94 protein-coding genes, 2 pseudogenes and 1 other annotated feature (1 of these 97 running past the window's edge) are annotated in these 115,343 nt (G+C 28.2%); of the genes and pseudogenes, 81 read left to right on the top strand and 15 right to left on the bottom strand.

Annotated elements, in window-relative coordinates; translation table 11 throughout:
• The 4 genes from ARA56_RS07745 to ARA56_RS07730 form a co-directional block, all read left to right on the top strand.
• Window positions 1-1,876, top strand: partial view of an Ig-like domain-containing protein gene (locus tag ARA56_RS07745; protein WP_055265426.1) — the 3' end only. Its footprint begins 3,497 nt before the window's first position; the window shows 1,876 of its 5,373 coding nt (coding positions 3,498-5,373); its start codon lies off the left edge, out of view; the stop codon is at window positions 1,874-1,876.
• A 309-nt stretch (window positions 1,877-2,185) separates the two neighbouring features.
• Window positions 2,186-2,377 carry a YvrJ family protein gene (locus ARA56_RS07740; RefSeq protein ID WP_055265424.1) on the top strand — a complete coding sequence of 64 codons (192 nt, stop codon included), beginning with the start codon at window positions 2,186-2,188 and terminating at the stop codon, window positions 2,375-2,377.
• A 66-nt stretch (window positions 2,378-2,443) separates the two neighbouring features.
• Window positions 2,444-2,668, top strand: a complete 225-nt coding sequence (locus tag ARA56_RS07735; RefSeq protein WP_055265422.1) for a DUF1659 domain-containing protein — start codon at window positions 2,444-2,446, stop codon at window positions 2,666-2,668.
• 172 nt (window positions 2,669-2,840) lie between these two features.
• Window positions 2,841-3,056: a DUF2922 domain-containing protein gene (locus ARA56_RS07730; protein ID WP_055265420.1), complete on the top strand. Its 216-nt coding sequence runs from the start codon at window positions 2,841-2,843 to the stop codon at window positions 3,054-3,056.
• Between the two features lie 155 nt (window positions 3,057-3,211).
• Here ARA56_RS07730 and ARA56_RS07725 read toward each other — a convergent pair whose 3' ends face one another.
• On the bottom strand, window positions 3,212-3,445 hold the full coding sequence (locus ARA56_RS07725; protein WP_055265418.1) for a hypothetical protein: 234 nt from the start codon (window positions 3,443-3,445) through the stop codon (window positions 3,212-3,214).
• A 299-nt stretch (window positions 3,446-3,744) separates the two neighbouring features.
• Between ARA56_RS07725 and ARA56_RS07720 the strand changes: the two genes are divergently transcribed.
• From ARA56_RS07720 to ARA56_RS07680, 10 genes are all read left to right on the top strand, one after another.
• Complete coding sequence (locus ARA56_RS07720; RefSeq protein ID WP_055265416.1) at window positions 3,745-3,927, top strand: zinc-ribbon domain-containing protein; 183 nt, start codon at window positions 3,745-3,747, stop codon at window positions 3,925-3,927.
• Between the two features lie 79 nt (window positions 3,928-4,006).
• Window positions 4,007-4,159, top strand: a complete 153-nt coding sequence (locus ARA56_RS16650) for a hypothetical protein (RefSeq protein WP_156334260.1) — start codon at window positions 4,007-4,009, stop codon at window positions 4,157-4,159.
• A 68-nt stretch (window positions 4,160-4,227) separates the two neighbouring features.
• Window positions 4,228-4,518 (top strand): nucleotidyltransferase domain-containing protein, encoded by a 291-nt coding sequence (locus ARA56_RS07715; protein WP_055265414.1) that lies wholly within the window; start codon window positions 4,228-4,230, stop codon window positions 4,516-4,518.
• Window positions 4,505-4,900: a nucleotidyltransferase substrate binding protein gene (locus ARA56_RS07710; protein ID WP_055265412.1), complete on the top strand. Its 396-nt coding sequence runs from the start codon at window positions 4,505-4,507 to the stop codon at window positions 4,898-4,900. The genes ARA56_RS07715 and ARA56_RS07710 overlap by 14 nt, the downstream gene beginning before the upstream one ends.
• A 582-nt stretch (window positions 4,901-5,482) precedes the next feature.
• Window positions 5,483-6,286: a glucosaminidase domain-containing protein gene (locus tag ARA56_RS07705; protein ID WP_055265410.1), complete on the top strand. Its 804-nt coding sequence runs from the start codon at window positions 5,483-5,485 to the stop codon at window positions 6,284-6,286.
• 260 nt (window positions 6,287-6,546) lie between these two features.
• Entirely contained in the window at window positions 6,547-7,821 is a 1,275-nt protein-coding gene (locus tag ARA56_RS07700) for an RNA polymerase sigma factor (protein ID WP_055265408.1), read from the top strand.
• Window positions 7,822-8,002: 181 nt separating this feature from the next.
• Complete coding sequence (locus ARA56_RS07695) at window positions 8,003-8,551, top strand: immunoglobulin-like domain-containing protein (RefSeq protein ID WP_055265406.1); 549 nt, start codon at window positions 8,003-8,005, stop codon at window positions 8,549-8,551.
• A gap of 247 nt (window positions 8,552-8,798) precedes the next feature.
• Window positions 8,799-13,802: an immunoglobulin-like domain-containing protein gene (locus ARA56_RS07690; RefSeq protein WP_055265404.1), complete on the top strand. Its 5,004-nt coding sequence runs from the start codon at window positions 8,799-8,801 to the stop codon at window positions 13,800-13,802.
• Window positions 13,803-14,167: 365 nt separating this feature from the next.
• Complete coding sequence (locus tag ARA56_RS07685) at window positions 14,168-20,119, top strand: fibronectin type III domain-containing protein (protein ID WP_055265402.1); 5,952 nt, start codon at window positions 14,168-14,170, stop codon at window positions 20,117-20,119.
• A 16-nt stretch (window positions 20,120-20,135) separates the two neighbouring features.
• On the top strand, window positions 20,136-22,130 hold the full coding sequence (locus ARA56_RS07680) for an immunoglobulin-like domain-containing protein (protein WP_055265400.1): 1,995 nt from the start codon (window positions 20,136-20,138) through the stop codon (window positions 22,128-22,130).
• A 186-nt stretch (window positions 22,131-22,316) separates the two neighbouring features.
• Here ARA56_RS07680 and tpx read toward each other — a convergent pair whose 3' ends face one another.
• Entirely contained in the window at window positions 22,317-22,802 is a 486-nt protein-coding gene (gene tpx, locus ARA56_RS07675) for a thiol peroxidase (RefSeq protein WP_055265398.1), read from the bottom strand.
• Between the two features lie 183 nt (window positions 22,803-22,985).
• Here tpx and ARA56_RS07670 point away from each other — a divergent pair, with 183 nt between their 5' ends.
• The 4 genes from ARA56_RS07670 to galU all read left to right on the top strand — a co-directional run bounded on the left by ARA56_RS07670 (window position 22,986) and on the right by galU (window position 26,282).
• The gene (locus ARA56_RS07670) at window positions 22,986-23,645 is read left to right on the top strand and encodes a glucosaminidase domain-containing protein (protein ID WP_055265396.1); all 660 of its coding nucleotides are present in this window, start codon (window positions 22,986-22,988) and stop codon (window positions 23,643-23,645) included.
• A gap of 155 nt (window positions 23,646-23,800) precedes the next feature.
• Window positions 23,801-24,379 carry a toxin-antitoxin system YwqK family antitoxin gene (locus ARA56_RS07665; RefSeq protein ID WP_055265394.1) on the top strand — a complete coding sequence of 193 codons (579 nt, stop codon included), beginning with the start codon at window positions 23,801-23,803 and terminating at the stop codon, window positions 24,377-24,379.
• A gap of 150 nt (window positions 24,380-24,529) precedes the next feature.
• Window positions 24,530-25,303 carry a hypothetical protein gene (locus ARA56_RS07660; RefSeq protein ID WP_055265392.1) on the top strand — a complete coding sequence of 258 codons (774 nt, stop codon included), beginning with the start codon at window positions 24,530-24,532 and terminating at the stop codon, window positions 25,301-25,303.
• A 100-nt stretch (window positions 25,304-25,403) separates the two neighbouring features.
• A complete protein-coding gene (gene galU / locus ARA56_RS07655; RefSeq protein ID WP_148315752.1) occupies window positions 25,404-26,282 on the top strand; it encodes a UTP--glucose-1-phosphate uridylyltransferase GalU in 879 nt (292 codons plus the stop codon).
• A gap of 193 nt (window positions 26,283-26,475) precedes the next feature.
• Here galU and brnQ read toward each other — a convergent pair whose 3' ends face one another.
• Window positions 26,476-27,753, bottom strand: a complete 1,278-nt coding sequence (brnQ, locus tag ARA56_RS07650; protein WP_055265388.1) for a branched-chain amino acid transport system II carrier protein — start codon at window positions 27,751-27,753, stop codon at window positions 26,476-26,478.
• Window positions 27,754-28,127: 374 nt separating this feature from the next.
• Between brnQ and wecB (ARA56_RS07645) the strand changes: the two genes are divergently transcribed.
• The gene (wecB, locus tag ARA56_RS07645; protein WP_055265387.1) at window positions 28,128-29,252 is read left to right on the top strand and encodes a non-hydrolyzing UDP-N-acetylglucosamine 2-epimerase; all 1,125 of its coding nucleotides are present in this window, start codon (window positions 28,128-28,130) and stop codon (window positions 29,250-29,252) included.
• 184 nt (window positions 29,253-29,436) lie between these two features.
• The gene (locus ARA56_RS07640) at window positions 29,437-29,790 is read left to right on the top strand and encodes a four helix bundle protein (protein ID WP_055265385.1); all 354 of its coding nucleotides are present in this window, start codon (window positions 29,437-29,439) and stop codon (window positions 29,788-29,790) included.
• 291 nt (window positions 29,791-30,081) lie between these two features.
• On the opposite strand, the gene ARA56_RS07635 is transcribed toward ARA56_RS07640, so the two are convergent.
• Entirely contained in the window at window positions 30,082-31,020 is a 939-nt protein-coding gene (locus ARA56_RS07635) for an LCP family protein (protein ID WP_055265383.1), read from the bottom strand.
• A gap of 202 nt (window positions 31,021-31,222) precedes the next feature.
• Window positions 31,223-32,188, bottom strand: coding sequence for an LCP family protein (locus ARA56_RS07630; RefSeq protein WP_055265380.1), 966 nt, complete (start codon window positions 32,186-32,188; stop codon window positions 31,223-31,225).
• A 210-nt stretch (window positions 32,189-32,398) separates the two neighbouring features.
• Between ARA56_RS07630 and galE the strand changes: the two genes are divergently transcribed.
• From galE to rfbB (ARA56_RS07545), 17 genes are all read left to right on the top strand, one after another.
• A complete protein-coding gene (gene galE / locus ARA56_RS07625; RefSeq protein WP_055265378.1) occupies window positions 32,399-33,409 on the top strand; it encodes a UDP-glucose 4-epimerase GalE in 1,011 nt (336 codons plus the stop codon).
• A 426-nt stretch (window positions 33,410-33,835) separates the two neighbouring features.
• Window positions 33,836-35,758 carry a polysaccharide biosynthesis protein gene (locus ARA56_RS07620; RefSeq protein ID WP_242855896.1) on the top strand — a complete coding sequence of 641 codons (1,923 nt, stop codon included), beginning with the start codon at window positions 33,836-33,838 and terminating at the stop codon, window positions 35,756-35,758.
• A gap of 8 nt (window positions 35,759-35,766) precedes the next feature.
• Window positions 35,767-36,363, top strand: coding sequence for a sugar transferase (locus ARA56_RS07615; RefSeq protein ID WP_055265376.1), 597 nt, complete (start codon window positions 35,767-35,769; stop codon window positions 36,361-36,363).
• Window positions 36,364-36,375: 12 nt separating this feature from the next.
• Window positions 36,376-36,963: a NeuD/PglB/VioB family sugar acetyltransferase gene (locus ARA56_RS07610; RefSeq protein WP_055265374.1), complete on the top strand. Its 588-nt coding sequence runs from the start codon at window positions 36,376-36,378 to the stop codon at window positions 36,961-36,963.
• A gap of 12 nt (window positions 36,964-36,975) precedes the next feature.
• Complete coding sequence (locus tag ARA56_RS07605) at window positions 36,976-38,172, top strand: glycosyltransferase family 4 protein (protein ID WP_242855893.1); 1,197 nt, start codon at window positions 36,976-36,978, stop codon at window positions 38,170-38,172.
• 15 nt (window positions 38,173-38,187) lie between these two features.
• Entirely contained in the window at window positions 38,188-39,246 is a 1,059-nt protein-coding gene (locus tag ARA56_RS07600) for a polysaccharide biosynthesis protein (RefSeq protein ID WP_055265370.1), read from the top strand.
• 13 nt (window positions 39,247-39,259) lie between these two features.
• The gene (locus ARA56_RS07595) at window positions 39,260-40,363 is read left to right on the top strand and encodes a polysaccharide biosynthesis C-terminal domain-containing protein (RefSeq protein WP_055265368.1); all 1,104 of its coding nucleotides are present in this window, start codon (window positions 39,260-39,262) and stop codon (window positions 40,361-40,363) included.
• Between the two features lie 4 nt (window positions 40,364-40,367).
• Window positions 40,368-41,492 carry a non-hydrolyzing UDP-N-acetylglucosamine 2-epimerase gene (gene wecB / locus ARA56_RS07590; RefSeq protein ID WP_055265366.1) on the top strand — a complete coding sequence of 375 codons (1,125 nt, stop codon included), beginning with the start codon at window positions 40,368-40,370 and terminating at the stop codon, window positions 41,490-41,492.
• A gap of 1 nt (window position 41,493) precedes the next feature.
• Window positions 41,494-42,708, top strand: a complete 1,215-nt coding sequence (locus ARA56_RS07585) for a glycosyltransferase (protein ID WP_055265364.1) — start codon at window positions 41,494-41,496, stop codon at window positions 42,706-42,708.
• 23 nt (window positions 42,709-42,731) lie between these two features.
• On the top strand, window positions 42,732-43,664 hold the full coding sequence (locus ARA56_RS07580; RefSeq protein WP_055265362.1) for a glycosyltransferase family 2 protein: 933 nt from the start codon (window positions 42,732-42,734) through the stop codon (window positions 43,662-43,664).
• Window positions 43,654-44,973 (top strand): O-antigen ligase family protein, encoded by a 1,320-nt coding sequence (locus tag ARA56_RS07575; RefSeq protein WP_055265360.1) that lies wholly within the window; start codon window positions 43,654-43,656, stop codon window positions 44,971-44,973. The genes ARA56_RS07580 and ARA56_RS07575 overlap by 11 nt, the downstream gene beginning before the upstream one ends.
• Window positions 44,974-44,996: 23 nt before the next feature.
• On the top strand, window positions 44,997-45,716 hold the full coding sequence (locus tag ARA56_RS07570) for a CDP-alcohol phosphatidyltransferase family protein (RefSeq protein ID WP_055265358.1): 720 nt from the start codon (window positions 44,997-44,999) through the stop codon (window positions 45,714-45,716).
• 13 nt (window positions 45,717-45,729) lie between these two features.
• On the top strand, window positions 45,730-47,187 hold the full coding sequence (locus ARA56_RS07565) for an oligosaccharide flippase family protein (protein WP_055265356.1): 1,458 nt from the start codon (window positions 45,730-45,732) through the stop codon (window positions 47,185-47,187).
• Between the two features lie 99 nt (window positions 47,188-47,286).
• Window positions 47,287-48,153: a glucose-1-phosphate thymidylyltransferase RfbA gene (rfbA, locus tag ARA56_RS07560; protein ID WP_055265354.1), complete on the top strand. Its 867-nt coding sequence runs from the start codon at window positions 47,287-47,289 to the stop codon at window positions 48,151-48,153.
• Window positions 48,154-48,157: 4 nt separating this feature from the next.
• Complete coding sequence (rfbC, locus tag ARA56_RS07555) at window positions 48,158-48,733, top strand: dTDP-4-dehydrorhamnose 3,5-epimerase (protein WP_055265352.1); 576 nt, start codon at window positions 48,158-48,160, stop codon at window positions 48,731-48,733.
• Window positions 48,734-48,742: 9 nt separating this feature from the next.
• The gene (gene rfbD / locus ARA56_RS07550) at window positions 48,743-49,636 is read left to right on the top strand and encodes a dTDP-4-dehydrorhamnose reductase (protein WP_055265350.1); all 894 of its coding nucleotides are present in this window, start codon (window positions 48,743-48,745) and stop codon (window positions 49,634-49,636) included.
• A 27-nt stretch (window positions 49,637-49,663) separates the two neighbouring features.
• The gene (gene rfbB, locus ARA56_RS07545) at window positions 49,664-50,716 is read left to right on the top strand and encodes a dTDP-glucose 4,6-dehydratase (RefSeq protein ID WP_055265348.1); all 1,053 of its coding nucleotides are present in this window, start codon (window positions 49,664-49,666) and stop codon (window positions 50,714-50,716) included.
• A 1,267-nt stretch (window positions 50,717-51,983) separates the two neighbouring features.
• Here the strand turns inward: rfbB (ARA56_RS07545) and istB are convergent.
• Both istB and ARA56_RS16430 read right to left on the bottom strand, forming a co-directional pair.
• Window positions 51,984-52,580 (bottom strand): annotated as a pseudogene (gene istB, locus ARA56_RS16790) (IS21-like element helper ATPase IstB).
• Window positions 52,581-52,634: 54 nt separating this feature from the next.
• Complete coding sequence (locus ARA56_RS16430; RefSeq protein WP_055265344.1) at window positions 52,635-53,063, bottom strand: hypothetical protein; 429 nt, start codon at window positions 53,061-53,063, stop codon at window positions 52,635-52,637.
• Between the two features lie 880 nt (window positions 53,064-53,943).
• Here ARA56_RS16430 and ARA56_RS07525 point away from each other — a divergent pair.
• From ARA56_RS07525 to ARA56_RS07515, 3 genes are read left to right on the top strand one after another with little or no spacing between them, the layout of a single operon-like run.
• Window positions 53,944-55,797, top strand: coding sequence for a phosphotransferase (locus ARA56_RS07525; RefSeq protein WP_055265340.1), 1,854 nt, complete (start codon window positions 53,944-53,946; stop codon window positions 55,795-55,797).
• 2 nt (window positions 55,798-55,799) lie between these two features.
• The gene (locus ARA56_RS07520; RefSeq protein WP_055265338.1) at window positions 55,800-56,753 is read left to right on the top strand and encodes a DMT family transporter; all 954 of its coding nucleotides are present in this window, start codon (window positions 55,800-55,802) and stop codon (window positions 56,751-56,753) included.
• 30 nt (window positions 56,754-56,783) lie between these two features.
• Entirely contained in the window at window positions 56,784-57,476 is a 693-nt protein-coding gene (locus ARA56_RS07515; RefSeq protein WP_055265336.1) for a sugar phosphate nucleotidyltransferase, read from the top strand.
• Window positions 57,477-58,668: 1,192 nt separating this feature from the next.
• Here ARA56_RS07515 and ARA56_RS07510 read toward each other — a convergent pair.
• Both ARA56_RS07510 and ARA56_RS07505 read right to left on the bottom strand, forming a co-directional pair.
• Window positions 58,669-58,998 (bottom strand): IS30 family transposase, encoded by a 330-nt coding sequence (locus ARA56_RS07510; protein ID WP_055265334.1) that lies wholly within the window; start codon window positions 58,996-58,998, stop codon window positions 58,669-58,671.
• 207 nt (window positions 58,999-59,205) lie between these two features.
• Window positions 59,206-60,180, bottom strand: coding sequence for an LCP family protein (locus tag ARA56_RS07505; protein ID WP_055265332.1), 975 nt, complete (start codon window positions 60,178-60,180; stop codon window positions 59,206-59,208).
• A 205-nt stretch (window positions 60,181-60,385) separates the two neighbouring features.
• On the opposite strand from ARA56_RS07505, the gene ARA56_RS07500 reads away from it, so the two are divergent.
• From ARA56_RS07500 to ARA56_RS07420, 18 genes and pseudogenes are all read left to right on the top strand, one after another.
• Window positions 60,386-63,241, top strand: a complete 2,856-nt coding sequence (locus ARA56_RS07500) for a glucosaminidase domain-containing protein (RefSeq protein ID WP_055265330.1) — start codon at window positions 60,386-60,388, stop codon at window positions 63,239-63,241.
• A 244-nt stretch (window positions 63,242-63,485) separates the two neighbouring features.
• Entirely contained in the window at window positions 63,486-64,454 is a 969-nt protein-coding gene (locus tag ARA56_RS07495) for a hypothetical protein (RefSeq protein WP_055265328.1), read from the top strand.
• A gap of 9 nt (window positions 64,455-64,463) precedes the next feature.
• Window positions 64,464-64,787, top strand: a pseudogene (locus ARA56_RS17130) (hypothetical protein); the annotation flags it as partial.
• A gap of 18 nt (window positions 64,788-64,805) precedes the next feature.
• Window positions 64,806-66,149: an N-acetylmuramoyl-L-alanine amidase gene (locus tag ARA56_RS07490; RefSeq protein ID WP_423230665.1), complete on the top strand. Its 1,344-nt coding sequence runs from the start codon at window positions 64,806-64,808 to the stop codon at window positions 66,147-66,149.
• A gap of 534 nt (window positions 66,150-66,683) precedes the next feature.
• Window positions 66,684-67,844 (top strand): glycosyltransferase family 4 protein, encoded by a 1,161-nt coding sequence (locus ARA56_RS07485; RefSeq protein WP_055265324.1) that lies wholly within the window; start codon window positions 66,684-66,686, stop codon window positions 67,842-67,844.
• 25 nt (window positions 67,845-67,869) lie between these two features.
• The gene (locus ARA56_RS07480; protein WP_055265322.1) at window positions 67,870-69,189 is read left to right on the top strand and encodes a UDP-glucose dehydrogenase family protein; all 1,320 of its coding nucleotides are present in this window, start codon (window positions 67,870-67,872) and stop codon (window positions 69,187-69,189) included.
• Window positions 69,190-69,203: 14 nt separating this feature from the next.
• Window positions 69,204-70,631, top strand: a complete 1,428-nt coding sequence (locus tag ARA56_RS07475; protein ID WP_055265320.1) for a lipopolysaccharide biosynthesis protein — start codon at window positions 69,204-69,206, stop codon at window positions 70,629-70,631.
• Between the two features lie 12 nt (window positions 70,632-70,643).
• Window positions 70,644-71,549: a glycosyltransferase gene (locus ARA56_RS07470; protein ID WP_055265318.1), complete on the top strand. Its 906-nt coding sequence runs from the start codon at window positions 70,644-70,646 to the stop codon at window positions 71,547-71,549.
• A gap of 114 nt (window positions 71,550-71,663) precedes the next feature.
• Window positions 71,664-72,761: a glycosyltransferase family 4 protein gene (locus ARA56_RS07465; RefSeq protein WP_055265316.1), complete on the top strand. Its 1,098-nt coding sequence runs from the start codon at window positions 71,664-71,666 to the stop codon at window positions 72,759-72,761.
• A gap of 43 nt (window positions 72,762-72,804) precedes the next feature.
• Window positions 72,805-73,839: a mannose-1-phosphate guanylyltransferase gene (locus tag ARA56_RS07460; RefSeq protein WP_055265314.1), complete on the top strand. Its 1,035-nt coding sequence runs from the start codon at window positions 72,805-72,807 to the stop codon at window positions 73,837-73,839.
• Window positions 73,840-73,870: 31 nt separating this feature from the next.
• Window positions 73,871-74,761 (top strand): glycosyltransferase family 2 protein, encoded by an 891-nt coding sequence (locus ARA56_RS07455; protein WP_055265312.1) that lies wholly within the window; start codon window positions 73,871-73,873, stop codon window positions 74,759-74,761.
• Between the two features lie 106 nt (window positions 74,762-74,867).
• Window positions 74,868-75,677: a glycosyltransferase family 2 protein gene (locus ARA56_RS07450; protein ID WP_055265310.1), complete on the top strand. Its 810-nt coding sequence runs from the start codon at window positions 74,868-74,870 to the stop codon at window positions 75,675-75,677.
• Between the two features lie 31 nt (window positions 75,678-75,708).
• Window positions 75,709-76,347, top strand: coding sequence for a sugar transferase (locus ARA56_RS07445; RefSeq protein ID WP_055265308.1), 639 nt, complete (start codon window positions 75,709-75,711; stop codon window positions 76,345-76,347).
• Between the two features lie 35 nt (window positions 76,348-76,382).
• A complete protein-coding gene (gene rfbA, locus ARA56_RS07440; protein WP_055265306.1) occupies window positions 76,383-77,249 on the top strand; it encodes a glucose-1-phosphate thymidylyltransferase RfbA in 867 nt (288 codons plus the stop codon).
• Between the two features lie 3 nt (window positions 77,250-77,252).
• Window positions 77,253-77,831: a dTDP-4-dehydrorhamnose 3,5-epimerase gene (rfbC, locus tag ARA56_RS07435; RefSeq protein ID WP_055265304.1), complete on the top strand. Its 579-nt coding sequence runs from the start codon at window positions 77,253-77,255 to the stop codon at window positions 77,829-77,831.
• 6 nt (window positions 77,832-77,837) lie between these two features.
• A complete protein-coding gene (gene rfbD / locus ARA56_RS07430; RefSeq protein WP_055265302.1) occupies window positions 77,838-78,719 on the top strand; it encodes a dTDP-4-dehydrorhamnose reductase in 882 nt (293 codons plus the stop codon).
• Between the two features lie 26 nt (window positions 78,720-78,745).
• Complete coding sequence (rfbB, locus tag ARA56_RS07425; RefSeq protein WP_055265300.1) at window positions 78,746-79,798, top strand: dTDP-glucose 4,6-dehydratase; 1,053 nt, start codon at window positions 78,746-78,748, stop codon at window positions 79,796-79,798.
• Window positions 79,799-79,876: 78 nt separating this feature from the next.
• Complete coding sequence (locus tag ARA56_RS07420; RefSeq protein WP_055265298.1) at window positions 79,877-80,752, top strand: glycosyltransferase; 876 nt, start codon at window positions 79,877-79,879, stop codon at window positions 80,750-80,752.
• Between the two features lie 21 nt (window positions 80,753-80,773).
• On the opposite strand, the gene ARA56_RS07415 is transcribed toward ARA56_RS07420, so the two are convergent.
• The 4 genes from ARA56_RS07415 to ARA56_RS07395 all read right to left on the bottom strand — a co-directional run bounded on the left by ARA56_RS07415 (window position 80,774) and on the right by ARA56_RS07395 (window position 86,287).
• Entirely contained in the window at window positions 80,774-82,243 is a 1,470-nt protein-coding gene (locus tag ARA56_RS07415) for an O-antigen ligase family protein (RefSeq protein ID WP_055265296.1), read from the bottom strand.
• A gap of 1,337 nt (window positions 82,244-83,580) precedes the next feature.
• Window positions 83,581-84,588, bottom strand: coding sequence for a tryptophan--tRNA ligase (gene trpS / locus ARA56_RS07405; protein WP_055265292.1), 1,008 nt, complete (start codon window positions 84,586-84,588; stop codon window positions 83,581-83,583).
• 266 nt (window positions 84,589-84,854) lie between these two features.
• Window positions 84,855-85,019, bottom strand: a complete 165-nt coding sequence (locus ARA56_RS07400) for a zinc-ribbon domain-containing protein (RefSeq protein WP_055265290.1) — start codon at window positions 85,017-85,019, stop codon at window positions 84,855-84,857.
• A gap of 188 nt (window positions 85,020-85,207) precedes the next feature.
• A complete protein-coding gene (locus tag ARA56_RS07395; protein WP_055265288.1) occupies window positions 85,208-86,287 on the bottom strand; it encodes an endospore germination permease in 1,080 nt (359 codons plus the stop codon).
• Window positions 86,288-86,390: 103 nt separating this feature from the next.
• Between ARA56_RS07395 and ARA56_RS07390 the strand changes: the two genes are divergently transcribed.
• From ARA56_RS07390 to ARA56_RS07320, 15 genes are all read left to right on the top strand, one after another.
• Window positions 86,391-87,803: a spore germination protein gene (locus ARA56_RS07390; protein WP_055265286.1), complete on the top strand. Its 1,413-nt coding sequence runs from the start codon at window positions 86,391-86,393 to the stop codon at window positions 87,801-87,803.
• On the top strand, window positions 87,796-88,917 hold the full coding sequence (locus tag ARA56_RS07385) for a Ger(x)C family spore germination protein (protein ID WP_148315751.1): 1,122 nt from the start codon (window positions 87,796-87,798) through the stop codon (window positions 88,915-88,917). The genes ARA56_RS07390 and ARA56_RS07385 overlap by 8 nt, the downstream gene beginning before the upstream one ends.
• A 193-nt stretch (window positions 88,918-89,110) precedes the next feature.
• Entirely contained in the window at window positions 89,111-90,259 is a 1,149-nt protein-coding gene (locus tag ARA56_RS07380) for an AlbA family DNA-binding domain-containing protein (RefSeq protein ID WP_055265284.1), read from the top strand.
• Between the two features lie 125 nt (window positions 90,260-90,384).
• Window positions 90,385-90,798, top strand: a complete 414-nt coding sequence (locus ARA56_RS07375) for a hypothetical protein (protein ID WP_055265282.1) — start codon at window positions 90,385-90,387, stop codon at window positions 90,796-90,798.
• A gap of 229 nt (window positions 90,799-91,027) precedes the next feature.
• Complete coding sequence (tyrS, locus tag ARA56_RS07370) at window positions 91,028-92,248, top strand: tyrosine--tRNA ligase (protein ID WP_055265280.1); 1,221 nt, start codon at window positions 91,028-91,030, stop codon at window positions 92,246-92,248.
• Between the two features lie 248 nt (window positions 92,249-92,496).
• Window positions 92,497-93,183: a metallophosphoesterase gene (locus ARA56_RS07365; RefSeq protein WP_055265278.1), complete on the top strand. Its 687-nt coding sequence runs from the start codon at window positions 92,497-92,499 to the stop codon at window positions 93,181-93,183.
• Window positions 93,184-93,282: 99 nt separating this feature from the next.
• A complete protein-coding gene (gene yjbM, locus ARA56_RS07360; RefSeq protein WP_055265276.1) occupies window positions 93,283-94,077 on the top strand; it encodes a GTP diphosphokinase in 795 nt (264 codons plus the stop codon).
• Window positions 94,078-94,091: 14 nt separating this feature from the next.
• Window positions 94,092-94,928: a MurR/RpiR family transcriptional regulator gene (locus tag ARA56_RS07355; protein ID WP_055265274.1), complete on the top strand. Its 837-nt coding sequence runs from the start codon at window positions 94,092-94,094 to the stop codon at window positions 94,926-94,928.
• A 176-nt stretch (window positions 94,929-95,104) separates the two neighbouring features.
• The gene (locus tag ARA56_RS07350; protein WP_055265272.1) at window positions 95,105-96,529 is read left to right on the top strand and encodes a PTS transporter subunit EIIC; all 1,425 of its coding nucleotides are present in this window, start codon (window positions 95,105-95,107) and stop codon (window positions 96,527-96,529) included.
• Window positions 96,530-96,731: 202 nt separating this feature from the next.
• Window positions 96,732-97,640, top strand: coding sequence for an N-acetylmuramic acid 6-phosphate etherase (gene murQ, locus ARA56_RS07345; RefSeq protein WP_172675750.1), 909 nt, complete (start codon window positions 96,732-96,734; stop codon window positions 97,638-97,640).
• Window positions 97,641-98,033: 393 nt separating this feature from the next.
• Window positions 98,034-99,128, top strand: a complete 1,095-nt coding sequence (locus ARA56_RS07340) for a DUF871 domain-containing protein (RefSeq protein WP_055265268.1) — start codon at window positions 98,034-98,036, stop codon at window positions 99,126-99,128.
• 144 nt (window positions 99,129-99,272) lie between these two features.
• Complete coding sequence (locus ARA56_RS07335) at window positions 99,273-100,046, top strand: hypothetical protein (RefSeq protein ID WP_055265266.1); 774 nt, start codon at window positions 99,273-99,275, stop codon at window positions 100,044-100,046.
• Window positions 100,047-100,070: 24 nt separating this feature from the next.
• A complete protein-coding gene (locus ARA56_RS07330; protein ID WP_055265264.1) occupies window positions 100,071-101,156 on the top strand; it encodes an AAA family ATPase in 1,086 nt (361 codons plus the stop codon).
• Between the two features lie 10 nt (window positions 101,157-101,166).
• Entirely contained in the window at window positions 101,167-102,495 is a 1,329-nt protein-coding gene (locus ARA56_RS07325) for a vWA domain-containing protein (protein ID WP_055265262.1), read from the top strand.
• A gap of 342 nt (window positions 102,496-102,837) precedes the next feature.
• Window positions 102,838-103,488, top strand: coding sequence for a hypothetical protein (locus ARA56_RS07320; protein WP_055265260.1), 651 nt, complete (start codon window positions 102,838-102,840; stop codon window positions 103,486-103,488).
• Between the two features lie 38 nt (window positions 103,489-103,526).
• Here the strand turns inward: ARA56_RS07320 and ARA56_RS07315 are convergent, their stop codons facing one another.
• On the bottom strand, window positions 103,527-103,859 hold the full coding sequence (locus ARA56_RS07315) for a HesB-like protein (RefSeq protein WP_055265258.1): 333 nt from the start codon (window positions 103,857-103,859) through the stop codon (window positions 103,527-103,529).
• A gap of 230 nt (window positions 103,860-104,089) precedes the next feature.
• Between ARA56_RS07315 and ARA56_RS07310 the strand changes: the two genes are divergently transcribed.
• Window positions 104,090-104,839, top strand: coding sequence for a polyamine aminopropyltransferase (locus ARA56_RS07310; RefSeq protein ID WP_055265256.1), 750 nt, complete (start codon window positions 104,090-104,092; stop codon window positions 104,837-104,839).
• Window positions 104,840-105,137: 298 nt separating this feature from the next.
• A complete protein-coding gene (locus tag ARA56_RS07305; protein WP_055265254.1) occupies window positions 105,138-105,506 on the top strand; it encodes a DUF5658 family protein in 369 nt (122 codons plus the stop codon).
• Between the two features lie 112 nt (window positions 105,507-105,618).
• On the opposite strand, the gene leuS is transcribed toward ARA56_RS07305, so the two are convergent.
• Window positions 105,619-108,069 carry a leucine--tRNA ligase gene (gene leuS, locus ARA56_RS07300; protein WP_055265252.1) on the bottom strand — a complete coding sequence of 817 codons (2,451 nt, stop codon included), beginning with the start codon at window positions 108,067-108,069 and terminating at the stop codon, window positions 105,619-105,621.
• 54 nt (window positions 108,070-108,123) lie between these two features.
• Window positions 108,124-108,342, bottom strand: a binding site (T-box leader).
• Between the two features lie 194 nt (window positions 108,343-108,536).
• Between leuS and ARA56_RS07295 the strand changes: the two genes are divergently transcribed.
• From ARA56_RS07295 to ARA56_RS17085, 6 genes are all read left to right on the top strand, one after another.
• Complete coding sequence (locus tag ARA56_RS07295) at window positions 108,537-109,745, top strand: NupC/NupG family nucleoside CNT transporter (protein ID WP_055265250.1); 1,209 nt, start codon at window positions 108,537-108,539, stop codon at window positions 109,743-109,745.
• A gap of 243 nt (window positions 109,746-109,988) precedes the next feature.
• A complete protein-coding gene (locus tag ARA56_RS07290) occupies window positions 109,989-110,351 on the top strand; it encodes a YccF domain-containing protein (protein WP_055265248.1) in 363 nt (120 codons plus the stop codon).
• Between the two features lie 67 nt (window positions 110,352-110,418).
• A complete protein-coding gene (locus ARA56_RS07285) occupies window positions 110,419-111,627 on the top strand; it encodes a NupC/NupG family nucleoside CNT transporter (protein WP_055265246.1) in 1,209 nt (402 codons plus the stop codon).
• A 289-nt stretch (window positions 111,628-111,916) separates the two neighbouring features.
• A complete protein-coding gene (locus ARA56_RS07280; RefSeq protein ID WP_055265244.1) occupies window positions 111,917-112,630 on the top strand; it encodes a response regulator transcription factor in 714 nt (237 codons plus the stop codon).
• Window positions 112,617-114,851 (top strand): HAMP domain-containing sensor histidine kinase, encoded by a 2,235-nt coding sequence (locus ARA56_RS07275; protein WP_172675749.1) that lies wholly within the window; start codon window positions 112,617-112,619, stop codon window positions 114,849-114,851. Before ARA56_RS07280 ends, ARA56_RS07275 begins: the two co-directional genes overlap by 14 nt.
• Before the next feature lie 403 nt (window positions 114,852-115,254).
• The coding region (locus tag ARA56_RS17085; RefSeq protein ID WP_341380377.1) for a rubredoxin-like domain-containing protein at window positions 115,255-115,343 on the top strand (89 nt) is incomplete at its 3' end.

Raw genomic sequence — 115,343 nt, 5'->3', positions numbered from 1 at the left:
AATAAGAGCAAGTGTAAGACAAGATGATGGATGGAGCAAACCAGTAAAGGTATATGAAGCTACAGAAGCTATAACAAATTATGATGGATGTGTAAGTGCTGATGGAAAGTGGAATATAGTTATGAACCTTGTAAACGAAAGTGATGAAGATGAAATTCATAAGTTAGTAGCTTATATTGATGGATTTAATAATGATATAGCTTTAGAGGCTGTTAACTGTGATGAAACTATTAGAGATGGAGTTAATCAGCCAATCGATATACTTGTAAAGAATAATGGATTAAAGGATATAACTAACTTTAAGCTTGCAGTGTATGATACATCAAACGTACTTATAAGTGAAAAGAATGTTGAATGTAATATAGCTGTTGGTGAAAGCACAGAAATATCTGATATTGTTAATGTAGGAGATATTACTGGAAAAAAAGATTTAGTTATAAAGATTGAGGCTGAAGGTGAGAAGAATTTAGATGATAATTCAAGAGAAACAACTATAGGATATACTGATGTTAAAGTTAAAGTAAAAACTTATGAAATAGGAGATCAAATTATTATTGATGCAACTGTATCTAATGCTAGTGCTATTCCTGCAAATGCAGCTATAAGTATAATTGAAGATAGAGAAGATGGAATTGTGTTAGATATGAAGAATATTGGCTTAATGACTAGTGAAGAAGATTATTTATATAGATATTCAGTAGATAAAAATAATATCAATTATAATGGTGAGAGATATAAATCTTACTATATTAAGGTAGATTGTCTTGAAGAGGAAAGAATCAAAGCAAATAATGTAGAGTCAGTAGTTATTGATTCTAAAGAATTTGAATCTTATGATGGAGAACCAGGACCAGATATTACAATCATTAAAGTAACAGGTGTTGAAATAACTCCAAGTAAGGATATAACTTTAAATTTAGCAGATTCTAAGACATATAAACTAGAAGCAAATGTTTATCCAGAGAATGCTAGTAATAAAGGTGTTATATGGCAATGTGCGGATAATAAAGTAGCTATAGTTGATCAAAATGGAAATGTTGAGGCCAAAGGACCTGGAACAACAGAAATTAAGGTTATAACTCGTGATGGCGAATTTACAGATATTTGTAAGGTGACTGTAGTTGAATCAGAAAATAATGAGCCAGGTGGAGATAATAACAATTCAGGTGAGGGTAATACAGATCCAGATACACCAGGTGGAGATAATAACAATCCAGGTGAGGGTAATACAGATCCAGATACACCAGGTGGAGATAATAACAATCCAGGTGAGGGTAATACAGATCCAGATACACCAGGTGGAGATAATAACAATCCAGATGAGGGTAATACAGAGCCTGATACACCGGGTGGAGATAATAACAAGCCAGGTAATGGTGATACAGAAACTGATACGCCAAGCGGAGATAATAACAAACCAGGTGATGGTGATACAGAAACTGATACGCCAAGTGGAGATAATAACAAACCAGGTGATGGTAATGCGGGAACTGATACACCAAGCGGAGATAATAACAAGCCAGGTGATGGTAACGCAGGAACTGATACACCAAGCGGAGATAATAACAAGCCAGGTGATGGTAACACAGGAACGGATACACCAGGTGGAGATAATAGCAAGCCAGGTAGTGGTGATACAGAAACTGATACGCCAAGCGGAGATAATAACGAGCAAGGTGATGATAACACTATAATTGTAAAACCAGGTGAAAATAACAATAATTCTTCTAATAATCAAAATGGAAGTAATAATCAAAACAATGAAAGTAATAGTATACCAACTACAGGACAAGAGAATTATATGTGGTTAATAGCAATTATACTTATAGCAGTAGGTGCCGGATTAACAATATATAAGAAAAAGAAGAAAATATAATTAGAGGTATATAAATTTAAATGACTTTCATTAAATATGTATACTGTTTTTATAATCTAAAACTTAAAGAAAAGTAATAATTTTTTATTTAGGAAGATATTAAATATCAGTATAAATTATGAATTTTTCAAGAAAGCTCTGTGCATGTAATGCACAGGGCTTTTTATTTATAAAATTTAATAAGATTCAGTAATTATATCTTTAAATATCATATTTAATAAGTAGAAACAAATTTAAAATTAAGTTTCTGTTAGAGATTATTACACATCAATAGCTTTACTTAACAGAATAATTAAGGAGGTTTGTCTTATGGAAATTAATGATTTATTAAATCTAATTGCTAATGTTGGCTTTCCAGTAGCTATAAGTGCATATTTATTAATTAGACTTGAAAAGCAGATAATGACTTTAACTTACTCTATTAATAAGCTCAACACTATAGTTTCTACTAAGCTTGGTATTGTAATAGAAAATGAAGAATTAAATAAAAGAATTTATTAAATTCAGTAAAACATTTATATTACATCATATTTATTAAGTGAAGAAAGAAAAAAGGGGGAATGCTAAATGGCAGCCAATAAAGAATTACAAAAAGTATCATTAGCTTTTAAACTTGAAAACGGAATTGACGATGAAGGGAATACGCTTTATAAGACAAAATCTTTTGCAAATATAAAAGGTAGCACTTCTGCTGAAGCTATTTTTGCTGTAGCAGAAGGTATAAAGACAGTTCTTAGAGATGACGCTGTTGCTTATTACTTAAATGAAACATCAATAATACAAAGCAACTAATTTTCAAATAACTGGACCTTAGAGGGCTTATAAAGGAATCACCTATTCATATATGTTCGTAGGTGTACACTTACAGTGTAAGTTCAAGTTACCAAATCAGAGATTTGGACTTTCACTTAACTTCTACTAAACAAAATTAAAATTTTAAATATTACTTAAGGGGGAATAAATTATGGAATATACTTTATCAATGACTTTTTTAACTGAAACTGACGAAAAATATTCGTTATCTATATCTGGTGTTAGAACAAATCTTAATAGTGAAGAGGTATCTGCTTTAATGGATATTATTTTAGAAAATGATATTTTTATAAGTAAAAAAGGTTCTATAGTCAGCAAGTATGCAGCTAAGATAACTGAAAGACAAGTTACTTCTTTTGATATTTAAGGTCTAGATGGCTATGACATATTCTGGACCTCTGAGGTCCAGAGTATTACCAGGTACAAGTATTTAGATAGAAAAAACCTCTATTAGACACAAAAATCTAATAGAGGTTTTTTAGTAATCTTAACTATTAATTTATATTCATCATTATTTTGTATCTAATATTTCTTTAAAAATACATCTTCATAGTAATGATTTATGGCATTATCAATTATAGTATTCATATAAATATTTATGTCACTATGACCTGCCTTTATCTCATGTAATCTTCTTAATGTGGATGGTCTTAGTTTATAGCCTCTTTTGATAGTAAAGTATTCACCATCAATTGGAGGAGTTGTCCCGTTAAAGTTTCCATCAAATCTTTCTTTTTTAAAAATAATATTATTCATTTTTAACCTCCTAATTTGTTTCCACGTAGAATATATAGTTATAATATATTAGTGGAAATTATTAATTTTTACTCTCATTTAATAAATATGATGGAAGTTAAAAATTTTACTATTTAAATTTAAGAAAAATATAAATAAATTCATATTAATCATATATTTCACTGGTAAATGAATAATATAAAGTATGATTTTTATGAAAGGTATTTCTTTGAATTATACGTATAATGATGGAACAAAGTTAAATATTAAACAGTCTAATTTAGAAGTAATAGTTAATTTAATGGGGGAAATAAAAAAGTATGCATTGTGTAAGATGTGGCAAAGAGTTAGATTTTACTATCAAGTTTTGTTCTAATTGTGGTAAAGAAGTTATTATAGGGGAAAATGAAGAGAGTTTCTTAGTTAAAGAGTATAGCATAAGAGATAGAATGCAAATAATTGAACTTTTTAATAATGCAAAGAAAAAAGAAAATGAAGTATAGTATATATTAAAAAATATATAAGAGTGATTTGAACTTAAAAGTTGTGTCAATAATTTCAGTTGAAGGAGTTGATATAACTATGAAGAACAAAATATTTTTGAAGATTAAAGATACATATAATAAATTTAATAATGAATATAAAAAAACAACAGTATTTGGAGAAAGTAGAAATTCTAATGTATATTTAGATATGTTAGAAGAAAGAATTAAATTCTATATAATGATGAATTAAAAACTCATTTATAATTAAGTATCGCTGATATATAATAGAAATAAAGTATGTAGTAGTAGGTGCTAATTATGAATTTAGATAAAGTAGTATTAGAAGAAATAGTAGAGATTTCGAAAAAACATAATGAAATAAATAAAGTCATTTTATTTGGTTCAAGAGCTAGGAAAGATAATGGAGATAGAAGCGATATAGATTTAGCTATATATAGTGAAGCATCTATATCAGAATTTATAGAAGATATAGAGAATAATACCACCACATTATTAGAATTTGATTTTTCAGATATGAAATCAGTTAGTGATGAATTATTTATAAATCAGGTCAATAAGGAAGGGATTATTATATATGAGAAGTATTGATTTTAAATATATGAACTTAAAAAAAGCATATAGTAGGCTAAAAGAAGTTAGTGATTTATATGATGGAAAAGATGATATAATAAGGGATAGTTTAATTCAAAGATTTGAATTTACTTATGAGCTTACACATAAGACACTTAGAGAGTTTATGAAATATCTTGGAGTAACTTTAGAAAATTCCTTTCCAAGAACTATATTTAAAAAGGCTTATGTTAATAATTTAATATCTGATGATAAGGTATGGATTAATCTTTTAGAAGATAGAAATTCAACATCTCATATATATAATGAAAACTTAGCTGATGAAGTAGCTGATAGAATTGTAAAATATTATGTTGATGCTATTGGTGAATTAGTAGATAATTTAGAAAAATTATTATAGTAATATAGTTACATTTTTAAATAATTTAATTATTAGTGGGTTGTATCAGAAACTATTTTGATACAACTCATTTTTTTAGTTACAGCTTTACTTAATTTTTTAGCTTTTTTATTTATAGATTCCTTATGGAGTCTATCTTTAAGTCTTTTTAACCTTAGAATCTCTTTTTCATGAAGATATTTAGTCTGAAGTAATATAGAGATAGTTTCTTCTACTTACGCATATTTTCTATTTTACACAACCCATAAATTTACATATTATTGATGTTTATTGGTTGTATAAGATGAATTTTATATATAGTAAATGAACAATTTTATACGTCGTTCACAAAAAGTTCACAAAGTTGATTGTCAAAATATTATCTAACTTCTAAGGCTTCTTATAGTAGTTATGAAGTCGTAATCAACAATTTATGGATAATCATTATTTCTTGATAATTTCAGTTATGTCAGTTTGACAAATGTTTTTATATGTGTTTAAAATAACAACTGCGATAAATAAGACAGTATTTAGATTAACTTTTATTCTAGAAAAGGAGTGTTATTTATTATAGTTGTATCAAAATTTCTATGTGCAATATACATGGTAACCTTATTATCAGGGGCAGGAGCAGGAAGCACTATAGAAAGTACGTTAGAACCAGTAACAGGGATTAGGAATCTCACATTAGAAAGTAAGACTAGGTATAATGATTCTTTAAAGGTATATGAAGGTTTTGTTGAGGATGGGACAACTAAAGCTAGCGTAATTATAGATATACCAGAAGAGGTAGAGACTAATACTGACACTAGGATACAGAATATTAACGGAATTAATGATGCATACAGATTATTTGAAATGATAGATAATCTGAAATTAAGTATTAGTGATAGAGATAATTCGTTTAAGGAATTATATGCAAGCAAAGATGTAAAAAGAGAGATAACATATAATCCAAATAATTTAAGAGAAAAAAGTAATTTATCAATAGAGCAAATATATAATTTGCTAGAAGGATCGAAATTACAGGTATTAGCTAGCTCTTATTATGAGATGGAAAATAAGCATAATGTAAATGCTATATTCTTAATGGCTCTGAACATTGAAGAATCAGGTCATGGAACTTCTGATTTAGCTGTATTAAATAATAATATTGGAGGGGTTAAATCAGCTAGTGGAGGATGGGAGACATTTGATGATTGGAATCATTCTCTAGAATATATAGCAAGTCTTATAGATGAAATGTATTTATCTGAAGATGGAGCATATTACAATGGGTCGAGTATCTATGATGTGAATATTAGATACTGTGAGGGTAATCAATGGGCATTTAATATAAATACAATAGCTATGGAGTTACTAGAAAGGGCTAACTCTATAAAAGATAATTATATACAAAAACTTTAACAAAAAAGTATTGTGTGGTTACACAATACTTTTTTTGATAATAATTAAAATTATTAATTTCTAGCATACGCAAAAAATATTATCTCATATAAAAAAATTGTAAATAAAGATTCAGTTAATTTGTAATTTATAAAATTATATATATTTGAAACAAAATAGTTTTTTATATATAATTTAATGGAATATTTATAAATATAATACTTTTATTATGTGAATAACTTAAATAAATGGTTGTATTAACATAATTGATGAGGTGTATTGTGAGATACGAGATAGGGTTTGAGAGCAAGGAATTGCTTAAAGCTATAGATGATGTTAAAAATGGTATAGATTATTCATTTAATACAATTTATAAAATTACTTATAAAAAGGTATATTTTTTGGCATTAAGTATTATTAAAGATGAGGATACACTACATGATGTTGTGCAGAATGTATACATTTTAATTCATAAAAACATTAATTCATTAAAAGATAATAAGATGTTTATATCATGGATAAACAGAATTACTTACAATGAAAGTATAAGAGAGTTGCAAAAAGCAAATAAAAGACCAATTTCTATGAGTGATGAGGAGATAAGTTCAAAATTGATAGAGGAAGATAATCCTCTTACTAAGTATTTAGATAATGAGAGAAGTAAAGAAATAATGAATGATATATTGGACTTAGATGAAAAATATAGAACCGTTATAATTTTAAAATACTTTAGAAATTATAAGCTCAAGGAAATAGGAGAAATATTAGGCTGTGCTGAAGGAACAGTAAAGAGTAGATTACATAATGGAAAGATATTATTAAAGAAGAAACTATCAAAGAGATATGGTAGAGTATTAACAGCATCATTATTCGGGGTACTAGCTACAAATACATTAGTTAAAACAACGTATGCATCCACTATAAATTTAATTAGCAAGAATGAATTTTTAAAAAGTGGTTCATTAAAAAGCTATTTTGTTGGTGGAATTGCAGCGGGAACAATAGTTACGTCATCTGTTATTATAATTAATGAAGTTAACGAATTGAAAGAGCCAATAGTTATAGAATCAGTACAGTATGAAAAAGGATTCTCAAAAGATGATATTGAGGTTGAATTAGTATTTAGTGGGCGTAAGGATTTACAAGTAATATCACAAAATAATGAGTTAATTAGTCTACAGTATCTTAGTAATAATAAAGCTGTATTTACTGTAAATAAAAATGGTACATATAAAGTAGTTTGTAGTAGAGATAATAATAATTTTGAAATTTTAAAAGAAATTAATATAACTAATATAGATAAAGAAGCTCCAGTAATATTAAATGGTGAGCTTAATAACGGAAAATTAGATATTTTCTTAGAGGATAACCTATCTGGTATTGATTATAAAAGTACAATAGATGATTTAAATAAGTATAATAATATTAATAATGTTGAAGTAGATGAGTCACAGAATAAGATTTCTATATATTTAGAGGAAGGAGCTTATAATATAAAAGTAATTGACTTTGTTGGAAATTATACTATGTATAATATTAATATAGAGCAGGAGTAATAGGATAAAAATTACATGATTTAATATATTAATAATAATCAATAGTTATTTATGTATATAATTAACATATATGGAAATATGAAATATAGAAAAAATATCTTTTTTTGTTATTATAAGGTGTAAATTTAATAAATGCCAATAAGTAAATTAAGATAAGTATTATGGTAAGGAAGCATTTTTAGTGAATAAGAAGGTTTATAGTAAATTTATAGTAGCAACTATAGTTATTATATTATGTTCAATATTAGAGACAAAAGCAAATGCAGATGAAGTTTTGGGGACTATAGAAGCAAATAATTCTAATATTAGTTTGCAAAATAACATAGAGCAATCAAATATTGATTTATCTAAGCTTAAGCCAGGGACATATGAGATAGAGTATATAGTCACAGATAATGATGGAAATAGAGTTGTTCAAAAGAGAAAAGTGACTATATTACCAAAGGATGAAGTAGTAGAAGTGGATGATAATTCTAATAACTATAAGGTAACTATAAATGAGTTATTTAATAGTGGTAATGAAACTGAGGATAAAGATAATTATTTACAAGAAGATGATAGTTATTTAGATACTAAAGAAAAAAAATATGTACTAGAAAAGGTGTTTTCTGGAGCGTATTTCACGGAAGATAATAAATGTAATAATATTATTTTAATCCTGATAATTCTAATAATATTTATATTAATATTACTGATTATTAAGAAAAGGATATTTAATAAGAAAAGTTAAGGTTTATATAGATATATAAACTAGACTCTAAGAATTAATTCAGATAAGTAAGAATAGAAGAAATTGAATATTCAATTCCTTCTATTTTTTTTTGAATTAATTTATATTATGCCAGAATGGTAATTAATATAATTTTATTGGCAAAAATTTTTAGAAAAATTTAGTTAAAAATGAACCATTTTCATACTAAAGATATCTTAGAAGTATAAGAGTAAAATTATGCACAATTTATAGGAGAAAATAATATATGCACAATAGGGTAAAAGCATTAATAGTTGCAGCAGTTTTTGCTACAAATAGTGTTTCGCCAACATTGAATGCTCTAGCTAATGAAATTGACAGAGATACAGTCAATGATGAAATAGTAAATACTGTGAATTTAGAAGAAAATGAAGAGTCAGAAGAGGAAGGTTCTTCAGTACCAGAAGAGGAAACTGAAGATGATTTAGTACCAGAAAGCGGTTTAGAAACAGAAAATGAAGAGCCGAAAGAGAAGACAGAAAATGATTCAGTATCAGAAGGTAATTTAAAAACAGAAAATGAAACTATTAGTGAAGAAACCGAAGTTAGCTCTAATTTAGAACAGGAAAATGTTACGGAAGAAAATTATGATATTTCAACTGCTGCAGTAAATAAATTAGAAATTAAACCTAATACAGGGCAGTTTGACTGGGGATATGATACCAGTAATGAAGTTGCAGTGTTTGTAGAATTTGATAATAGAAATAGCACAAAGACTATAGAAATAGAATTAGCAGAAGGTATGGCATTTGATAGATATCCAGTAGTAGGAACTCCAATTCACTCAGTAGAATATGGAGGTACAGAGGCAGATTTAGCAGTAATAGAGAAAGTTTTGGAGAGACCTAGTAAAGATAAAATTACAGGTAAGTATACTGGAAAATTAGTATATGAGCTTAAAAAAGGAGTACAAGTAGGAAATATTGTAATTAAGGTATCTGTAGATAGATATAAATATTATGGGCCAAAAGAAATAAGTGATGCTATTAAAGTCACGGTAAAAGAGGATAATGTAGAAAGCGGTTTAGCTGTAAGAAATGTAGAAGCTGTAAATAATAAGAAATTAGGTGAAAAAAATAATTCATTAAATTATAGTGGAACAGAAAGAACAGCTAAATTACAGCCAGGAGGAATTGGTAAGACATATAGTTATTTTAGAAATACAACATCAGGTGCACAAGATGATGATAACGGAATAAGAAGTTTTACATATATAAAAAATGCAGAACTAACAATGTATTATCCTGAAGACACAACATTTGTTGAAGTTAATAATGCACCAAGTGATGCTGTATGTGAACATTTTCCATTAGAAAATAAAGTTGTAATAAAGATGCCTAGTGCAACTATTAATAATAGTAATATTAGTTTATCTTATAAGGTAAATGAAAATGCTCAATTTGGAACTAAAGAAGCACCAAAACAAAATACTATGAAAGTTGAATTTTATGATGGTACGATTAAGGAGTTAACAACAAGTATAATAGATAGTGTAGAAGTAGTGGATCCTAAGTTGGAACAAGCTTATATAGAAATGTCTGTAGATACAGGTCATTATTATGATTATGCTGGGAAAAGTCTATCAATAGGTGGATATATATATTTAAAAAATAAAACTATTGTAGATTACAAAAACCAAATATTTGAGTATAAATTCTCGAATTGGAATACCAGAAAGGTTTTATTGCCATATGGTATGACTGGTATAACAAATATAAAATATAAGCTTTTTGGAGATTCAAAAGAATATGATGTAGATGATAGTAAAATTGCTATTTTTCAAAATGAGAAAAGATTAATAGATGCAGATGAATTAGGGGTGCCAGAAGGTGAGTTTTTTGAAGAGGTAATTTTTGAAGTAGAAAATATACCAGCAGGATTTGAGTATTCTAAGAAGGGAAGACACAATGAATTTGCTATAAGTTTTGGTGAATTAAAACCTGGGGCAATTGATGGAAGTACAACTATTTCTATATATCCAAAGGGGAATCCAAGTGTAGCAAAACCGATAGTTAATCAAATAAGAAGAGAATCTAAACCAGAGAACATAGCTGTATCATCAGGAAATACATCATTGAAGAATGAATTTGGAACAGATGTATTAAGTTCAACTACACAAAAGGTATTAAGAGCAAAAACTACATTTGACGCTAATAAAGGGTTTACTAGAAAATATAATTTATCAAATTATTTAGAAGATCCTGAGATAATTATAAGAATGCCAGAAGGATTCTATTTATCAAAAGGAACTATAAAATTAACTCAAGAAGGTGTTAAAAAAGACTGTACTATTATTGAGCATACAAGTAGGGTAGATGGAGCAACGATATATACACTTCAAACTAAGGATGTTAAGATTGGTGGATTTGACCCTGAAACTTTAAAGATAAATCCAGGAATTGATGTAGAGTTTGAATTTAATACATATTCTACTGTTAGTGGAAATTATGACTTAAATGAAATGATATTCATAGGTAAAAAAGGCTCTCATATAGATGAGATATATGCAAACTCAGGAATATTAGTTCCAATTGATAATTTTGACTTAATTCAAGGTGATACTTTAAATGGAACTCCTAGAGCTCTTGTGAGAACTAAGAGTAAGAGCTTTGATATAATAAAAACAAGTGATCTTGTTGTAACAACACATATTAGAGAGAACGGAAGCGATATTGATAAGCAACCTTATAATAAGGATGATGAAAGTACAGCTATACAAGTATCAAAAGAGACTCTTATAGATTATATACTTAGAATAGAGAATAATAATACAAAGGCAGCAAAGGATTTTGAAGTGTATATACCAATTCCTAAAAAGGGAGTATATATGGGACCTGAAGTTCAAATTGGCCAATTTAATTGGGATATGAAATTAGAAGGTAATCCTAAGCTTACAGCTAGTGATGATGCTGGAAACCCAATAGATACAACTAAGTTATTTGAAATTACATATGGGTCAAGTAATTTGGGGTTAAATTCATTTAATGATATATATACTGATGATAAAGATGTAATAAAAGTTAGAGCCAAAGAAGACATAGAATCAGGAACTATTGGAAAGATAAAATTCACTTTTAAAGCAGCAAGTAATGTATCTCAAGTTGAGATAGGCTCTCTTAATGTCTTTAATGCTTATTACCGTAGAAAATATGATGGCGGATCTATAGTAATGGTAGAGGGGAATTATGTAGGACTTAGATTAGCTATAGGACAAATTAAAGGAATAGCATTTTTAGATAAAGATAATGATGGATTATATAAGCAAGGAATAGATGAACCTTTAAGTGGGGTAGAAGTTCAACTGTGGGATAAAAATACAAATAACACTCTAGATACGACTACTACCAATAATCTAGGTGAATATAAATTTGAAGGCTTAGATAATGGAGAATATGAGGTAAGAATAAATAATAAGGGTGGAAGCCTTGATATAACTGACAAAGATGCTAGAAGATTTACAAAGCAGACAGCACTTTCAGGAGAGTCATATAAAAATGATTCAGATGTTGTAAGTGCAAATAATATAGATGGTGTAATATCTGTTAGTATACCGACTACATCACACTTATATGATGTTAATGATTATATGAATATTGGATTTATTGAGCCTGTTACTGTTGAGGTGAAAGATGATGGGAATGGAACGGTAAGTGGTAAAAATTCAGGAATCTATAAGGCTTGGCCTTTTACTGATATAGAGGAGCCAGAAAAAGTTGTAGCAAATACCGGATATACATTTGTTAATTACACAAATGAAGATACTGGAAAAGTATTTACTTTCCCAAGTCAAATAGATTCAAATATTACTATAAAAGCTAACTTTGAAAAGAAGTTATTTAAGGTAACTCTTAATGCTAATGGAGGTAATCCAGGAAGTACAGTAGAAAAGACTATACTTTTTGATGGATTAATAAAGGAATCATTAGATTTATTAACAGATGATGAGAAGCCAACAAGAGACGGTTATTCCTTTGTAGGATGGGCTAAAAAGCAAGATGGAACTGAAAAAATAACAGATACTGATAGAATGGAAGCTGCTGATTTAACTCTTTATGCAGTATGGGATGAAGCTCCAGTAATAAATATCGCAGGTGACTTAATAGTTAAAAAAGGTGAAAAAATTGATTATTTAAAAGGTGTAACTGTAGAAGATGAAGAAGATAAGGATTTAATAAACAATATTATAATTGGTGGACAGGATGTAGATAATGATACAGCAGGAAAGTACGAAGTAACTTATACAGTTAAAGATAGTGCTGGAAACGAAGTTACAGTAGAAAGAGTTGTAATAGTAGATGGGGCACCAGTAATAAATATTAAGGGAGATCTAATCATTAGAAAGGGTAGTCAATTTAATCTATTAGATGGTGTAACTGTAGAAGATAAAGAGGATATTAACCTAACAATAGAAGTAAGTGGAGATACAGTTGATGTAAATACACTAGGGGAGTATACAGTAACATATACAGTAAAAGATTCTGCAGGAAACGTAACTACACTAAATAGAATAGTAAAAGTAGTAACAAATGATTCTCCTATAATAATAGGTGGGGGAGATATAACTTTAAAGCCATCAGAGATAGAAAACTTTGATCCTATAGCTGACTTAGAAATAAATGATGACCATGATACATTAGAGGATATTACAATAGATGTAGTAATAACAGATGTAGAAAGTGGACAAATCGTAGATAAGATAAGTAAGCCAGCGACTGGACGAGAAAAGAGATTCAACTTATTAATATCTGTTACAGATACAGATGGAAATACTATAACATTAAATAGAGTAGTAAGAGTAACAAACTACGAACCAGTAATTGAAGGCCTAAATGATATAGTAATAAAAGAAGGTGAAACAGTTAATTTAATGGCTGGAGTAACTGTAACTGATATGGAAGATGGAGATATTACAAATAAGGTAATAATACCAACAGTAGATTTAAGTAAGCTGCCAGTTGGAGAACATGACATAGAATATACTGTAGTAGATATTGATGGAAACTTAATTACTATTAAGAGAAAAGTAGTAGTAGAAAAAGCAAATAAATCTGAAATAGAAATACCAGATGTTGAAGTAGATGAAGTTGTTGAAGAAAATGTACAAAGACCAGTGACAGAAGGAAATGTAGATAATCCTAATACTGGTGATAAAGGTGTGTTATCATATTTACTTATAGCTATGGCATCTGCAATAGGATTAGTTAAAAATAGAAAAGGTAAAAAAGAATAAAAGTTATATATTTACTTAAGTATTTATAAAATAAAATTTTGTATTTTATAATTTAAATTTCATTTTTATATTTTATAAAGAAATTTTATAAATGTTTAGGGTCAGTAATGGCCCTACTTTTACCTAAAAATCTACTCTTTGTATTATAAGTAGAATGATATTGAAGGACTTAATAAAATAAAAAAACATATAAACTATTTACAGATTTAATTTTAAATAAAAAGATAAGTTTGAAGAAAAAATTTAATTAAATAATAATTTTAGCTAATAATTACTGAAAATTATTGAGAATAACATCAAAAAATTATAAAATATGAAATGATACGATAAATTTTTTAGTATATTTTAGGAGAATGGGGAAAATAATGAATAAGAAGAAGATAATATCTAAAACTATTGCGACTGCATTAGCAACGACCAATTTAGCTACTTTATCTGCTCAAGCTGTTCATGCATTTGATAACAATGCTGATACGGTTAATGCTGATATTACTGCTGAAAATCAAGTTGAAGTTACTATTGAAGAAACAGATGTAATTGGTGAAGATACCAACTTTGAAGATTCTATAACAGAAGAAGAGGGAAAACAAGACATTGAAAACTCTTTAGAAGAAATAGTAACTCCTCTAGAAGAAGAAACTTCAGTTATTGAAACAGATGAAACAGTTGAGTCAAATGAATTAGTTGAGGAAATTAAAGCAGTTGAGTCAAATGAAACAATTACTGAGAAGGTTGCTTCTAAAAGCACTCCAAAATCTTTGGGGAAAATTGAATTTGATATTAATTTTCAAATGCCTATCAAGGCCAATACAGAAAGTGACATTAGTTTTACTATCTTTAAAGAAGGAACTAAAGTTGGAACTATATCAAAAATAAATGATATAAATGGAACATTTGATAATGGAGCATCTTATAAAATTGAAAAATTAAACTCCAAAAAGCAACCATTAGGGGATGGACAAAATGATGTTTATTTCTTACATGTAATAATAGAAGGTTTAGAACTAGGAGTTTATAGTGCAGAAATAAATGGTGAAGGTTACATAGATACTAAGGTAGATAATATAGAGATAATTAACTACTCTAAGAGAGTTATCTTAGGAAGTGGTAGCAAATCATCTTCAAGTTATAATGGAGTATTTTTAATTGGTGATGTAAACGGTGATGGAATAATAGATATGGGAGACTATAATCTAGTATTTGAAAACCTAGGAAAAGCTGATTCAAATGCTAAAGCTATATATGACTTAAATAAAGATGGTTATATAGATATTGCTGATTTAACTTATGTTAATGAAAACATTGGTGCTATTCAAGGAGCAGCAATAGTTGTAGATACAGATGCGATAATAAATCCGGAAAATATAATAATAACTGGAGAAAATATTTCACTACCAGATGGTGGGGATATTAAAGAAATATTAGTTGATACTGATAAACCTATAGCTATAGAAAGTGCTAATGGGCCTATATCAGAGAAAAATCCATTAAAGTTAGATTTTGATTTATCTAGTGTTTCTAGAAATAATGGCACTATTGATATGGAGCAAGTAGTAATAAAAGCCCCTAAGGTTTCTAACAATGAAAATGCGGGAGCTCCGTCTAAGGGTTGGATTACTTATATTGATGCTAATGGAAATGAGGAACAAATACCATTTGGAGATAATGAAGTTCAGATAGCGTCATATGGAATAGAAGAAAGTCAAGCTAGGGCTACTACTTCAGAAAATGGAGATATAGTCATAGATCTTGGAAAACAAGTTGCTGTTAAGAAAATATCTATTAATGTAACAGAAAACAGAGGAAATAAAAATATATCAGAGATTGCTAAGATAGAATTCTTAAATAATGTTTATAAAGAAATACCTAAGCCAGATATGAATAGACCTCAAATAAAGACTGTTGAAACTTGTACAAACCTACATGATGAAAGAATAACTTTAACATGGGAACCACAACCAAATGTAACTTCATATGAGGTTAAGTATGAAAAACTAGATGAAAATGGAAATGTAACTCAAACTAAAAAATTACAAACTAACAAAACTAGTTTGAATATATTAGATAAGGATATCAAGCCTTATGATTTATATAGAGTTAGTATCCAATCATTAAATGGTGATTGGGAAAGTGGTTATGAAGCTGAAACAGGTAAACCAGAAGCTCAAGGACATCCTGCATTTGATGGAATAGCTGATAATGTTGATGCTGATTTTAATCTAATTGATAGTTACTACAATGGAGATAAAGGTACAGTATCTGAGATAAGAGTTGTTCCTATACAGGCACCAGAAAAACCAAGAAATTTAACTACAGAACAAGGATTTAAATCTTTTACTGTATCATGGGAAAATCATCCTCAAGCTAGAGACTTTGATATTTATTATAGAAAAGTTGGTGATACAAATAAGAATTGGATAAAGGCAAATGAGGATAGAATAGAGGTAACAGAAAATAGTCCTGAAGTTACTAATCCAGATAAAAGTAAATTAGTTAGAAGTCATAGTTACGTAATTAATGGACTTGAAGATAACACAGCTTATGAAGTGAGAGTTACGGCTACAAACCATTTAGGAACTAGTAAGATGTCTGATACATATATAGCAAGTACAGTTACTACGACTCCACCAGAAATGACAGGGTACAAGCTTATAAATAGACCTACAGATGAAAATGAAATTGGTACTACTCATATTATTGATGTACGTAATAAGCTAGATGCTGATGGATGGGCAAGTAGTGATTCAGCTTTACAGTATGATTCTGAGTATGCATTAGTTGATGGAGATTTTACTACTGAATGGAAAGTTAATGACTGGGATACAGGAGCTAGCTATTGGGCTGATAGAGGTTCAGAGATTACATTTGATGATACTTATACAATAGGATCAATAGGAATAGGACGAACTTTAGAAAAAGGCAATTATATGGGCTTATATAAAGTTAAGGTTACTTATTGGGATGAAAATGGTGATAAACAAGTAGTTTATACAGAATCAGTAACTGAAAAGTCTTCTAATGGACATAATTATTATATTGTAAAATTAAAAGAACCAATAACTACAAATAAAATAAAGGTAGATACATCTGGATATGCTGGAAGTATACAAAGAATATCAGAACTTAAATTCTATGAGTATGATAGTTTAGCAGATGATATAAAAGATTTATACGAAGATGATTTAAGATTAGTTCTTAAAGACACTGTTACTCAAGATATGTTAGATGAGCTAGCAGAGAGATTAAATACTCCAGACCCTATATGTGGTGAATATCATCCAGAGAAGTCTGTTTTAGAAAAAGAATTAGATATTGCACAAAAGTTATTTAATGATAAGGGAGTATCAGAAAAAATAACAATACTTGATGCAAGTATTAGAACTGATAATGAAGGTCCATCTTTAGGAATGGAAAATAGTTATCAATCTTTAGGAAGTGTTGCAAGACCTTCAGTTGATGATGATGGAACAGCTAAGCAAATAACAGTATACATGGGTTCGTCTGACCCTAATACAAAGGTTGATATAGTATTCTTACAAAATTATGGACAACCAGGAGAATATATAAGTAAGGTATACACAATATCTCCAGGTAGAACTGAAATAACTATTCCGACAATTAGTACTGCTGATGTAGAAAAAGGTGGACAAGTTATGGCTAGAGTTACTCAAGGTTCTACAACTGCAGATGTACAGATACGTTTAAGTGGAGTTACTGAAATTCCTCATTTAAATGTTAATAACTTAATAAATGATACTTCTAAAGAAAATGAAGTTAAGGATAAAATTAGAACTTATATTTCAGAATTAAAAACATATATGTCAGATATTAAGACTCTTTATCCGACACAAGTTAGTGATGAAGATAAGGTAAAGAATATATATCTTTATGATGAGCAAACATCACCTTTAAACACAACAGATATTGAAGGAGATAGATTCACTCTTACTTTACCGGCATCAGAAATATTAAAGGGTATAGAAAGTGGCTTAGAAGGTAATACAGAAGCTCAAGTAGAGAGAGTTTACAATGCACTTTTAGCTTGGGAACAAGAAGTACAAGTTGGTTTTGCTAAGAAAGGTGTATTTGAAGAAGTTCAGGACTTCAATGGAAATGGCACAATTGATGAGGAAGATAAAGCATACTTCAGAAAGCACAGAGCACCACTTACAAGATTAAATATTAAATATCAAAGAATGATGATGGGGGCAGCGGCATATGCATCAAGCCATCATATCGGTGTTGGATTTGGTTCAGCACACTATATTCAAGGTGTTCCTTACAAATTTGATGATGCAGGAAATGTTATAAATGCTGATGAAGCTAAGCTTTATGGAGGGTTAATAGGCCATGAAATGGGTCACTGTATGGATATTGGAGATAGACTTTATCCAGAAACAAGTAATAACTTAATGACAGCAATAACAGGAACTATGTTAGATGAAGATAGTCCATATGCTTCAGCAATGGATGATTTATATAAAAAGGTAACTTCAAATACTTTAGGATTATCTACTGATAGAACTGTTGTAGTAAACATGCTATGGCAACCATATTTAGCATATGAGGATGACAGTACTTATAAGATGTTATTTACAGATAATGATGCAGATTTAAGTAATGACTCATACTATGCAAAATTAAATAGAGCATACAGAGAAATGACACCAGAAGAAAGAGCCAATGGAGATAGAGACCAATGGTTAATAAGAATGTCTTCAAAAGCTGTAGGAAAAGATTTAACTGACTTCTATGAAGCTCATGGAATAGTAGCAAATGCGACAACTTTACAATATGTAGCTCAATTCCCTAAAGAGACTAGAAAGATTCAATATATTAATGATGAAGCTAGAAGAAGAAGAATGGCAGGAACTGCAGATATGGCTCGAGGAACTACACTTTCAGCAGAGTTTGGAACAGATTCTAAGGGCAATCTAATTACAGATGGTTCTTATGTAAATGATAAAAATGTTACTATAAACTTATCCGTAGATAAGAGTGATGATAATATTCTAGGATATGAAATTTATAGAAATGGTAAACCGTGTGGATTTATTCTAAGAGATAAAGATAATAAGGAAACTATCTATACTGATGTTGTTGATAATATTAATAACAGAGTAGTTACTTATTCAGCAATAGCTTATGACTATAACTTAAATCCAACAAATACTGTAGAATTAGGAACTGTTAAGGTAAGACATGATGGTGGAATTGCTAAGTCTAATACTATATTAACTACTAATACTATAAGTATAGATGAAGCACATAATGATATTCATTCATGTGAAGGAAATGAAGATTTAATACTTGCTTTAGATGACGATAATACTACTGCTTACGAAGGTAGAATGTTAAGTAAATCAGAGTATAATAATTCTGTTCACGGAGTTGAAATGAATCCAAATAACAATCCGTATTTAATATTAGATACTACAGAAATTAAGACTTTAGTTGGTATTAAATATACAGCTCCTACAACTACATCAGGTTTCATATTTAAGAAAAATGCAATAGCAGATTCGGCTTTAAATAAATATAAGATTGAAGTAAGTAAAGATGGAGTTAACTGGACAACAGCTAAAGAAGGAACTTTAAGCTTAAGTGTAGATAACCCTACAGCTACAATATACTTTGATAAAGAAGGGGTTACTGGTGGAAATCAGCTTAATTCATATAATGCAAGATATGTTAAGATTACTGCTTTAGGAACTAAGAATATATCTGCAGCTGAATTAGAACTTCTAACTCCTCCAGGGGACAACATAGAAATTGGAGTATCTAAAGATAACATTAATTACGAAAATGGTATTGGAATATTAAAAGAAAAATTTGTTTATGTAGTTGATAATCCAGATACTGATGAAAATGAAGAAAAATCAATACCAGCAGGTTCAATAATAATAACTGGTGAGTATAGAGGAAATCCTGCATTTAATGTGCCTTTAGTTTTAAATCAAAATGAAGAGCATATTGCAGATAATTATAATGGAATACTTATGGCTGAGGTACCTGATAATGCTGACTTAGAAGAAATAGCTGAAGGAACTTGGATTTATTGGGTAGAGCCACAAGATGCAACGACATTTATGAATGATAATGAAAAGATATTTGCAGAACTTTACAGAACTGATAGTGCAGATGCAACTGAAGGTGGACAAAGATTGGTAAGTGATACCTTCAAATTAGAAGTACCAGATGTATTACCGGAAATAAGCTTAAGTGGTGAAAATAGTACGAGAACACTAACTTCTAAAAATATGAGAGCAATAGAACTTGATGAGGCTGTATTAAATAGAATTACAGATAAGAGATAATTATAAGGAGAATAGCATGAGAAAGATAAGTAGTAAGAAAAAGATTATATCTTTATTTGTAGCAGTTATTGCTGTTATAGGAGCATTTATATATACAAAAAGTAGTTTAGCAAATGCAAATTCTGATCAAGATCAGGCTAATGCTTCTGTAAATCTGAATGTTGAAAAAGTTGATAAAGATACAGTTAAGATTTCATTAGATAACTTAGTACCAGTTGTAAAATCATTACAACTGGGAGTTAAGATTGATGGAGATGTAACTTTTGCAGAAGATACTATAAAGTGGTTAGTATCTTCTGACGATAAAGATTTAAAGAGTAATGTTAAGATAAGTAGCGATAAGAAATCTATGGATATTTTTGTAGTTTCTACTGAAGCTTTAGACAAAGAGGCTGGGAAATTAGAAATATTAGAAATTGATATGAATAAAGTTGAAGGAGGATCTTTAAAATATAAAATCACTCCTAGTAGCGATGAAAATGGAATAGCTTATAGTTATTTATTAAATGATACTAACAAGCAAGTAAGTGGCAATGATATAGTAAATATAGATAATAATGTATTAACTTTAAATTCTGCACCTAAACTAGTGCTTGCAAATCATCCATCTGTTATTGAAGGTAAGATAGTAATATCTAAAGATGATAACTTTGAACCTCTTGACTATGTTATAGCAACTGATGATGAAGACGGTGAAATAGATAAATCTAGAATTACTGTAACTAAGAATGAAGTTAAGACTGATAAAGTTGGTTCATATAATATAAGCTATTCAGTAGAGGATAGTGAAGGTGAAGTAGCAACATTAGATACAACTGTAATTGTTGAGGCAAAACCAACGGCAGATGTTCAAAAGCCAGTAATAAAAGTAACTAATAAAACTATTAATACTACTCTTGGTGAAGAGGTTGATTTATTAGAGGGAGTTAGTGCTCTTGATTATTTAGGTAGAGAAATTCAAGTAGAAGTAAGTGGAGATTATGACTTTAATAAAGCTGGAACTTACACAATACAATATAATGCTACTGATAGATTTGGTAATAAAGCAGATGAAGTAACAGCAACTTTAGTAGTAGAGGAAAAACCTGAAGTGCCAGTAGAACCAGAAAAACCAGAGATTCCAGGTGAACCAGAGAACCCAGGAAATCCAGGGAATCCAAGTGAGCCAGATGTTCCAGAGGTTCCGGAAAATCCAGAAAAGCCTGAAATATCTTTACCAGATGATATAATTAATGTTGGTGGTAATGGAACAGAAGAATCACCAATGACTTATAAGATAGAGAATATAGAATCATTAAATCAATTTGTTGAACAAGTACAAAATAAATATAAAGTTGTGGTATTAAATAGAACTGTTTTAAATGATGGAACTCAAAAGTATTCTATTAGATTAGATAAGAAAGGAATTATAGCTAGATTATTAGAAAGAACAAATAGTCATTATGTTGCAGTTATAGTTCCAAATACTGATGAATTTAATAGTGTATTCTCTAAATTAGATAAGGATGATAAGGAAGCACCAGTAATAGAGTATAATGGACAGTTAAATATAACACTTGAAAATGGGGCAAACTTTGAAGTTCCAGAAGTTACTGCTAAAGATAACTTAGATATAGATGTAGCAGTAAAAGTTGTTATAATGGATAGCAATGGTAAAGTTATAGAAAAGATAGACACAACTAAATCAGGTAAATATACAATAACATATACTGCTGAAGATGAAAGTGGAAATAAAGCTAAAGAATTAGTTATTACAGTTATTGTAAATGAAATTAATGTGGATTCACAACCACCAGTTGATGAAAATAAACCAGGAACACCAGTTAATCCAGAAATTCCAGGACAATCTGAAAACACAGAAAAACCATCAGAAGGGTCAAATGTATCAGAGAATAGTGGAAATAATGATTTACCAACAACAGGACAAGGTGTTTATTTTGGAATAACAATTATAATTGGGATTATAATAATTGGTAGTGGAATATTTATGTTTTCTAAAAAGAAAAAATAATTCTATTTTATAAAAAATACATCAATATGAATATGCCTTCGGAAGATAAAAATAACTCCGAAGGCATATTTTTATTTTTGATAACAAAGTATATAATATACTTATAATGATTTTAAAGGGGTATAAATATGAAGTATTTATCAGAGAACTTAGTATTCATACTTAATATGTATAAAAATATAAAAATCATTTAACTGCATTTAAAGCTGATTCGTAATCAGGCTCATCTATAACGTCTTTACAATATTCTACATATATAATCTTATTATTTTCATCTACTACAAATATTGCTCTAGTTAAGAAACAAAATTCCTCTATTAATGTCCCATAGTTTTTACCAAAGCTTTTTTGCTTATAATCAGAAAGAGTTATAACTCTATCTATTCCTGCAGCGCCACACCATCTAACTTGAGCAAATGGTAAATCCATAGATATTACATATACAGTAACATCGTCAAGACTTGCTGCCTTTTCATTAAATTTACGAACCTCCATATCACAGACTGAAGTATCGATAGAAGGAACTACAACAAATATTCTCTTTCCAGAGGTATCTTTCAAAGTTACGTTTTTCAAATTATTATCAACTACTAAAAAATCAGGAGCATCATCACCTACATTTAAGGGATTCCCAACTAAGGTGATTGGATCGCCATTAAAAGTTATTTTCATAATTGTACCTCCATAAAAATTAGATTAGTTTCAAAAAGTAGTATTTCCTATTATAGATATAAATAATTAATGATAAGTTAAAAAACTTTAGGAAAAAGTTTACAATGAAATGATTAATATTAAAATTGGTGGTAATACTTAAAAATAGGTATTGAATAATAATATAAGGAAGGATTGAAAATAGTGAGATTATTAAAGTGTTTATCATGTATGTTCATAGCTATTATGTTTTTAGGAATAAATGAATTATCAGTATCAGCAGCTATGAAAATTATACCAGGATATTATGAAGATGATTTAAGGTATTTCCAAAATGAAATTAAAGTCCCAGAAGAAATAATAATAAAAGAAAAAATAAAAGAAGTAACATATAATCCAGATAACTTAAGAGAAATAAGTAATTTATCTAAGGAGCAAATTTATAAAATGCTAGAAGGAAACAACCTTCAAGCCTTAGCAGAAGATTATTATGAGATGGAACAAAAGTATAATGTTAACGCTATATTTTTAATGGCACTTAATATGGAAGAGTCAGGTCATGGAAGATCTTCTTTAGCAGTATATAATAATAACTTAGGTGGTATTAAGTCAAGAAATGGTGGTTATGCAAGTTTCGAAAGCTGGTCTCATTGCTTAGAATATATAGCTAATCTGATAGATGAAATGTATTTATCAGAAACAGGTAGTTATTATAATGGTACAAGTATTTACGGAGTAAATGTTAAGTATTGCGTGGGTACTAATTGGGCTGATAACTTAAATGTTTTAGCTGATGAATTACTTGCAAAAGTAGAGCCTAATACAAATACTAATACAAATGTTATGATAATGCACAGCTTTTAAAAATAGGCTCATTTTGAGCCTATTTTTTAAGTTTGAAATTAATTTATTTTTTTAAAAATAATGTTTATAAAATAGTAAAAGTGTTAATTATTTAAATATAGACAAGCGGTTCGGAGATTGTTTAATTATTTTTAAAATGAATGGAGATGATTTCGATGGGATTATCAATTGTACCAAAAAGCATACTTAAGGATCCTATAGAAAAAAAGGTTAAAGTAGATAAGAAAAGTATAAAAACTGATGAAGATTCATTTTATGAGATTGATGTTTTAAAAAGTAGGAAAATTGAAAAGCAATTGAGATATCAAATTGAAAGGGATATAGGACTTATAAATATTAATACTGAATCACTAAATGGTAGAATTTACGAAGATGGAGAACTTATATATGAAGGAGAATATATTCAAGGTAAGGGATATTATTCAGATAAATGGTATGCACATGGATATGGCAGATCTTATTATGATAATGGAAAATTAGAATATGAAGGCAATTTTGTTTATGGAAGCCCACACGGATATGGAAAATATTTTTACGAAAATGGTCAATTGAGATGGAAAGGAAACTTTCAAGCAGTTGTTGGAATAGAAGTTTTGAAATTATGGAAATCTTCCTTAGGATATGTTGATAGAAGAGGAAGGATAAAATACGGTAAGTATTATGATAAAGAAGGAAAGTTAATTCATTGCGGAGATTTTGATTGGATGGGGAAACCTATAAAATATATGAAATAGAAGAAACCAGAGGGGTAACTCCCTTTAGGTTTCTTTTTTGGTTGCTTTACTTAATCCTTCTTTAATGCGAAGGTTTTATTACAGTATTTAAATAAGTTTAAGACAATCCTATTAATGGTAATACTTTAGAAAAATAGAAGGAGTATTGATATGAGAAAAATTATAAAAAGTAGTATTAGTTTATTTATATTTATAAATATCTTTAGCGTTAATGTTTTTGCTGGAGATTTATCTTATATAGAAGAAGCTTTAGTCAATCTTGGAGTTAATGAAGACTATAGTGAAAATATAGTTGAGTATTTAGAGAATATAGAAATTTCAGAATCAGATTTTCAAGAAATAGAGAATAATGTTAATAATATTAAGGAAGTTGTCCAAAACAATGATGAAGAAATAAATTTTCTTAAGTATTATACTGTATATGATAATATTATGGAGATAGCGGAAATAATGAATCTAGATTTGGATGTTGATTTAAATGATTTAAGTATATCGTTAATTGATAAGAATAATAATAATATTTTATATGAAGGTGATACTAATTCATTAATGCAAATATATTCAAATTATAGAGATAGTAATTATACTATAAATGTTGCAGAAATATTTGAGGATATTAATAATTTAGATGAGAGTGAAATTGCGATAAGTAATACGGAAAATGATACAAATATAAATAGCAATAGATTTAATAATGAAATAGAGATTAACTTGGATACTGAAAATGATTTAAACATTAGTAATAATGAAAAAAATAATGTTCTTGATGAATATATAGATAAATTTGAAAAGTATAATAAGGAGTTATTAGTTAATAATAATGATGATATTATAGAATGGAAAATAGTATTGATTGTATTTGGGGTAGCATTAGCAGTATTCATAATGTTTAAGATAATATCTAGAGTTAAAAGATTACAATAAAAGCAATTAGAAGATTAAATAAGTATTTATAAAAATATATAAGTATAATATAATAGTATTTGTCATAATAGAAATAATGTATAATTTAGGGGGTAATAACGTGGGCAATAAGATAAGAAAGGCCATTATACCAGCAGCAGGTTTAGGAACAAGATTCTTACCAGCTACAAAGGCACAACCCAAAGAAATGCTACCAATAGTAGATAAACCAACTTTACAGTATATAATAGAAGAGTGTGTAGCATCTGGAATTGAAGAAATACTTATAATCACAGGAAGAAATAAAAAGAGTATAGAAGACCACTTTGATAGATCTGTAGAGCTTGAAATGGAACTTGAAAAATCAGGGAAGCAAGAAATGCTTGAAATGGTAAGAGAAATATCAGATATGGTTAATATCCACTTTATAAGACAAAAAGAGCCAAGAGGATTAGGGCATGCAATTCTTTGTGCGAAGACTTTCGTTGGGAATGAACCATTTGCAGTGCTTCTTGGAGATGATGTTGTTTATAATGATGAAAAGCCATGCTTAAAGCAACTTATAGATTGTTATGGAGAATATAAAACATCAGTACTGGGTGTTCAAACAGTAGATCCTAAAGATGTAAATAAGTATGGAATAGTTGGTGGAATCCATATAGAAGATAGAGTTTATAAGGTTAAAAACTTAGTTGAAAAACCATCTATAGAAGATGCTCCATCAAATGTTGCTATTCTTGGAAGATATATAATAACACCAAGAATATTTGAAATATTAGAAGAAACTAAACCAGGAAAAGGTGGAGAGATCCAACTTACAGATGCACTTCTTCAATTAGTAAAAGAAGAAGCTATGTATGCTTATGATTTCGAAGGTAGAAGATACGATGTTGGTGATAAATTAGGGTTCTTACAAGCAACTGTAGAATATGCTTTAAGAAAACCAGAGTTAAGAGATGGATTTATTGAATACTTAAAATCATTATCAGATACGTTTTAGGGTGAATTTAGAAAAATGATGCTTGCTTTTGGCAAGGTTATGAGTTGCTAAGGCAAAAGTGATGGTAAACTCCGTTAAGGTTATGGTTTACTAAAATAAAGATAAAGTGATTTTATAGATAAGTATTAATATAAAATTAAATTATAAGAAATAATATATAATCCCAGCTTTGACAAGCTGGGATATTTTTTTATTACGCTATATTTTTAAGTGTTGATTCACATTCTTTTTCTTTAAATATAAATAACCCAATTACTATTGATAATATAGTAGGTATTACCCATCCAAAACCTAGGTCCGCTAAAGGTAAAAATGATAGGTTTAGTCCTGGTATTAATAATAACAATGAGAATATAAGTGATGTATATATACCAAGTCTTACAGCCTTCATATTTGTTAAGTATTTTGACATAAGTGCTGTAACTATTATTGTTATTGAAACAGGATATAGTAAGTTAAGGACTGGGCCAGATAATGCTACAATTTTGTCAACACCAAGTGTTGCTACAGCTAAGCTTATAATAGTAATAACTATAGCGTTTAGAGTATATGATAACTTACCTTTTGAAATTTTCTCAAAGAATGAAGCTCCTACACTTACAAGTCCTATTGATGTACTTAAACAAGCTAGTCCCATTGCTAAACCTATTATAGCTGGGCCAACTTTTCCTAGAACACTTTCAGATATAAGAAGTAAAAGTCCAGTTGTACCAATTTCTTGAGATACTAAACCTGAAGTTTGAGCTCCTATGTATATTAATCCTCCATATATAAAAGCAAGTCCGATAGTTGCAACTAAGCTTGACTTAAGTATCATCTTAGGCATTTCTTTACCTTTATAACCTTTATCTTTTAAAGAAGTAGTGACTATTGATGCAAATAGAAGTGCTCCTAAGGCATCCATAGTTTGATATCCTTCAATTAAAGAAGATGAAAGGACTGATGTAGCATTAGTATCTATTATTTCACCTATTGGAGAAATGATTCCTTTAACTATAAGTACTATTAATAAAATCAGTAATGCTGGTGTTAAAAACTTACCTATAGTATCAACAATTGAAGATTGTTTTAATACGAAGAATAAGTTAATTGCAAAGTAAACAGTGATTGCTACTATTGCAGGAACACTAGGTAAAAATGGATTAACTGAAAGCTCGAATGTTGTTGCAGCTGTTCTTGGTACCGCCATAAGTGGACCTATAGCTAAGAAAAGAACAGTAGTGAATATTAATATAAATTTACGATCTATTCTATTTCCTATACTTTCTAGAGTTCCATCACCTTTAGAACAAGCTACTATTGCTAGTAATGGAAGTCCAACTCCAGTTACTACAAAGCCAACAGTTCCAAGTAAAAAGTCTGAACCTAAGCCATTGCCTAAAAATCCAGGGAAAATTAGGTTTCCTGCGCCAAAAAACATAGAGAATAGCGCAAAACCTATTACAATTGAATCTTTTGTGCTTTTTTTCATTTGTATAACATCCTTTTCTTAAAAATTGATTAATAATTAAAAATAATTGCTTGTTTTTTAGCATAATTGTGTTAATAATATCATGATATATGGATTTCATCAATGGTAATAATAAAATAGGTACCTGTTTAAATAATGTTAGAAATTAACTTATGTTATATAAAAACGTTAACAATAAATATAGGTTTCAGGTTGATTAAATAATATAATAATTAAGTAGAAATAAAATTATATAATAGATATGAAAGTTGATAAAATTTTATAATATATGTAAAAATTATAAAATTACCTGTAGGGGATAGAAGTTAAGTTATATATAAAATACTAAGACAATGATATAATTAAAATAAATTGAAGTTTGTGGAGGAAATACCGTGGAAAGAATCAAAGTATTAAGTGTCTTTGGAACTAGACCAGAGGCAATAAAAATGTGTCCTTTAGTAAAGTTATTAGAGAAAGATGATAGATTTGAATCAATAGTATGTGTAACAGCACAACATAGAGAAATGTTAGATGCTGTTTTAGAAATATTTAATGTAAAGCCACAATATGACTTAAATATAATGTCACATGGTCAAACTATTATAGATGTAGCAAATAAAGTATTAACTGGAGTTGATAAAGTAATAAAAGAAAGTAAACCAGATATAGTGCTAGTACATGGAGATACATCAACTACTTTAAATGGAGCCTTAGCTGCTTTTTATAATCAAGTACCTATAGGACATGTAGAAGCTGGATTAAGAACAGGGGATATATACTCTCCATTCCCAGAAGAAGCTAACAGAAAACTAACAGGGGCAATAACAACTTTACATTTTGCACCTACAGAAAGTAATAGAAGAAATTTAGAAAAAGAAAATATTACAAAGAATGTTTACATAACAGGAAATACTGTAATAGATGCACTTTTAAGCGTAATAGATAAAAATCATGAATTCCAAGATGATACGTTAAATAATATAGATTTTACAAATAATAAGGTTGTACTTTTAACAGCACATAGACGTGAAAATTGGGGAGAACCAATGAAAGATATATTTGCAGCTGTTAGACATCTTGCAGAAGAAAATGAAGAAGTACAAATAATTTTCCCAATGCATAGAAATCCATTGATAAGAGAACTTGCAAAAAGTAGTTTTGAAGGCATTGAAGAGAAGATACACTTAATTGAGCCTTTAGAATATGTAGACTTTGCAAATCTCATGTCAAAATGCTATTTAATAATGACAGATTCAGGTGGAATTCAAGAAGAAGCACCAGCACTAGGTAAGCCTGTTATGGTTTTAAGAACAGAAACAGAAAGACCAGAAGCTGTAGAAGCAGGGACAGTAAAACTTGCAGGGATTAATAAAGAAACAATATTTAATATAGCAAATGAACTAGTTAATGATAAAGAAGCTTACAAAAAAATGGCTCATGCAGCGAATCCATATGGAGATGGAGAAGCTTGTGCAAAAATCGTAGAGACGATTTTTAGTCACCTAACAGTGAAGTGATGGTCAACTTTATGGAGGTGATGGTTTGACTTCGTCAAAAGTGATGGTTACCTACAGTAAGGTGATGGTTTCGTGAGGTGAAAGGTGATTGTCCACTTTGTGTAGTTGGTGGATTAGCTTCGCTAGTGATTAGAAGAGGTAGAAGATGGAGAGATTCATAATATAAGCTAGTTAGGAGGATATTATGAAGAGTTTATCATTATTACAGCTTAGTAAGATAATCGCAGATGATTCTATTTATATTAGCAATGAATTAGTAAATAAAAATGAATTTGTTATATCAAACCAATTGAAAAAATCTTGCACTAGTATAGGTGCTAATATCAGGGAAGCAAATTATGCAGAGAGTAAAAAAGATTTTATACATAAACTGCATATTGCAATTAAAGAGTGTAGTGAGAGTATATATTGGCTTGATATCATGAAAGATAACGAAATGTTAGATGATAATAAAGTTAAAGAAGTATACAATAATTGTTTCAGTGTAAAAAGAATGTTGTTAGCAAGTATAAATACAGCAAAGAAAAATTTAGTTTAACTTAATGTAAATGGCAGTAAGTAGATTTGCGTAAAACAAGCTTACTTACTGCCATATTATGTTGCTTTTCTCTAAGAAAACTATAACTTCTGCGAAAACAGACCATAACTATTACGAAATAATCCATTACGTTCTGAAAGAAACCATAACCTCTGCACAAGCAGACTATAACCATTGCGGAGCAATCCATTACTTAGCCGTAGGTGACCATAATCTTTCCATAAGGAAACCATAACCATTGCAAAGCAATCCATCACTTCTGCGAAGGCAGACCATAACATCGCGTAGCGACTATCTAACATCGTCAAAGATATAGCTCATCATTTGTTTTTTTGCTGTAGCTTGATCAAAAGCTAAATAATAAATACCATCTATCATAGTACCTTCACAATAACCATCTCTAGGGAATCTATCTTGTGCTAAACCATTAGATACAGAACCTAATGCTTTTGTTCCTAAGGATAATATATCAGAAGCATTCATGCTAGTTTGAACATGTGGCAATACCTCGTTTAATAATCCAGGAAGAGCTGTTACTGAAAGTGTTGATGCCTTATTAAATAAAGCATTTAGAACAGTTCTTTGTCTTTCAGTTCTTACATAATCACCGCCAGTTGCATATCTTATTCTTGAATATGATAGTGCTTGATCACCAGTTAAGTTATAAGTTCCTGCTGAGTTTATTCCAGGAATATGAGAAACTTCTTCATCTGTTATATTAATTTCAACTCCACCAAGTATATCAATGATAATTGGTAAAGATGTAAAGTTAACAGACATGTAATCGGTTATGTCTAAACCAAAGTTTTCATTTATAGTTTTAATAGCTAATTGAGGTCCGCCAAAAGCATAAGCGTGATTTATCTTGTCCATGCCTATGTCAGGAATATTAACATAAGAATCTCTCATAATAGATGTAAGTTTTAGTTTATTATGAACAGGATCTATTGTAGCTACCATAATAGCATCGGATCTACCAGCAACACCATCTTCAGAGTCGATACCAAATAAAGCTATATTAATTATTTCTTCATGATTTTCAAATTCTTGAATTTCTTCATAGTTAATACTCAAATCAGATGTATCAACAGAAACTTGTTGCATTTTTCCAAGGGTTCTATAGACTGTGAAAGCGCCTATAAGAAAGATACAAACTAAGATTGAAACTATTATCAAACTTCCTTTCACCCAAGGATTCATTTTCTTTTTTTTACTATGTTTTTCTCTCATAAATACCCCCTATAATAATATAATAGTTTATGTATAATGCTATCTAACATTTCACTTCTCAGAAGGTGGACATCGCTATTACACAAGTAATCCGTTGCTTGACGAAAGGTAGCGTTCATCTCACTAAAAGTCACCATAACTTTATCAAAGGTAACTATATCTACTGTTTTATAAATCTATAATTTCAGTGAATGTGACCACTTTACTTAGAATAAATAAATTTATGTATTTCTTCAGTAGTAGCATCGATATCAATGATCATGTGATACATATCTGTCCATTCAGCATAATGATGCTCATCTAATGGAAATCTTCCTTGTTCTATATTAGAAACGCCAGTACCTAAAGCTTTAATAGCTATAGAAAGCATTTCTGATGTAGTCATATTTGTTGAAACTAAAGGTAGTAAATCGTTGATTAATCCTGGAACTTCAGTAATACTTATATTTTTAAATTTATCAAAGATTGCAGACAATACATCTCTTTGTCTTTCAGTTCTTTTATAATCTCTTCCTTCTGTATACCTAATTCTACAGTAAGCTGCTGCTTGAGTTCCATTTAACAATTGTTTACCAGAACCATATAATGGCTCAGTTATTGTCCCGTTTTCTGAATCAATATTCTTTATATAACCATTAATAAAATTTAACTCTTCATTTGTTATTTCAAGTTCTACACCACCAAGCTTGTCTATAATTATAGGAAGTGTATGTAAGCTTACATGAACAAATTTATCAACTTGAAGATTAAAATTATAGTTTATAGTTTTTAGTAATAATTCAGGACCACCATCAACCAGTGTATAATTTAAATTTTGCTTTCCTCCATCAGGAAGATCTAAGTATATATCTCTCATAAGAGATAAAAGCTTAATATTATTTTTCTTAGTATCTATTGATAAAATCATAGTAGCATCTGACGCACCTATTTCAGTACCAGAGTAATCAGAACCTAATAGTGCAATAGTTATTACATCTTTTTCTTCTTTTATAGGTTCTTTTCCTGTATCTGTTACAAAAGATCTATCAATTTCTACAGTATTAATTTTAGAGGATAGATTTATTATTACGATAGATCCAACTAAAACTAAAATACATATAAAAGATAGAAATCCTAATAATATTTTCTTACCAATAGAGTATTTTTTCTTTCGCTTTCTTTTTGTCATAACCCACCCCATAAAAATAGTAATATATGTATTATATCATATAAAAAGGTTATTTAATAAAGCAAATCATAGATACTAATACAAATTTTATAGAATGAGTATATAAGTTTATTATCAATATGTTTATAAATAATGGCAAAACTGTTATTTTACATTAGGTAATATTAGTATATAATGATAGTGAAAATAAAATATGTGGAGGTATTAGAAATGGCAGTTTTAGTATCTGGAGGAATGGGGTACATAGGAAGTCATACAACTGTAGAACTTTTGAATGCAGGTTTTGATGTTGTAATAGCAGATGATTTAAGTAATAGTAAGGAATTGGTAAAGGATAGAATAGAAAAGATAACAGGGAAAACTACTAAGTTCTATAAAGTAGATTTAACTAACGAAGAAGAAGCAGAGAAAGTATTTTTAGAAAATAATATAGATTCAGTAATTCACTTTGCAGCTTTTAAGGCAGTAGGTGAATCTGTAGAAAAACCACTTGAGTATTATTACAATAATATAACTAGTGCATTAGTAATGTTAAGACTTATGAGAAAGCATAATTGTAAGAACTTTGTATTTAGTTCTTCTGCAACAGTTTACGGAGATGCAAAAGTTGTTCCGATAACAGAAGATTCTCCACTTTCAGCAACAAATCCATATGGAAGAACTAAGCTTATGATAGAAGATATGCTAAGAGATATCGCAAAAGCAGATCCAACATTAAATGTAGCTATTTTAAGATATTTCAATCCAGTAGGAGCTCATAAGAGTGGAACTATAGGGGAAGATCCAAATGGAATTCCAAACAACTTAATGCCTTATATAACAAAGGTTGCAGTTGGAGAATTAAAACAATTAAGAGTATTTGGAAATGACTATCCAACTCATGATGGAACAGGGGTAAGAGATTATATTCACGTTGTTGACTTAGCTCAAGGACATGTTAAGGCTCTTGAAAAATTAAAAACTAATCCAGGACTTGTAACTTATAATCTTGGAACAGGAAATGGATATTCAGTACTTGATGTTGTTAAAGCTTTCGCAGAAGCATCTGGTAGAGAAATACCATATGAAATAGTAGATAGAAGACCAGGAGATATAGCAACTTGCTATGCAGATCCAAAGTTAGCCAATGAAGAATTAGGATGGACTGCTGAAAGAGGAATTAAGGAAATGTGTGAAGACTCTTGGAGATGGCAAAGCAATAATCCAAAAGGATATAATTAATAAATCATATCTATGAAAGTAAATGTTTAAATAAAAAATAAGAGCTAGTATTTTTTATATGGCTCTTATTTTTTATAAAAAAAATACGACAAAATATGATTTTATTTTTAAAAAATATTTAATTGTATTAATATATAGTTTTATAAAAAATATTTAGATTTATCTATTTTCAAAAAAAATGTTTAAATTTATATAAAAATGAATAATTATGCAATAAAAAATGTTTATAATAGTCGAAATGTATTTATTATTGTTTAATGATGTAAATTATAAGTTTAACAAAAAATAATTTTTATGCTATAATACATTTACTAATTAAAATCAAAAAATTACATTTAATTGTAAAATAGAATATTGACATATAGTCTATACAATAAAATGTGTTAAGGGGAGAAAATTTTAATAAAATAAGGTGGGAGATAAGGAATGACTAGTAACGGGATTTTACACAGTATGGCAAATAATCGCAAAATCAAAATTTTGATTTTGCTTAGTATTGACGTGCTTTTAATGTCAGTAGCTTATTTGTTGGCTTTCATTTTAAGATTTCATTCTGAAAGCAATAGTTTATATATAGTTTTTTCTATGTATAGGTCATATAAATTTAATATACTTTTAGATATTAGTATATTTACTATATTTATGTACGTATTTAAACAGTATAGAAGTATATGGACATTAGCTGGTGTGGATGAGTTTATTGGTGGGGTTATAGCTATAGTATGTGCTACTTTAGTAAATATAGTATTAGCTAGATTAAGTAATAATGGAATGTCTATATTTATACCAATTTTAAGTGGAATTATTATTTTAATATTTTGTAATGGGATAAGAATTTGTTGGAGAATTCTAAGAAGAGCTATAATTTATACGGAATTAAAAAATAATGGTATAGTTAAAAATATACTTATAGTAGGGGCAGGTTCAGGTGGAGCTTTAGTTTTAAATGAGTATAAGAAAAACCCACAGTTTTGTAAAAGAGTTGTTGCTTTAGTAGATGACAATAAACAAAAAATTGGAACTTATGTAGGTGGAGTTAAGGTTTTAGGAACTAGAGATAATATTCAAGAGATAGTAAAGGAAAAATCTATAGACGAAATAGTAATTGCTATATCAGAACTAGAAAATAGCCAATTAAAGAATATAATTGAAAAGTGTAAAGATGCCAAGGCAAAGGTGAAGATTATGCCTGGTATTTCTGAAATGATAGATGATAAGTTCTCTCTTAATAAAATAAGAGATGTTGATGTTGAAGATTTGCTTGGAAGAGAAGCTATTACTTTAGATCATGAAGGAATTTCTGAGTACTTAACAGATAAAATAGTACTTGTTACAGGCGGTGGAGGATCTATAGGATCTGAGCTTTGTAGACAGATAGCCAAGTTTAACCCAAAACATCTTATAATTTTCGATATATATGAGAACAATGCTTACGATATTCAAAATGAGATTAGAAGAAATTATCCAGAGTTAAGATTAGATACTCTTATAGGATCAGTTAGAGATAGAAAAAGATTAAGAGAAGTTTATTCAAAATATAAACCTAATGTAGTATTTCATGCAGCGGCACATAAACATGTACCTTTGATGGAAGATAGTCCTCAAGAAGCTATTAAAAATAATGTTGTAGGAACATTTAATGTGGCTGAGATGGCAAATAACTTTGGAGTTGAAAAGTTTGTACTTATTTCAACAGATAAAGCAGTAAATCCTACTAATATAATGGGCGCCACTAAAAGAATGTGTGAAATGATAGTGCAATCATTAAATAAAGAATCAGATACAGAGTTTGTAGCAGTTCGTTTTGGAAATGTACTTGGATCTAATGGTTCAGTGGTACCTTTATTCAAGAGACAAATTGCGGCTGGGGGGCCAGTAACTTTAACTCATAAAGATATTACAAGATATTTTATGACAATTCCTGAAGCAGCGCAACTAGTACTTCAAGCTGGAGCTTATGCTGAAGGTGGAGAGATATTTGTTCTTGATATGGGAAAACCGGTGAGAATTTATGATTTAGCAGAAAATTTAATAAAACTTTCAGGATTTGAACCGCATAAGGATATATGTATAGAGATAACAGGTCTTAGGCCAGGGGAAAAACTCTATGAAGAATTATTGATGAATGAAGAAGGACTTAGTGAAACAAAGCATGAGAAAATATTTATTGGTAAACCTGGAGAATATGATTTGGATAATGTTGTGAAAGGAATTATGGACTTAGTTAATGTAGCTGAACTTAATGATAAGCAGCTGCTAAAGGATAAAATGAAGGAAATAGTAACCACTTATAAAGAGCCAGATGAAATAAATAAAGACATTGAAAGGAAAATAGCTGTAACTATATAGGGGGAAATATGAAAAGAAGTTTTGATTTTTTAGTAAGTTTAGTTTCAATTATTATTTTAAGTCCAATTATAGTGTTGATAGCTTTAATTATCAAGTTTACTTCAAAAGGACCTATTATTTTTAAACAAAGAAGAATTGGAAAAGATAATATTGAATTTAATATTTATAAGTTTAGAACAATGAGAATTGATACTCCAAATGTGCCGACTCACCTATTAGAAAATCCTGAGCAATGGATAACACCTATAGGTAAGTTTATGAGAAAGACAAGCTTAGACGAATTACCTCAACTATTTAACATATTAAAAGGTGATATGAGTATAGTTGGACCAAGACCAGCTCTTTACAATCAGTATGACTTAAAGGAAATGAGAACTGAAGTAGATGTTCATAAATTAGTACCAGGGCTTACTGGATGGGCACAAATTAATGGAAGAGATGAAATTCCTCTTAGTTTAAAGGTTAAGTTAGATAAAGAATATCTTGATAGAAAAAGTTTTTTATTCGATATAAGAATTATTGTTTTAACAGTACTTTCAGTTATTAAAAGCGACGGAGTTCAAGAAGGAAAAGCAGAAAATAATAATGAATCTATATCAATGTAAAGGTGATTAGTTATGAAAGATATTATTATTATCGGAGCCGGTGGAATAGCAAGAGAAGTAGCTTGGATTATTGAAGAGATAAATGAAATTAATAAAGAGTGGAATATACTCGGGTTTGTAGATGATAATGAAGAGGTGTGGGGAGAAACATTTAATGATTATAAGGTTTTAGGGGGAATAGATTATTTGAATAATTTAAAAGAAAAACCTTATGTTGTAGTTGCAATGGCAAATCCAAAGGTTAAAAAGTGTATTGTAGAAAAGTTAAGAAATTACTTTAGATTTGCTACAATAGTTCATCCAAGTATTAGAATGAGTAGGTTTATTGAAGTTGGGTATGGAACAATAGTTTATCCAGGAGTAATACTCACTGTTAATACTAAATTAGGTAATCATGTAATAGTGAGCGGAAACTGTGGTATAGGACATGATACTAAGATTGGTGATTATTCATCAATTCTCTGGGGAAGTAATTTTTCAGGGTATGATGTAGTTGAAGATGATTGTTTAATTGGAGTAGGAACTTCGGTTATTCAAGGGATGAAGATTAAACAAGGAAGTATACTTGGAGCAGGTAGTGTAGTTAATACGGATATATAAGAGGGAGGTGATATGATGAAAATACTAGTAGTTTCTCAGTATTTTTGGCCGGAGGAATTTAGAATAAATGATATATGTGAAGGGCTTATAGAACAAGGACATGAGGTAGAGGTTTTAACTGGAATACCTAACTACCCGCATGGTAACTTCTTTGAAGGACATTCAATTTTTAAACCAGGAGTAAAAGAGTACAAAGGTGCTAAAATAAGAAGAGTCCCTTTAGTTCCTAGAGGAAAAGATAATTTTATAAAGTTAGGCTTAAACTATATATCTTATACTATTACTGCTAGTATAGCTTCGTTAGGGTTACTATTTAATAAATATGATAGAGTTTTTGTTTTTCAGTTATCACCAATAACATTAGCTATACCAGGAATAATAGTTTCAAAGATTAAAAAAATTCCTTCAATTATATATGTACAAGATTTATGGCCAGAAAGTCTGTTTAGTATAAAAGAAGTTAATAACACTAAAGTAAGAGGAATATTAGATAAAATATGTTCATCTATTTATAAATCATTTGATAAATTATTAATTACATCAAAGAGTTTTGAAGAGGAACTTGTTAATAAAGGTGTAAGTAGAGAAAAAATAGATTACTTTCCACAATGGGCTGAAGATTTTTATAGTTTAAATGAGAGTAGTAAAAAAAATAATAAAGAAGAATTTGTTATTACTTTTGCTGGGAATATAGGTAAGGCTCAGAGTGTAGATACTATAATTAAAGCCGCAAAACTTGCAAAGAAAAATAAAAATATTAAATGGCAAATACTTGGCGATGGAAGTGAGTTTAAGTATATAAAATCATTAGTAAATGAATTTAAATTAAATGAAACAGTAAGCTTACTTGGAAGAAAGCCAGCGAGTGATATGCCTAAATATTTTTCAGAATCAGATGCATTAATAGTTACATTAAAAGATGATAAAGTATGGAGAGCAACATTACCAGCTAAGGTTCAATCATATATGGCATCAGGGAAACCAATTCTAGCAGCTATAAGTGGTGAAGGTAACTCTGTAATAAAACAGAGCAAGTGTGGGCTTGTAGGAGAAGCTGAGGATCATATTAAATTATATGAAAATGTTATAGAATTGTACAATATGAGTGAAGAAGAAAGAGAGATTCTGGGTAACAACGGGAAGAAATATTTTGAAGATAATTTTACAAGAAAAATTTTATTAAATAAATTAGAACAAGTAATGAATTAAGAAGGGGAGAGTATAATGTTTAAAAATAAGGTTTTATTAATAACAGGTGGAACAGGATCATTCGGAAATGCAGTATTAAATAGGTTTATAGATACTGATATAAAGGAAATCAGGGTTTTTTCAAGAGATGAGAAAAAGCAAGATGACATGAGAAGAGTTATAAAGTCTGATAAAGTAAAATACTACATAGGTGATGTGAGAGATTTAGATAGCATTAATTATGCTATGAAAGGTGTAAACTATGTATTCCATGCTGCAGCATTAAAACAAGTTCCATCTTGTGAATTCTATCCAATGCAAGCAGTTCAAACTAATATTGAAGGATCAGATAACGTGTTTAAATCATGTTTAATGAATGGTGTTGAAAGATGTATATTATTAAGCACAGATAAAGCAGTTTATCCAGTAAATGCAATGGGGATTTCTAAAGCTATGGCAGAAAAAGCTATGATAGCTAGAGCAAGAGCAGCAGAAGAAGGAGATACAGTATTCTGTGGAACTAGATATGGTAATGTTATGGCTTCAAGAGGTTCAGTTATTCCCCTATTTATAGAGTTAATGAAGCAAGGTAAAGATTTAACAGTTACAGATCCAAATATGACAAGATATATGATGTCATTAGAAGAGTCTGTAGACTTAGTACTTCATGCATTTGCTAATGGAGAGCAAGGAGATATATTTGTTCAAAAAGCTCCAGCTTGTACTGTATTAGAATTAGCAACTGCATTGAAGGAATTATTTGACTCAAATGTAGGAATTAAAATAATTGGGGCTAGACATGGTGAAAAAGCATATGAAACTTTATTAACTAAAGAAGAATTCGTTAAAGCTGAAGATCAAGGAAACTACTTCAGAATTCCTTCTGATAATAGAGATTTAAACTACGCTAAATACTTTACAGAAGGTGAAGGATCAAGAAGAAATCAAGAAGAGTATAACTCAGATAATACAAATAGAATTAATGTTGAACAAGTTAAAGAAATGTTATTAAAGCTTCCATATATTCAATCAGAATTAAAAAAGTTCAGAGTGGTTGAAAGTAAAGAGGTAGAAAACTTAGCAGAAACTATGTAAATAGGAGACGAATATGAAGGTATTAATTACAGGAGCGAATGGTTTTATTGGTAAAAATCTAGTAGCTAAATTAAGAGAAAGTAATAATGAGTTAATTTTAATAGATAGAGATAATTCTAAAGAGGACCTACAAGAAGGGCTATTAAAGGCAGACTTTATAATTCATTTAGCAGGAGTTAATAGACCTAAGGATGAGAAAGAATTTTTTGAAGGAAATTCAGGATTAACAGGGGAGATAGTTGACTTTTTAAAAGCTAATAATAAAAAGACTCCTATAGTCATAACATCTTCAATACAAGCAGATTTAGATAATGCTTATGGTCAAAGTAAGAAGTTATCAGAAGAAGCTTTATTAAATTATAGAGAAGAAACTGGGGCAAAGATTGTTATCTTTAGACTTCCTAATGTGTTTGGTAAATGGTGTAGACCAAACTATAATTCAGCAGTAGCTACATTCTGTCACAATATTGCTAGGGGGGAAGAAGTATGGATTTCAGATCCAAGTAGAAAAATGACATTAGTATATATAGATGATGTTGTAAGAAACATAATTGATACTATGGAAGATAAAAATACTCAAAATGGATATGAAAATATAGATATTGAGCATAGCGCAACATTAGGAGAAATAGTAGATTTACTTAATTCATTTGTAGAAAGCAGAAAAAATTTATTAGTTCCTAATATGAATAACGAATTTACTAAGAAGTTGTATAGTACATATTTAAGCTATTTACCAGAAGATAAATTTAGTTATCCTTTAAAGATGAATATTGATAATAGAGGTTCTTTTACAGAGTTTTTAAAGAGTGGAGATAGAGGACAAGTATCTATTAATATAAGCAAACCTGGAATAACTAAAGGGAATCACTGGCATCATACTAAAAATGAGAAGTTCTTAGTAGTTAGTGGGCAAGGAGTTATTCAATTTAGAAGAATTGACTCAGAAAAAATTATTGAATATAAAGTAAGCGGAGAAAAGCTTGAAGTTATAGATATACCTGTAGGTTATACACATAATATAATAAATACAGGAGAAACAGACATGGTAACTGTAATGTGGGTTAATGAAATATTTACTTCAGAAAAACCAGATACAATTTTCTTGGAGGTATAGTCAGATGAAGAAATTAAGAGTAATGACAATAGTAGGTACAAGACCTGAAATAATCAGATTAGCAGAAGTAATAAAAAAGTGTGATGAATACTTTGAACATATATTAGTCCATACAGGGCAAAATTGGGATTACACATTAAATGATGTTTTCTTTAAGGAGCTAGAGTTAAGAGAACCTGATCATTTTTTAGGGGTTGTAGGTGAAAATTTAGGGCAAACAATGGGAAATATTATAGCTGCATCTTATGAAATATTAGTGAAAGAAAAACCGGAGGCTTTATTAATTTTAGGAGATACTAACTCTTGTTTAGCAGCAATTGCAGCAAAAAGATTAAAGATTCCAGTATTCCATATGGAAGCAGGAAATAGATGTTTCGATCAAAATGTTCCTGAAGAAATTAATAGAAGAATAGTTGATGTTACTTCTGATGTTAATTTAGCCTATACAGAGCATGCTAGAAGATACCTTTTAAATGAAGGAATGAGAAAAGAATATACTTTTGTAACAGGTTCACCACTTCCAGAAGTATTTACAAAATATATGCCTAAGATAGATGAAAGCGATGTACTTGAAAGATTAGGGCTTGAAAAAGGTAAATTTATACTTGTAAGTGCTCATAGAGAAGAAAATATAGACAATGATGAAAACTTTAAGAGCTTAATAGATGCTTTAAATTCTATAGCTGAAACATACAATATGCCAGTTATATATTCAACTCATCCAAGAAGCTGGAAGAGAATTGAAGCTAAGGGGATTAAGTTCCATGAAAATATTAAACAATTAAAACCATTTGGTTTCTATGATTATAACAAGCTTCAAAAAGAGTCATTCTGTGTTCTTTCAGATTCAGGATCATTAGCTGAGGAGTCAAACATTATGGGATTCCCAGCAGTATCTATTAGAACGAGTACAGAAAGACCAGAGGCTATAGATAAAGGTTCTGTAATTTTAGGTGGAATTACTTTTGATTCAATAACTCAAGCTATTGAAGTTATAACAAAGCAAAAAGAAGTTGGAGCTGAACTTGTTAAGGTTCATGATTATACTGATATAAATGTATCAATGAAAGTTGTTAATGTGATTCAAGGATATACGTCAGTAATTAATAAGTTTATTTGGAGAAAGTAGTATGAAGATATTACAAATTAATTCTGTCTGTGGCTATGGAAGTACAGGCAGAATTGCAACTGATTTATATAAAGTTTTAGAAGAACAAGGACATGAGTGTATAATTGCTTATGGAAGGGGAATGGCACCTGAAGGGTTTAGAACCATTAAGATTGGTACAAACTTTGATAATTATATTCATGTAGCTAAAACAAGATTATTTGATAAGCACGGATTTGGATCAACTAAAGCTACTAAGGAATTCATAAAAAAGGTTGAAGAATATGATCCAGATGTAATTCATTTACATAATATACATGGATATTACATAAATATAGAAATTTTATTTGATTATTTAAAAAGAGCTAATAAAAAGGTAATTTGGACATTGCATGATTGCTGGGCATTTACTGGACATTGTGCCCACTTTGATTATGTGGGGTGTAATAAGTGGCAAACTAATTGTGGAAAGTGTATACAAAAAAAACAATATCCTAAAAGTAGTTTAGTAGATAATTCAGAAAAAAACTTTATTAGAAAAAAACAGATATTTAATGAAGTTAATAAATTAAGAATTGTTGTAGTATCTAATTGGCTAAAAGAAGTAGTAAAGCAATCAATGTTAAGAAATAATAGAATTGATGTAATATATAATGGAATTGACCTAAATATTTTTAAAAAAAGTACTGGAGAAGTTTCGAGAAAAAAATATAAATTAGATAATAAATTTGTAATACTTGGGGTAGCTACAATATGGGATAAGAGAAAAGGGTTAGATGATTTTAAAAAAATAGCATCTAAAATAGATAAAGAATCTATAGTAGTTTTAGTTGGGTTAAGCAATAAACAAATAGAAAGTTTACCAGATAATATTATTGGAATAAATAGAACTGATAATATAAATGAACTTGTTGATTTATATTCCTGTGCAGATGTTTTTGTTAATACTTCAGTGGAAGAAACATTTGGTTTAGTTACTATTGAGGCTATGTCATGTGGAACTCCTACAATAGTATATAATTCAACAGCATGTCCTGAATTGGTTGATAATAGCTGTGGGATAGTAGTTGAAAAGAGTAATATTGAAGAAATATTAAGTGCAATAAAAGAAGTGAAAGAAAAAGGAAAAGACTATTACTCTAATAGTTGTATAGAAAGAGTAAAACGACTTTACAACAAAGCAGATATATATGATAAGTATATATCTATATATAAAAACATGACAAATAATAACTAATATGTTTCTAAGGAGGATAAGTAATGGATAATAAACTTAAGATACTTATGGCTACTTATAACGGTGAAAAATTTATTAGAGAGCAATTAAATAGTATATTAAATCAAAGTTATAATGATTTTGAGCTTATAATAAGAGATGATGGATCCAAAGATAGAACTGTATCAATAATACAAGAGTATATTGAAAAAGATAATAGGGTAAATCTTTTAGTGGGAAAGAATTTAGGGCAGACACAAAACTTCAATGCGTTATTAAGAGAAGTTCAAGATGCAGAATATGTTATGTTTGCAGATCAAGATGATGTTTGGATGGAAGATAAAGTTGAATTATCACTACAAAAGATAAAAAATATTGAAGAGGAAAAGGGAAAGGAATATCCAATTATGGTGTATTCCAATTTAAGGTATGTAGATGAAAAACTTAATGATATCCCTAATAAATTAAGAGAAATTAATGAAGAAAGTATTAATACTATTTTGGGTTACAACTTTGTATGGGGATGTACAATGTTAATTAATAATTCGTTGCTTAGATTAAGCTATCCTATAGGTAAATCAGCTCAAAATCATGATTATTGGATTGCTTTAACTTGTGCTTTAAATGGAGTTATGTATAATTTAGGAAGAGAAACTTTATTATATAGGCAGCATAGTAATAATGTCACTGGAGGTATTAATAATTACTCTCTTATTAGTAAATTAAAAAGATTAAGTAAATTATTTAATAGTTATAATGATCAACTAAATCAAAATTTGGAATTTTGTGCAAAGTATAAACATCTAAATAATAGATTATTATTGAGTTATGAAAGTGCAATAAAATCAAATGCATTAAAAAGATTAATAATATTTAATAAATTAAATATTAGAAGAAGTACACTGAAAGAAACAGCTCTTTATTATTTCTATATATTTATGCTTTTGAAAAAAGGGGATTTAAAGTATGAAAAGTAAAGAAAAACTTTTAGCAATAATTATTAGTATACTATTGTTCTTGATGATGTTTGCCCCTGCTAATCTTATGCGGGTTAAAATTGCAATTACAATAGTTTTATTCTTTATTTCATTATATTATGTATTCTTGAAAAGATATGAGATTAAAATAAATAAAAAAGTATTTTGGTGGTTTGTTATTTATATTGGGATGAGTATAGTTTCAATGAGTATCTCATTTATAAACGGAAATCCGGGAGCTACTAATTTTTTAGTTGTAAATATAATTGGACCATGTATATTTTTTGCTTTTATAATGAGTGTTTCTAATAGTATATATTATAATTTAATAAACAAGATAATAATTTATACAACGATAATAATTGGAGTATATAATCTAGTTTATTTCTTTATAATAAATGATATATTTCCGTTTATTAATCCAGAGATATTTCCATTTATTAAAGCGAATGTTGGTGGAATAAATTTAGGCTTTACTAAAATAACTACAGAGAATTTATCGTACTTAATGTTTTTATTTCCTTATGTATTTACTTTATTTTTTATTGAAGAGAATAAAAAGATTAAGAATATTGCTTTAACAGCATCATTACTTTCGATTTTAAGTGCAATAATTTCAGCTAGAACTATATTTTTATTAATAATAGGAATATCACCAATACTAGTTATTTTATATGGATATTTAGGGAATATACCTAATTGTAAAATAATAGCAAAAAGAGTTCTAGCTATTTGTATAATAGGAACACTACTTTTAGCAATTTTACTTAGCATAATGAAAATTGATATTAGCAAGATAGCAGATAAAATAGTTAGTTCATTTAGGGTCGAACAAGTAGCAGATGAAAATGGTAATATTGATCCAGGTGCAAAAATTAGAGTAGAACAATTAGAGGATTTAATTTATACATGGAAGCAAAAACCCATTTTAGGATGGGGGGACGGCGCAAATGCCTTAAATGTTATTAGATCAGATGTAGAAGGAATGTATGAATTAAGTTATTTTGCATTACTTATGCAAAGGGGGATTATTGGTTTAATTATATATGCATCACAATTTTTCTGGATAATTATAATAGCGATCAGAATAATAAAAATTGATAAAAAGAATAGAAATGATATGTATTGTTCATTAGTTGGATTGACATGTATGTTAATAGCTAATGCAACTAACCCATACTTATATAGTTTTGATAGACTATTTATTATATTTTACCCACTATTAATAATAAATAAATCGTATCTTTTTTTAGAATCAGAAGATGAATTATATAGTATTAAAACTATATATAAATTGTTAGGCAAATAAATTAAGTGAAATGGTGAGAAGTAATGAAATATAGAGAAATAAGAGAAAAATATCAAGGGCAAAATGAAACTATTGTAGATGCATATGCAACGAGTATTTCACCTATAATAACAAAGTGGTTTTTAACAAAAAAATTCACTCCTAATGAAATAACAATAATGATGATTTTATCAGGAATAATAGGAGCAATATTATTTTCGATTAATAGTATAATATTGAAAATGTTGGGAATAGTTTTTATACATATGTGGTATATATTAGATTGTTCAGATGGAGAAGTGGCTAGAATAAAAAAACAATTCTCTAAATTTGGAACTGAAATAGATTATTCTGCACACATATTAAATCACCCGCTTTTTAACATATCATTTGCTATATCTTTAATATCATTGAATAGATATAATATTGCTTTTGTGTTAGTTTTAACAATAATACTAATATCCATTGATGGGATATTTAGAAATTTGTATGCTTTCGAAGTAATTTATAAAGTTAAAATGGAAGAGGAAATACAAAAGGGAGCTATTTATAAAGGATCTAGGTTGAGTATATTAAAAAGAGTTGTATTTCAATTTGTTCATTATCCTAATTATGCATTAATTTTTCCTATAATATTTGTAAGTGATTATTTTATAGGTTCTAATATTGCAATATTATTTTTGATATCAATAATAACTGTACAAGTTCCAATGATATTGAAGTCATACATTATATGGATAAAAAGAATAAAGGATGTAAAATAGTATTGGAGGAAAGATGGAAAAGTCAGTAGGTAAAAATATTGCATTTAAATTTATATTAAATATATTTAATATTGGAATACCAATTTTTTTAGGTCCATATATAATTAGAACTCTTGGAGCTGAAATGTTAGGAAATATTAATTTTGCTCAATCAGTCTTTGGATACTTTTTTATTTTTGCTAATTTTGGAGTTTATCAATTTGCAGTAAGAGAATTAAGTAGGATTAGAGAGGATAAAGAGAGATTATCTATAATATTTACAAACTTATTTTGTGTAACAACATTAACAACAATAATTACTTTAGTAGGATACTTAATTACAGTTAATAAAGTATATTCAAATGATAAAGAGTTATACTTAATATTTATAATAATGTCTTCAAATTTTATATCTAATATTTTTTATATTGAATGGGCTAATGAAGCGTTAGAAAATTATGATTTTATTACTATAAAAACTATGGCAATAAAAATAATATATTTAATTATAGTATTTTGTGTTATAAAAAAGAAATGCGATTTTACTTTATATGTTAAATTAATGGTTTTAAGCACTTTTTTTAATAATATTGTTAGCTATGTATATATAAAAAGAAAAATAAAATTTAACTTTAAAAATTTATTCTTCTTAAAATACATTAAACCAATGTTCTTGGGAGTATTAATTAGTAATGCTAATGTGCTTTTTACCCAGTTAGATATTATTTTATTAGGTCAAGTAATTAGTAAAACTGATGTTGCGTTCTATTCAACTGCAAATTCGATAATGATAATGATAAATACGATGATGATATCTATAATTACGGTTACTTTACCTAGAATATCTAATTATTTAGGAAATAATGATAATGTAAAATATATAGATATGGTAAATAAAATAGTAAAGTTATTTTTTATGATTTTAATACCTACAGCAGTAGGAATTTTTATTTTATCAGATAGAATAATGTTTTTATATGGGGGAATCGAATTTGAAAATACAGGAAATCTTTTAAGAATTTTTGCTATATATATGTTAACAATTGGGGTAGATTATATATTGGCTAATCAAGTGATTTATATTCAAAGAAAAGAAAAAAGTCTTATAAAGATGTTATTTGTCTCAGGAATATTAAATTTAGTATGCAAGGTATTATTAATAGTCTCAGGAATGTTTAATATCTATACAGCTATAGGAACAACATTAATTGCTAACATAATTCTAATATTATTAGAATATTACTATGTAAGAAAAAAAATGTTAGTAAATATAAGTTTGTTTAATAAAGACATATTAAAATATTCAATATTATCTTTGGGGTTTATAGTTATTAGTATTGGAATAAAAGTTCTTAATATAAATTGGATGATTACTATGATATTAATTATAATGTTATGTAGTACTTTGTATTTTTCTGTATTAATTTTTACAAAAGATGAAAATATTATTTTAATACTAAAAAGTATTAGAATATTACCTAAGAATAAATAATATACATTTTACTAGATAAATATATTTTAAATATATAAATAAAAATGATTAATCGGATAATTTATAAAAGTATAATTAATAAAGATAGGGGAGGATTATATGAAAGGAATAATTTTAGCAGGTGGATCTGGTACTAGACTGTATCCAGTAACAAAAGCAATGTCAAAACAAATGGTGCCGATATATGATAAGCCAATGATATACTATCCAATGTCAGTATTAATGTTAGCAGGAATAAAGGATATATTAATAATATCAACACCGAGAGATATAGTTAATTTTAAAGAGTTATTTAGAGATGGTTCCGAATTTGGATTAAATATTGAGTATGCTATTCAAGAAGCTCCAAACGGACTAGCTGAAGCATTTATTATTGGAGAAGAATTCATAGGTAACGATAGTGTAGCTATGATTTTAGGTGATAATATTTTTTATGGACAAAACTTTAGCTCTCATTTAAAAGAAGCAGCTGCATTAGAAATAGGAGCTCAAGTATTTGGATATTATGTACAAGATCCTAGAGCATTTGGAGTTGTTGGATTTGATGAAAAGGGAAAAGTTACATCTTTAGAAGAGAAGCCAGAACATCCAAAGTCTAAGTATGCTGTGCCAGGACTTTACTTCTATGATAATTCAGTTGTAGAAAAGGCTAAAGCTTTAAAGCCATCATTTAGAGGAGAATTAGAAATAACTGATTTAAATAAAGTTTACATGGAAGAAGGTAGCTTAACAGTAAATTTATTAGGTAGAGGAATGGCTTGGCTTGACACAGGCACTCATGATTCTATGCTTAAAGCATCAAACTTTGTTGAAGCAGTTCAAACTACTCAAGGTACATATATTGCTTGCTTAGAGGAAATTGCTTATAGAAAAGGATGGATTTCTAAGGAGCAAGTTAGAGAATTAGCTGGACCATTAATGAAAACAGGATACGGAAAATATTTAATGGAAGTTATTGAGGAGTAGAGAAATGGAAGTAGGAAACTTTAAATTTATTGAAACAAAAATACCAGACCTTTATATAATTGAACCAAAAGTTTTTGGAGATAATAGAGGATATTTTATGGAAAGTTATAATAAGCAAGCTTTTAATGAAGCTGGGTTAACTATGACTTTTGTTCAAGATAATGAATCGAGATCTAAAAAAGGTGTATTAAGAGGATTACACTTTCAAACTAAACATACTCAAGGAAAACTTGTCAGATGTACTGAAGGTGAAGTTTGGGATGTAGCTGTTGATTTAAGAAAGGGATCACCTACTTATGGACAATGGGAAGGCGTTTATTTAAGTTCTGAGAATAAGAGACAATTTTATGTTCCTGAAGGTTTTGCTCATGGTTTTGTAGTATTATCTGAAGTTGCTACATTTAATTATAAATGTACAGATTTCTATGCTCCAGAGTATGATAGTGGACTATTATGGAATGATGAAGACGTAAATATACAATGGCCATTAGATGGAATAGACGAATTACTATTATCAGAAAAAGATAAAAAGCAAAGGAAGTTTAGAGAATTAGATTTACCTTTTGTGTATGAGGGGTAGGTAGTAGATATGAAAATATTAATCACAGGTTCTAATGGACAATTAGGAAATGAGCTTCAAAGAATTATAGCAACAGGTAGTGCTGAAATTGGAGAAGTATCAAATGAAATAAAAACTTCTAAGGTATTTGCTTTAGATGTAGATAAATTGGATATAACTAATTTACAACAAGTAAAAACAGTTTTATCAGAGATTAAACCAGATGTAGTTATAAATTGTGCTGCAGCAACAAATGTTGATGGTTGTGAGAGTAATCAAGATTTAGCTTTTAAAATAAATGCTATTGGGCCTAGAAATTTAGCTATAGTTTGTGAAGAGATAGGAGCAAAATTAGTACAAGTATCTACTGATTATGTATTTAGTGGAGTTGGAGAGAGAGCATTAACAGAATTCGATTTAACTGCACCATATAGTGTGTATGGAAAAACTAAGCTTTTAGGAGAAGAGTATGTAAGAGAATTCTCTTCAAAATACTATATAGTAAGAACTGCATGGCTTTATGGATATATTGGACATAATTTTGTATACACTATGATGAAATTAGGAAATATGAAGGATGAAATAAGCGTAGTAAATGATCAACTTGGAAATCCAACTCATGCAAATGACTTAGCCTATGAAATATTAAAGCTTATAGAAACTGAAGAGTATGGTGTATATCACTGTACTGGAAAAGGGGAATGTAGCTGGTATGACTTTGCAAGTGAAATAATGAAACTTTCAGGTAGAAATTGTAAAGTTAATCCATGTACATCAGAAGAGTACAAAGTAATGAATCCAAATGCAGCAAAAAGGCCAGAATATTCATCCCTAGATAATATGATGCTAAGATGCACTATTGGAGATGAAATGAGAGACTGGAAAGATGCTTTAAAGTCATTTATGAGCAATGTAGAGAAATAATCTATTTATAGAAGGGGAGCAAATTTAATGAAAACTTATTTAGTAACTGGTGGAGCTGGATTTATAGGATCTAACTTCGTTTTATATATGTTAAATAAATATAATGATATAAGAATAATAAATTTAGATAAATTAACTTATGCAGGAAATTTAGAAAATCTTAAATCAATTGAAGGGAACGAAAGACATATATTTGTTCAAGGAGATATATGTGATTCAAAATTAGTAGCTGAACTTTTTGAAAAATATGAAATAGATTATGTTGCTCATTTTGCAGCTGAATCTCACGTTGATAGAAGCATCAGAGAACCAGAAGTATTTGCTAAGACAAATGTCATGGGAACTGTTAATCTTTTAAATTGTGCTAAGAATGCATGGGAAAATGAAGATGGAACTTGGAAAGAAGGAGTTAAGTTCTTACATGTATCAACTGATGAAGTTTATGGTTCATTAGGAGAAACAGGATACTTTATGGAAACTACTCCATTAGATCCTCATAGTCCATATTCATCAAGTAAAGCAGGATCAGATTTAATGGTTAAGGCTTACTATGATACATATAAAATGCCAATGAACATAACAAGATGTTCTAATAATTATGGACCATTCCAATTCCCAGAAAAGTTAATACCATTATTAATAAATAACTGTTTACAACACAAGGATTTACCAGTATACGGTGATGGTATGAACATAAGAGACTGGTTGTTTGTTGAAGATCATGCTAAGGCAATTGATATGGTTATAAACAACGGTAGAGTTGGTGAAGTTTATAATGTTGGTGGACACAATGAGAGAACTAACATAACAATAGTTAAGACTGTAATAAGCTATTTAAACGAAAATGTAGATAAAGAAGTTACTGAAAACTTAATTAAGTATGTTGAAGATAGAAAAGGTCATGATAGAAGGTATGGAATTGACCCAACTAAGATTAAAGAAGAATTAGGCTGGTATCCAGAAACTACTTTTGAAGTCGGAATAAAGAAAACTATTCAATGGTATTTAGATAATCAGGAATGGATGAATAATATTACTTCGAGAGATTATATGAATTATTATAATCAAATATATAAATAGGTACTTAATATTTATTAATTATAAATTAACAAGGCGATGGTAGTATAATTATCTTATAAGATTTTGAATATATGATACATTATCACTATATAAATTAGATAGTAGATGAAATTTATTTATGTTTAAAAAAGTATCTAGGAAGGGAGTAAGTGGAGTTCAGACTATAAGGTGAAGGTTCTGTTCTTACATGTTGTACAATAGAAATGCAGTCTATTAGTAAAAACATTATAGGAATAGATATTGAATTTATTCATACGCATGTTAAAGTAATTGAATATATTAAATATACATATAACATCCAAATTATGGTGATGATAATAATAGTAGGTACGTAATAATCAAAGCCTACGTATATAAACCATTAGTGAATAGAGGTTTAGCTTCACATTTTACTGCTGAAGAAGTTATTTATCAAAAATATGTTAATGCAATGACGCTGTATTGTACAAGAGGTAAGTAAGGTTAGAGAAGCAAGGGCTAATTTGATTATTAGATTTAGTACTAAATGGTTAAAATTTATGTATAATACCATGAAAAATTAACTTGTTAAAAGCAAGATAAAAATATAGTATATTTTAATACATTAATAGCAGAGTTGAAAAGTATGAATAAGAATTCTTTAAGTAATTTGATAAATTTTTAACTATATATTTATATTGTAGATATTAAAAGATAGAGAATATTATTTAATAAATTTGTTAGAGTCATATTAGAAGATATTGAATTTAAAGCGGACCCATGGATAAATGAATATAGGTTCCAGAATTTAAAGTTGCAGAAATCAGAGTTTTATATGATAAATTTTTCAAAACTGAAGGAGAAATCGGAACTTTTACTCTAGAATAAAAAAGATTGTAGAAGTTATCACTTATTCTAATACTTAAGTCGCTTATTTAAATTTGAACTAAATTACTAGAAGCGGTGGCCAAGTTTAGTGATTAAGCAAAAGTTTATATAGAAAAAAATAAGAAGTTAAATTTCTTTCGCAAGGAAGTTTCACTTCTCACATTTTATACACCTTTAAGAAGTAATAAAATGTATCAAAAAATAGACAGAATGGTTAAATATTTAGAGCTACATGGAGGGAATAAGCTAATGATAAAAAATATGGTATATATGTTAAAATGTTATTCTAAATTCTATAACTATCCACTTAAATTACTAGGTGAATAGCATATTATCAAATATTTAGATTATTGCATGAGTGTAAAAGTTAACATTAAAATAGTGAAAAGTTCCAACATGAAAATGCATGATTATTTGATAGTTATTTATTTTCTTGTTGGATTGTTTCATATACATCTTTTGTTCTATATGAAGGTCCAACAATTTTTATAATATGAGAATGGTGTAAAAGCCTATCAAAAATAGTATTCGCTAACGTTGCATCCGAGAATACATCCTCTCATTTACTAAATAGCTGATTAGTTGTTATTATTGTTGAATTATGCTCATATCTTTTAGTTATTAATTGAAAAAATAAATTAATCCATAATTAATCAATAGGTAAATATCCAATTTCATCTATAATAAGCACTTTATATTTGTTATAATGCTTCAGCATAGCTTCTAATCTATTTTCATTATAGGCATTTCTTAAATTCTGAATTAAATCATGACAACTAATAAAATAAGTAAGATATCTTTTACTAGTAGCTTCTATTCCGATAGAGGTAGCTAAATGTGTTTTCACAATACCTGTAGTTCCGTAAGATAATATATTTTCTTTCTTTTTAATAAATCTTAACAAGCATAAATATTGAATTTTAGATCTATTTGCTGAAGATCGAAATTTATAATTATATTCATCAGATCTCTTTACAAAAGAAAAGCCGGCTACACTTATTTGGATTTTAGAAGCCATTTTTTAAAATTTAAATGTTTCTAGATTATTTATAAGCTTTGCATACATTTATTATTACCCTCCTAATAATATGTAAATTAAGGCGATATTTTCTTTAATGAAATCATTTATTTGATCATCAGAAAGATGTTTGCAAGCATCAGATTTTAAAATTTTGTACATATGCCCTGATTTATAATTATACTTATTACCACTTAGTGAGAGACATAGAATGAAATCTTTATTATAATAAATAATAATGTTACCATCGCTAGTTTCAGTAACATTAAGTTTTAAGCCAATATATTTTGTTAGAACAGAGTATTTTTTACCTTTATAATTAATCATTGATTCTTTTGTGACTTTATATTCTTTTTCGCGATAGACATATGAACTCAATATATTTAATGATGTTAATGGTTTAAAACACTCTTTATCTTTTGAAAGTAGATCCAATGGTATTTTACCTGTAGCTTGAGAAACTTTATTACTGATTTCTTCCATAAATGATTCAACTATATTTTCTAATTCATAATAATCTTCAAGTTCTCCATTATAACTAGTTAAACGATTAGTTAGTTTTGATAATGCTTCAACATTCCCTTTGCTTTGCGGCTATATGCGCTGCAAGCAATAGATTTAAATTAGGAATCTTCTGAAAAGTGTTTTTAAATGTTGTACTAAATTTACCATTTGAAAAATTAGTTTTGCTACGATCTATTATAGTTTTCATATTATCAAATAAAATTTGTCTTGGTATTCTACCAAAATACTGAAAAGCATCAATAATACAACAAAACAAAGCTCGTTGATTCCGATTAGATGTGACTTTAAGAGATTTTATTCTAGAATATCCCAAAACTATTAGAAAAATATTTATTTTAAATACTTCTCCATATTTGCTGATTAAGGGTTAATCCTCTTTCCAATCCATTTGAGCTTGTAATACTGAAGTAGCTTCAAATACAACTGTTGCTTTTTTTTATATCTATTTTCTTATATTTATTAAATAAATCTGCAACAGTACTATATTTGCTTTTATAAATTTTCTTTAAAATAAATTTGTACACTACCATTGCAGTAGAACAATAATTATCAACCTTATCAATAATAATTGATTTATAATCATAGATAAGTAATGTATAAACTCGAGTAGACTTTTTTCGCTCCAGGTATCCAAAGCTGATTTTCAGATATCAATCTATTGTTCTTGATTACAATTAAATCTCCTTGCTAACTCACTTTTATTCAATAGGCATAACTCCTCTCGTGTAAATTCCTTTAAATATATTTAATATATAGAAAGTTAATTAGTGAATATCTTGTATTAAGGTGGGAAATGTGGTAAAGTAAGTATGTTCAATAATTGAACAAAGGAGGATTTATGAAGGATATATTTAAATTACTAAGAGAAATTAATAAAAATTCAGGAATTAATCAAAGAGCCTTAAGTAGTAAATGTAATATGTCACTAGGTAAGGTTAATGCATCTATTGAAAATTTAGAATTTAATAACTATATTACAAAAGAAATTTACGGGAGACAACATAAATATAGTATTACGAAAAAGGGATTGGAATTATTAGAGCGAGAATTAAAAACAAATAAAGATATGCAACTTGAACTTCATACAGACATAAGAACTAATGTAAAATGTGCTGTAATATTAGCTGCTGGAAGAAATAAGAATTTTGATATTCCGGTATCTAATTTAAAAGTTAATGAAGAAACATTGATTGAAAGAAATATTAGTTTACTTAAAAAGAATGGGATAGAAAATATAATTGTTATAGCTGGGTATAAAAGTGAACTTATAAAAGATATATTATTTAATCATGATATAACAATTTTAAAAAATGAAAATTATAAGTGGACAGGAACTATGGAATCATTATCTATTGCTTTTGACTACATAGAAGATGATTTTTTACTTGTTGAGAGTGATATAGTTGTTGAAGAAAGTGGAATAAGTGAAATTATTAACTATCCATCTAGAGATTGCATTTTAATTACTACTGAAAGTGGTTCAGGTGATGAGGCTTTTGTAGAAATAAGAGATAATAAGATATATAAGATATCTAAAGATATTGCACAATTGAATAGAATAGATGGCGAAATGATAGGTATAAGTAAAATTTCATATGAATTCTATAAGAAGATGATAGATTCATATGAAGATAATATGAATCCTTATATGAACTATGAATATATGATGTTAGATATATCAAGAACATACTCTTTAGGATATGCAAAAGTAGATAATTTATTGTGGCATGAGATAGATAACATTGAACATTATAATTATGTTACTAACAAATTGCTTAAAAGAATAGTTAAAAAAGAGGAATCAGCTCTATTATCAAATCTAAAAGAGATTATATCAAGCTGTATGAACATAAATATTGATGATATTAAAGATATATCTCCAATTGGAGGAATGACTAATAAAAACTATAAAATTTGCGTTAAAGATAATTTTTATGTTTTAAGAGTTCCTGGAAATGGAACTGAAGAAATGATAAGTAGAAGTGATGAGATTAAAAATGCAGTATATGCAAATAAAGTCGGCGTTGATGCGGAGTTGATATACTTTAATGAGGATAGTGGAATTAAGATTTCAAAGTTTATTGAAAATGCAGAAACATTAAGTCCAGATGCGGCAAAGAAGCAACATAATATGGAGTTAGTTTCAGGTGTATTAAGAAAGTTGCATAATTCTACTGAGGTTATGAATAATAATTTTGATATATATGGGAAAATAGAAAAATATGAAGAATTAGCTAAAGAAGCTAATGGTAAGTTCTTTGATGACTATTATGAAGTTAAGGAAAAGGTAGTTTATTTAAGTAAAGTAATGAATGAATTGGATGTAGAACTTAGACCTTGTCATAACGATACAATAGCCGAAAACTTTATAAAGAGTGATAATAATAGAATTTATCTTATTGACTGGGAGTATGCTGGTATGAATGATCCTATGTGGGATTTAGCTGCTCATTGTTTAGAAAATAGCTTTACAGAAGAGGAAGAAGAGTTATTTTTAAAGTTATATTTTAATGGGAAGGTTGAAGAAAAGTATAAGAAAAGAGTTTTAATAAATAAAATATATCAAGATTTCTTATGGAGTACTTGGACAAACATTAAAGAGGCTAAGGGTGATGATTTTGGTACATATGGAATAGATAGGTATAATAGAGCGAAAGCTAATATAGAGATTATATTAGGGGAGGAAGTTTAAATATGATATATGGATTAGCATCAGGTATATTATGGGGACTTGATACGGTATTACTTGGAGTTGCACTTGCTATGACTCAATTTGTATCAACAGAAGAAGCAATATTTTTAGCTCCATTTGTTAGTACATTTTTACATGATATATTTTCATCTATATGGATGTCTATATATATGACTATAAAGGGAAAATTAAAGAAGACTTTTATAGCTGCAAATACAAAAAGTGGTAGATTTATAATGTTAGGGGCTCTTTTAGGAGGACCTATAGGAATGACGGGATATTTATTAGCTATTAAATACATAGGACCAGCGTATACAGCTATAATATCATCATTATATCCTGCTATGGGAGCATTACTTTCATATGTATTTTTAAGGGAAAAGATGAAGCCAATATCTATATTAGGGTTATTTATAAGTATTTCTGGAATTATTATTTTAGGATATGCTCCAGGTGGAGAGGTTATGAACTTAGGATTAGGTTTTGTTTTTGCATTATTATGCGTAATTGGATGGGCATCAGAAGCTGTTGTATGTGCATATGGAATGAAAGAAGATGAGGTATCGCCAGAACAATCATTACAAATAAGACAGTTAACATCAGCAATAACTTATGGATTTTTAATAATTCCTATAGTGAAAGGAATTAAATTTACATTAGGTGTTATACAAACTACTGAAACTGGTATAATATTATTGACTGCTTTAGCTGGAACGGCTTCATATGTATTCTATTATAAAGGAATACATAAGATAGGAGCTACAAAGGCTATGTCTTTAAATATAACTTATTCAGCATGGTCTATTATATTTGGAGTTGTATTATTAGGAAATAGTGTTGACTTAAAGTCAATTATTTGTTGTATATTAATAATGATTGGATCAATAATGGCAGCAGGCGATTTAAGTGAAATAAAGGGAATATTTAGTTTTAAGAAGAAAGTTGGAGAAGTTTAAAACTTAGATTAAAGATAGGAGTTTAAATAAATGAGAGCAATATTATTAGCAGCAGGAATGGGAACAAGATTAAGACCTTTAACTTTAGAAACACCAAAACCATTGATTAAAGTTAATGGGGAAAGTATGATAGAGAGACAAATAGAAGCTTTAAAGGATATCGGAGTAGATGAAATTATTATAGTTACTGGATATTTAAAAGAAAAATTTGATTTTCTAAAAGAAAAGTATGGAGTAAAGCTTATTCATAATGATAAGTATAATGTATATAATAATATTTATACTATGTATTTAGTTAAAGATTACCTTAGAGATGTTTATGTTATTGAAGGTGATATTTATTTAAATAGAAATTTTCTAAAAGCTAATATGGAACAATCATCATACTTTAGTGCTCCTAAATATGGATATAAGGATGAATGGATATTAAGAATGGATGCAAATGATTCCGTTATAGATATAGAGGTTGGAAGTGAAGATGGACAACATATAATGTGCGGGGTATCATATTGGAATGATAAAGATGGTAAGCTTATTGTAGAGAAATTAGATGAGTGTGTTAAAAATGGAGAGTTTACGGAGTTATTCTGGGATGATATAGTAAAGAATAATATAAGTAATTTAAATATTAAGGTTGAGAAAATAGACCCTAATGATGTATATGAAATAGATTCATTACAGGATTTAGATAACTTAAATGAGATTTTAAGTTTAGAAAAATAAAAATGAAGAAGAAAGCTATTAAAGTTGATAGAAGTATAATGGGGAGATTTGTGAAAAATAAAATCTATCTAATAATTTTTGCATGACGATTTAGCATATTTGATATAATATACTTATAATATTTAGGAGAGGTTATAAAAATGGTTATAGCTAAAGGAATCTATGAGGTTCCATCAGAAGTGTAGAGTTATACACAATGCATGATAGGAATTTAGAATTTGAACCACAAATAATAAAAAATAATTTTGTTATATGAAATGTATGACAGTTTTGATATTCAAGATTAAATAGAAAATTTTTATGGAATAAACAAGTATATATAATGATAGATAAGGAGTTAGTTGATACTACTGAATGACAAACCTAAATATCTAAAAATATATCCTATAATACATCTGGATGATGGGTATTTTAATATAATAAGTAATGGAAAATAACAAATAGAGTTATTTATATTTGTTTAGGATACACAGTTGAGTGGTTAAATGATATTTTGAGTATGTGAGGAGATAAGGATGATGGCGTAAAATTTTGGAAAAGTATACGTAATGATTTAATAAATAGAGCTATTAAAGATATATTAATAGCTTGTATGGAAAGATTAAAATATATTCCGAAAGCGATAATAATAGTGTTTCTAAATGCTAATATTTAAACAAGCATATTTAATAAAATAAGAAATTTCATTAAGTATATTTCAGATAAAGGTTGGAAAGTTTTATGAAGAAATTGAAAGAGGTATATATGGCATAAATTCAATACTTTAAAGTAAAACTAAAGAAAGCGGAGTAAATAAATACAGTATTACAATAAAGCCAGAGTACAGCAATTAGGGTAATTCGACTGGATTTTTCAACTTATCTTCTGCTATAAGAAGATTTATTTATATTACAAATATTCTAGAGTGATTTAGTGGACAAGTAAAAAATATATACAAGTAAGGTATATATCTATACAGAAGAAAATTTAAATAAATAAGTTTTCTTGTTACTAAAGAAATTATGGAGAAGTAGACTTACTCACTCCCGATTGTGGAAATAGGTTACAAGGTTTAATGGCATACTTTGATGATCAATTAAAAGATGAATTAGCATAAAGCTTATATGCTTGACAAAAAAATAAGCATAATATCCAATTTTTTATAAAATTTATATTATAAGTATTTTTTTATTATTGACAATTCGTTAAGTGCTTATATCGGAGTCTTGTATCCAAGACATTTTCGCGGTCTATCATTTAAAATATCTTCAACAATATCTACATGCGTTTGATTTACAGTAGAAAAATCAAATTTTTTAGAAAAGAAATCTCTAATTAAGCCATTTGTATTTTTATTAGTTCCTCTTTGCCATGAACTGTAAGCATCAGCAAAATACACATGTAAGTTAAATTTGTTTTCTAATTCTAAATATCTAGCAAATTCTTTACTACGATCTACAGTCAATGATTTTAAATTACTATTACTAAATTGGCCTAAAGCAATAATACAATGTTCATTTATAGTAATATGTTTATAACTCATATAATCACGTCCTTTAAAGTGGTTTTCTAGCAATTATTACTTTAACATGAACGTGCCCGTATGGGTTAATTTTTTGCAATTAATTAGTGTTGCACTTGATATTGTAATTTATCTATTAAAAAAATATTACTGGAAATATAAATTTTCAGTAATATTTAATAAGATCTAATACTAATAATGTAAATCTATATATAGTCACCTTTGTTATTATTTATCATCAAAAATATAATCCATCATTTGTTTCTTTGTAGCAATTTCATCAAACGCTAAATAGTAAACACCATCTATATTTTCTCCCCATGAGTATCCATCTAGAGGGAATCGCTCTTGTTCCAATACTCCATTAGACATTCCAGCAACTTTAGTAGCTAAACTTAATATATCAGTAGCTTCTAAATTTGTTTGTATTAAAGGTAACATGTTATTTATAAAACTTGGATACTCAGAAACAGGTAAAGATAATGCTTTACTAAATAGTGCAGATAATACATTTCTTTGTCTTTGAGTTCTTTGATAATCTCCACCAGAGGCATATCTTATTCTTGAATATGCTAAAGTCTGTTCACCATCAAGTATTTGAGGGCCAGCATATGTTACATAAGGAACTAATTCTACTTCTTCCTCAGTAATATCTATTTCAACTCCACCAAGTATATCAATTATCACTGGTAAACTAGCAAAATCAACAGCAACAAAATCTTCTATATTTAATCCAAAAGTTTGATTAAGTGTTTTGATTGAAAGCTCAGGGCCTCCAAAAGCATAGGCATGATTTATTTTATCATATTCATAACCTTCTATATTCACATAAGAATCTCTCATTATTGATGTAACCTTTAATTTATTATGTACAGGATCTACTGTAGCTATCATTATGGCATCAGATCTACCAACACCGTTTTCAGAGTCTACTCCAAACAATGCAATATTTTTTATCTTTTTATAGTTATCATAAACTTGTAATTCTTCTTTAGATGTAACCCCTAGGTTTTCTTTGTTTATTTCTATGTTATTCATTTTATTAAGAGTTGTATGAAAGAGACTAAAAACAATTGTAAATAATAATATTATTATTAAAACTAAAGCTATTATTATCTTAGACCATAAAGGCAGTCTTTTTTTATTTCTACTTTTTCGAGTTGTTTTATTAGATTTACTATTTTTAATATGTTTATTTGACATAATTACACATCCTTTCAATAACTATTTTATCATTTGTTTTAGAATAATGTAAACTAAGAGCTAATAATTATGCGGAGATATTATTTATAAAAAGAACTAAAGAGTTAAAATTATACAATTTCCATTCGAAATATGTTGAAAAAAAGTATTTTAATTGATAATCTATAAGTGGGATTTAACAAAAATAAAAGAAGGGGGGGTAATAATGTCTAGAAATATAAAAAAAATTATTGCTAAAACTTTATTACTAACATTATTAATACCAAATATATCTGTTAATGCTATGGAAAGTAATGTTACTACTAATAATGAATCATTAAATGAGGTTGTTGATGATCATGGAGATAATCTAGAAGTTAGTGATGTAGAATCTGATAGTATTGATGATGAAACTATTGAAAGTGACTTTTTAGAAGAAAATACAACCGATGATATTATTATTGAAGCTACAGATGAAGTCATTGATAATGAAAACTTAACTAAGGAAGATGAACTTTATATTGATGGAGTAGATGAAATTGAAAATATAGATGCGATCGCACTTTTAGATGGGAAAACATTAACTCAAGAGGATAATATTATTAATAGTGAATATGAAGTAGAAGTTTTACCAGTAGCATCAAATTATAGAAGGAGTGTTCAATCTGCAATAAATTTAGCATCAGATTACTCTACATATATAAATGAAAGATATGAATTTGATCTAAAAGCTCAAGAAATGCAGTATTATTCAAAATTAAGAAGCAAAACAAGTGCAAATTATGAAATTGCAATGGCTCATGAGGATGGAAGTTATACTTATTTAGGTAATGCTGAAACTATGGAGGAAGCAATATCTAAAGTAGAGACTACACCTGTAAGTTATAGTGAAGAGAATTCTCAACCTGTAATAATAAATTCAGATGGACGAGTTGTATATTCAACATACTCTATTGCCAGAATTTATAAGCATGTAAATGGAAGTCCGTATCCATATTTTGATAGGAACTCGAATTTGTATTCTGATGCTGGTTTAACTAAAACTTTTACTTATATTAATCAAGGATATGTAGATGATGCGCCTATAATTGAATTCAATGGATCCACAAGTGCTAAAATTTTAGTAAGTGGATATCAGGGGTGGATTAATATGAATACTCAAGCAAAGGAGTATGATATTTTAGTATATCCTGTTAATCAAGTTAAAAATCCGAGTCACTATTATGTTGAAAATGGTATATTATATCATTTTATAACATCTAATTTAACAAGTGGAAATTCAGGATATTCAATTGAAATTGGGAAAGCTCCATCATACTTATCTTCTGGGGCTAGGTACTTTAGTTATGATGGAAAGTATTTTTATGATGGTAGTAATATAGCATCAGGATTAACAAGTTTAATACAAGATGTGCAAACAGGAAGTGTAAGTAAAGCTATAAATGCAAGTAATCCATATTATAGTTACTATCAAAATCTTCCGTTTAGAAGTAGAACTAGTTATTCAGCAGCTGAATTAAATTCATATATAGCTAATTATACTCAGTCTAATTCTAAGCTTAGAGATGCAGGACAAGCACTTAAAGATGCAGAAAGTCAATATGGTGTTAATGCATTATTAGCGTTGGGGATAGCCATAAATGAGAGTGGTTGGGGAGTTTCATCAATTGCATTAAATAAGAATAATATATTTGGATTAAATGCAGTAGATAGTAACCCAGGGCTAGCAGCAGATACTTTCCCAAGTGTTGCAGCATGTATAAGTGATTTCACTAAGAATTGGATATCTAGGGGATATGCAGATCCTGCTGATTGGAGATATTATGGTGGATTTTTAGGGAATAAGAATTTAGGCGCTAATGTTAAGTATGCATCAGATCCTTATTGGGGAGAAAAGGCTGCGAAGTATGCTTTTTTATGTGATTTATATTTATCAGGAAATGTAAATTCTCTTGAAGATACAAATTTATATCAATTGGCTATATTTACATCACCTAATCAAGTTATTAATTCTAGTGGATACTTACTATACAATGTAAATAATCACTTTAATAATTATTCTGCTTATGTTGGAACACCATTTATAATGACGAATAGTAATAAGATTACAGTTGCTGGTAAAACATGTTATGAGATATACCCAGAAAGAAATACAGCTGTAAATGATGGTGGTGAAAAGAATAAATACCACGGAAATTATAACTGGAATGATAGAGGGTATATAAGTGCAAGTGGAATAGAATTAATTAATGAGTCTACAAATAAAATTCCTACTGTATCTTATACAAGTCATGTACAAAGTTATGGATGGCAATCATGGAAACAGGATGGACAAACATCAGGTACTTCAGGTGAATCAAAAAGATTAGAAGGTATAAAAATTGAAATTAATAATTATCCGGGAGCTTCTATAAGATATAGTACTCATGTACAAAGTTATGGATGGCAAGATTGGAAATATGATGGACTGGTATCAGGAACATCCGGTGAATCTAAGAGGTTAGAGGCTATTAAGATCGAAGTAATGGGACTACCTGAAAATTATGAAATAATGTATAGAGTTCACATTCAAGGAATTGGATGGCAAGATTGGAAGTATAATGGAGAAATTGCTGGGACAACTGGTCAAAGCAAGAGATTAGAAGCTATTGAAATAAAAGTAGTTGAAAAAGCTCCGGTGGTTAGATATCAAACGCATGTACAAAGTTATGGATGGCAAAACCAAGTGTCAAATGGAGATGTATCGGGTACATCAGGAGAAGCTAAGAGACTAGAGGCTATTAATATAGATACTAGAAATTTACCAGAAGGTGCCTATATAAGATATAGAACTCACGTACAAAGCTATGGATGGCAAGAATGGAAAACAAACGGACAAGTATCTGGAACTGAAGGTCAAGCTAAGAGACTAGAGGCGATACAAATAGAATTAGTAGGGGCACCAGGTTATCATATAGAATATAGAGCTCATGTTCAAAGTTATGGATGGGAAAGTTCATGGAAAAGAGATGGACAAGTATCTGGAACTGAAGGTCAATCTAAAAGATTAGAAGCAATTCAAATAAGAATTGTTAGAGATTAAATAATTTAATTAATGAAAAAATGGATGACATAAAAATGATTTTTATGTCATCTTTTTTATTTTTTTAGGTTTTATATATGAAATTTACTTGTTTTTAAGATAAGTGAAGTAAACATCTTTCTTATTGCTGTCCATTGCTGAGGTATATTTTGATATAGTGGCTTTTAGTTGATTGATATGAAGTAGGAATTAATATATAATTTTATTTGACTACATAATAAAAGGGTATGGGGGATGAGTAAGGATGAAAAAAGTTATTAAAATTTTCATGTCAATATTTATATTGAATATGATGTTAACTAATGTTTTTATCACAGAAGTAAAATCGGAAAATAGAGAAATATTAAATTTTATAACTGTTGATGAAGGCATTAGTAGTATTAGGGGGAATTTAGAGGGATTAGCTTTAATATTAAAAAATGGAGAAACTAGATTTATAAAGAATGGACAAGTAATTATATTAAATGGAACAAATTATCATTCTATATCGAATGAAATTATGGTTAATGAAAATAATCTTGTATTTAATATTAATAATGGAGATTATTTAAGTAAACAGGATGGTGAAAATTTATTAAGTTATGTTAATAATATAAAGAAGAGTTTATATTTAAATCCTGATGATAATATTTATTTAATACAAGATTATTTTGTAGTAATTAACAAGAAAGATGAAAAGTATAACGTTAAGTATTATAACGTAGAAAATGATAACTTCATAATTAAAAAGGAAGTAAATGATATTGAAGCTGAATATATAGCCTTTGATGAAGAAGGAAAAATTGTGGTTTTGAAAGATAGTATTGTAAGTATATATGAAGAAGATTCTAAGGTAGAATTATTTAAAGTACCTGAAGGCTATCAATTAAATTATATAGATAAAAATAACTATATATTATTCAATGAAAATGAATATGCGATTGTAAATTCATATGAAGAGAAAGAAGTTATAACTGACAAAGAATATCTTGTAGTTGATAGAAAAACTACTGTCATAAATAATGAAGTGTTAAGTGAGATGCCATTATCAGTTTCATACGCAACACATGTACAAGGATATGGATGGCAAGAATGGAAAAGAGATGAGCAGATGACTGGAACATCTGGTGAATCTAAAAGACTTGAGGGTATCAAAATTAATGTTGAAGGACTTCCAGAAGGTGTTAGTGTTGTTTATAGAACTCACGTACAAAGCTATGGTTGGCAAAATTGAGTTAGAGATGGGGAAATAAGCGGAACAGAAGGACAATCTAAAAGATTAGAAGGAATAGAGATAAAACTTGAAAATGCGACTAGTGATTATCATATAAAGTATAGAGTTCATATACAGAATATAGGATGGCAAGGTTGGAGACAAGATGGTGAAATGGCTGGAACCTCAGGACAGTCAAAAAGATTAGAAGCTATTGAAATAAAGATTGTACAAGGTGAAGAAATAACAGACTTAAATTATTCTACTTTTGTAACTAATGAGGGGTGGAAAAATATAGTATCTAGTGGGAATATATCAGGAAGTGATTCTAATAATAAGCTAGAGGCTATAAAGATAAACCTAAAAGATACAATGTATGGTATCGATATTCAATATAAAACTCATATTCAAGGAGTTGGATGGGGAGAGTGGAATAATAATGGTGAAATTTCAGGAGTTGAAGGTAGTGGTAAAAGGCTTGAAGCAATTGAGATTAAGTTAATAAATGCTCCATCAGATTATCATATAATGTATAGAACAAACATTAAAGGGAATGGATGGCAAGGGTGGAAGCGAGATGGAGCGACAAGTGGTACTATAGGATTAGCTAGTGAAATAGTAGGTATTGAAATAAAACTAGTTAAGGATATCCTAGATCCAAATATAAACTATCAAACACATGTGCAAAGTTATGGATGGCAGGATTGGAGGTCTAATGGGACTATGAGTGGTACTGAGGGGCAATCCAAAAGATTAGAAGCTATAAAAATAACTTTAGATAATATCCCAGAAGATAATGCTATTTTGTATAGAACTCACGTACAAAGTTATGGATGGCAGGAGTGGAAATCAAATGGCAATTTAAGTGGGACATCAGGTGAAGGTAAGAGGTTAGAAGCAATTCAAATAAAATTACAAAAACCTATTGATGGATATAAACTATATTATAGGGTTCATGTGCAGGGAATTGGATGGCAAGAATGGAAAGCAGATGGTGAAATTGCTGGAACAAGTGGGCAAAGTAAGAGGCTAGAAGGTATAGAGATAAAGTTAGTAAAAGATAGAGTAAAAACTATAGTAGTTGATCCAGGACATAATTATGGTGGAGATGATGGTGCATATGCTACTCATAGCGGTATTACATATATTGAGAGAGATTTGAATATGCAAGTAGCTATGAAATTAAAGAGAGAGCTTGAAGTAAGAGGATTTGATGTTAAGTTAACAAGAAATCCAGAAGATAGACAAACTGTAGAAATGAGAGAAAGCTTAAAGAGAAGAGTATATTATGCTAATAACTTAAATGCTGACTTTTTTATAAGTATTCATCAAAATGCAAGCGCAGTTTCTTCGACAGCTGGAATAGAGTGTTATTATAGTTCAGCTACACCGTTAAGTGGTGGAGAATTATTACCAAGTGGACGTGAGGTTAATTTAAATGAAAGACTTGTCAGACCATATAGTAGTAATCAAAAAGTAATAAAAAGTTCACAAATTTCAGAGGCATTGGTGAAAAATGTTTCTTCGAAGATGGGACGAGTTAATAGAGGATCAATAGATGATGATTTCTTTGTTGTAAAAAACACATATATGCCATCAGTACTGTTTGAATGTGGATTTATAACAAATAGAACTGAAGCTAATAAACTTGCAAATTATTCATTACAACTAACTATGTCTGAAATAATAGCAGAGGAAATTAGCAAGGTACTTTAATACTGAAATAAGAAGTTATGTAAAATATGATGAGGCTAATTAAATTTTATTAGTATAATAAGTGAATTTTGACTTTAAAAGATTAATAAAAATTATATAGTATGATAAAATATAGGGAAAATAAAAAAATATATATCAAAACTATCACCAGAAAAGGAAGTTATAACGTAAACTTCCTTTTTATTATAATTTTAAATATAAATATAAAAAACAGATTTATTTTAAAAGTTAGTTGAAGGAGTAGTAGAAGCGCAATTAGCTAAACATAGATTATTTATGATAAATTTAATAATATTGAAAATGTAAAAAGTAAAAAAGGCAGAGCTATAAAAGAGGTGAAAAAATTACAAGGTATTAACTTTTTTAATAATTATTCGCTTAAATTACAGAAATGATACTTTGTTGACATTAGTAAATTATGAGAGTAATATATATAGAAAAAAGTTTATTTAAAGAATTGTTAATAAACTAATGTTGAGTATTATGCTATAATGAGTTTATTAATTAAAAAATCACTAAGATAGAGGGCAAATTATGAATATAATGTTTATAAATCATGAAAATAGCTTAGGAGGGGCATCTAAATCTCTCTTAGGAATTATAGATGAATTTAGTAAAAAAGAAGATATAAATATTAAAGTAGTAATTCCAAGTGATGGTAGAAATGAGTTAGAAAATGAATTAATAAATAGAAATATAGAATATTTTAAGTTAAAATATTATTGGTGGATGGTACCAAATAGAGAAGAGTATAGAACGACAATATATACTATAAAGAAGTGTTTGTATTACATATGGAACTATATTCAGGCTATAAAGTTAGCTAAGATTTGTAAGAAGTCTAATATAGATATAATACATACTAATTCATCAGTAATAAATATTGGTGGGTTAATAAGTAGATTAACTGGAGTAAAGCACGTCTGGCATATAAGAGAATTTGGAGAAGAAGATCATAATTTAAGGTTTCTGTATGATAGAGATAAATCATTGAAGTTTATTTGTAGAAATTCAGCTAAAGTTATTGCAATATCTGAGTCAATTTATAATAAATATGAGAGTATTTTCACAAATGGGAAGATGGAAGTTATATATAATGGCGTTAATGTGAAAAATGTTATTGAAAAGAGAGAAAAGAAAAAGGAAGAATCTATTAATATTCTATTAGCTGGTGCTTTAAAAGAAAGTAAGGGACAAGAGTGTGCTATACTAGCTATAAAAGAACTTGTAAAAGATAATTATAATGTAACATTAAGTTTAGCGGGGAAAGATGAAAATAATTATGAAAATAAGCTAAAAGAATTAGTAAGTAAATTACATTTAGAGAAAAATGTTAAATTTTTGGGTTTTTTAAATTCTTTAGATAAGATTCGCGAAGATATGGATTTAGAATTAGTCTGCTCAAAAAAAGAGGCTTTTGGAAGGGTGACAGTAGAAGCGATGATGAATATGAATCCTGTTATAGGGGCGGATACTGGGGCTACAGTTGAACTAATAAAAGAAGGATATAATGGTCTGCTTTATAGAGAAAACGATGAAATAGATTTAGCTAATAAAATTAAGGTTTTAATAGATGATCCGATACTAAGAAAAAAAATTGGAGAAAGAGGTAAAAAGTTTGCTGAAGAAAATTTTACGTCAGAAATAAATGCTTGTAGAATATACAACTTATATAGAGAGATAATAAATATATAATGGTTATAGATAGGAAGGGATTATTATGAAAATTGTTGTAGCAGGGACAGGTTATGTAGGATTGGTTACAGGGGCATGTCTTTCAGAAGTTGGACATAATGTAACATGTGTAGATATAGACGAGAAAAAGGTTCAAATTATGAAACAAGGAATATCACCAATATATGAACCAGGTTTAGACCAAATATTGGATAAGAATTATAAAGAAGGTAGATTGAATTTTACTACTGATTACAAAGAAAGTTATAAGAATGCTGATATAGTATTTATAGGCGTAGGAACTCCAGAGAGAGAAGATGGATCAGCTAATTTGGATTATGTATTTGAGGTTTGTAGACAAATCGCAGAAAACTTAGAAAATGATTGTCTTGTGGTTATTAAATCAACAGTTCCAATAGGAACTAATGATAAGGTAGAAGACTTCTTAAGATATAATTTAGTTAATAATGTACATGTAGAAGTAGCATCAAATCCTGAATTTTTATCTCAAGGAACTGCTGTTTATGATACTCTTAATGCATCAAGAATTGTAATAGGAGTTGAATCTAAAAAGGCAGAGATGATGTTAAGAGAAGTATATGAAAGATTTGGGCAACCTATAGTTGTAACAAATAGAAGAAGTGCTGAAGTGATAAAGTATGCCTCAAATGATTTTTTAGCTTTAAAAATTTCTTTTATGAATGAAATGGCTAATGTATGCGAAGTAGTTGGAGCGAATATAGAAGATGTAGCTAAGGGAATGAGCTATGATAGTAGAATTGGAAGTAAGTTTTTAAATGCAGGATTGGGATATGGGGGATCTTGTTTTCCTAAAGATACTAAGGCTTTGCATTGGTTAGCTAATGATCATGGATATGAAATTAAAACTATAAAAGCAACAATAGAGGTAAATGAAAATCAAAAATATAAGCTTTTTAGAAAGGCGAAGAATATTTTCGGAGATTTACGTGGGAAAAAGGTAGCGGTACTAGGCTTGACTTTTAAACCAGGTACAGATGATTTAAGAGAAGCACCATCTATACCGAATATTAGAAGATTAATAAATGAAGGGGCAGAGATCGTAGCATATGATCCAGTAGGAATAGATAATTTTAAGAGAATTTTCCCAACAGAAATAAAGTATTCAAACTCAATAGAAGAAGCATTAATTGATGCAGATATGGCATTTATATTTACTGAGTGGGAAGAAATAAAATCATTTAATATAAGCAAATATACAGAAATAATGAATAATGCAGTTATATTCGACGGAAGAAATTGCTATGACTTAAGTGAGATAGAAAAAGAAAATATTGATTATTATTCAATAGGTAGGAAAGAAATATTAAATATAAGTAATAAGTAGAGATAGGAGAGCTTATGTCAGATATTAGTATAAAAAAAGCTGCAGTAATAAACTTTATATCTAGATATTCTAATATATTTGTTCAGTTAATTATAAATTCAATTTTAGCAAGGTTATTAACTCCGGATGATTATGGGGTAGTAGCTGTAATAAATGTATTTATAAGTTTCTTTACAATTATTGCAGATATGGGGATAGGTCCTGCAATTATACAAAATAAGGATTTAAATAAAAAGCAAATTTCAGATATATTCATTTTTACAATATTCACTGGAATTGTTATTGCTGTTGGATTTGCATTGTTTTCTTATCCTATATCAATTTTTTATAATAACACTGTTTATATATCATTAGGAAGAATCTTAGCAATTGGTATATTTTTCAATATATTAAATATAGTACCAAATGCTTTATTGCTAAAAAATAAGCAGTTTAAGTCATTAGGGATTAGAACTGTAATAATAACAGTTGTTGGAGGCATTATTACAATAGTAATAGCATTAGGTGGAGCAAAATACTATGCATTGGTTATTAACTCTATATTAGTTGCAGTATTAACTTTTATTTTTAATATTTATTATTCAAACATGAAAATATATTATTCATTTTCTATTGATAGTATAAAAGTTATAAAAGATTTCTCTTCATATCAATTTGGATTTAATTTTATAAATTATTTTTCAAGAAATACAGATAATTTGTTAATAGGAAAAGTTTTGGGAGAAGTACCGTTAGGATATTACGATAAAGCGTATAAATTAATGTTATATCCTGTTCAAAACTTAACACATGTTATTACTCCTGTTTTACATCCAATTTTATCAGATTATCAATCAGATAGAGATTATATATATGAAACATATATGAAAATAGTAAAAATATTATCTTTAGTTGGAATTTTCTTTACAGTATTTTGTTTTTTTGCTTCAAATGAAATAATACTTATAATGTTTGGGAAACAATGGAGTAATTCTATAATTGCATTTAAGATATTAAGTTTATCTATATGGCCTCAAATGGTTACTTCGAGTACTGGGGTAATATTTCAATCACTTAACGCTACAAAGCAGTTATTTGTTACAGGATTAATTACTACAGCTGTAAATGTTATGTTAATCGTCACAGGATTATGCATGGGAAAAATAGAATATGTTGCTATGGGAGTAGTAATATCCTATATTTTAAGCTTTTTAATAAGCTACTTCATATTGATAAAGAAGGTTTTTAATAAGTCATTATTTAAATATATATTAAGTTTTAGAAATGATATAATAGTTTTACTTATAGTTGCTTTAGGGTTAGCTATTACAAATATAAAAATTAATAATATTTTAATATCAGTTATATATAAATTTGTAGTGAGCTGTATTTTTTATATTATAGCACTATTTATTACAAAGGAATATAAGAGTTTAATTTATATAATAAAAAGAGAAAAATAAGAGGTGTAGTCTATGGAAAAAGTTGCAATAGTAATATTGAATTATTTAAATTATAAAGATACAATTGAATGTGTTGAAAGTTTAAATAATGATAAGTATTGTGATAAAGAAGTAGTAATTGTAGATAATGGATCTAACAATGATTCATGGACAGTTTTAGAAGCTAAATACTGTAATAGTAGAGTACACTTATTAAAAAGTGATAAGAACTTGGGATTTGCGAAAGGAAATAATATTGGTATAAATTATGCTGTAAATAAATTGAATTGTAAATTTGTATTACTAGTAAATAATGATACAATTTTTAATGATTCTAATCTAATTACAGAGTTAATGAATGCTTATGAAGAAGGGGTTGCTGTAATAGGACCTAGAATTATAGCAGCAAATGGAGTAGAGCAAAATCCGGTTCCAGCTGAAGTGAGCAAAGCAAGAATTGAGGAAGAATTTGCTATATATAAAAGTTTAAAATATAGATTTTATAATGGTGATTTATATATAAAGTTAAATGAGAATGAATATTTTAAAAAAATGAAGATAATGATAAAGAAATATTTATTAAGAAGAGGAAATATAGATAAAAAAGGTGAAATAAGTAATAATAAAAAGTCTCAAGATTTGGTATTACATGGAGCATGTATGCTTCTAACTAAGGATTATTTCAATTATTATTCAGGATTATTTCCAAATACATTTCTATATTATGAGGAAAATATATTAACTTTACTCACAAAAAAAGTTGGATTATATAAGAAATTTATAAATTCGGTAAATATTTATCATAAAGAGGACCAATCTTCTAAAATGAGTTTTAATAATTTAAGCAAAGTGAAAAAGAAGTATTTATTTGATAGTATGAAGTTATGTAAGGAGTTGTTTGATTTAAGTTATGATCAAATAATAAACAAATTTTTTTAAAAATTAGATTATAAAAGCCTACAATGACTATCACAATTAAGTTTATATGTTATCTAAGAACTTTTAATTAAATGTAGATTAATGAAAAGAGTAGTAAGATAGGATGGTATTAATATGCAAAACTTATATATTAATGGAACTATGTTAGATGAAAGACCTACAGGATTAGGGGTATATATTAAAAACATAGTATTAGAACTTAAGAAAAAAAATATTAAATTTAAGTTGTTTTGTCCAATAGAGATAGAAGGAGTAGAAGTAATTAAAACGACTGAAAAGGTTAAAACAAGTTACAAGAAAAAAGGTGGATTATATAGATTTCTATGGACACAATTTTTAATGCCATTTAAAGTGAATAAAAATGATATAGTATACCACCCGTTTCAATATTTATCTTTGCTAACAAGAGCAAAACAAATAATAACAATACATGATTTTATTCCTTTATATTATCCTAATGTTGCTAAGCATCAATATTATTATTATAAGTTTATTATGCCACTTTTGTTAAAAAAGGCTGATAAAATTATATGTATATCAGAAAATACAAAGAATGATATTATTAAGTTTTATAATATTGATAATAATAAAATTATAAGAATATATAACGGATATGACGAAGAGTTATTTAATACTAAAAACATAGATGAAAATATATTAGAGAAATATAATTTAGATAAAGAGTATTTTATATCAGTGGGGGCTGGATATAGCCATAAAAATATAGAAACAGCTTTATTAGCGTTTAAGAATATATTAAAAGATAATAACTGTGATTACGTGATTGTTGGAAAAGAATCAGAATATATAAAAAAATTAAAAGAAAAAGTTGAAGAATTAGGGATTCATAATAATGTTAAATTTGTGGGATATGTAGCAGATAAAGATTTGCCAACATTATACAATAAAGCGATAGCATTTATTTACCCTACGTTATATGAGGGATTTGGATTACCTATACTTGAAGCTATGGCTTGTGAAACATTGGTATTAACTTCTGATAATTCATCGTTACCTGAAGTTTATGGTAAATCAGCTATTGATTTTAATGCATTAGACGTAGAGGGAATAGAAAAGGCTATGAGAATATCTATCAATAGAAGAGATATTAGAGAAGAATATATAGTCTTATCTAAAAAACAGTTAGAAAAATTTAATTGGGAAAAAACAGCAGGTGATATTATTAAAGTATTTAATGAATTAAAAAAATAAAATTTAAATAATTTAAAAATGTTTATGAACAAGGAGTAGTAAGATGTTATGTGCTTTAATTATGGCTGGAGGAAAAGGGACTAGGTTCTGGCCCTTATCAACTGAAGAAAAACCTAAACAATTTTTAAATTTAGTTGGTGAAAGAACAATGATACAAATGACGGTTGATAGAATAATACCAATAATCCCAATAGAAAGAATATTTGTTTGCACAGGAGATAAGTATACTGATTATATTAAAGAACAATTACCTAATTTACCAGATAGAAATATCATTATTGAACCAGAAGGTAGAAATACAGCACCATGTATAGCAGTATCATCAATAATAATAGAAAGGTATTATAATGATTCTTCTATACTTGTATTACCAGCGGATCATTTAATAGAGAAAGAGGAAGAATTTAGAGAAATAATTCTTAAAGCCAATAAATTTATTGAGAATAATCATGAAAGTATTGTGACTTTAGGAATTAAGCCGACACGTGCAGAAACAGGCTACGGTTATATTAAATTTCAAAATGATGATAAAAGCGAAATATTAAAGGTTGATAAATTTGTTGAGAAGCCTAATAAACAACTTGCAACTGAATATCTAAAAGAAGGAGTATATTTATGGAATAGTGGTATGTTTCTATGGAAAAGTAAACATATAATTGAAGAAATCAAGAAGTATATTCCTAACACTTATGAGGCATTAAGTGCTTTATCATATATAGAGAAAAGTAAGATTAGAGAATATATTAATAATAATTATAGAAAAACTGACAATATATCTATAGATTATGCAGTATTAGAAAAAGCTAAAAATATATATGTTATTCCATCTGATATTTGTTGGGATGATATAGGAACTTGGGAAGCTGTTGAAAGGTATAAAGAAAAGGATGTAGATAACAACATAATTTCTAATAATGTTAGGATTATAGAGTCAAAATCTAATATGATAGTTAATAATCAGAAGAAAATAATATTAATAGGAATAGAGGATATAATGGCATTAGAAACAGAAGATGAGATATTTATTGTTAATAAGAAATACATGGATAATTTAAGAGACTTTCAAAATCATATTTAAGAATAGAATAGTTCCTAGGAAAGGATAAAATATGAATGATAAATTAGTTTGTTGTATTATTGTTACATATAACATAGGAAATAAATTTAATAAATGTTATGATTCTATAAAACAACAAGTTAGTAAAGTTATAATTGTAGATAATGGCTCCAATTTAGAAACGGTTAATATTCTTAATAAACTAATTAAGGACAAATATACTGATGTAATATTTAATGAAGAAAATCTCGGGATAGCTAAAGCTTTAAATCAAGGAATAGAAAGAGCTATAAATGAAGAATTTAAATGGATAATAACTATGGATAATGATAGCGTTGCTACTGATAATATGGTAAATACCATGTTGCAAGCTTACGAAAGTATTCCTGATAAGGATAAAGTTGTTAGTTTATTTCCTAAGTATATTGATTTAGGAATAAATGAGGAAGAAAATTATAATAATCAGAACGCAAATGAAAATGTAGAGTTTTTGAATGCTGAAATCACATCTGGAAATTTAATAAAGGCAGATATTTTTAATAAAGTAGGATTATTTGAAGAAAAATTATTTATAGATATGGTAGATTATGAATTTTGTTTTAGAATTTCTAAGCTCGGATATAAATTGGTAAGAGTAAACAATGCAGTTTTACAACATAACTTAGGAAATATGAAAGTGAAAAGGATTCTTGGGAAAAATATATATTATACAAATCATAATTATATAAGGCGATATTATATTACAAGAAATAGATTTTATACATGGAATAAGTTTGATGATTGTAATTTTGAAGAGTTATATAGAGATAAAAAGTTTTTTTTGAAAGATATTATAAAAATAATATTATTAGAAGAAGAAAAGAATAAGAAAATTAAAATGATTATACGCGGATATATAGATTTTAAGAAAGATAAGTATGGTAAATTCGATGGTAATATCTAATCTCAAAATTAAAAAAAGTTAATAAGTATATTTCATAGAAATATTATTTTAAAAGTGATATAATCGTATAAATATATATGTTAATCTTATAGAATGGAGAAAAAATATGAAGAATAATGATTACATATCTATAATTATAGTTAATTATATTAACTATTCTCTTACTATAAAGTGTATAGAATCTATTTTAGAGAAAAATATATTAAATAAGTACGAAATAATAGTAATTGATAATAATTCACCAAATTTAAGCTATGAAGAATTAACATTTAAGTATAAAAATGTTAATAAAGTCAAAGTTATTAAAAATGAAAGGAATTCGGGATTTGGTAATGCAAATAATCTAGGTGTAAAAGAGAGTAATGGAAATATAATATTAATATTAAATCCAGATATAATAGTTTTAGATAATGCTATAGATGAAATGATTAATATGTTAAAATCAAATGAAAGAATAGGTATTGTATCAGGAAAACTTTTAAATGAAGATGGGTCATTACAATACTCTTGTAGAAGAGTATTATCTTTTTCAAAGTTTTTACAATCTAGAACCCCACTCTCAAAATTTATAGATAATAACAAAAAAGAACTAATAACCTCAGAGTATTTAATGAAAGATATGAATCATGATAACATTACTGAAGTAGAATGGGTAATGGGAGCTTGTATGATGATATATAAGGATTTATTTTTGGATTTAGGTGGATTTAGTAAAGAATACTTTATGTATTTTGAAGATGTTGATTTATGCTGTAAAGTAAGGGCTGTTAAGAAAAAAGTTATTTATTTACCAAATGCTAAAATGATTCATTTACACAGGCAAGAAAGTACAAAAAAAATAAATAAAATGACTTTAATTCATTTACTAAGTATGATTAAATTCTATTTTAAATATTATACTGGAAAGTTTAGATAATACATAAAAATGCGTGAAGAGGAAGATAAGTATGATTAATTCAATGAAGCGAGGAGTAAGTTATCAATGGCTATATTTGTTTTTTAAAAGAGTTATCGATATAATAGCAGCTGTAATAGGACTAATAGTGTTAAGTCCTATTTTATTAATAGTAGCTATATTAATAAAGATAGATTCAAAAGGTCCAATACTTTTTAAGCAACAGAGAGTTGGTAAAGATGGAAATGAATTTGGAATGTACAAATTTAGATCTATGGTAATAAATGCAGAAGAATTAAAAGATTCACTTGAAGATAAAAATGAAATGTCAGGACCAATGTTTAAAATGAAAAATGATCCTAGAATTACGAGGGTAGGAAAATTTATAAGAAAAACTAGTATTGATGAACTACCACAATTGATAAATGTAATTAAGGGTGAGATGAGTTTAGTAGGGCCTAGACCAAGTTTACCAAAAGAAGTTGCTCAATTTAAACCATGGATGAAAGAGCGATTAACTGTTAAGCCAGGATTAACATGCTATTGGCAGGTTTCTGGAAGGAATAATATACCGTTCGAAGAGTGGATGAAAATGGATATTAAATATATAAAAGAAAGAAGTTTATGGGTAGATATAAAATTGATATTTAGAACTTTTTTTGTGTTGTTTGGTGATAAAGATGCAAGTTAAAGATTATATAATAAAATTAAAAGGAGTTTGTTAAAATGAAAGGTATAGTATTAGCAGGGGGATCAGGAACAAGACTTTATCCTGTAACAAAAGCAATGTCGAAGCAAATGGTACCTATATATGATAAACCAATGATATATTATCCGATGTCAGTACTAATGTTAGCTGGAATAAAGGATATATTAATAATATCAACACCAAGAGATATTGTTAATTTTAAAGAATTATTTAAAGATGGTTCTGAATTTGGATTAAATATAGAATATGCTATTCAAGAAGCACCAAATGGTTTAGCAGAAGCATTTATAATTGGTGAAGAATTTATAGGTGATGATAGTGTAGCGATGATTCTAGGAGATAATATATTCTATGGGCAAAGTTTTAGTGCGTCTTTAAAAGAAGCTGCAGCATTAGAAAAAGGGGCTCAAGTGTTTGGATATTACGTTCAAGATCCAAGAGCTTTTGGAGTTGTAGGTTTTGATGAAGAAGGTAAGGTTACATCTTTAGAAGAGAAACCAGAGCATCCTAAGTCTAAATATGCTGTACCAGGACTTTATTTCTATGATAATTCAGTTGTTGAAAAAGCTAAGGCCTTAAGACCATCTCCAAGAGGAGAACTTGAAATAACAGATCTAAATAAAGTTTATATGGAAGAAGGAACATTAACAGTAAATTTATTAGGTAGAGGAATGGCATGGCTTGATACAGGAACTCATGAATCTATGCTAAAAGCATCAAATTTTGTCGAAGCTGTTCAAACTACACAGGGAATGTATATCGCATGCTTAGAAGAAATAGCTTATAGAAAAGGCTGGATATCTAGAGATCAGGTTATAGAGCTAGCGAAACCATTAATGAAAACAGGTTATGGAAAGTATTTAATGACAATTATTGAGGAGTAAAATATGAGAGAAGTAGGAAATTTTAAATTTATAGAAACAAAGATACCTGATTTATATATTATAGAACCTAAATCTTTTGGAGATTCTAGAGGATATTTTATGGAAAGTTATAATAAAAAGCACTTTGATGAAGCAGGATTAACTATGACTTTCGTTCAAGATAATGAATCAAGATCAAAAAAAGGTGTATTAAGAGGATTACATTTCCAAACTGAGCATACTCAAGGAAAACTAGTTAGATGTACTGAAGGTGAAGTATGGGATGTAGCTGTTGATTTAAGAAAAGGATCACCTACATACGGTGAGTGGGAAGGTATTTACCTAAGCGCTGAAAATAAGAGACAATTTTATGTTCCTGAAGGTTTTGCTCATGGTTTTGTAGTATTATCTGAAATTGCTACATTTAATTATAAATGTACAGATTTTTATTCACCAGAACATGATGGTGGACTTTTATGGAATGATGAAGATATAAAAATAGAATGGCCGATAGATGGATTAGAAGAGATATTATTATCAGAAAAAGATAAAAAACAAAAGAGATTTAAAGAATTAGATTTACCTTTTGTGTATGAGGGGTAGGTAAATATGAAGATATTAATTACAGGATCAAATGGACAATTAGGAAATGAACTTCAGAAAATTATATCAACTGGAAGAGCAGAAATTGGAGAAATATCAAATGAAATAAAAACGTCTGAAGTATTTGCTTTAGATGTAGATAGATTAGATATAACTAGCTTACAACAAGTAAGAACAGTTTTATTGGAAATTAAGCCGGATGTAGTTATTAATTGTGCAGCAGCAACAAATGTTGATGGATGCGAAACAAATCAAGATTTAGCATTTAGAATTAATGCGATAGGTGCTAGAAATTTAGCTATGGTTGCAGAAGAAATAGGAGCTAAACTAGTGCAAGTTTCTACTGATTATGTATTTAGCGGAATTGGAGATAAAGCATTAACTGAATTTGATTTAACTTCACCATATAGTGTTTATGGAAAAACTAAGCTTTTAGGAGAAGAATATGTTAGGGAGCTATGCTCAAAATATTATATAGTAAGAACCGCATGGCTATATGGGTATGTTGGACATAATTTTGTTTATACTATGATGAGATTAGGAAAAGAAAAAAAATCTTTAAATGTTGTAAATGATCAAAAAGGAAACCCGACAAATGCAAATGATTTAGCGTATCACATATTAAAACTTATAGAAACAGAAGAATATGGTATATATCATTGTACAGGTAAAGGTGAGTGTACTTGGTATGATTTTGCAACGGAGATAATGAAGTTATCAGGAAGAGAATGTATTGTAAATCCATGTACATCAGAGGAATATAAAACTCTCGCAAAGAGACCTGAGTATTCATCACTTGACAATATGATGCTTAGATGCACTATAGGTGATGAGATGAGAGAATGGAAAGAAGCTTTAAAATCATTTATAGATAATATAGAAAATTAGAATTTATCGCTAAAGGAGATTTAAAAATGAAGACTTATTTAGTAACTGGTGGAGCTGGATTTATAGGTTCAAACTTTGTTTTATATATGTTAAAAAAATATAAAGATATAAAAATAGTTAATTTAGACAAACTAACTTATGCAGGAAATTTAGAAAATCTTAAATCAATTGAAAATGATGAAAGACATATATTTGTTCAAGGGGATATATGTGATAAAGAATTAGTGACGTCATTATTTGAAAGATATGAAATAGATTATGTAGTTAACTTTGCTGCCGAATCACACGTTGATAGAAGTATAAGAGAACCAGAAGTATTTGCTAAGACAAATGTTATGGGAACAGTAAATATGCTAAATTGTGCAAAGAATGCATGGGAAAATGTAGATGGAACATGGAAAGAGGGGGTTAAATTCTTACATGTATCAACTGATGAAGTATATGGTTCACTTGAAGAAACAGGATACTTTATGGAAACAACCCCACTTGATCCTCATAGTCCATATTCATCAAGCAAGGCTGGTTCAGACTTAATGGTTAAGGCATATCATGATACATACAAGATGCCAATGAATATTACAAGATGTTCAAATAACTATGGACCATTCCAATTCCCAGAAAAACTTATACCATTATTAATAAATAATTGTTTGCAACATAAAGATTTACCAGTATACGGTGATGGTATGAATATAAGAGATTGGTTATTTGTTGAAGATCATGCTAAGGCTATTGATATGGTTATAAACAATGGTAGAGATGGTGAAGTTTATAACGTTGGTGGACATAATGAAAGGACTAACATAACAATAGTTAAGACTGTAATTGAATATTTAAATCAGAATGTAGATAAAGATATTACAGATAGCTTAATTAAGTATGTGGAAGATAGAAAAGGCCATGATAGGAGATATGGAATAGATCCCACAAAAATAAAAGATGAGCTTGGATGGTATCCAGAAACAACATTTGAAGTAGGAATAAAGAAGACTATTAAATGGTACTTAGATAATCAAGAGTGGATGGAAAATGTTACATCTGGAGATTATCAAAAATATTATGAAAAAATGTATAAATAAAATAATAAAAGAGATAGTAAAGCTAATTTAAGCAACTATCTCTTGTTATTTATAAGTGAAGGCTGGTGTGAGATACTAATGGGATTAGGATTAGTAGTTTTAAACTATAATGACTATGAGACAACAATAAACTTTATAAATAATATTAAAAGTTATAAGAATATTGATAAAATAGTAATTGTAGATAATAATTCTAGTAATGAATCAGTTGAGAAAATCAAGAGTGTAATAGATAATAGAATAGAGTTAATAGAGTCACAAGAAAATGCAGGGTATGGATCTGGAAATAATATAGGTATAAAATATTTAGAGAAATTTGATGAAATTAAATATATAGGTATATCTAATCCAGATATTAATTTTAAAGAGTCTGATATAGATGATCTTTTAGGATTGTTTGAAAGAAATGATCGTATTTCGTTATTATCGGGTAGAATTGTTGAGAATAACAGGTTCGCGAGTGATGGTGCATGGCGCCTGCCAACATATAAGGAATGCTTATTACAGTGCATACCTTTAATAGACAAAATTATAAATAAAAATCTGTCATATGATGAATCACATTATAATGGAGAATATTCTATAGTTGATATAATAAAAGGATGCTTTTTCATAGTTAAAAAAGATGTATTTAAAGATATAAGTGGATTTGATGAAAAAACTTTTCTATACTATGAAGAAAATATTATAGGTAAAAAGATGAAAGAAAAAGGATATTTAATAGCTACTTTGAATTGTATAGATATATATCATATGCATGGAGAAACTATAAATAAATCAATTGATAAATTGAATAGGTTTCATATTTTGGGAGAGAGTAGAAGGGTATATGTAAGGGATTATTTAAATGTTAATAAGTATGGTATAGTATTATATAATAATTTTAATAGTATTGGGTTATTTATAAGAAAATTAATATATATACTTAGTGATTTAGTAAATAAAAAATGGTAAGGATTTTATCCTTACTATTTTTTATTTAATCATAAGTTTGTCGCTAGTATAAAGAATTAATATAGGTGTCATTATCCAAAATTGTCCAATTAATAGTGTATCTACAGTTAAAGAGCCGATAACTATACTAGAATAGCTTATTAACAACAACATTCCTAATATATCTTTTTTTGATTTTATTAGTTTTATTAATAATTTTAAACAAACTATAAAAACGAAACTTACATAGAGTAATAATCCAACCAATCCAGACTCAGCAAATAATCTATGGTATAAAGAATGGACAGGGGGCCAAGTACTAATGCTATTATCTAACCAAATTTTAACTTCATTTGAACGAAGAGAGTCCTCTTGAATATATGGCGAAAAGTTAAAAGCAAATTGACCTAATCCAACACCGAATATAGGATTATCAATACCTATTTTAAATGCAGCATTTTGCATTGTAGATCTTGCTATATTAGATAAGTTGTTAGAGTCAGTTACCGATGAAACAATAGATCCAACATCATATTCAGAGGATGCAATATTTTGTGAGTTCTCTGTTATTATTGGATTATCCCTATTGCTTAATGAAGTTTTTATACTTCCAAGTAGTTTTGGAAAAGTAAATAAGCATAAAGAAAATAATATTATTATTAATGTTGTAATGAATTTAATGCGTATATTTGAATAGAATAATAAAACAAGTCCGAATAATGAAACTAATTCAAATAATATCAATATAGTAGCTGTTCTAGATTTAGTAGCAATAACTATTAGTAAAATTAATAATGAGATAAATGAAAAAAATACTTTTTTAAATTTAGTTTTTTCAGTATATAAATAGCTTATGATCCAAGGAAATATAAATGCACAATACATACCAAGATAAGATGCTTCGGCAGAAACACCCCTACTCCTGCCACCATAAACGAAGCCTCTTAGAGCTGTATTTATTGTATAAGTGATTATTTCTAATATGTGTGATAAATCATATAGATTTATCATATTAAATATTTCTAATAAGGATACAAATGTTACTGGAATTAATGATAGAGAAATAAATTTTCTAATTGTATATAGAGAAACTTTTTTTGTACTTATAATTAATTCTATACAATAACTACTAGTTATAACAAAAGTAAGAGTTATTATTTGAATTAGTGACTTAGATATTCCAGAAGTACCCTTATATGAGCTAGACATAATATTATTAAAATTAACAACTGTGCTAATGCAAATCCATATATAAAATATTATTAAAATATATTTTTCTAGTGTTAATGATATATAGATTCTACGCTTTATCAGACTAATATATGCAATTATTGGAATTATAGCAAAGAATGGATAAAATGCAGCTCTTTTACCTAGACCTCCTAAAAATGTTATGTATGGTAAATCGTCAAAAGGAATTAAAAAAAGTGATGATAGAAATAAAACGATTAATAATTTAGCAATTCTAGGATTATCAATAATAGAATTACTATCTTTAGTTAAAATTTTCAAGATATTATCTCTCCTTTAATATATTTTATTGAGTATAATTTTATGTTTATTTCATTTTATTTTTCTTGGAATAAATAATATAATAAGGAAAAGTGGAATCCACATAAGTGCAATTCTATTAATTATATATCCATCTTTTGATAGAACTAATATTCCTGTAATAAAAGAAAAATAGAATGTAAATTTTAATAAATATAAAGTTTTATTATTTAAATTACTAAATAATAGCATGATTAATTTAATGATTAGCAATATTGATAAAATATTGGAGCATATATTTCCTAAAGAATATAAAATTAAATATAACTGACCCGATAGTAAAAAATTTAATAATTGAGGATCAATCGCAATATGTATAAAAGTATTTATAAAAACTTTTATTGGAGCAATTAATCCTGAGCCAAATAGAACTTGGAAATTTTCTTGCATTATGCGCATTATTGTGTAGTTAAAGTTAACTGAACTAAAAAATATTACAGATAAAAATATAATAGCTAAATAAATAATATCTTTAAAAGAAATTAATTTTGTTGTGTTTTTATAGCAGAAAATATAACTTATTAATAATATTGGAGGTAAGTAGGCCCTCAATAAAAATAAAGCTATTAAAGTTGGTATTAAAATAAATAAGTTATAGTCTTTCTTTAATATATAATAGATACAAATAATACAAAGTAGGATGATAATATTATCTCTCATTAACAGTGTATTAGTTAAGATATATCCGGGTAATAAACTATAGATAATAGTTACAACAAGTGAAATTTTTTCAGTTAAAAATATATTTGATAATTTGTATATAAATATAATTGTTATTAATAAAATAAAAAGTTTAATAAGTATTAATTCTAAAACAGAATTAAAACCTAATATTCTTAATAGAGATATTATTATTACGAATATATTATAATTTCCGAAACCAGGGTGTCCTTGAGGGTCAATATATTCATAATCCGGAAGAATTCCAGTTATCCAATCGTAGAAATTACCGCTTTTTAAGTGATTCATAAGTATTTCAGAATCCTTATAGTATCTGTATTCATCACAAAAATGATTATTTAGAACATTACCAAATAGGATTCCGTTATCATAATTAAGATAAATATTGTTATAATAGATACTTACCGAGATAATAGAATAAAGTATAATTAATATATTAATAGTAATAAATAAATTTTTATGAATATAATTCATTTTATAAATTGTATAATTAACTATAAGAAGTAATATAATGATAAAAATACAGATATATGTCATAATATCTCCTTTTATTTAAGTTATTTAAGTTAATAATTTTTAGGTATAAAATAATATAAAAGAAGAGTTTTTCTTTTATATTATTTTGGAATTAAACCAATTTTCTTTTGCATTTTTCTAAGTGTTTTATTAGCTGCAAAAGAAGCTTTTTGAGCACCACTTCTATATATTTCTTCTAAGTATTTCTTATCAGATAAAAGTTTTTTTACTCTTTCTTGAACTGGGGTTAACTCTTCTATTATTATATCCGCAACATCTCTTTTTAAATCAGCATAACCTTTTCCTTCATATGAAGAGACAACTTCTTGAGGAGATATTCCTTTGATAGCACATATGATGTTTATTAAATTCTTAACGCCAGGTTGATCATCACTATAGTTAATAATTCCTATGCTATCAGTTACTGCTCGAGAAATTTTCTTTTTAATAACTTCAGGAGAATCCATAATTAAGATATAGCAGTTTGGATTTTCTTCAGATTTAGACATTTTCTTACTTGGATCTTGTAAATCCATTATTTTAGCACCTTCTTTAGGTACGTATCCCTCTGGGATTGTAAATGTAGGGCTGTAAGTATTGTTAAATCTTGTAGCTATATCACGAGCTAATTCCAAATGTTGTATTTGGTCTTTACCAACAGGAACTAAATCAGAGTTATATAATAATATATCTGCAGCCATTAATACTGGATAATTGAAAAGCCCAGCCCCTATTGATTCTCCCATCTTTTGAGATTTATCTTTATATTGTGTCATTCTGCTTAATTCTCCCATGTAGCTGTTACAAGTTAAAAGCCATGAAGCTTCTGAATGAGCAGGTACATGTGATTGTATAAATAGAGTATTTTTTTCTGGATCTATACCAGAAGCTATGTAGATTGCTAAAACTTCAAGAGTTCTTTTTCGTAAATCAGCAGGCTTTTGTTTAACTGTTATTGCATGCAAATCTACAACACAATAATAACAATCATATTCATTTTGTAATGAAACCCAATTTTTTATAGCGCCAAGATAATTTCCAAGAGTTAAATCTCCAGATGGTTTTATTCCGCTAAATATTACTTTTTTTTGTTCTATATTACTTTCCAATGGAAGCACCTCATTTCTAATTATATGCAATAAATTATATATGTTAATTATAGGTTTAGTAAATTTTTATGTCAATAAATATAACGATTACTTTAATAGTGTGCAATAATAAAGTAATTGTTATATTTAAACAAAGTGATGCTTAGAGAGAAGCTTCATGAAATTGTTCCAACATATAATCAACAAAAAGATGCTGAAGTTGCTGCAAGTAAAGAATAGTTTTAAAAAAACCCTAACCAATTAAGGTTAGGGCTTATTTTATGCAATTATCTTCTTTCTCTGTTAGGTCTTTGAGCTTTTCTAGCTTTTCTACATTCAGGACATCTAACTGGATCATTTTCAAATCCCTTTTCTTTGTAGAATTCTTGTTCTCCAACTGTGAAAACAAATTCCTTTCCACAATCTTTACAGATAATCTTCTTATCTTCCATTTTAAAATACCTCCTAGAAATTCTTTGGGTTAATCTCCATAATTACATAATTACCTATACACCCCAAATGAATTTAAAGGGTAAAGACTACGTTATCTTATTATAAGAGAATTTCCAAATTTTTGATTACACTATCATTATAGCATAATATGGTATAAATGCAATTAAAATACATATGGTATTTTTAATTATTTTTTAGCTATTTTATGCACATTTATTTGGAAAGATAAAAATGCTATAAGTGGTACTAATACAAAGGTTACAAGGTTAATGTATTGATAATATTTTAATACATTAAATAATGTGTAATTATTTCGGGATAAAAAGCAAGCAAATATAAATATAGCTATTGAATATATAGTTATAAAAGCTTTTCTGCTTTTTATTTGCTTTTCGTAAATTAGGTAGATACCACATGTAGCAATTATGTATTTAACAAACATTCCGATTACAGTTTGAAATACAAAGAAAAATTCTCCGAATTCTAAAAATCCACCAATTTGTACAAGTTGACTTTGAACATATTCAGGGTAAAAGATATTGCTAGCTCTTAATGGACCAAAGGTAGCAAGAGTTCCAATAATAGAATATATACATATAAATCCAACAATAGCTAAGGCTATTAAACTATGTTTTTTTAATTTATTATTTTTATTTAAATATTTTAAAAATGGCAATGCAATTACAAAAGCAGAAAGAGAGCCAATTATCAATAATGAGGTATTTATAAGTTCTATTCCAATTCCATTACCAAACACAGGTAGAATATATTTCATATGTTTATATTTTTCTGTTACTAGTGAAAGGTTTATAAAATTAAGTATTAAGGAACCAGAAGTTAATATAACAAAGATTAGTAGTGTAGTAAATTTCTTTCCTATTATAAAAAATGATGGTAATAGGAAAAAAATTAATATATACCAAACTGGCGTTTCTATAAAGAAGTTTGTTTTTATAGCATTTGCTTCTACTGTTGCAGATTCAAGGGCAGCTAAAAAAAGTCCTATAGAAAATATAAATAATAGTATGTTACCTAGTGTTTTTGAAAGTCCTAAGGTGAAAATTTGAGTTAAATCATAAGTCTTTCTTGAGTCCATAATATAAATTAAGTACATAGCAAAAGCTAAAAAGACTATGTATGCTATTATTGTATAAATCCATGTATCCCTTCCCCCTTCAGCTATAAATAATGAAGAATATGTCTTAAAGGATATGAAGGTCACTCCAAATATAAAAAGTACAAAGTGTTTTGCTGATAATTTACTCATATTTAACCTCTCTTTTTCAATATATAAAGTTTACTCTATTTATTATTAGCTAAAAAATGAATATTAAACCTAGCTAGAGGAATAATATCTTTAGGTGATGAAGATGGATAAACTAAAGAAAATTAAAGACAATTTTGAAGGTTGTTTTGATGTAAAATATAGAGATATTAAAACTATATTAGGTGATGCAACTTTAATTTTTATTGATGACTTATGTAATGGAACTTGGCTAATGGAGTATACAATACTTCCATTAAGAGGTTTTGGAAAGTTAAAAGATAGTGAAATAACTACACCTCAAGATCTTTTAGATAAGGTCCTTGATATGAATATGGCTGGCTTGGCAAAGGATGTAGATGATGCAATATCGCATGTACTACAAGGAGATGCAATTTTAATATATGAAAACTTTGAAGAAATAATATATTGCGAAGCTAAGAACTTTCCTAGAAGAGGTATTGGTATACCAGAAACAGAGTCAGTATTGAAAGGTCCAAAAGAAGGATTTAATGAGCTTATTGTAGATAATGTAGCACTAATAAGGAGAAAACTTAAAAATCCTAATCTTAAATTTGAAGCTGTAGTATTAGGAGAAGAATCTAACACAGCTGTTGCGATAACATATATTAAAGGAATAGCACCAGATGAATTAGTTAACTCAATAAAAGAAAAAATAAAAAATTTAGATTTAAGATTCATTTTAGATACAAACTATATAGAAGCTAATTTAAAGAAGCAAAAATCTTTCTTTGATACTGTAGGTTATACTGAAAAGCCTGATGAAATAGCAGCAAAGCTAGTAGAAGGAAGAATTGGTATAATAGTTGATGGAACACCGTTTGTTATTACAGTACCATATTTCTTTTTAGAAAATTTTCAAATGCCTGATGATTATTATTTAAATAGGTATTATACAAATTTTAATCGTGTGTTAAGATGGATAGCGTTTTTTATAGCTGCATTTTTACCAGGATTATATGTAGCAATAATCACATATCATTTTTCAATGATACCAACGTTATTTATTTTTAGATTAGCTGTATCTAGAGCAGGGGTTCCTATACCAACATTTATAGAAGTATTAGTAATGATGTTTGCATTCCAATTTATAAAGGAAGCAGGTTTAAGGCTACCACACCCAATAGGTAGTGCAATGAGCATAGTATCTGCACTTATTTTAGGTGATGCGGCTGTAGGAGCAGGAATAGCTTCAAGGATAACTATAATTGTAATAGCTCTTAGTACTTTAAGTTATTTCTTAATCCCTAAGATACATGGAGCGTTATCTTTTTGGTCAATAGTAATATCTTTAGCTAGTGCAGCTTTTGGATTACCAGGATTTTTTGCAGGTTCATTGATATTTATAATTCAAATATGTGAATTAGATTCAGTTGGATATCCATTTTTATTCCCAATGGGAAGTACAGAGCAGTATAGTTTTAAAGATGTACTTTTTAGAGGTAGATTAGATAGGATATCAAAGAAGGTTATACTTAGGAGGGAAAAAGTTGATTAGAAAATTTAGTGCAGTAAGTCTTTTAATTATAATTGTTTTGCCTCTTTTATTAACTGGGTGTTTTAACTATAGAGATATTAATAGAGTAACCTTTAGCACAAGTATTATATTCGATGTTGACGAATTAGGAAGAACTATAATTTATTTAGATTGTATAAAACCTTATAGAAGTACTAATGACAGTTCAGACAAAGGTAAAAGAATTATTTATAAGGGTGAAGGAAAAACAGTAGTTGAAGCTTTAAGTAACATAAATATGATATCAGGATATAAGCTAAATTATAGTCAAACTAAGGCTTATATATTTACTGAGAGAGCAGCGCAAAAAGGTATAAAGAAGTTTTTAGATTTAATAAATGACAATAACGAATTTCAAATGAAGAGTAGCGCATTTGTATATTATGGGGATGTGCAAGAACTTTTAAAAATAACATCTAGTGATGAGGAGTATTTAGGGTTATTTTTAAATGAATTAGTTAAAACAGATAATAATGATGCTAAATTTATTAAATCTAATATAAACTATTATTTAAGCAATACTCTAATGGGAAGCAATACATTAATGTTATCTGCTATGAAATTAAAGAAAGATGCTATAGATGAAAAAGTAGAGATTGGTGAAGGAGCAGTATTTAAAAATAATAGGTTAGTGGAAAATATGCCAGCAGAAGATGTTGTTGCATATAATCTTTTAACTCGTAATATTAAGCAAGGAAACTTAGAAATACCTAATCCACAAAGTGATGATGGATTTATTACACTTCAAATTTTAGATAGTAATGTGAAAGATAGTCTTAAATATGAAGGAGGTAAGTTTATATTAGTTAAGGATATAGGTATTGATGTATCTGTTGCAGAAGCACAGGAACAATTTGTAGTAGATAGTGATGTGTTAAATTATATAACTAAAAATGAAGAAGCTTTTGTAAATGAATATGCAAAGTTTATTTTTAATAAATATAAGGATAAGGACTTAGATTTATTTGATATAAAAAGAATGGTAGAGGTTTACTATCCGAAGAGTGAGATAGCTAATCCGTTAAAGTATACTGATATAGAAGTTAATACAAAAGTAACTATCAAAGGTACAGGAGTTACAAGAAATAGCCTTTGATTTATTTAAGAGTTAAAAGTTAAGAATTATTGAAGAAACTGTTTAGGCAGTTTCTTTTTTTGTGTGTTAAAAGCAATACTGCTAATTTTATTCATAAATTATTAATTATTCTTTATTAAATATTAATTGAAAGTAGGGCATTTTTACAATTAAATGAATATTATATAGTATACCAATATTTTGGGGCTTAAGTATGGAAGAAAAAAAATTATTATCTATAATTGCAAAAGGTGAAGGAATAAAAGTAGATTTTAAGAGAGAACTATATTTAGATTATGAGTCTTGTAAGAAAGAGCTTGCTAAAGATGTATGTGCAATAGCAAATTCTCGAGGGGGAAGAGGATATATCATAGTTGGTGTAGAAGATAAAAGTAGAGAGATTGTTGGTGTTAAAGATTTAAATTCTTTAAATGAAGAGAAGATACAACAAATAGTATCTAGTAGATGTGAACCACCTATACCAATAATGGTAGAGATAGTAGATGTGAAAGATAAGAAGGTTGGAATAATAGTCATTTATGATGGAGGACAAAAACCTTATCAGATTAGAGAGACAGGTGCCTTTAATATACGTAGAGGGTCAACAACTGATACTATGAGAAAAGAGGAATTAGTAGCAGCATTTGAAGAAAATCTACTTTTGATAGTTGAAACATGCCCTATAATGAAAAGTACAATAGATTTTTTAAATATGGAGTTAGTAAGTAAATATTTTCAAAGTAAAGGAATATATATAAATAAAGAGAATGAAAAATATCTCTTAGAAAGTGCAGGTATTATATATTTAGATACAAGTAATAAAGTTTATAGATGTACTCTAGGGGGATTATTAGTATTTTCAGATATAAATAATATATGCATCCCACAAAACATGGTGAAAATAGTAGACAAGAGTAACGATTCTAAAGATAACGTTATCACTATAGGTGGGAATCTTTTAAACATAATCCACGAAACAGAGAAAGAATTAAGAAATATATTAAAAGTGGGTTATCCTATAGATGCTGTTATGGAAGCAGTAAAAAATGCAGTACTATATAGGGAGTATTCTATTTTCAATAAGATGATAGAAGTAATAGTAACTAAAAAATCAGTTATTATTTTAAGCCCAGGTCAAATGATTATTAAAAATAATAAAGGAAAGAATATAAAATATAACAGTAGGAATATGTGGATATATGAAAAACTAATATCTTTAGATAAAGATAATACCTTTACCAATGATGGCTTCGGTATTAAAAGAATGAAAAACGCATTTAAAGGAAGAGGGTCAGTGAAACTAATAAATTCAGTTGTTGAAAATTGTTTCAAAGTGATTTTGCCATACTATAAAGATGAATAATAAAAGATTATTTGCGAACAATAGTGTTAAGGAAAAGTTAATAAATAAACGTAATAAAAAATTTTAATAGGTCAATAATTAGATGTATAAACATCTATAATAATTTAATAGAAGGAGTGATTCCAATGATTCAAGTTTTTTGTGCAAGAAGAGGTTCAGGAAAGACTAAAAGATTAATAGAATTAGCTAATAATCAATATTTAGAATCAAAAGGAGATTCAGTTTATATCGATGATGACTGCAGACCGATGTTTCAATTACACACTGGAATAAGATTTGTAGAAACTAATGAGTTTAGAGTTTGTGATTGTGATAGTTTTTATGGGATGCTTTGTGGAATAATATCATCTAATTACGATATAGAAAATATCTATATCGATGGCTTATCAAATATAGTTAAATGCACTATGAAAGAATCTACTGAGTTATTTAAAAAGATTGCAGGTATAACTGAGAAATTTGGAATTAACGTTTATATTAATGTAAATGTAGATAGTACAGAAGAAGTACCAGATTGCATAAAGGAATATGTAGCATAAATACGGAAAAACTAACTTGATATATACAAATAAAGAGGAGTTGCAGGTGCAACTCCTCTTTTAGTAGGGATTATATTAATGATACATTGCTTATGTAATAGTGAGTGAAGCTAACTTGAAATTATATAATTGTAGTGTAATGATGAATGGTGTTTTTTGAAAAGTTTCTTGATAAAGAAAGTTTTTATAGATATACTGTATATAGAGAAAAACGTAGGAGGTTACTGTAATGGCTAATGTTTTAGACGAATTACTAGATCGTGGATATATAAAACAATTTACTCATGAAGATGAGACTAGAGAATTATTAGAAAAGGAAAAAGTTACTTTTTATATAGGTTTTGACCCAACTGCAGATAGTTTACATGTAGGTCACTTCATAGCTATGATGTTTATGGCTCACATGCAAAGAGCTGGACATAGACCAATAGCTTTAATCGGTGGAGGAACAGCTATGGTTGGAGATCCATCAGGAAAGACAGATATGAGATCAATGCTTACTAAAGAACAAATAGCTCATAATGTTTCATGCATCAAGAAGCAAATGGAAAAGTTTATAGACTTCTCTGATGATAAAGCTATATTAGTAAACAACGCTGATTGGTTACTTAACTTAAATTATGTTGATTTCTTAAGAGAAGTTGGAATGCATTTCTCTGTAAATAGAATGTTAACAGCTGAGTGCTTTAAGCAAAGATTAGAAAAAGGTCTTTCATTCTTAGAATTTAACTATATGTTAATGCAAGGATATGACTTCTACGTATTAAGTGAAAAGTATGGATGTAAAATGCAACTTGGTGGAGATGACCAATGGTCAAATATGTTAGCTGGAGCTGACCTTATAAGAAGAAAGAGTCAAAAGCAAGCAATGGCTATGACATGTACTCTTTTAACTAATAGCCAAGGACAAAAAATGGGTAAAACAGTAGGTGGAGCTTTATGGTTAGATCCAAACAAGACATCACCATTTGATTTCTACCAATACTGGAGAAACGTTGATGATGCAGACGTTGAAAAATGTTTAGCGTTATTAACATTTGTACCAATGGATGAAGTAAGAAGATTAGGAGCTTTAGAAGGTTCAGAAATAAATAAAGCTAAAGAAGTATTAGCATTTGAAGTTACTAAGCTTGTTCATGGAGAAGAAGAAGCTACAAAAGCTCAAGCTGCAGCAAGAGCATTATTTGCAGGTGGAGCTGATATGAGTAACGTTCCAACAGTTACAATATCAAAAGAACTTCTAGGAACTTCAATATTAGATATAATGGCTCAAACTAAGATAGTACCATCTAAAGCAGAAGGTAGAAGACTTATTCAACAAGGTGGATTATCTTTAAATGGAGAAAAGGTTACTGATATTGCAACAGTGTTAACAGAAGCTGACTTAAAAGATGGTGAAGCTTTAATTAAAAGAGGAAAGAAAAACTACAATAAAATAGTAGTAGAATAATAATGCTGTAAAAAGAGTTGCTAGTTTGGCAACTCTTTTAAATTAATAATTAAAGATAATATCATTAAGTATTTTTTAAATATATTTTATAAATTGAGTAGAAATTTCTAAAATAATTATTAATTATTATCTATTAATTATTTGATGTTAGTTAATAATTATAAATGTAGTATAAAAATTTTACAGACAAAGTAATTAGAATATAATATAAATTATGAAAGAAAGATTTTATTAAAGGAGAAAATTTAATGGCTTTATATGCGATATCAGATTTGCATTTGGCTTTTAATGTTGATAAGCCTATGGACATCTTTGGTGAAAGATGGTTAAATCATGATGAAAAGATAAAGAAGAATTGGGAAAGTAAAATTAACGAAGAAGATACTGTTCTTATAGCAGGAGATATTTCTTGGTCGATGAGAGCTGAAGATAGTAAGTATGATTTAGATTGGATAGATAGTTTACCAGGAAAGAAGATTATTTCCAAAGGGAATCATGATTATTGGTGGCAAAGTATTAGTAAACTAAATAAGATGTACGAAAATACTAAGTTTATACAAAATAACTTTTATACTTATGAGGATTATGCAGTATGTGGAACTAGAGGATGGACTTCGCCAGATAGTGATAAATTTACTCAGCATGATAGGAAAATATATGATAGAGAACTTATAAGATTAAGATTATCATTAGATATGGCAAAGAATGCTGGATATTCTAAGTTTATAGTTATGGTTCATTATCCACCAACAAACGAAAATTATGATGAAACAGAATTTACTAAAGTTTTTAAAGAGTATGGAGTGGAGAAGGTTATATATGGACACCTTCATGGGCCAGCAAATTTAAAAATTAAAAATGATACAGTAGATGGAGTAGAATATGTGAATACGTCTTGTGATTTTATAAATTTCGATCCAGTAAGATTGCTTTAAAATAAATTTTTATGAATGTGTAACAAAAGATAGTATAATTACATAAACATATTATTTTGGTATAATGGAACAGTGAGTAAAATTAAGGGTGGTTTACGAATGGCTATACAAAGTTGGAAAACTTTTTTATTGCCTTATGAGCAGGCAGTTGAAGAGTTAAAAGTAAAGTTAAAAAGTTTAAGAAAAGAATATAGAAAAAGAAATGAATATTCACCTATTGAATTTGTTACAGGAAGAGTAAAAGAAGTATCTAGTTTATTAGAAAAAGCTAATAAGTTTGGAATACCTTTAGATAGAGTTGCTCAAGAGATGGAAGATATAGCTGGAATAAGAATAATGTGCCAGTTTGTTGATGATATTGATAAGGTTGTAGAGCTTTTAAGAGCTAGAAAAGATATGCAAATACTTTATGAAAAAGATTATGTAAGAAATGTAAAAGCAAGTGGATATAGAAGTTATCATGTAATAATAAAGTATTTAGTTAATATGGCTGATGGACCTAAAGAAATATTAGCTGAATTTCAGATAAGAACTTTAGCTATGAACTTTTGGGCTACGACTGAACATTCTCTAAATTATAAATATAAACAACACATTCCAGATGAGATTAAGGTAAAATTAAAAAGAGCAGCAGATGCAGCTTTTGACCTTGATGAACAGATGCTGGAAATAAAAGATGAAATAAAAGATGCTCAAAAGTTATTTGAGGTTAAATCAGATATTATTTCTAACATTATGAATAATATTTTAATTTTAATGTCATCTGGGAAAGTAGCTGAAGCAAGTAGATATCAGGTAGCTTTAAATAGACTTATTGAAGAGGGAGAAGTTTATGAACTCTCAAATCTTTTAGCAATGATAAAGAAGGATATTGAAAAGTATAAAGACAACTAATGAAAGGTGAGATTATGAGCTGTATATTTAAGATAAAAGAGGGATTTAATAGCTTTACTAATACTGAAAAAAAGTTAGCTAATTATATTCTTAAAAATAAGGAAGAGGTTGTGAACTTATCTGCACAAGAACTATCAGACAAGGCGGATATATCACCAGCAGCAGTGGTAAGATTTTCGAAAACTTTAGGATATAAGGGTTTTACTGCATTAAAGGTTGATTTAGCTAAAGATAGAGATGAAAGAGAAAATGATACTAGTGTTATAATAAGTGAAGATGATTCAATTAATGACATAATAAGAAAAGTTAAGGTATCTAATACATCTAGTATAGATGAAACTATAGGGCTTTTAAATGTTGATACTATTAATAATATAGTAGAAGCAATGGTTAATGCAAAAAGAATATATTTATTTGGAATAGGCGCTTCGGGAATAGTTGCAATGGACTTGCAACAAAAGTTACTTAGAATAAATAAGAACTCATTATACCAAATGGATCCTCATACTCAAATATCATCATCTGTTCATATTACTAATGAGGATGTTGCCATAGGAATAAGCTATAGTGGTGAAACCAAAGAGGTAAATACTCCATTAAAGATAGCAAAAGAAAATGGAGCAAAAACTATAGCTATTACAAGATATAATAAAAATTCATTATCAAAGATAGCTGATTATAGTGTATATTTGCCAAATGATGAGAAAGATTTAAGAGTTGGAGCTATAACTTCTAGAATTGATGCATTAACTATAGTTGATATATTATATCTTGGAGTAGCTAAAAATGATTTTGAAAGAACTAAGAGAGATATAAAGAAAACAAGAGATATAATTAATAGAATTAAATAGCAGCTTAAAAAGTAGATAGACTATTTTTGGTCTATCTACTTTTTTTCTATAATTTAGGTAAAATAAAAATAAAAATTAAAAAAGAATGAAAAAAAATAAAAGAAAATTACAGAAAATGTTTACAAGAAAATGAAACAATGTTACAATACATATATAAATTATAGGAGGTATTGAGCGTGACAAATAAAGAATTAGTTGTAAAAATTATTGAAAAGCTTGGTGGTAAGGAAAATATACTAAGCGTTGAAAATTGTATGACAAGATTAAGATTAGATATTAAGAGTATGGAAAAAGTTAATATCAACGAACTTAAAAAACTAGAAGGTGTACTTGGTGTAGTTGAAGGCGATGGTGTACAAGTTGTTGTTGGACCTGGTAAATCAGCTAAATTATGTACAATAATGAAAGAAGATTTAGGGGTAAAAGAAATTACTCAAAATGTTGGAGAATGGGAAGCTAATAAAGAAAAGATAAAGTCAGGACAAAAGCAAAATGCACTTAAAAAGGCTTTAAAGACTATAGGTGAAATTTTTGTTCCATTAATACCTGCAATTATAGCAGCTGGTATATTTAATGGATTCTCTGGATTAATTACAAACTTACAAAGCACTGGAAGTTTAGCTGTAGATAGTAACGTATGGAATACAATAAGATCATTCCTTTCATTAATGGGTGGAGGATTCTTAAGTTATTTTGCAATTTTCACTGGTATTAATGCAGCTAAGAAGTTTGGGGCAACACCAGCTTTCGGGGGAATGCTTGGTGCTATGTCATTAATGACAGGTATAAATGATATTTCTAGAATATTTGGTTTATATAATGAAGAAGTAGCCCTTAAATCTATATTAACTACAGGTAAGGGTGGAGTTATCGGGGTAATTATCGGAGTATTTATATTATCTATTATTGAAAAGAAAATAAGAAAGATAGTACCAGATGTATTAGATATAATATTAACACCAATGTTAACGTTAATAATTTCAACTGTAATATTTGTCATGATAATCATGCCATTATCAGGGTTTGTATCAGATTGGTTAGTTGCAGGTTTAGGATTATTAATAAACTCAACTAATCCAATAGTTAGTGTAATCTCAGGATATGTTTTAGCAGCATTATTCTTACCAATGGTATTATTAGGATTACATCACGGATTAATTCCAATATATGCATTACAATTAGAAGCTTTAGGTGGAGTTTCATTATTCCCAGTTTTAGCTATGGCAGGAGCTGGACAAGTTGGTGCAGCAATTGCTATATATATAAAAGCTAAGAAAGTTAAAAATCAAAGCTTAACTCAAGTTATTACAGGTGCATTACCAGCAGGTATATTAGGAATAGGTGAACCATTAATATATGGAGTTACTTTACCATTAGGAAAACCATTTATAACTGCAGGCTTAGGAGCAGGTTTTGGTGGTGCATATGCCATGTTTATGCATGTAATGGCAAATGCATGGGGACCATCTGGAATAGTAGCTATTCCACTAATGCAACCAGATTCTATGCTTAATTTCTTCATAGGATTATTAATAGCTTATGTAGGTGGATTTATATTAACTCAAATCTTTATAAAAGAAAATGATGTTAAAAATGTTTAATTAATATTTGAATTATATTTGTAAAAAACAAAATATAAATAGATAAAGTACCAAAGATTATATATAATCTTTGGACTTTTTTCTTAAAATTATAAAAAGGATAAGATGAAATTAAGAAATTTAATTTCCTAAAAATAAATAAAATATTGAAATAATATTTAAAATGTTATATTATAAATTTATAAAGAATACATGGAGGTACATCATGGAAATCAATTTACAAAGATTAGATACAGAGCAAGTAAATGAAAATACTAAAAATATAGATAATTTATCAACTTTAGATATGGTTACTGCAATTAACAATGAAGATAAAAAGGTTGCTTTAGCTGTAGAAAAAGTTTTACCTAATATAGCAAATGCAGTTGATGAAACTTATAAAAGAATAAAGTCAGGTGGAAGACTTATATATATTGGAGCTGGAACTTCAGGAAGATTAGGCGTTTTAGATGCATCTGAGTGTCCTCCAACTTACGGAGTAGAATTTGAATTAGTTCAAGGTATAATGGCTGGTGGAAGAGATGCCATGTTTAAAGCTAAAGAAGGAGCTGAAGATTCTAAGGAATTAGCTGTCGAAGATTTAAAAGCAATAAACTTAACTGAAAAAGATATGGTTATAGGATTAGCAGCATCAGGAAGAACACCTTATGTTATTGGTGGACTTGAATATGCAAAAGAAATAGGGGCAGGTACAGGGTCAATTTCTTGTGTGCACGATTCAGAAGTTTCAAAAGTAGCAGAATTCCCAATAGAAGCTGTAGTAGGAGCTGAAGTAGTAACAGGATCAACTAGAATGAAATCAGGAACAGCTCAAAAGATGATACTTAATATGATTTCTTCAGGGGTTATGATTAAGCTTGGTAAGGTTTATGGAAATCTTATGATAGATGTTAGACCAACGAATGAAAAGCTTGTAGAAAGAGCTAAAGGAATAATAATGAAATGTACAGATGTTACAAGAGAAGTAGCAGAAGAATACATGAGATTATCAGGAAATGATGTACGTCTTTCTATCTTTATGATATTATCAAAACTAGATAAGGAAGAAAGCATAAATGTATTAAATAAGAATGATAACAATATTAGAAAAGCATTAGAGAGTATTAAATAATCTGATAGAGAAGGTTTAGTTATTAAAATATATAACTAGAATAATTAAATGTTATTTTATTAAAAAATATACTTATAGTAAATATATATCTAATTTGAAAGTAGATATTAATTACTATGAGTATTTTTTATTCTTTACGAGGGGAAATTATATTTTTATAAATATATTAATAACTTTATAAAATGTTAAATGAGGAATATAGTTGATTTAAAGAATAAGAATAAATAAATGAATTAGCGCACAATAATAAAAAATATTTTACAAAAATATTATATTGAAATTAAGTTGTATATACATGTATAATACAATGTATATATGTTATAAAAATAATAAAATAAATTTATTTAAATTGGAAATCATAAATATAAGAAGATTAATTTGGGAGATGTGATTATGGGGAAATTAGGAATTTCTATTTATCAAGAAAAATCAACAGAAGAGGAAATTTTAAGATATATAGATAAAGCTGCTGAAAATGGTTTTTCTAGAATATTTTCTTGTCTTCTATCTGTAGATGAAAGCAGAGAAGAAATAGTTAAAAAGTTCAAAAAGACAAATGAATATGCTAAAAGTAAAGGTTTTGAAATAATAGTTGATGTAAGTCCAGCTGTATTTGATAAGCTAGGAATCAGCTATGATAACCTAAGTTTCTTTAAAGAAATAGGAGCAGATGGAGTAAGATTAGATGAAGGTTTTGGTGGATTCCAAGAAGCATCTATGACATTTAACCCAGAAGGTTTAAAGATAGAAATAAATATGAGTAACTATACTCACTATATTGATACAATAATGGATTATATGCCAAATAAAGAAAAATTAATAGCTTGTCATAACTTCTATCCTCATAACTATAGTGGACTAAATTTTGACCACTTTATGAGATGTACAGAAAAGTTCAATAAACTTGGATTAAAAACAGCTGCGTTTATAACAAGCCAAAATGAAAATACATTTGGTCCATGGCCAGTAACTGATGGACTACCAACTTTAGAAATGCATCGTAACCTACCAGTTGATGTTCAAGCTAAGCATTTAATTGCTTTAGATAACATAAATGATATTATAATTTCAAATTGTTATCCTACAGATGAAGAATTAGAAGCTATAGGATCAATGAGAAAAGATATGGTTACATTTGATATTGTATTAAATGAAAATACACCAGAAATAGAAAGAAAAATACTTTTTGAAGAAATGCACTTCCATAGAGGAGATTACTCTGATAATTTCTTAAGATCAACACAAAGTCGTGTTAAGTATAAAGGACACTATTTTGCATTATTTAATGCTCCAGAGATAATAAGAAGAGGAGATGTAATAATAGAAAGTAGTGAATATGGCCATTATGCAGGAGAGCTTCAAATAGCTTTAAGAGATATGGTTAACAGCGGTAAGACTAATGTAGTTGGACATATAAGAGATGAAGAAGTATTTATCTTAGATTACATTAAACCATGGCAAAGATTCTGCTTTAAAGAAGCAAAATAAGGTGTGAGCAATAGCTCACACTTTATTTTTTTATTGATTTGGTTATTTAGGAGAATTTTAGTTAAGTAAACACTTAATTATAATTGATAATAATTATTAGATAATATATAATACTTTATATAATAAGATTTTGAAGGTGAAGTTATGAGTGTAAATATTAAGAAGTTATATAATGATCCACTATATATAAGAAACATTGATAATCCTACAGAGGATGAACAAATTGAAGCTGTAAAGAGAAACGGGATGGTTATAAAATTTATAAATAATCCATCAAATGTTGTTAAGAGAGAAGCTATTTTAAATAATCCATTATGTATAGAATATATAGAGGATTTACCAGAGGAGTTAGCAATATTAGCAGTACAACTTTTATGGAACTCTATAAAATACGTAAAAAACTTAACTAACAATATTATGAGAGAAGCTGTTAAATCTAAAGGATGGGCTATTCAGTTTATAGAAAATCCACCAGAGGAGATTAAGCTTTTAGCAGTAGAAAAAGATTTTGATGCAATAAAGTACATAAAGAATCCAAGTGAAGAAGTTCAAATAAGAGCTATAGAAACTTACTGGGGAGCTATAAGATTTATAGATAATCCTACATTAGAAGCTAGAAGATGTGCTATAAAAATTGATGAAGAATCAATAAATTATATTATGAACTATGATTTTGATGATTTAAAGATATTTATAGGAGATAACATAAACATAGTAAAGTATGTTTATGATTCAATAGATATAGATACTATATTAGAGATTATAAAAGAAAAGATATGTAAAGATGATATTGATAATAAATATATGAGAGACTTCTTAGAATTAGAAGTATTAGAGATGGATAAGATAGACTTCGTTAAGAATTATGGAAGTAAAAATACGAAGATGACATTAATAGATTATAAATTAGGGCTTTAGTAAGTAAATAAGGAGCAGATAAAAATGAATTTTACAGAAGCAATGAATACTATTGAATTAGTAACAATGACTAATGATGTTCCACTAATAATAGGGGAAAGTGGTATAGGAAAAACTTCAATGGTAAGACAAATAGCTAAGAACAATAATTTAGCTATAGTAAATATAGATGCTAACCTTTTAAAGGAAGGTGAAATAGGGGGGCTTCCATTTGTAAATAACGGAAGAACTGAGTATGCTACACATTACAAGTTAACAGAAGTATCTTCTTTATTGAATGATAACAAGTATGATGGTGTAGTGCTATTTATAGATGAATTAAACAGATGTGAACATGCTGTTCAACAAGAATTAATGAATTTGATTTTGAATAGAGAAATAAACGGATACAAGCTTGATTCATCAGTAAAGATAATTGCAGCAATGAATCCATCAAATAAGTATGATAATTTTGAAAATAGTGATTATCAAGTTATTGATATGGATGCTGCCCAAGAAGATAGATTCGTATGGGTTGAAGTTGATTCAGACAGTAAAGAATGGATTAAATGGGCAATGACTGATGAAGCTGATATTGAAGAAGAGGTCATAGAATTTATATCACAATTTCCAAACTACCTTCATATGCCTTATGCAAATGAGAATATAAAACCAACGCCTAGAAGCTGGGAGAGAGTATCTAAAGCATTTAAAATGTATAAAAATAATAAAGATAAATATAGTGAAGCTATTATTTTCAATGCTGTAAAAGGTAATGTAGGTGGAGGAATAGCTACAGACTTTATTGGATTTGCTAGAAACTTTAATAGTCCCCTTATAAAAGCTGAAAATCTTCTAGATTATGATTTTATACCATATGAAATTAAGGAAATGATTCAAAAAGAAAATCATTCAAGATTATATATGTTAGCAAAGAGATTAGTACAATTATTAAATGAAGAAGAAAATAGAGATAAGATTAAGATATTAGGAGAGGTTTTAATGTGCTATCCTAAAGACTTAAGATTAGGCGTTATGAAAGATATAAAAGAGGATTATAATGGTGGATTATATAAGGAAATTTTAAGTCAAGATACCTTTATAGAAGCTTTCTTTGATATCTACGAATAGAGGTAGTATTATGAACTTTGATGTATTTAAAGATGGGCTTATTAAGGATTATATAGAGCTAAATACTAAATCAGATTTTGATAAGAAATTTTTGAGTTTAATAGAAGTATTAGTTATTGAAATGATGGAAAATGAAGATGCTTTTTTCGGTTCTTTTATGATTCAGACTAAAAGAAATGTTGATTTTGCTATAGAATGGCCAATTGTAACAATACCTGTAACTGATGGATTTAGAATGAGTTTTAATCCAAAAAGTTTTTTATCTTATACTAAAAATGAAATGAAGGCTTTAATAAAGCATGAAATATATCATATTATGTTTAATCATTATGAGCGTGAAAGAGATTTAAGGCAAAGGTATGATAAATTAGCAGTAAATATTGCATTAGATATATCAATAAATCAATTTATAAAAAATATACCTATGGAGTATACTAGGCTTCATAATATAAATATGAAATATAATTTAGAATTACAAGAAAATATGAGTTGTGAGTATTATGCTGAAAAGCTTCATAAGGCCATAAATGATAAAAAAGAACCTTTAAAGATAGATATAAAAGATAAGAGCGATATAAATATAAAGAATGCTCATGATTTATGGTGGCAATCTTCAATTTCCCAGGAAATTAGCAGAAACTTAGCAAAAACTGTAGCTATAAACTCTTATAATGGAAAAGCTCCAGATGAAATAGGACAAATTATACTAGGCTACGAAGAAAAAGCTGAAATATCGTGGCAGAAGTTATTAAAAAAAATGATTCCGTCTCTTAGAGCAGGAGCAAAAAAGAGTATAACTAGAAGAAATAGAAGACAGCCAGATAGACTTGACCTTAAGGGAGAGCTACCTAATAATATACCGGAAATATTAGTGGCTATAGATATAAGTGCTTCAATGACTGATGAAGAAATAAATAAGATTATGATAGAAATTTTAGAAATTTCAAAATCAAGAGGTAATATAATTACTGTTATAGAATGTGATGATGAGATAAGAAGAATATATAAAATTAATTCTATTAAAGATATTAAAAAGAGGAAAAGTAATAACGGATCTACAAAGTTTTCTCCAGTATTTAAGTACATTAAATCTAATAATATGAGAAATGTAATATTAATTTACTTTACTGATGGTGTGGGGGAAAAAGAATTAGAAATAAGACCAATAAATAAAAATACAATTTGGGTATTAACAGGTAAAGAAGAATTATCTCTAACTAAATCCTATGGACAGATAAAGAGAATAAGTAAAGATACTGTAGAAGGTACAGGTGGGAGCAGCGGACTTGATATGCTAAGAAGCACAGTAGATGAAATACATGTATGTAAATACAACTAAATAAAATATGAGTGAAATTCACAGGTGAAAAGTCGACTGTGTCGAAGGGGAAATACTACTATCGTATATGGAAAGGTAACTATGTTAAAGAGAAAATGCTAGTGTCATTGCAGTGAAAGTAGCAATATATATATTTTCTCTATTGCTGTTGGCAATGGTTTCTCTGTTACGTCGGTGATATTTTCCTTTCAGCTTTAACTGATTTTCCCCTTTGCACAGCCCACCTTCAACCAAATTGCCTCTCACTTTCCTTTATTTGCAATGCTAAATTAAGTTGTAATTTATTTAACTCTTTCTCGAAGTTAACAATTATGATATAATTACCATGTCGGGGGGAGATTTATGAATAATAAATTAGATAAAAAAAGTAGTTGTATATTAACTATTACTTTAATTTTATTAATAAGCTTATTGGTAAACGTTTACCAAAGTATAGCTGGAATAGAATATAAAAAAGAAATTGGAAATGAAATAAATAAGAGTATAGAGGAGATAAGAACAAGAAATGAATCTATCCTATTAACTCTTGAGGGATGTATTTCATCACAGAGTATTACAAGTGAAGAAATATTAACATTGTATAAAAATTATAATTTAATAAATATTGCAGAATTAAACTTATGGGAAAAATACTTAAAGAATATAGAAACTTCATGGTTTAAAAAGGATAATAAGGTAGATTTAACAGGAACTGACCAAAATGAGGTATTTGCCAATATAGAAGGACTAATATATAACTTGTTGATTAATTATATGTCAAATGATATGAATTCAATTAAGTTAGATGATAAATTAGCTATGGATATTTCGGTTATGAAAGAGATATCTTATGAGTTGAACACATATATCAATAGCTTTATGGAAGAGAAGTTAAGTAATTTAGAAGGTGAAGAAAAAGCCGAAAAGATGATTAATAAAGGATATTGGATAGATATATTAAAAGGTATAGAAGAAATAAATAGTAAATATAAAAATTATATGTTTAAATTATAAAAATAGAGCTATTGATATATCAATAGCTCTTATTATTTTTAGTGGTGGCAACCGCCTCCACAAGATCCACATCCACCTTCAACTTCGATAACTGGTTTTAAAGATAAACCTCTTCCACCGTTTTCTTCTGAAGATAATAATTTAAATCCACCAAATTCATCGATTAATTTTGATTCAGCTATGAAAGTAATATCATTCATAGTTTCAACTACGTCATTTTCATTAGCATCGTCAACAGTTATGTTAAATGCTGGACCACTACATCCAAACCCTGCTAAGTTAATTCTTATGCTGAATTTTTCTATTTCATTATCTTGTAAAAATGCCTTAAATTCGTTGTATGCTTCTTCGCTTATTATAAATTTATTCATATTTATTCACCTCATATTATTTATATTCAAATTATATTTATAGTATACCATAATAGTCGGAAATGGCAAGAGGTTTTTTAGGTATATATTGTAAAATAATAACATATGAGAAAAACCTTGAAATTTCTATAAATTGTAAATATAATATTTACTATGTTTAGCATAATATAAAGTGTATAATGGTATTGGGATAAAATTAAAGTACGAAAAATAGAAAGGGATTGTTAAGATTGAAGCCTTTTGATAGAGACTATGTCTTAAGTAAAATAAAGGAATATAATAGGAAGATAAGACCTCGTAAAATTGGTGATTTTGAGATAAAGAGGATAGATGGATTACAAGGAATCGTTCAAGGGTACTTGTATGAAAGAAAAGATAGAATAAGGTTAAAGATAGCAGAACTAGTTCATGATTACGATCATGTTTGGATGAGACTAACACCTTTAGAAATAGAAGGTTCATATTTTGCTATAGAAAGAGCAAAAGGAAAAGTTGGTATAGTAGGACTAGGTCTTGGATATGTTGCTCAAGAAATGGCAAAGAAAGAAGAAGTAGATGAGGTTATAGTTTATGAAGTAAGCAAAGATGTAATTGATTTATATAATTGCAATTTCAAAGATAATCCTAAGATTACTATTATTAATAAAGATGCTTTTGAAGCAGAATCAGAAGAATTTGATTTTTTCTATGCCGATATTTATGAATATAAAATAACTAGTCAGATTGTTAAAGATTATGAAGCTTTTAATACTTTACATAAGATAGAGGAATATTCATTTTTTGGAATGGAACATTTTTTATTAAGCTGTAGCTATGAAGAAATAGTATGGGTTTATATACCAGAAAATTGGATGGAAATGGCTAGAGAAGCTTATGATGCATTAGAACAATCAGAATTATTAGATTATTATAAGCCTCTAGATAAAGAGATTGTTAGTGCAGTTTTACAAAAATTTAAAATAGTTCTTGATAAGATGTAGTGAAAGCTACATCTTTTTTTATATAGTTGTCATAAAATAAGTTAAACATATGAAAAAATTAGTAAAATACAATAATTTGTAGTATTAAATTTCTTGAGAAAATATAATTGTTAAAGATAAAATTAAAATATAATTACATAATACTTTAATATAGTTAATTAATTTTTATTTCTTAATTTACAATATAGATAACATATTTTCGATAAAAACTTTTGCAAGTATCTAAAAGATAAGTACATATATAGTACCTTAATCAATGAACATAGTAATCAAATTTATATATGAAAGTGAGAGAATTATGTTTTTTAAAAGTAATTATTTAAAAGAAAATAAATATCATAAATTAAAAATAAATTTGATTATATTATACTTATTAAACTTATCTGATTTATTTTTTACTAAACTTCTTTTGAAACTTGAACCTACAATGTTTATAGAAGCTAATGTTTTTTTAGCACCAGTAATAGATGGAGTATTGCCATACTTTTTTAAAATTGTAGTTATAGCAGTAATTCTTTATTATTGGTACTTTAGAAGTAGATATTCAAATGAAAAAGAAATTAAGAGATCATTAATTGCCAGTATAGGATTAGTGAGTTTTTATATGTTAATAAATTTATTACATCTATTTAATGTGGGATTTATGATTTTAAATTGGCAATATTAATTAGCTTTATAACTTAAGTTTATGAAAAAAAGGTGGATTAAAAAATCCACCTTTTTCTAGTTTATAGACTGACTGAATTGCAATAGCCTAATTAATTTAGTTAATTATAAAATTACTTTACAACAATATTAACAAGTCTACCTTTAATAACTATAACTTTAACTATTGTCTTGCCTTCAGTAGCTTGAACTATAGCTTCATCAGCTAAAGCAGCAGCTTTAATTCCTTCTTCATCTAAATCAGAAGCAACGTTAATTCTAGCCTTAATCTTACCATTAACTTGGATAGCTATTTCTATTTCATCTTTAACAAGAGCTTTAGCATCATATGAAGGCCAAGCTTCGTTAAATACTGAATAAGAACCAGTTAATAGATTCCATTGTTCTTCAGCAAAGTGAGGAGCAAATGGAGCTAAGATTTTTATAAAGCTTTTACAAACTGTATTTAAGAATTCTAAGTTCTTAACTTCTTCTTTAATGTATTTAGATAAAGCATTTATGAATTCCATCATTCTTGCTATAGCAGTGTTAAATTGCATCTTATCAGCATCTTCAGTAACGCCCTTAATAGCATTGTTTAACCAGAAGTTTAGTTCTTTTTCAGCTTTATCCATTGTAGTTTTATTATTTTCACCACTTTGAATAGCTTCTCTACACATATCAAGGTATCTTTCTATTCTATCAACGAATCTAGCTACTGACTTAATACCGTCATCACTCCAAGCTCCACCTTCTGTGTAAGCAAAACCAAACATTAGGTACATTCTAAATACGTCAGCACCGTATTCTTTAATGTAATCATCTGGAGATATTGTATTTCCTTTAGATTTTGACATCTTTAATCCGTCTGGTCCTAGGATAAGTCCTTGGTGAGTTAAGCTCTTAAATGGTTCATCGAAGCTTAAGTAACCCATATCTCTTAAAGCTTTAGTAATAAATCTTGCATATAATAAGTGCATACAAGCATGCTCTGGTCCACCAACATATTTGTCAACTGGAAGCATCTTATCTACTAATTCCTTATCAAATGCCTTTTCAGTGTTCTTATTATCAACATATCTCATTTGATACCAAGATGAACAGACGAATGTATCTAATGTATCAACTTCTCTCTTAGCTGGTTTACCACAGCAAGGACAAGTAGTATTTACGAACTCTTCACACTTAGCAAGTGGTGATTTACCATCTGGAGCAAATTCAACGTTGTATGGTAATTCTACTGGAAGATCTTTTTCAGGAACTGGAACAGCACCACAATCATCACAGTATATTATTGGAATTGGGGCACCCCAGTATCTTTGTCTTGAAACTAACCAGTCTCTTAATCTGTAATTAACTTTAGCAGAACCTAAGTTGTTCTCAGAAAGTTTTGCAACTATAGCCTCCTTAGCTTCTTCAGTAGTTAATCCATCAAATTCTCCAGAGTTAACTAGTTTTCCATATTCACAGTATGGAAGTTCGATTTCTTCGCCTTTTTTGCTCACTATAACTCTTTCTATTGGTAAGTTAAACTTAGTAGCAAAAGCAAAATCTCTTTCATCATGAGCAGGAACAGCCATAACAGCACCAGTACCGTAAGTTGCAAGTACGTAGTCACCAACCCAGATTGGAACTTCTTTACCGTTTATAGGATTTATAGCATATGAACCAGTAAATACACCAGTTTTTTCTCTTGATAGAGATTGTCTTTCTATATCAGATTGCTTCTTAGCAGCCTCTTTATATTCTTCAACTGCAGCTTTATTTTCAGCAGTAGTTAATTTATCCACTAATTCATTTTCAGGAGCTAAAACAACATAAGTAACACCATTTAAAGTATCAACTCTAGTTGTGAATACATCAAAGCTAAGATCTGAATCCTTAACCTTGAAAGTAACTTCAGCACCAGTAGATTTTCCTATCCAGTGCTTTTGCATAGCAACTGTCTTTTCAGGCCAATCTAAAGTATCTAGTTTTTCTAATAGTTCATCAGCATACTCAGTTATTTTGAAGAACCATTGAGTTAAGTCTTTTTTAGTAACTTCAGTTGAACATCTTTCACAAGCACCATCAACTACTTGCTCATTAGCTAAAACTGTATTACAAGATGGACACCAGTTTACAGGAGCTTTCTTTCTGTAAGCTAATCCGTTCTTTAATAATTGTAAGAACACCCATTGAGTCCATTTATAATATTCAGGAGTACAAGTTATAACTTCATTTTCCCAGTTAAACATAGCCCCCATAGCTCTTAATTGTTCTTCCATTGTATTGATATTCTTTTCTGTAGAATCCCAAGGGTGGATACCTGTTTTAATTGCAAAGTTTTCAGCTGGTAATCCGAAAGCATCAAATCCCATTGGTTGGAATACGTTGTAGCCTTGCATCTTTTTTAATCTTGCCCAAGAATCAACAGGTCCATAGTTAAACCAGTGACCAGCATGTAATTGGCTTCCTGATGGATAAGAGAACATCTCTAAAACATAAAGCTTTTCACCTTCGGCATCAGGATTAAATTTATAAAGTTCAGTTTCTTCCCACTTTTTTTGCCATTTTTTATCTATGGCAGTTCCGTAGTTACTCATATTTAAAACCTCCTCGTTTAGTCAATTATAAATTAAAAAAAGCCCTCATCTCAATTAAGAGACGAAAGGCATTGTTTCGCGGTACCACTCTTATTAAAACTTTAACTTATAACAGTTTAAAGTTTTCACTCAAATCCGTAACGGGGAATCCGTACTTGCTTTTAACAAGTAAGCTCAAAGGCAAGTTCCTATAATTGTATCACTGTTTTCCACCAAACAACAGCTCTCTATAGATTACAAAAATATAGTACTACTCCTTATCAGTGCAATAATTATTTATAAAAATATGTATTAATTATATAGTAAGTGGTTGTGATAAGTCAATAATGATATAAAAAATGAAAGACAATATTATAAATTAATATATGAAATTATAATATATGATTAATTATCTAATAAGAATATTAAATGCATTTTTGATAAAACTAAACTAAGAAATAATATTTTACAAAGGATGGAGTGTTTTTATGGCAATTTTAAACAGTATTCTAGGGATAGCGTTTATATTCCTAGTAGCTTTTTTGCTTTCGAACAACAAGAAAAAGATAAATTGGAGAACTATTATAATTGGATTTTTAATTCAATTTGGATTTGCGCTTGCTGCATTAAAATGGAGCGTAGGTAAATTTATATTAAGCAAAATAGCATTAGGAGTACAGTCTGTAATAAACTATGCAAATGAAGGAATAAAATTCTTATTTGGTTCATTAACTAATGATGGAAGTATATTTGCAGTTAATGTATTAGGGGTAATAATATTCATATCAGCAGTAGTTTCAGTATTATACTACTTAGGTATTATGCAATTTGTTATAAAAATAATAGGTGGAGCCTTATCTAAACTTTTAGGTACTTCTAAGTTAGAAACTATATCAGCTTCAGCTAATATATTCTTAGGTCAAACAGAAGCACCACTTTTAATTAAGCCTTATGTTGAAAAACTTACTGAATCAGAACTATTCACAGTAATGGTTGGTGGATTAGCTTCAGTTTCAGGTTCAATTTTAGTTGGGTACTCTTTACTAGGTATTCCAATAGAATATTTAGTATCTGCAAGCTTTATGTCAGCACCAGCAGGACTTATTATGGCTAAGATTATAATACCTGAATTAAAACAAGCAAAAGTAAATGATCAAATAGAAATGGTAAAAGATGATTCTGCAAATGTTGTTGATGCAGCAGCTAAAGGAGCTATAGATGGATTAGGTTTAGTTTTAAATATAGCGGCAATACTTTTAGCATTTGTAGCTTTAATAGCACTTATTAATGGTGTAATAGGATGGGTTGGAGGATTCTTCGGAATAGCTAACCTAAGCTTACAATCTATTTTAGGATATATTTTTGCACCAGTAGCAACAATAATTGGTGTGCCGATGAAAGAATCAATTGCAGTAGGTTCGTTAATAGGTCAAAAGATTATATTAAATGAATTCGTAGCATTTACAAGTCTTTCACCACTAATGGAAACATTATCTGCTAAAGCTTCAGCAATAGCAACATTTTCACTATGTGGCTTTGCTAATATTTCATCTATAGCAATCCTTATTGGTGGAATTGGTGGTATGGCACCAAGTAGAAAAGGGGATATAGCGAGATTAGGATGGAAAGCTATTATAGCAGGAACTTTAGCTAACCTTCTAAGCGCAACAATAGCAGGACTTTTATTAACAATATAGTTTAAATAATACCCTCTGAGATAAATCTAATTATTAGATAGCTTTAGAGGGTATTTTTTATTGATAAAATTAATAACTTAATATAGATATTTATTAAATAGATTATTGATATAATGACAAATTTTAATTGTATTATAATATAGGAAAATTTAAATTGTATTATTTTGAGTATTGATATTATGAAAAATTTTTATATAATAAGAATGTTTGTAATGTTTTATATTTAAAATAGGAGGTAAAGATATGAGCTGTTTAGGAAATATAGTGTGGATAATATTTGGCGGATTCTTTGGAGCTATAGGATGGATATTTACAGGAATATTATGGTGCATAACTATAGTTGGAATACCTGTGGGAAAACAATGTTTCAAAATGGCAAAGTTACAATTCTCACCATTTGGGAAAGAAGTTATAACTGTAAGTGATAGTAGTACAAGCCTTATTTTAAATATATTTTGGATAATCTTTGGTGGATTTGAATTATGCATAGCTAATCTTATAAGTGCATTGATTTTATGTATAACAATAGTAGGTATACCATTTGCAGTTCAAAGTTTAAAGTTAGCTAAACTATCATTAATGCCCTTTGGGAAAAAAGTAAAATAAGCATATTAAACTTGGTATTTAAAAGTACTAAAGTTAAATAAATTTATACAAAAGAAAAGGAGAAAATATGGCAATTTTAAACAGTATAGTAGGAATTGTTTTTATTTTTCTAGTAGCTTTCTTATTATCAAATAATAAGAAGAAAATAAACTGGAGAACAATTATAATTGGATTTTTAATTCAATTCGGATTTGCTGTTGCTGCATTAAAATGGAGCGTAGGTAAATTTGTATTAAGCAAAATAGCATTAGGAGTACAATCTGTAATAAACTATGCAAATGAAGGGATAAAATTTTTATTTGGTTCACTAAATAATGATGGAAGTATATTTGCAGTTAATGTATTGGGAGTAATTATTTTTACATCAGCAATAGTAGCAGTTCTGTATTATTTAGGTGTAATGCAATTTGTAATAAAAATAATAGGTGGGGCACTATCCAAACTTTTAGGAACATCAAAGTTAGAAAGTTTATCAGCTTCTGGTAATATATTCTTAAGTCAAACAGAAGCACCGCTTTTAATAAGACCTTATGTTGAAAAATTAACTGAGTCAGAGCTTTTCACTGTAATGGTTGGAGGGGTTGCATCTGTATCTGGATCAGTATTAGTTGGATATTCATTACTTGGTATTCCAATAGAATATCTTGTTTCTGCAAGCTTTATGGCAGCTCCTGCAGGACTTATTATGGCTAAGATTATAATACCTGAATTAAAACAAGCAAAAGCAAATGAACAAGTTGAAATGGTAAAAGATGATTCAGCAAATGTTGTTGATGCAGCGGCTAAAGGTGCTATAGATGGATTAGGTTTAGTTTTAAATATAGCAGCAATACTTTTAGCATTTGTAGCTTTAATAGCACTTATTAATGGATTAATAGGATGGATTGGAGGATTCTTCGGAATAGCTAACTTAAGCTTACAATCTATTTTAGGATATATTTTTGCACCAGTAGCAACAATAATTGGTGTACCGATGAAAGAATCAATTACAGTAGGTTCATTAATAGGACAAAAGATTGTATTAAATGAATTCGTTGCATTTACAAGCCTTTCACCATTAATGGCAACATTATCTACTAAAGCTGCAGCAATAGCAACGTTCTCACTATGCGGTTTTGCTAATATTTCATCTATAGCAATTCTTATTGGTGGAATTGGTGGTATGGCACCAAGTAGAAAAGGTGATATAGCAAGATTAGGATGGAAAGCTATTATAGCAGGAACTTTAGCTAATCTTCTAAGCGCAACAATAGCAGGACTTTTATTAACAATATAGTTTAAATAATACCTCTGAGGTAAATCTAATTATTAGATAACCTTAGGGGTTATTTTTTTGTTTATAAAATTATATTTAAAAAATTCTAAAGTAACTTTATATATTACTTTTTATGTTAACTTAGAATTTTTTATCTTAAGAAATTTTTAATAATTATCTTGAAAGAATTGTAAGATTTCTATTCTATTATATATATAAGAAGAATCTAGATTGTTAGAAGTCTTAAAAGAGGATGATATGATAATTCTCATGATATAATAAATAAATGAAGAAAGGGGAGTAGGAACATATGAATAAAAATAGAGTATTAGTAGTAGATGACGATAAGGAGATAGTTGAAGCAATTGATATATATTTAAAAAATGAAGGGATTGAAGTTATTAAGGCTTATGATGGTATGCAGGCTATAGAAGCTTTAATAGAAAAAGAAGTACATCTTATTTTAATGGATATAATGATGCCTAAAATGGATGGACTTAGAACAACTATGAAAATAAGAGAAGAAAAAAACATTCCTATTATATTAATATCAGCAAAATCTGAGGACACAGATAAAATATTAGGTTTAAATATGGGTGCTGATGATTATATAACTAAGCCATTTAATCCATTGGAAATGATTGCAAGAGTTAAATCACAGCTTAGAAGATATACTATGCTTGGAAATTTCGGAACTGTACAACAAAGAGGAGAATCTAATTCAATAATTAGTAGTGGTGGTTTATCTTTAAATCTTGATAGTAAAGAAGTTGTAGTAGACGGTGAAATTATTAAGGTAACAGCCACAGAATTTGGGATACTAGAATTACTTTTAAGAAATCAAGGAAGAGTATTTTCTATAGATGAAATTTATGAAAAAGTATGGAAAGAGCCAAGTTATAATGCTGAAAATACTGTGGCAGTTCATATTAGAAGGATTAGAGAAAAGATTGAAATAAATCCTAAAGATCCAAAATATTTAAAGGTGGTGTGGGGGATTGGATACAAAATTGAAAAATATTAAAAGTAAATATTCTGATTATATAATTTATGGTTTAATTCTTATATTATCTTCATCTATATTTTTATCTGTAATGGAAATTAGAAATAATTACAGATTTTTTTCTGAGAAGTCATTATATTTAGGTGGAGAATTAAATAGTGAAATAGAAAGTTATGCTGCAAAAGCTGTAGATTATTCTTTGTTTTATAAGTCTTCGGATTATGCAAAAGATAAAGAGAACATAACGGAAAATGATATAGAGATATGTAAAGATGAAATAAGAGTAAAGATAGAATCTGAGACATCGGAGAAAATTAATTCATTATATAATGATTCAAGTTTTAAATACATGTCAGATGAGCAGATAGAAAAGAAAATAGAAGAAGTAAGCAAAGAAGTAGAGGATAAATATAATTTTACAGATGATGAGTTTGAGCAATATGTATTAGAAAGAAAAATTAAAAGTTACAATACTTTGAGTAATGAATTAAATTCTTATAAAAACTTAAATTTTAGTGCTTATGATGAAACAACAAAAAAATGGATTAGTAATGAGAAGAAAGATATAGCCAATCTAAAAACTAATAGCGGATATTTTGCAGAAATAAATATAGCTACTAACGGAAAGTTAAGTAAGAATATTTACGTAGATGGAAAAAGCATAGAAGAAGAGGAGTATTATAATTATTATGATTACTATTATCCTTATACGTACTATGAAAGTGTAGTTTCAAGTGAAACAAAATATGAAGGCTATGATGCTGATTCGATTGAAAATCATAATATAGTAGTTTATGTTTGGATTCCTAAGCAGATAGCAAAGGGAGATTCAGTATACTCAGCATGGCAAATAGCTAATGAAAATAGAAATAGACTTTTACTTAGCGGAGTAGTTTTACTTGTATCAGTTTTAATTCTTTTATGTATAGCACGAGTGTTAAAAAAGAAGAATTATATTAATAATATAATAGATATAATAATAAATAAAATAAAGGATTATCCAATAGAGTACAAATTAGCAGTTGGATTAGGAATTTGGATAATATATATGATGAGTAGATCATCGATATATTATAAGGGATATATATCGTGGTTTAATTTTAAAAATATTATATTAACAGCAATTCTTTTTGGAGTTTGGTATATCTTATTAAGAGATTTATACTTAAATTACAAGGAAAAAACTATATTAAAAAATAATATTAGTGTAAAACTGTGGGCTCAAATTCAAGTATTGATGAAAAATGGATCAATATTTAGAAGTATTTTATTAATGTTTTTAATATATGCTACAATTGGAGGAATACTATTATTTATGGCTATGGTAGCATATGATTTATTTCCGGTATTTTTAATTGCAGGAATAGTAGTAACCATAATATTTATTATTATAGTTCTTAAAAAATTAGCTTATTTAGAAAAAATAATGGATGGGGCTAAAGATGGAGCTGAAGGAAGATTAACTTATAAGATTGAGGAAAAAGGTCAAGGTAGATTTAGAGACTTAGCTCATAATATCAATAATATGAAAGAGGGGCTAAGGGAGTCTCTTCAAAATGAAGTCAAAAGTGAAAGAATGAAAACGGAGCTTATAACTAATGTATCTCATGATTTAAAAACTCCATTAACTTCGATAATAAATTATATTGATCTTTTGAAAAGGGAAGATATAGAGCCAGAATCAGCAAGAGATTATGTTAATGTACTTGATAATAAAGCGCAACGATTAAAGGTCTTAATCGATGATTTATTTGAAGCATCAAAAGCTGCTAGTGGAGCAATGGAACTCAATATTGAAAAGATTGAAATAGTTCAATTGCTTAAACAAGTGCTTGGTGAAAATGATGAAAGAATAAGTAATCATGGATTAAGCTTAAGAGTAAATACTCCTGAAGAAAAAGTGTTTATAAAAGGTGATGGAAAAAGATTATATAGAGTATTTGAAAACTTAATTTCTAATATAGTTAAATATTCTATGGAGAATACTAGAGTATATATAGATATTATTAAAGAAGAGGAGCGTGTAAAAATAGTGATGAAAAATATTGCTGCATATGAATTGAACTTTGACGTTAATGAGATAACTGAAAGGTTTAAGAGAGCAGATGAAGCACGTACTAGTGAAGGTTCAGGCTTAGGGCTTGCTATAGCTAAGAGTATAGTGGAACTACATGGAGGAACATTTTATATAGAAGTAGATGGTGATTTGTTTAAATCCATAATAACTCTGAAATGTAGTTAAGTTTAATAAATTATATAATATTATAGGGATTGAGTTATAATAAAAAAACACCGCAACATTATTAGTAGATAATAATTATTAAATAATAATATTAAATAAAGATGTTCTAAAAAGACTACCATTAGAAATGAGGGTAGTCTTTTTTATGCTTAAATGATAACATTATCAAATGATAATTAATATCAAATAATGTGCTGGAAAATAAGATGTTTCAATAACTGAGAGTAATTATCAACTAGAAAAAATATTTAAAAAATTTCAAAAAAAGACTTGCAATTAATAATAATTATTATATAATAATAAATGTAAGGTGCATTAAGCACTGATAATAAATCGTAAGACAAAGAGTAAAAGATGTTAGAAGATAGATAATAAATGTTTGAATAAATAGGAGGATTTAATTATGAAGAAATTTGTATGTACAGTATGTGGATATGTTCATGAAGGAGATGCTGCACCAGCAGAATGTCCAGTATGTCACGTTGGAGCTGA

It is taken from the genome of Clostridium disporicum, from assembly GCF_001405015.1.
GTDB classification, from domain to species: Bacteria; Bacillota; Clostridia; order Clostridiales; family Clostridiaceae; genus Clostridium; species Clostridium disporicum_B.
This window is presented reverse-complemented; position numbering and strand designations above follow the sequence as displayed.

Coding starts and splice junctions, on each gene's coding strand:
- ARA56_RS07455 (WP_055265312.1), top strand. CDS start 73,871: ATGAATGATAAATTAGTTTGTTGTATTATTGTTACATATAACATAGGA.
- ARA56_RS07520 (WP_055265338.1), top strand. CDS start 55,800: ATGATATATGGATTAGCATCAGGTATATTATGGGGACTTGATACGGTA.
- ARA56_RS07395 (WP_055265288.1), bottom strand. CDS start 86,287: ATGAGTAAATTATCAGCAAAACACTTTGTACTTTTTATATTTGGAGTG.
- rfbD (WP_055265350.1), top strand. CDS start 48,743: ATGAAAATATTAATCACAGGTTCTAATGGACAATTAGGAAATGAGCTT.
- ARA56_RS07630 (WP_055265380.1), bottom strand. CDS start 32,188: ATGACAAAAAGAAAGCGAAAGAAAAAATACTCTATTGGTAAGAAAATA.
- ARA56_RS07665 (WP_055265394.1), top strand. CDS start 23,801: ATGGGATTATCAATTGTACCAAAAAGCATACTTAAGGATCCTATAGAA.
- ARA56_RS07515 (WP_055265336.1), top strand. CDS start 56,784: ATGAGAGCAATATTATTAGCAGCAGGAATGGGAACAAGATTAAGACCT.
- ARA56_RS07640 (WP_055265385.1), top strand. CDS start 29,437: ATGAAGAGTTTATCATTATTACAGCTTAGTAAGATAATCGCAGATGAT.
- ARA56_RS07705 (WP_055265410.1), top strand. CDS start 5,483: ATGGTAACCTTATTATCAGGGGCAGGAGCAGGAAGCACTATAGAAAGT.
- ARA56_RS07500 (WP_055265330.1), top strand. CDS start 60,386: ATGTCTAGAAATATAAAAAAAATTATTGCTAAAACTTTATTACTAACA.
- ARA56_RS07330 (WP_055265264.1), top strand. CDS start 100,071: ATGAATTTTACAGAAGCAATGAATACTATTGAATTAGTAACAATGACT.
- ARA56_RS07480 (WP_055265322.1), top strand. CDS start 67,870: ATGAAAATTGTTGTAGCAGGGACAGGTTATGTAGGATTGGTTACAGGG.
- ARA56_RS07295 (WP_055265250.1), top strand. CDS start 108,537: ATGGCAATTTTAAACAGTATTCTAGGGATAGCGTTTATATTCCTAGTA.
- ARA56_RS07380 (WP_055265284.1), top strand. CDS start 89,111: ATGGAAGAAAAAAAATTATTATCTATAATTGCAAAAGGTGAAGGAATA.
- ARA56_RS07355 (WP_055265274.1), top strand. CDS start 94,092: ATGAGCTGTATATTTAAGATAAAAGAGGGATTTAATAGCTTTACTAAT.
- ARA56_RS07495 (WP_055265328.1), top strand. CDS start 63,486: ATGAAAAAAGTTATTAAAATTTTCATGTCAATATTTATATTGAATATG.
- ARA56_RS07725 (WP_055265418.1), bottom strand. CDS start 3,445: ATGAATAATATTATTTTTAAAAAAGAAAGATTTGATGGAAACTTTAAC.
- ARA56_RS07315 (WP_055265258.1), bottom strand. CDS start 103,859: ATGAATAAATTTATAATAAGCGAAGAAGCATACAACGAATTTAAGGCA.
- tpx (WP_055265398.1), bottom strand. CDS start 22,802: ATGAAAATAACTTTTAATGGCGATCCAATCACCTTAGTTGGGAATCCC.
- ARA56_RS07715 (WP_055265414.1), top strand. CDS start 4,228: ATGAATTTAGATAAAGTAGTATTAGAAGAAATAGTAGAGATTTCGAAA.
- ARA56_RS07335 (WP_055265266.1), top strand. CDS start 99,273: ATGAGTGTAAATATTAAGAAGTTATATAATGATCCACTATATATAAGA.
- leuS (WP_055265252.1), bottom strand. CDS start 108,069: ATGAGTAACTACGGAACTGCCATAGATAAAAAATGGCAAAAAAAGTGG.
- ARA56_RS07470 (WP_055265318.1), top strand. CDS start 70,644: ATGGAAAAAGTTGCAATAGTAATATTGAATTATTTAAATTATAAAGAT.
- ARA56_RS07340 (WP_055265268.1), top strand. CDS start 98,034: ATGGGGAAATTAGGAATTTCTATTTATCAAGAAAAATCAACAGAAGAG.
- ARA56_RS07450 (WP_055265310.1), top strand. CDS start 74,868: ATGAAGAATAATGATTACATATCTATAATTATAGTTAATTATATTAAC.
- rfbA (WP_055265306.1), top strand. CDS start 76,383: ATGAAAGGTATAGTATTAGCAGGGGGATCAGGAACAAGACTTTATCCT.
- ARA56_RS07390 (WP_055265286.1), top strand. CDS start 86,391: ATGGATAAACTAAAGAAAATTAAAGACAATTTTGAAGGTTGTTTTGAT.
- ARA56_RS07735 (WP_055265422.1), top strand. CDS start 2,444: ATGGCAGCCAATAAAGAATTACAAAAAGTATCATTAGCTTTTAAACTT.
- ARA56_RS07620 (WP_242855896.1), top strand. CDS start 33,836: ATGACTAGTAACGGGATTTTACACAGTATGGCAAATAATCGCAAAATC.
- ARA56_RS07680 (WP_055265400.1), top strand. CDS start 20,136: ATGAGAAAGATAAGTAGTAAGAAAAAGATTATATCTTTATTTGTAGCA.
- ARA56_RS07685 (WP_055265402.1), top strand. CDS start 14,168: ATGAATAAGAAGAAGATAATATCTAAAACTATTGCGACTGCATTAGCA.
- ARA56_RS07290 (WP_055265248.1), top strand. CDS start 109,989: ATGAGCTGTTTAGGAAATATAGTGTGGATAATATTTGGCGGATTCTTT.
- ARA56_RS07635 (WP_055265383.1), bottom strand. CDS start 31,020: ATGAGAGAAAAACATAGTAAAAAAAAGAAAATGAATCCTTGGGTGAAA.
- ARA56_RS07490 (WP_423230665.1), top strand. CDS start 64,806: ATGTATGGTATCGATATTCAATATAAAACTCATATTCAAGGAGTTGGA.
- ARA56_RS07505 (WP_055265332.1), bottom strand. CDS start 60,180: ATGTCAAATAAACATATTAAAAATAGTAAATCTAATAAAACAACTCGA.
- rfbB (WP_055265300.1), top strand. CDS start 78,746: ATGAAGACTTATTTAGTAACTGGTGGAGCTGGATTTATAGGTTCAAAC.
- rfbA (WP_055265354.1), top strand. CDS start 47,287: ATGAAAGGAATAATTTTAGCAGGTGGATCTGGTACTAGACTGTATCCA.
- wecB (WP_055265366.1), top strand. CDS start 40,368: ATGAAGAAATTAAGAGTAATGACAATAGTAGGTACAAGACCTGAAATA.
- ARA56_RS07605 (WP_242855893.1), top strand. CDS start 36,976: ATGATGAAAATACTAGTAGTTTCTCAGTATTTTTGGCCGGAGGAATTT.
- rfbB (WP_055265348.1), top strand. CDS start 49,664: ATGAAAACTTATTTAGTAACTGGTGGAGCTGGATTTATAGGATCTAAC.
- galE (WP_055265378.1), top strand. CDS start 32,399: ATGGCAGTTTTAGTATCTGGAGGAATGGGGTACATAGGAAGTCATACA.
- ARA56_RS07570 (WP_055265358.1), top strand. CDS start 44,997: ATGAAATATAGAGAAATAAGAGAAAAATATCAAGGGCAAAATGAAACT.
- ARA56_RS07485 (WP_055265324.1), top strand. CDS start 66,684: ATGAATATAATGTTTATAAATCATGAAAATAGCTTAGGAGGGGCATCT.
- yjbM (WP_055265276.1), top strand. CDS start 93,283: ATGGCTATACAAAGTTGGAAAACTTTTTTATTGCCTTATGAGCAGGCA.
- ARA56_RS07305 (WP_055265254.1), top strand. CDS start 105,138: ATGTTTTTTAAAAGTAATTATTTAAAAGAAAATAAATATCATAAATTA.
- ARA56_RS07460 (WP_055265314.1), top strand. CDS start 72,805: ATGTTATGTGCTTTAATTATGGCTGGAGGAAAAGGGACTAGGTTCTGG.
- ARA56_RS07320 (WP_055265260.1), top strand. CDS start 102,838: ATGAATAATAAATTAGATAAAAAAAGTAGTTGTATATTAACTATTACT.
- ARA56_RS16650 (WP_156334260.1), top strand. CDS start 4,007: ATGAAGAACAAAATATTTTTGAAGATTAAAGATACATATAATAAATTT.
- ARA56_RS07475 (WP_055265320.1), top strand. CDS start 69,204: ATGTCAGATATTAGTATAAAAAAAGCTGCAGTAATAAACTTTATATCT.
- ARA56_RS07710 (WP_055265412.1), top strand. CDS start 4,505: ATGAGAAGTATTGATTTTAAATATATGAACTTAAAAAAAGCATATAGT.
- ARA56_RS07730 (WP_055265420.1), top strand. CDS start 2,841: ATGGAATATACTTTATCAATGACTTTTTTAACTGAAACTGACGAAAAA.
- ARA56_RS07575 (WP_055265360.1), top strand. CDS start 43,654: ATGAAAAGTAAAGAAAAACTTTTAGCAATAATTATTAGTATACTATTG.
- ARA56_RS07465 (WP_055265316.1), top strand. CDS start 71,664: ATGCAAAACTTATATATTAATGGAACTATGTTAGATGAAAGACCTACA.
- ARA56_RS07595 (WP_055265368.1), top strand. CDS start 39,260: ATGAAGGTATTAATTACAGGAGCGAATGGTTTTATTGGTAAAAATCTA.
- ARA56_RS07600 (WP_055265370.1), top strand. CDS start 38,188: ATGTTTAAAAATAAGGTTTTATTAATAACAGGTGGAACAGGATCATTC.
- ARA56_RS07525 (WP_055265340.1), top strand. CDS start 53,944: ATGAAGGATATATTTAAATTACTAAGAGAAATTAATAAAAATTCAGGA.
- ARA56_RS07445 (WP_055265308.1), top strand. CDS start 75,709: ATGATTAATTCAATGAAGCGAGGAGTAAGTTATCAATGGCTATATTTG.
- ARA56_RS07565 (WP_055265356.1), top strand. CDS start 45,730: ATGGAAAAGTCAGTAGGTAAAAATATTGCATTTAAATTTATATTAAAT.
- ARA56_RS07690 (WP_055265404.1), top strand. CDS start 8,799: ATGCACAATAGGGTAAAAGCATTAATAGTTGCAGCAGTTTTTGCTACA.
- ARA56_RS07400 (WP_055265290.1), bottom strand. CDS start 85,019: ATGGAAGATAAGAAGATTATCTGTAAAGATTGTGGAAAGGAATTTGTT.
- ARA56_RS07610 (WP_055265374.1), top strand. CDS start 36,376: ATGAAAGATATTATTATTATCGGAGCCGGTGGAATAGCAAGAGAAGTA.
- ARA56_RS07720 (WP_055265416.1), top strand. CDS start 3,745: ATGCATTGTGTAAGATGTGGCAAAGAGTTAGATTTTACTATCAAGTTT.
- ARA56_RS07285 (WP_055265246.1), top strand. CDS start 110,419: ATGGCAATTTTAAACAGTATAGTAGGAATTGTTTTTATTTTTCTAGTA.
- ARA56_RS07510 (WP_055265334.1), bottom strand. CDS start 58,998: ATGAGTTATAAACATATTACTATAAATGAACATTGTATTATTGCTTTA.
- tyrS (WP_055265280.1), top strand. CDS start 91,028: ATGGCTAATGTTTTAGACGAATTACTAGATCGTGGATATATAAAACAA.
- ARA56_RS07365 (WP_055265278.1), top strand. CDS start 92,497: ATGGCTTTATATGCGATATCAGATTTGCATTTGGCTTTTAATGTTGAT.
- rfbC (WP_055265304.1), top strand. CDS start 77,253: ATGAGAGAAGTAGGAAATTTTAAATTTATAGAAACAAAGATACCTGAT.
- brnQ (WP_055265388.1), bottom strand. CDS start 27,753: ATGAAAAAAAGCACAAAAGATTCAATTGTAATAGGTTTTGCGCTATTC.
- ARA56_RS07580 (WP_055265362.1), top strand. CDS start 42,732: ATGGATAATAAACTTAAGATACTTATGGCTACTTATAACGGTGAAAAA.
- ARA56_RS16430 (WP_055265344.1), bottom strand. CDS start 53,063: ATGGAAGAAATCAGTAATAAAGTTTCTCAAGCTACAGGTAAAATACCA.
- ARA56_RS07325 (WP_055265262.1), top strand. CDS start 101,167: ATGAACTTTGATGTATTTAAAGATGGGCTTATTAAGGATTATATAGAG.
- ARA56_RS07375 (WP_055265282.1), top strand. CDS start 90,385: ATGATTCAAGTTTTTTGTGCAAGAAGAGGTTCAGGAAAGACTAAAAGA.
- ARA56_RS07280 (WP_055265244.1), top strand. CDS start 111,917: ATGAATAAAAATAGAGTATTAGTAGTAGATGACGATAAGGAGATAGTT.
- ARA56_RS07740 (WP_055265424.1), top strand. CDS start 2,186: ATGGAAATTAATGATTTATTAAATCTAATTGCTAATGTTGGCTTTCCA.
- ARA56_RS07660 (WP_055265392.1), top strand. CDS start 24,530: ATGAGAAAAATTATAAAAAGTAGTATTAGTTTATTTATATTTATAAAT.
- ARA56_RS07585 (WP_055265364.1), top strand. CDS start 41,494: ATGAAGATATTACAAATTAATTCTGTCTGTGGCTATGGAAGTACAGGC.
- rfbC (WP_055265352.1), top strand. CDS start 48,158: ATGGAAGTAGGAAACTTTAAATTTATTGAAACAAAAATACCAGACCTT.
- ARA56_RS07615 (WP_055265376.1), top strand. CDS start 35,767: ATGAAAAGAAGTTTTGATTTTTTAGTAAGTTTAGTTTCAATTATTATT.
- rfbD (WP_055265302.1), top strand. CDS start 77,838: ATGAAGATATTAATTACAGGATCAAATGGACAATTAGGAAATGAACTT.
- ARA56_RS07420 (WP_055265298.1), top strand. CDS start 79,877: ATGGGATTAGGATTAGTAGTTTTAAACTATAATGACTATGAGACAACA.